The sequence below is a fragment of the Pandoraea cepalis genome, from assembly GCF_902459665.1.
GTDB lineage: Bacteria > Pseudomonadota > Gammaproteobacteria > Burkholderiales > Burkholderiaceae > Pandoraea > Pandoraea cepalis.
In genome coordinates this window covers 1-115343 of the sequence record NZ_CABPSL010000001.1, presented here as the reverse complement: position 1 = coordinate 115343, position 115343 = coordinate 1, and the positions used below count along the sequence as shown (strand labels likewise).

General features: G+C 64.8%; 85 protein-coding genes (1 of these 85 running past the window's edge). 40 read left to right on the top strand and 45 right to left on the bottom strand.

Annotated features, from left to right (window positions below; genetic code table 11):
- Positions 1-1392, top strand: the 3' portion of a protein-coding gene (locus tag PCE31106_RS00425; RefSeq protein WP_017233788.1) for a DNA topoisomerase III. It extends 1296 nt beyond the left edge of the window; only the last 1392 of its 2688 coding nucleotides appear in the window; its start codon lies off the left edge, out of view; it ends in the stop codon at positions 1390-1392.
- 98 nt (positions 1393-1490) lie between these two features.
- On the opposite strand, the gene PCE31106_RS00420 is transcribed toward PCE31106_RS00425, so the two are convergent.
- On the bottom strand, positions 1491-2459 hold the full coding sequence (locus PCE31106_RS00420) for a LysR family transcriptional regulator (RefSeq protein ID WP_017233789.1): 969 nt from the start codon (positions 2457-2459) through the stop codon (positions 1491-1493).
- A gap of 423 nt (positions 2460-2882) precedes the next feature.
- On the opposite strand from PCE31106_RS00420, the gene hemN reads away from it, so the two are divergent.
- Positions 2883-4424, top strand: a complete 1542-nt coding sequence (gene hemN / locus PCE31106_RS00415; RefSeq protein ID WP_254440869.1) for an oxygen-independent coproporphyrinogen III oxidase — start codon at positions 2883-2885, stop codon at positions 4422-4424.
- Positions 4425-4530: 106 nt separating this feature from the next.
- Here hemN and PCE31106_RS00410 read toward each other — a convergent pair whose 3' ends face one another.
- Both PCE31106_RS00410 and PCE31106_RS00405 read right to left on the bottom strand, forming a co-directional pair.
- A complete protein-coding gene (locus PCE31106_RS00410; RefSeq protein WP_017233791.1) occupies positions 4531-4728 on the bottom strand; it encodes a YbdD/YjiX family protein in 198 nt (65 codons plus the stop codon).
- Between the two features lie 16 nt (positions 4729-4744).
- Entirely contained in the window at positions 4745-6811 is a 2067-nt protein-coding gene (locus PCE31106_RS00405; protein WP_017233792.1) for a carbon starvation CstA family protein, read from the bottom strand.
- Positions 6812-7176: 365 nt separating this feature from the next.
- Between PCE31106_RS00405 and PCE31106_RS00400 the strand changes: the two genes are divergently transcribed.
- A complete protein-coding gene (locus PCE31106_RS00400) occupies positions 7177-8562 on the top strand; it encodes a cache domain-containing protein (RefSeq protein ID WP_150562012.1) in 1386 nt (461 codons plus the stop codon).
- Positions 8559-9191 (top strand): response regulator transcription factor, encoded by a 633-nt coding sequence (locus PCE31106_RS00395; protein WP_150562011.1) that lies wholly within the window; start codon positions 8559-8561, stop codon positions 9189-9191. Before PCE31106_RS00400 ends, PCE31106_RS00395 begins: the two co-directional genes overlap by 4 nt.
- Before the next feature lie 74 nt (positions 9192-9265).
- Here PCE31106_RS00395 and PCE31106_RS00390 read toward each other — a convergent pair whose 3' ends face one another.
- The 3 genes from PCE31106_RS00390 to PCE31106_RS00380 form a co-directional block, all read right to left on the bottom strand.
- The gene (locus PCE31106_RS00390) at positions 9266-9685 is read right to left on the bottom strand and encodes a type II toxin-antitoxin system VapC family toxin (RefSeq protein ID WP_150562010.1); all 420 of its coding nucleotides are present in this window, start codon (positions 9683-9685) and stop codon (positions 9266-9268) included.
- A 15-nt stretch (positions 9686-9700) separates the two neighbouring features.
- On the bottom strand, positions 9701-9901 hold the full coding sequence (locus tag PCE31106_RS00385; RefSeq protein WP_130024507.1) for a DNA-binding protein: 201 nt from the start codon (positions 9899-9901) through the stop codon (positions 9701-9703).
- Positions 9902-10152: 251 nt separating this feature from the next.
- On the bottom strand, positions 10153-12039 hold the full coding sequence (locus PCE31106_RS00380; RefSeq protein ID WP_254440868.1) for a phosphoenolpyruvate carboxykinase (GTP): 1887 nt from the start codon (positions 12037-12039) through the stop codon (positions 10153-10155).
- A 562-nt stretch (positions 12040-12601) separates the two neighbouring features.
- Here PCE31106_RS00380 and PCE31106_RS00375 point away from each other — a divergent pair.
- Positions 12602-13612 carry a D-2-hydroxyacid dehydrogenase family protein gene (locus PCE31106_RS00375; protein WP_130024506.1) on the top strand — a complete coding sequence of 337 codons (1011 nt, stop codon included), beginning with the start codon at positions 12602-12604 and terminating at the stop codon, positions 13610-13612.
- 23 nt (positions 13613-13635) lie between these two features.
- Here the strand turns inward: PCE31106_RS00375 and PCE31106_RS00370 are convergent, their stop codons facing one another.
- From PCE31106_RS00370 to PCE31106_RS00360, 3 genes are all read right to left on the bottom strand, one after another.
- On the bottom strand, positions 13636-14484 hold the full coding sequence (locus PCE31106_RS00370) for a patatin-like phospholipase family protein (RefSeq protein WP_150562009.1): 849 nt from the start codon (positions 14482-14484) through the stop codon (positions 13636-13638).
- 55 nt (positions 14485-14539) lie between these two features.
- Positions 14540-14941, bottom strand: coding sequence for a PaaI family thioesterase (locus PCE31106_RS00365; protein ID WP_017233800.1), 402 nt, complete (start codon positions 14939-14941; stop codon positions 14540-14542).
- A 137-nt stretch (positions 14942-15078) separates the two neighbouring features.
- Positions 15079-15666 carry a hypothetical protein gene (locus PCE31106_RS00360; protein WP_026131926.1) on the bottom strand — a complete coding sequence of 196 codons (588 nt, stop codon included), beginning with the start codon at positions 15664-15666 and terminating at the stop codon, positions 15079-15081.
- Positions 15667-16049: 383 nt separating this feature from the next.
- Between PCE31106_RS00360 and PCE31106_RS00355 the strand changes: the two genes are divergently transcribed.
- A complete protein-coding gene (locus PCE31106_RS00355) occupies positions 16050-16457 on the top strand; it encodes a DoxX family protein (protein WP_017233802.1) in 408 nt (135 codons plus the stop codon).
- A gap of 235 nt (positions 16458-16692) precedes the next feature.
- Positions 16693-17262, top strand: coding sequence for a Spy/CpxP family protein refolding chaperone (locus tag PCE31106_RS00350; RefSeq protein ID WP_150562008.1), 570 nt, complete (start codon positions 16693-16695; stop codon positions 17260-17262).
- 57 nt (positions 17263-17319) lie between these two features.
- On the opposite strand, the gene PCE31106_RS00345 is transcribed toward PCE31106_RS00350, so the two are convergent.
- Both PCE31106_RS00345 and PCE31106_RS00340 read right to left on the bottom strand, forming a co-directional pair.
- A complete protein-coding gene (locus PCE31106_RS00345; RefSeq protein WP_150562007.1) occupies positions 17320-18006 on the bottom strand; it encodes a Fe2+-dependent dioxygenase in 687 nt (228 codons plus the stop codon).
- A gap of 15 nt (positions 18007-18021) precedes the next feature.
- A complete protein-coding gene (locus tag PCE31106_RS00340) occupies positions 18022-20268 on the bottom strand; it encodes a TonB-dependent receptor (RefSeq protein ID WP_150562006.1) in 2247 nt (748 codons plus the stop codon).
- Between the two features lie 527 nt (positions 20269-20795).
- Between PCE31106_RS00340 and PCE31106_RS00335 the strand changes: the two genes are divergently transcribed.
- From PCE31106_RS00335 to PCE31106_RS00325, 3 genes are all read left to right on the top strand, one after another.
- The gene (locus PCE31106_RS00335; RefSeq protein WP_150562005.1) at positions 20796-24554 is read left to right on the top strand and encodes an AfsR/SARP family transcriptional regulator; all 3759 of its coding nucleotides are present in this window, start codon (positions 20796-20798) and stop codon (positions 24552-24554) included.
- 109 nt (positions 24555-24663) lie between these two features.
- Positions 24664-25260: a molybdopterin-dependent oxidoreductase gene (locus PCE31106_RS00330; RefSeq protein ID WP_150562004.1), complete on the top strand. Its 597-nt coding sequence runs from the start codon at positions 24664-24666 to the stop codon at positions 25258-25260.
- 63 nt (positions 25261-25323) lie between these two features.
- Positions 25324-26394, top strand: coding sequence for an agmatine deiminase family protein (locus PCE31106_RS00325; RefSeq protein WP_150562003.1), 1071 nt, complete (start codon positions 25324-25326; stop codon positions 26392-26394).
- Between the two features lie 42 nt (positions 26395-26436).
- Here the strand turns inward: PCE31106_RS00325 and PCE31106_RS00320 are convergent, their stop codons facing one another.
- Positions 26437-27420, bottom strand: a complete 984-nt coding sequence (locus PCE31106_RS00320) for a FadR/GntR family transcriptional regulator (RefSeq protein ID WP_437343778.1) — start codon at positions 27418-27420, stop codon at positions 26437-26439.
- A 324-nt stretch (positions 27421-27744) separates the two neighbouring features.
- Here PCE31106_RS00320 and PCE31106_RS00315 point away from each other — a divergent pair, with 324 nt between their 5' ends.
- The 7 genes from PCE31106_RS00315 (at position 27745) to PCE31106_RS00285 (ending at position 35296) form a co-directional block, all read left to right on the top strand.
- Positions 27745-28950 (top strand): ABC transporter substrate-binding protein, encoded by a 1206-nt coding sequence (locus tag PCE31106_RS00315; protein ID WP_150562001.1) that lies wholly within the window; start codon positions 27745-27747, stop codon positions 28948-28950.
- Between the two features lie 152 nt (positions 28951-29102).
- On the top strand, positions 29103-29960 hold the full coding sequence (locus tag PCE31106_RS00310) for a branched-chain amino acid ABC transporter permease (protein ID WP_017235692.1): 858 nt from the start codon (positions 29103-29105) through the stop codon (positions 29958-29960).
- Positions 29960-30949 (top strand): branched-chain amino acid ABC transporter permease, encoded by a 990-nt coding sequence (locus tag PCE31106_RS00305; RefSeq protein ID WP_150562500.1) that lies wholly within the window; start codon positions 29960-29962, stop codon positions 30947-30949. The genes PCE31106_RS00310 and PCE31106_RS00305 overlap by 1 nt, the downstream gene beginning before the upstream one ends.
- Positions 30946-31713 (top strand): ABC transporter ATP-binding protein, encoded by a 768-nt coding sequence (locus PCE31106_RS00300; RefSeq protein ID WP_150562000.1) that lies wholly within the window; start codon positions 30946-30948, stop codon positions 31711-31713. The genes PCE31106_RS00305 and PCE31106_RS00300 overlap by 4 nt, the downstream gene beginning before the upstream one ends.
- Positions 31710-32411, top strand: a complete 702-nt coding sequence (locus PCE31106_RS00295) for an ABC transporter ATP-binding protein (RefSeq protein WP_150561999.1) — start codon at positions 31710-31712, stop codon at positions 32409-32411. The genes PCE31106_RS00300 and PCE31106_RS00295 overlap by 4 nt, the downstream gene beginning before the upstream one ends.
- A 126-nt stretch (positions 32412-32537) precedes the next feature.
- The gene (locus PCE31106_RS00290) at positions 32538-33800 is read left to right on the top strand and encodes a Zn-dependent hydrolase (protein ID WP_150561998.1); all 1263 of its coding nucleotides are present in this window, start codon (positions 32538-32540) and stop codon (positions 33798-33800) included.
- A complete protein-coding gene (locus PCE31106_RS00285) occupies positions 33797-35296 on the top strand; it encodes a M81 family metallopeptidase (RefSeq protein WP_150561997.1) in 1500 nt (499 codons plus the stop codon). Before PCE31106_RS00290 ends, PCE31106_RS00285 begins: the two co-directional genes overlap by 4 nt.
- 35 nt (positions 35297-35331) lie before the next feature.
- Here the strand turns inward: PCE31106_RS00285 and PCE31106_RS00280 are convergent, their stop codons facing one another.
- The 8 genes from PCE31106_RS00280 to urtA all read right to left on the bottom strand — a co-directional run bounded on the left by PCE31106_RS00280 (position 35332) and on the right by urtA (position 43087).
- On the bottom strand, positions 35332-36360 hold the full coding sequence (locus PCE31106_RS00280) for an aliphatic amidase (protein ID WP_150561996.1): 1029 nt from the start codon (positions 36358-36360) through the stop codon (positions 35332-35334).
- 79 nt (positions 36361-36439) lie between these two features.
- Complete coding sequence (locus PCE31106_RS00275) at positions 36440-36793, bottom strand: FmdB family zinc ribbon protein (RefSeq protein ID WP_150561995.1); 354 nt, start codon at positions 36791-36793, stop codon at positions 36440-36442.
- A gap of 52 nt (positions 36794-36845) precedes the next feature.
- Positions 36846-38084 carry a formamidase gene (fmdA, locus tag PCE31106_RS00270; protein ID WP_150561994.1) on the bottom strand — a complete coding sequence of 413 codons (1239 nt, stop codon included), beginning with the start codon at positions 38082-38084 and terminating at the stop codon, positions 36846-36848.
- A gap of 68 nt (positions 38085-38152) precedes the next feature.
- Complete coding sequence (urtE, locus tag PCE31106_RS00265; protein WP_017235683.1) at positions 38153-38842, bottom strand: urea ABC transporter ATP-binding subunit UrtE; 690 nt, start codon at positions 38840-38842, stop codon at positions 38153-38155.
- A gap of 14 nt (positions 38843-38856) precedes the next feature.
- A complete protein-coding gene (gene urtD, locus PCE31106_RS00260) occupies positions 38857-39600 on the bottom strand; it encodes an urea ABC transporter ATP-binding protein UrtD (protein ID WP_150561993.1) in 744 nt (247 codons plus the stop codon).
- Positions 39597-40781, bottom strand: a complete 1185-nt coding sequence (gene urtC, locus PCE31106_RS00255; RefSeq protein ID WP_150561992.1) for an urea ABC transporter permease subunit UrtC — start codon at positions 40779-40781, stop codon at positions 39597-39599. Before urtC ends, urtD begins: the two co-directional genes overlap by 4 nt.
- A gap of 58 nt (positions 40782-40839) precedes the next feature.
- Positions 40840-41757: an urea ABC transporter permease subunit UrtB gene (gene urtB, locus PCE31106_RS00250; RefSeq protein ID WP_017235681.1), complete on the bottom strand. Its 918-nt coding sequence runs from the start codon at positions 41755-41757 to the stop codon at positions 40840-40842.
- 55 nt (positions 41758-41812) lie between these two features.
- The gene (gene urtA, locus PCE31106_RS00245) at positions 41813-43087 is read right to left on the bottom strand and encodes an urea ABC transporter substrate-binding protein (RefSeq protein WP_017235680.1); all 1275 of its coding nucleotides are present in this window, start codon (positions 43085-43087) and stop codon (positions 41813-41815) included.
- Positions 43088-43293: 206 nt separating this feature from the next.
- Here urtA and PCE31106_RS00240 point away from each other — a divergent pair, with 206 nt between their 5' ends.
- On the top strand, positions 43294-46719 hold the full coding sequence (locus PCE31106_RS00240; protein WP_437343785.1) for a hybrid sensor histidine kinase/response regulator: 3426 nt from the start codon (positions 43294-43296) through the stop codon (positions 46717-46719).
- Between the two features lie 49 nt (positions 46720-46768).
- On the top strand, positions 46769-47668 hold the full coding sequence (locus PCE31106_RS00235; protein ID WP_150562499.1) for a response regulator: 900 nt from the start codon (positions 46769-46771) through the stop codon (positions 47666-47668).
- A 64-nt stretch (positions 47669-47732) separates the two neighbouring features.
- Here PCE31106_RS00235 and PCE31106_RS00230 read toward each other — a convergent pair whose 3' ends face one another.
- Both PCE31106_RS00230 and PCE31106_RS00225 read right to left on the bottom strand, forming a co-directional pair.
- Entirely contained in the window at positions 47733-49043 is a 1311-nt protein-coding gene (locus tag PCE31106_RS00230; protein ID WP_017235677.1) for an MFS transporter, read from the bottom strand.
- Complete coding sequence (locus PCE31106_RS00225; protein WP_150561990.1) at positions 49040-50230, bottom strand: M20 aminoacylase family protein; 1191 nt, start codon at positions 50228-50230, stop codon at positions 49040-49042. Before PCE31106_RS00225 ends, PCE31106_RS00230 begins: the two co-directional genes overlap by 4 nt.
- Positions 50231-50497: 267 nt before the next feature.
- Here PCE31106_RS00225 and PCE31106_RS00220 point away from each other — a divergent pair, with 267 nt between their 5' ends.
- From PCE31106_RS00220 to PCE31106_RS00210, 3 genes are all read left to right on the top strand, one after another.
- Entirely contained in the window at positions 50498-51418 is a 921-nt protein-coding gene (locus PCE31106_RS00220) for a LysR family transcriptional regulator (protein WP_017235675.1), read from the top strand.
- An 85-nt stretch (positions 51419-51503) separates the two neighbouring features.
- Complete coding sequence (locus tag PCE31106_RS00215; protein WP_150561989.1) at positions 51504-52931, top strand: TAXI family TRAP transporter solute-binding subunit; 1428 nt, start codon at positions 51504-51506, stop codon at positions 52929-52931.
- 133 nt (positions 52932-53064) lie between these two features.
- Positions 53065-53715 (top strand): GNAT family N-acetyltransferase, encoded by a 651-nt coding sequence (locus PCE31106_RS00210; RefSeq protein ID WP_254440866.1) that lies wholly within the window; start codon positions 53065-53067, stop codon positions 53713-53715.
- Here the strand turns inward: PCE31106_RS00210 and PCE31106_RS00205 are convergent.
- The 10 genes from PCE31106_RS00205 to PCE31106_RS00160 form a co-directional block, all read right to left on the bottom strand.
- Positions 53682-54419, bottom strand: a complete 738-nt coding sequence (locus PCE31106_RS00205) for a glutathione S-transferase (RefSeq protein ID WP_150561988.1) — start codon at positions 54417-54419, stop codon at positions 53682-53684. The genes PCE31106_RS00210 and PCE31106_RS00205 overlap by 34 nt on opposite strands.
- Positions 54420-54437: 18 nt before the next feature.
- The gene (locus tag PCE31106_RS00200) at positions 54438-55481 is read right to left on the bottom strand and encodes a PleD family two-component system response regulator (protein WP_496401163.1); all 1044 of its coding nucleotides are present in this window, start codon (positions 55479-55481) and stop codon (positions 54438-54440) included.
- 13 nt (positions 55482-55494) lie between these two features.
- A complete protein-coding gene (gene cheB, locus PCE31106_RS00195) occupies positions 55495-56505 on the bottom strand; it encodes a chemotaxis-specific protein-glutamate methyltransferase CheB (protein WP_150561987.1) in 1011 nt (336 codons plus the stop codon).
- Positions 56502-58925 carry a hybrid sensor histidine kinase/response regulator gene (locus PCE31106_RS00190; RefSeq protein ID WP_150561986.1) on the bottom strand — a complete coding sequence of 808 codons (2424 nt, stop codon included), beginning with the start codon at positions 58923-58925 and terminating at the stop codon, positions 56502-56504. The genes cheB and PCE31106_RS00190 overlap by 4 nt, the downstream gene beginning before the upstream one ends.
- Positions 58922-59575: a chemotaxis protein CheW gene (locus PCE31106_RS00185; protein ID WP_150561985.1), complete on the bottom strand. Its 654-nt coding sequence runs from the start codon at positions 59573-59575 to the stop codon at positions 58922-58924. The genes PCE31106_RS00190 and PCE31106_RS00185 overlap by 4 nt, the downstream gene beginning before the upstream one ends.
- Positions 59572-61050 carry a CheR family methyltransferase gene (locus PCE31106_RS00180; protein ID WP_150561984.1) on the bottom strand — a complete coding sequence of 493 codons (1479 nt, stop codon included), beginning with the start codon at positions 61048-61050 and terminating at the stop codon, positions 59572-59574. The genes PCE31106_RS00185 and PCE31106_RS00180 overlap by 4 nt, the downstream gene beginning before the upstream one ends.
- Positions 61047-61535 (bottom strand): chemotaxis protein CheW, encoded by a 489-nt coding sequence (locus PCE31106_RS00175; RefSeq protein ID WP_150561983.1) that lies wholly within the window; start codon positions 61533-61535, stop codon positions 61047-61049. The genes PCE31106_RS00180 and PCE31106_RS00175 overlap by 4 nt, the downstream gene beginning before the upstream one ends.
- A gap of 35 nt (positions 61536-61570) precedes the next feature.
- Positions 61571-63244: a methyl-accepting chemotaxis protein gene (locus tag PCE31106_RS00170; RefSeq protein WP_302476038.1), complete on the bottom strand. Its 1674-nt coding sequence runs from the start codon at positions 63242-63244 to the stop codon at positions 61571-61573.
- A 155-nt stretch (positions 63245-63399) separates the two neighbouring features.
- Positions 63400-64251: a beta-keto acid cleavage family enzyme gene (locus PCE31106_RS00165; protein WP_150562495.1), complete on the bottom strand. Its 852-nt coding sequence runs from the start codon at positions 64249-64251 to the stop codon at positions 63400-63402.
- Positions 64251-65591 carry an aspartate aminotransferase family protein gene (locus PCE31106_RS00160; protein WP_150561982.1) on the bottom strand — a complete coding sequence of 447 codons (1341 nt, stop codon included), beginning with the start codon at positions 65589-65591 and terminating at the stop codon, positions 64251-64253. The genes PCE31106_RS00165 and PCE31106_RS00160 overlap by 1 nt, the downstream gene beginning before the upstream one ends.
- Before the next feature lie 265 nt (positions 65592-65856).
- Here PCE31106_RS00160 and PCE31106_RS00155 point away from each other — a divergent pair, with 265 nt between their 5' ends.
- The gene (locus PCE31106_RS00155; RefSeq protein ID WP_150562494.1) at positions 65857-66789 is read left to right on the top strand and encodes a MurR/RpiR family transcriptional regulator; all 933 of its coding nucleotides are present in this window, start codon (positions 65857-65859) and stop codon (positions 66787-66789) included.
- Here PCE31106_RS00155 and PCE31106_RS00150 read toward each other — a convergent pair.
- Complete coding sequence (locus PCE31106_RS00150) at positions 66773-67990, bottom strand: MFS transporter (RefSeq protein ID WP_150561981.1); 1218 nt, start codon at positions 67988-67990, stop codon at positions 66773-66775. The genes PCE31106_RS00155 and PCE31106_RS00150 overlap by 17 nt on opposite strands.
- Before the next feature lie 130 nt (positions 67991-68120).
- Here PCE31106_RS00150 and PCE31106_RS00145 point away from each other — a divergent pair, with 130 nt between their 5' ends.
- Both PCE31106_RS00145 and PCE31106_RS00140 read left to right on the top strand, forming a co-directional pair.
- Positions 68121-69485, top strand: coding sequence for an aminotransferase-like domain-containing protein (locus PCE31106_RS00145; RefSeq protein ID WP_150561980.1), 1365 nt, complete (start codon positions 68121-68123; stop codon positions 69483-69485).
- A gap of 130 nt (positions 69486-69615) precedes the next feature.
- Complete coding sequence (locus tag PCE31106_RS00140) at positions 69616-70029, top strand: RT0821/Lpp0805 family surface protein (RefSeq protein WP_150561979.1); 414 nt, start codon at positions 69616-69618, stop codon at positions 70027-70029.
- A 113-nt stretch (positions 70030-70142) separates the two neighbouring features.
- Here PCE31106_RS00140 and PCE31106_RS00135 read toward each other — a convergent pair whose 3' ends face one another.
- Positions 70143-71378, bottom strand: a complete 1236-nt coding sequence (locus PCE31106_RS00135) for an MFS transporter (RefSeq protein ID WP_150561978.1) — start codon at positions 71376-71378, stop codon at positions 70143-70145.
- Between the two features lie 411 nt (positions 71379-71789).
- Between PCE31106_RS00135 and PCE31106_RS00130 the strand changes: the two genes are divergently transcribed.
- Positions 71790-73394 carry an EAL domain-containing protein gene (locus tag PCE31106_RS00130; protein WP_150561977.1) on the top strand — a complete coding sequence of 535 codons (1605 nt, stop codon included), beginning with the start codon at positions 71790-71792 and terminating at the stop codon, positions 73392-73394.
- 608 nt (positions 73395-74002) lie between these two features.
- A complete protein-coding gene (locus PCE31106_RS00125) occupies positions 74003-74854 on the top strand; it encodes a TOBE domain-containing protein (protein WP_150561976.1) in 852 nt (283 codons plus the stop codon).
- 27 nt (positions 74855-74881) lie between these two features.
- On the opposite strand, the gene PCE31106_RS00120 is transcribed toward PCE31106_RS00125, so the two are convergent.
- Positions 74882-76075 carry an MFS transporter gene (locus PCE31106_RS00120; RefSeq protein ID WP_150561975.1) on the bottom strand — a complete coding sequence of 398 codons (1194 nt, stop codon included), beginning with the start codon at positions 76073-76075 and terminating at the stop codon, positions 74882-74884.
- A 180-nt stretch (positions 76076-76255) separates the two neighbouring features.
- Between PCE31106_RS00120 and PCE31106_RS00115 the strand changes: the two genes are divergently transcribed.
- The gene (locus PCE31106_RS00115) at positions 76256-77164 is read left to right on the top strand and encodes a LysR family transcriptional regulator (RefSeq protein WP_017233695.1); all 909 of its coding nucleotides are present in this window, start codon (positions 76256-76258) and stop codon (positions 77162-77164) included.
- A gap of 99 nt (positions 77165-77263) precedes the next feature.
- Here PCE31106_RS00115 and PCE31106_RS00110 read toward each other — a convergent pair whose 3' ends face one another.
- A complete protein-coding gene (locus tag PCE31106_RS00110) occupies positions 77264-78544 on the bottom strand; it encodes an MFS transporter (protein WP_150561974.1) in 1281 nt (426 codons plus the stop codon).
- Between the two features lie 274 nt (positions 78545-78818).
- On the opposite strand from PCE31106_RS00110, the gene PCE31106_RS00105 reads away from it, so the two are divergent.
- Positions 78819-79712: a LysR family transcriptional regulator gene (locus PCE31106_RS00105; protein ID WP_150561973.1), complete on the top strand. Its 894-nt coding sequence runs from the start codon at positions 78819-78821 to the stop codon at positions 79710-79712.
- 49 nt (positions 79713-79761) lie between these two features.
- Positions 79762-80139, top strand: a complete 378-nt coding sequence (locus PCE31106_RS00100) for a hypothetical protein (RefSeq protein ID WP_017233698.1) — start codon at positions 79762-79764, stop codon at positions 80137-80139.
- Between the two features lie 54 nt (positions 80140-80193).
- Here the strand turns inward: PCE31106_RS00100 and PCE31106_RS00095 are convergent, their stop codons facing one another.
- On the bottom strand, positions 80194-80547 hold the full coding sequence (locus PCE31106_RS00095) for a DUF2288 domain-containing protein (RefSeq protein WP_150562493.1): 354 nt from the start codon (positions 80545-80547) through the stop codon (positions 80194-80196).
- 191 nt (positions 80548-80738) lie between these two features.
- On the opposite strand from PCE31106_RS00095, the gene PCE31106_RS00090 reads away from it, so the two are divergent.
- Complete coding sequence (locus tag PCE31106_RS00090; RefSeq protein ID WP_017233700.1) at positions 80739-81161, top strand: hypothetical protein; 423 nt, start codon at positions 80739-80741, stop codon at positions 81159-81161.
- A gap of 128 nt (positions 81162-81289) precedes the next feature.
- On the opposite strand, the gene PCE31106_RS00085 is transcribed toward PCE31106_RS00090, so the two are convergent.
- Together PCE31106_RS00085 and pepE are read right to left on the bottom strand one after the other, a co-directional pair.
- Positions 81290-82159 (bottom strand): DMT family transporter, encoded by an 870-nt coding sequence (locus PCE31106_RS00085; RefSeq protein ID WP_254440865.1) that lies wholly within the window; start codon positions 82157-82159, stop codon positions 81290-81292.
- Positions 82160-82220: 61 nt separating this feature from the next.
- The gene (gene pepE / locus PCE31106_RS00080; protein ID WP_150561971.1) at positions 82221-82934 is read right to left on the bottom strand and encodes a dipeptidase PepE; all 714 of its coding nucleotides are present in this window, start codon (positions 82932-82934) and stop codon (positions 82221-82223) included.
- 463 nt (positions 82935-83397) lie between these two features.
- Between pepE and PCE31106_RS00075 the strand changes: the two genes are divergently transcribed.
- The 3 genes from PCE31106_RS00075 (at position 83398) to PCE31106_RS00065 (ending at position 87947) form a co-directional block, all read left to right on the top strand.
- Positions 83398-85578, top strand: coding sequence for a malate synthase G (locus tag PCE31106_RS00075; RefSeq protein WP_150561970.1), 2181 nt, complete (start codon positions 83398-83400; stop codon positions 85576-85578).
- Positions 85579-85673: 95 nt separating this feature from the next.
- Positions 85674-86951 carry a DUF445 domain-containing protein gene (locus tag PCE31106_RS00070; RefSeq protein WP_150561969.1) on the top strand — a complete coding sequence of 426 codons (1278 nt, stop codon included), beginning with the start codon at positions 85674-85676 and terminating at the stop codon, positions 86949-86951.
- 750 nt (positions 86952-87701) lie between these two features.
- Positions 87702-87947 carry a hypothetical protein gene (locus tag PCE31106_RS00065; RefSeq protein ID WP_150561968.1) on the top strand — a complete coding sequence of 82 codons (246 nt, stop codon included), beginning with the start codon at positions 87702-87704 and terminating at the stop codon, positions 87945-87947.
- A gap of 98 nt (positions 87948-88045) precedes the next feature.
- On the opposite strand, the gene PCE31106_RS00060 is transcribed toward PCE31106_RS00065, so the two are convergent.
- Positions 88046-89353 carry an MFS transporter gene (locus PCE31106_RS00060; protein ID WP_150561967.1) on the bottom strand — a complete coding sequence of 436 codons (1308 nt, stop codon included), beginning with the start codon at positions 89351-89353 and terminating at the stop codon, positions 88046-88048.
- 200 nt (positions 89354-89553) lie between these two features.
- Positions 89554-90651 (bottom strand): iron-containing alcohol dehydrogenase PsrA, encoded by a 1098-nt coding sequence (gene psrA, locus PCE31106_RS00055; RefSeq protein ID WP_150561966.1) that lies wholly within the window; start codon positions 90649-90651, stop codon positions 89554-89556.
- Positions 90652-90799: 148 nt separating this feature from the next.
- On the opposite strand from psrA, the gene PCE31106_RS00050 reads away from it, so the two are divergent.
- Positions 90800-91663, top strand: coding sequence for a LysR substrate-binding domain-containing protein (locus PCE31106_RS00050; RefSeq protein ID WP_017233711.1), 864 nt, complete (start codon positions 90800-90802; stop codon positions 91661-91663).
- 63 nt (positions 91664-91726) lie between these two features.
- Here the strand turns inward: PCE31106_RS00050 and PCE31106_RS00045 are convergent, their stop codons facing one another.
- From PCE31106_RS00045 to uvrA, 3 genes are all read right to left on the bottom strand, one after another.
- The gene (locus tag PCE31106_RS00045; RefSeq protein ID WP_017233712.1) at positions 91727-92578 is read right to left on the bottom strand and encodes an undecaprenyl-diphosphate phosphatase; all 852 of its coding nucleotides are present in this window, start codon (positions 92576-92578) and stop codon (positions 91727-91729) included.
- Positions 92579-92993: 415 nt separating this feature from the next.
- On the bottom strand, positions 92994-93296 hold the full coding sequence (locus tag PCE31106_RS00040; RefSeq protein WP_150561965.1) for a DUF4148 domain-containing protein: 303 nt from the start codon (positions 93294-93296) through the stop codon (positions 92994-92996).
- A 270-nt stretch (positions 93297-93566) separates the two neighbouring features.
- Positions 93567-99497 (bottom strand): excinuclease ABC subunit UvrA, encoded by a 5931-nt coding sequence (uvrA, locus tag PCE31106_RS00035; protein WP_150561964.1) that lies wholly within the window; start codon positions 99495-99497, stop codon positions 93567-93569.
- A gap of 272 nt (positions 99498-99769) precedes the next feature.
- Here uvrA and PCE31106_RS00030 point away from each other — a divergent pair, with 272 nt between their 5' ends.
- Positions 99770-101437, top strand: coding sequence for an SH3 domain-containing C40 family peptidase (locus PCE31106_RS00030; RefSeq protein WP_150561963.1), 1668 nt, complete (start codon positions 99770-99772; stop codon positions 101435-101437).
- A gap of 63 nt (positions 101438-101500) precedes the next feature.
- On the opposite strand, the gene PCE31106_RS00025 is transcribed toward PCE31106_RS00030, so the two are convergent.
- Positions 101501-102160 (bottom strand): TetR/AcrR family transcriptional regulator, encoded by a 660-nt coding sequence (locus PCE31106_RS00025; RefSeq protein WP_150561962.1) that lies wholly within the window; start codon positions 102158-102160, stop codon positions 101501-101503.
- 155 nt (positions 102161-102315) lie between these two features.
- On the opposite strand from PCE31106_RS00025, the gene PCE31106_RS00020 reads away from it, so the two are divergent.
- The 4 genes from PCE31106_RS00020 to PCE31106_RS00005 form a co-directional block, all read left to right on the top strand.
- Complete coding sequence (locus tag PCE31106_RS00020; protein WP_150561961.1) at positions 102316-103608, top strand: NAD(P)/FAD-dependent oxidoreductase; 1293 nt, start codon at positions 102316-102318, stop codon at positions 103606-103608.
- Positions 103609-103733: 125 nt separating this feature from the next.
- Positions 103734-104087: a DUF3331 domain-containing protein gene (locus PCE31106_RS23915; RefSeq protein ID WP_174974907.1), complete on the top strand. Its 354-nt coding sequence runs from the start codon at positions 103734-103736 to the stop codon at positions 104085-104087.
- 603 nt (positions 104088-104690) lie between these two features.
- Entirely contained in the window at positions 104691-106457 is a 1767-nt protein-coding gene (locus PCE31106_RS00010; RefSeq protein WP_150561959.1) for a ShlB/FhaC/HecB family hemolysin secretion/activation protein, read from the top strand.
- 114 nt (positions 106458-106571) lie between these two features.
- On the top strand, positions 106572-115343 hold an 8772-nt coding region (locus PCE31106_RS00005), incomplete at its 3' end, for a hemagglutinin repeat-containing protein (RefSeq protein ID WP_150562492.1).

Sequence of the window (115343 nt, the reverse complement as noted above, 5' to 3'; positions counted from 1 at the left end):
GGCCATCACTTCAAGACCGAAGGCAAGGTGCTCGTCAACGCCGGCTGGCTGGCCATTTACGGCAAGGAAGCGCAGGGCGACGGGAAAGACGGCAAGGAAGAGCAGCCGAACCTCGTGCCGGTCGCGAAGGACGAGAAGGTTGGCGTCGACAAGGTCGAATCGGTCGGCCTGCAAACCAAGCCTCCGGCACGGTACAGCGAAGCGACGCTGCTCTCGGCGATGGAAGGCGCGGGCAAGCTCGTTGAAGAGGGCGAGTGGCGCGAGGCGATGGCGGGCAAGGGTCTGGGGACCCCGGCCACGCGGGCGGCCATCATTGAAGGGTTGCTGACGGAAAAGTATCTCGTGCGCGAAGGCCGCGAGTTGCATCCGACCGCCAAGGCCTTCCAGTTGATGACACTGCTGCGCGGGCTCGGCGTGGACGAACTCACGCTGCCCGAACTCACGGGCGAATGGGAAGCCAAGCTCTCGCAAATCGAGCGCGGCGGCCTCAAGCGTGACGAGTTCATGCACGAGATCGCGCAAATGACGCAGACCATCGTCAAGCGCGCGAAGGAATACGACTCGGACACGATCCCGGGCGACTACGCCACGCTCACCACGCCGTGTCCGCATTGCGGCAGCGTGGTCAAAGAGAACTATCGGCGCTTCGCGTGCACGAGCTGCGCCTTCTCGATCTCGAAGATCCCGGGCGGGCGTCAGTTCGAAATCCCGGAAGTCGAGGACTTGCTCAAGAACAAGACGATCGGACCGCTGTCGGGATTCCGCAGCAAGATGGGCCGTCCGTTCTCGGCCATTCTCAAGCTCTCGCCCGACGACGAGATGGGATACAAGCTCGAGTTCGACTTCGGCCAGGACAGCGGCGACGAAGACGGTGAGGCCCCCGATTTCACGGGACAGGAGCCGGTCGGCAAGTGTCCGAAGTGCGGCGGAAACGTGTTTGAGCACGGCATGCGTTATGTCTGCGAGAACGCCGTCGCCAGCCCGAAGACTTGCGACTTCACGTCGGGCAAGGTGATTCTCCAGCAGGAAATCACGCGCGAGCAGATTCACAAGCTGCTGACCGAGGGCAAGACGGATCTGCTGACGAGCTTCAAGTCGTCGCGTACGGGGCGAACGTTCAAGGCGTATCTGGCCAAGCAGAAGGACGGCACGATCGGCTTCGAATTCGAAGCCAAGGCACCAAAGAAGACGGCTGCGAAGGCAGGCGACGCCGAGGCTGACGGCAAGGCCGCCCCGGCGCGCAAGACGGCAACGAAGACCGCGGCGGCGAAGGCACCGGCCAAGAAGACAGCGGCCCGGAAAACGACGGCCAAAGCCAAGCCGGTCAAGAAGGAAGCCACGTCCGGCGCGTCGGACAATGCTGCCGTCGAGGACGAGGATCCGCCGTTCTAAGCGGATCGAGCACGACATCGCCCGGTTGTCGCCGGGCAATGAAAACGGCCACTTCCTTGCGGGAGTGGCCGTTTTTTCACGTCGCGAAGCGCACTACGTCACACCGAAATGCCCGTGGTCGGTGCGCTCGGCGACGGGATCTTGGGGGGCACCCAGCGTTCGGCCGCCGAAATGCCTTCGTTCTGGCGGAAATACTCGACGGTGAGATCAATGAAACCGCGCGTTTTGGCCGACAGATACTTCCGGCTGGGATAGACGAGCGAGACATCGACCGGCGTTTGCGAGTAGTTGCGCATCAGCGCGACGAGATCGCCGTCGCGCACATCGTGCCCCACGAGGTATGACGGCAGGAACGCAATGCCGTGCCCCAGCAGCACCGATTGACGCAGCAGCGCCGTGTTGTTGCAGATGAACTTGTTCTGCACACGCACGCGCACCTCGCCGTCCGGGCCGGAAAACACGCGGTCTTCGCTCCAGATGTCATTCGGCAGACCGAGCACGCCGTGCTCGCCTAGCTCTTGCGGTGTAACCGGTTCGCCATGCTCGGCGATATACGCCGGCGAAGCACACAACATCACGCGCGTCTCGGCGAGCACGCGTGATATCAGACTTTCGCTGTTGATCATGCGCGTGAGCAGAATGCCGCAGTCGTAGCCCTCTTCCACCAGATCGACCGCCCGGTCGGTCAGCGCGAGATCGACCACGACCTTCGGGTGCAACTCCTGGTATTTCTTGACGAGCGGTGCGAGGTTGCGCAGACCGAACGACACCGGCGCAACGACCTTCAAGGTGCCTTTCGGATCGCGTGAGGCGCTGGAGATGAGGGCGTCGGCCTCGTCGACTTCGTCGATGATCTGCCGGCAGCGTTCGAGATACACCTGCCCGGCACCGGTCAGCGACAGACTGCGCGTGGTGCGATTGAGGAGGCGAACACCGAGATGCGATTCCAGTTCGGCGACGTGCCGCGTGACCACGGCGGCCGACAGGTCCATCTGGGCAGCCGTACGGGCAAAGCTGCCGTTGTCGGCCACTTTGACGAAAACGCGCATCGATTGCAGACGATCCATAGTGTTTCCAATCGTGATGTGCCGCGTCGTACTGGCAAGGACAAGCATGGGCGGGCCGGCCATTCACCGGCGCTGCGCGTACCCGCGGGCACCGGTCGGACCCCCGCCCCGGATCGTTCCGGGATGGGCCGTGCGTGCCGCCAGGGCTGTCGACACGGCGGGGAGACTTCAATAAGGCGCTAGCTTACCGTAGGCAGCCGAAACTTGCCTGACGTGGCAACGATTTTGGTGCATGACCGCCCTGTGACATGCGCCTCCGGGCACCGGGATCCGCGACAGATGCGGGAATTCACTCGACGTCGTCAGCCATCACGTCTGCTTCGCGCCACTTTCGCGCCGTGAGCCGGGTGTTTGACGCAGGTCAGGGCGCGGCGTTCGCAGCGCCGCTACAGTCCTCTATCACCTACTGTTACAGGCCGCGTCATGACTCCGCTCCGCCTTTCGTCGACGCCTTGCGCCAACGCCGCAGCCCCCAGCGAACCGCACGCCGGTACGCCATGTCCCGGCTGTGCGTCGCGGACGTCGGCCGAGGGCCACGGGCATTCACGATGCGGCACGCCGCCGGCGCCGCGAAACACCGCGGCCCCGTCCGCCCCGCTTCACTTCGATGCACAACTGCTCGCCCGTTACGACGTGAACGGGCCGCGCTACACCTCGTACCCGACGGCACTGCAATTCCGTGACAACTTCGGCGCTGACGACTACGCGCGTGCAGCCGCGCAGTCCAAGCGCACTGGCAAACCGCTGTCGCTGTATGTCCACGTGCCGTTCTGCGACACGGTGTGCTTCTACTGCGCGTGCACCAAGATCGTCACGCACAATCGCGCTCACGCGCAGGCCTACGTTGAGCGCCTGCATATAGAGATCGCACGCCAGGCGTCGCTGCTCGGCGCCGGGCGCGGGCTCGCGCAGATGCATTGGGGCGGGGGCACGCCGACGTTCCTGTCGTTGGAACAGATCGCCTCCCTTGTCGAGGCCATCAGCCGCCATTTCGTGATGACGCTCGACGACAGCGCCGAGTACGCCATCGAAATCGACCCGCGCAGTGCCGGCCCGGCATCAATCCGCGCCTTGCGCTCGCTCGGGTTTAATCGTCTGTCCATCGGGGTGCAGGATTTCGATCCCCGTGTCCAGGCGGCGATTCATCGCGTGCAGCCGCGCGCGCTGGTCGAAGCCACGCTCGACGCCGCGCGAAGCTGTGGTTTCCGGTCGGTCAACTTCGATCTGATCTACGGCCTGCCGTATCAAACGCCCGAATCGTTCTCGAATACGCTCGACGCCGTGATCGAGATGGCGCCGGAGCGCCTCTCGGTCTTCAGCTACGCGCATCTTCCGCAACAGTTCAAAATGCAGCGCTGCCTGCCCGATGCCCTGCCGGACGGCCCGCAAAAGCTGGCGCTGTTGCAGACGATCATTGCCCGCCTGAGTGCAGCGGGCTATGTCTATATCGGCATGGATCACTTCGCGCGGCCTGACGATGAACTCGCCCGTGCGCAGGCCGCCGGCAGTCTGCATCGCAACTTCCAGGGTTACAGCACACGGGCCGATTGCGACCTCGTCGGGGTCGGCATGTCGGCCATCGGCCGGGTGGGGGATAGCTACGCACAGAACGCCAAGACCCTGAAGGCGTATTACGAAGCCATCGATGCCGGCGGACTCGCCATCGCGCGTGGTGTGCGACTCGATGACGACGACCATATCCGGCGCGACGTCATTTCGCGCCTGATGTGCCACATGTCGCTGGAATTCGCGCCCCTCGAACACGCTTACGACATCCGCTTCGCCAGCTATTTTGCGAGTGAGCTGGGCGAGTTGGCCGAACTGGCGGCCGATGGTCTCGTGGCCATCGAGGCCCACGGACTGCGCATCTTGCCGGCCGGACGCTTGCTGGTTCGCGTCGTCGCCCAGGTTTTCGATCGCTATCGTCGCGGCAACGCTCACTCGCGATGCGCAAAAGTGATGTGAGCGCAGCGCGGTTCGGCGCATGAAAAAACGCCCGGTGAAGTGCTCACCGGGCGTTCTCACTTTCTGGGTTGACGAGACTGACGAGGCGATTGAGGCCAACGACGCCTCAGCAGCATCGTCCGCCGCCTTTGCCGCCGTAGCGCGCTTCCTGCCGTTCCCGGAAGAACGCCTCGTAGCTCATGACCGGCTGATCCGGGTGCGTGGCCTGCATATGTGCGACATAGGTGTCGTAGTCGGGCAGGCCGACCATCAGACGCATGGCCTGCCCCAGATACCGGCCCACCTTACCGACTTCATCGAGCATGGCGTCGCCCCCGGTCTCAAACCTGACGACCGGTCGGCATCGGCTCGAACGGCGTTTCGCGAGCCGTCGGCTTGTTGGCCTGGCGTGCCACGAGGATGGTGCGTACGCCGAAGATCGCCACGGATACGACCACGAACATGAACACGCCGGAGAGCGTTGCATCGACGTAATCGTTGAACACGATCTGCTGCATCTGCGCGACCGACTTGGCCGGCGCGAGCAACTTGCCGTCGGCGAGCGCCGCCTGATAATTCGCCGCGTGCGCCAGGAAGCCGACCTTCGGATTCGCATCGAACATCTTCTGCCACCCGGCCGTGAGCGTGCAGGCCAGCAGCCACAGCGTGGGCAGGACCGTCACCCAGGCAAAGCGCTCGCGCTTGAGCTTGTAGAGCACGCACGTCGCGAGGATCAGCGCGATCGCGGCCAGCATCTGGTTGGAGATACCGAACAGCGGCCACAGCGTATTGATGCCGCCCAGCGGATCGACCACGCCCTGGTACAGGAAGTAGCCCCACGCAGCCACGCACAGACCGGTGGCGGTCAGGTTCGCGGGCCACGAATCCGTGCGCTTGAGCGACGGCACGAATGTCCCCAGCAGATCCTGCAGCATGAAGCGGCCGGCACGCGTGCCTGCATCGACCGCCGTCAGGATGAACAACGCTTCGAACAGAATCGCGAAGTGATACCAGAACGCCATCATCGCTTCGCCGCCGACCACCTTGTGCAGGATCTGGGCCATGCCGACGGCGAGCGTCGGCGCGCCACCGGCACGCGAGATGATCGTGTTCTCGCCCACGGCGTGTGCGGTGGCGGTGAGCACGTCCGGCGTGATGGCAAAGCCCCAGCCCGAGACGACGTGCGCCACGGCTTCGGGCGTCGTACCGATCACGGCGGCCGGGCTGTTCATCGCGAAATACACGCCCGGATCGATCACCGAGGCCGCGACCAGCGCCATGATGGCCACGAACGACTCCATCAGCATGCCGCCGTAACCGATGAAGCGCGCGTTGAGTTCGTTATCGAGCAGCTTGGGGGTGGTGCCCGACGAGATCAACGCATGGAAGCCGGACACGGCCCCGCACGCGATCGTAATGAAGAGGAACGGGAACAACTTGCCCGACCAGACCGGGCCGCTGCCGTCGACGAACTGCGTGAGCGCGGGCATCTTCAGCTCGGGTGCGACCACCAGAATGCCGATGGCCAGCGCCATGATCGTGCCGATCTTCAGGAACGTCGACAGATAATCGCGCGGCGCAAGCAACAGCCACACAGGCAACACCGATGCGACAAAACCGTAACCGATCAGCATCCACGTGAGTTGCTTGCCGTCGAACGTGAACAGCGGCGCAAAGGTGGCGCTGTCGTGCACGTTCTGGCCGAAAAAGATCGCGGCCATCAGCATCACGAAGCCGATGATCGACACTTCCCCGATGCGACCCGGACGGATGTAGCGCGTGTAGACGCCCATGAACAGCGCGATCGGGATCGTCAGTCCGACGGTGAACGTGCCCCACGGCGAACCGGCCAGCGCCTTGACCACGATCAGCGCCAGCACGGCCAGAATGATGATCATGATGAGGAACGCGCCGAACAGCGCGATCACCCCGGGAATCATGCCGAGTTCGGACTTCACGAGATCGCCCAGCGAGCGGCCGTCGCGGCGCGTGGAGATGAACAGCACCATGAAGTCCTGCACTGCGCCCGCGAACACCACTCCGGCGAGAATCCACAGCATGCCCGGCAAATAGCCCATTTGCGCGGCGAGTACCGGGCCGACGAGCGGTCCCGCGCCGGCAATGGCCGCGAAGTGGTGCCCGAACAGCACATAGCGATTGGTCGGCACGTAGTCCAGGCCGTCGTTATGGCGCCAGGCCGGCGTCATGCGCGAGCCGTCGAGTTGCGCGACGCGCGTCGCGATGAACTTGCTGTAGAAACGATAAGCGATCAGATACACGCAGACAGCCGCGATCACGATCCAGAGTGCGCTGACGGTTTCGCCGCGCGATAGAGCCACCGTGCCAAGCGCGCAAGCGCCGACGACGGCCACCGCTGCCCAGGGCAGTTGTTGCCAGATGCGATTCATTGTCTCTCCTCGGAACTGCCTCCTTCAGGCAGCAACCCGGGACCGCGCCGTTGCGGCACTGCCCCGCCTCTTGACCCGGCACCATGACGGCACCGTGGAACGTGGCTCGCTGCACGCGCCCCTCTTTCGGGGGCCTGCGCACAGCAAGGACCGGTGGTGCTACGCAGCGCATCGGCGTGTGAACATCCGAACTGGCGTAACACCGGCGAGACGCTGACGAATGACACTCGGCAGCCCCGGCCACGATTCGGCGTGTAGTATTGGCGTTTGCCCGCTGCGCCACAAGCGCGAAACTACGCAGGCCCGCTACGTGCTATTACGTAGCGAAGCCCCGCGAAACGCGGCATTGCAGCTTTCCGAATGCCATGAATCTCCGACAGAAATTTTTCGTCCTGGCACTGTTGCCGGTCGCCCTGGCGATGGTCGCCATCGCGCTGGCCGTGCGACACCAAGGCAACGAGCTTTCGAGCGCGCAGCACGACGCTGTGCAAACCACATCGCTGGCCAACAAGCGGGCGGAGCTGCTGCATTACGTCGGCCTTGCGCGCAAGGCCATCGAGCCGCTGTACGACGGCCCCGACACGCCCGCCGCCCGCGAGGCGGCCCTCGCCATCCTTGCCCGCCTGGAGTTCGGCAAGGACGGCTACTTTTTCGTCTACGATCTCGAAGGCCGCAGCCTGATGCACCCGCGCCAACCCGAGCTCGTCGGCCACAATCTCTGGTCGCTCAAGGATGCGTCGGGCGCGCCCACGATCCAGCGCCTGATCGCGGCGGCGCGCGCCGGCGGCGGCTACGTGCAATATCCGTGGGAAAAGCCGTCCCTGCACCAGATGGCGCCAAAGCTCGGCTACGTCGTCGCCCTGCCCCGCTGGAACTGGATGATCGGCACCGGGATTTATCTCGACGACGTCGAAGCTACGCTGCGCGCGTCGGACGAGCGCGCGCAGGCGAACATCGATCGCACGCTGATCTGGATCACCCTCATCGCCTCGACATGCCTGGCGATCGTGGCCCTGTGCGGGCTCGTCGTGAACATCACCGAACTCAAGACCGCCGATGCGAAGTTGCGCCAACTGGCACGTCAGGTGGTGGAATCGCAGGAAGTCGAGCGCGCGCGCATTTCGCGCGAACTGCACGATGGCATCAGCCAATTGCTGGTGTCGGTCAAGCTGCTGCTCGAGTCGGCGTCGATGCGTTTGCCGGGCTCGCCCGCCGCCGCCAGCACCGCGCTGGGCGTGGCCATCGAGCGGTTGAACGGCACGCTTGGGGAAGTACGACGTATTTCGCAGGCGCTGCGCCCGGCCATGCTCGACGATCTCGGTCTGGCCGCGGCCATCGACCAGCTCGCACGGGAGTTCGGCTCGCATGCGAATCTGCCTGTCGAGATGCAAGTCGAAGGCGACGCCCCCGTGCTGGACGACAACATCAAAACAATGCTCTATCGCATCGCGCAGGAAGCGCTGACCAACATCGAACGCCATGCGCACGCGTCGCGCGTTTCGATCCTGCTGATGTTCAAACCCGACGGCATTCACCTGTCGATTGCTGACGACGGCTGCGGATTCGACGTGACCGACGTGCATCACAATCCCAGCCATGGCATCGGCCTGCGCAATATGCGCGAGCGGCTCGATGCCGTCGGCGGCGTTCTCGGCATTCAGTCGTGGCCGGGTCTTACCACCATCAGCGCGTGGGTGCCCCTCACGCCCGCCGCCGCGAAAGCGGCGCTTCGTACAGCCTCACGCCCATGACGCAAGCGCATCCCATTCGACTGCTCCTGATCGACGATCACCCGCTCGTGCGCGATGGACTGCGCGCACGCTTCGACGCCTCGCCCAACCTGCAGGTCGTCGGTGAGGCGGGCAATGCACAGGAAGCGCTCACGCGGGCGAAGACATCGTCGCCGGATCTGGCGCTGATGGACATCAGCATGCGCGGCACGAACGGCATTGAACTGACGGCCCAGTTTCGCGAGCAGTTCCCCCACATCGCCGTGCTGATCCTCTCGATGCATGACAACGCCGAATATGTGCGTCAGGCCGTCCGCGCCGGCGCACGCGGCTACGTGCTCAAGGACGCCCCCGCCCACGAGATCGTGACCGCCATCGAACGCGTGGCGCGCGGCGATTCGTACTACAGCGCCGCCATTGCCGCGCGCGTGGTGCAGGCCTCGACGTCGCACGCGCCCATCGATACGCTTACACCTCGCGAACGCGAAATCCTCTCGCGGATCGCGCGCGGACTGGCAAACAAGCAAATTGCCACGGAAATGGATTTGTCGGTCCGCACCGTGGAGACGCACCGGCTCAACATCAAGCGCAAGCTCGGCATCGAAGGGCAGGCGGAGTTGATCAAGTTTGCGGTGGAGAATCGACTGTAGGTCGCGTGAGGGCGCCTGTCGAGCGCGCGGCGCGCGTGGGTCGGGTGACAGTACGGCGCTCACACCGACCGTGATCAGTGCACAAATGGGTTGTATACCTCCACGCCGGTATTGGAAAAATCCCTCACGTTGCGCGTGACCACGACGAGCCGATGCACCAGCGCAGTGGCAGCAATCAACTTGTCGATGGGGTGCTCGGAATGAGGCACGCGCAGACGTGCCCAAACGTTACAGATCGTCTGGTCCACCGGCAAAATCTCGCGCGCGTAATCGCGTTTCAGCTTTTCGAGCCATGCCTCGATCAGCACCGCCTGTCGCGCATCATTCCGGTGCCGAAGGACTTTCACACCACGCTGTAGTTCTCCCAGCGTGATGACCGAAAGAAAGCGCGGTGATTGATCACGATCGGTCCGACGGATAAAGCGCTGAACCCCTTCGTCACCGCCCCCGCATTTCCGACACTCGCTAATAACGTTCGTATCGAGTAAATACATCGGACACTCATTGCCTTAATTGATACGTTCAAAATCGCTGTCCAGTCCAACATTCGGCATGGCCAACAGTGCTTCCCCCAGCGAGCGAAACCCCGGAACCCGCGCCACGTTATCCAGAATCGTCAGCACTTCTTCCTCCGGGGTTCTCCCGTACATGGCCGCACGCGACCGGATCGATCGCATGAGCGGTTCGTCAATACCTTCGATCAACATCATGTGCATCAGCGCCTCCTGGGGTTCCGAATGGAAAAGTCGTTGTCCGAACAGAACAACAGGAGAAATGCTATCACCACAGTCCTATCGAAAACCGCCCGGACCCTTGCCTGGCAAGCCTTTCGGAAGTGTCACAAGGCAACAAAAATCCCACCGAAGTCTCCCTCGGTGGGATCGTTGTGCGCAGCCTTAACTTGACCCGTGATGCCGGCGTCTCGCAAGTTCAGCGCGCGATCATTCGATCATCGGACGAATCACGACTTCAGGCGACGCTCGATGTCGGTCTTCGTGTCGAGCAACGCTTGCGGCAGACGATGATTGAACGTGTCGAACAGTTCAGTGTGGAGCTTCAACTCCTCGTGCCAGGCGGCCGAGTCCATCGAGGTCACGTCGTCGAACTGCGACGGCGTGAACGACAGACCGTTCCAGTTCAGATCCTCGTAGCGCGGCGTGATGCCGAACGCATGCTCCACCCCTTGCGCGGTGCCGTCGATACGGCCGAGCATCCATGCCAGCACACGCATGTTCTCGCCGAAGCCCGGCCACACGAACTTGCCGTCCGCGCCCTTGCGGAACCAGTTCACGCAGTAGATCTTCGGCAACACGGCGCCAAGCTTGTCGAGGTGCGCGCCGGTATCGAGCCAGTGCTGGAAGTAGTCGCTCATGTTGTAGCCGCAGAACGGCAGCATGGCGAACGGATCGCGGCGCACCACCCCCTGCTGGCCCGCCGCCGCGGCCGTCGTCTCCGAGCCCATGGTCGCGGCCATGTACACGCCCTCGGTCCAGTCGCGCGCTTCTGTCACCAGCGGCACGGTCGTCGAGCGGCGGCCACCGAAAATGAACGCATCGATCGCCACCCCGGCCGGATTTTCCCAGTCGGCATCGATCGACGGACATTGCGATGCCGGCGCCGTGAACCGCGAATTCGGATGCGCCGCCTTGCGGCCCGTCTCCTTCGCGCTCTGCGGCGTCCAGTCCTTGCCCTGCCAGTCGATCAGATGCGCCGGCGGCGTGTCGGTCAGGCCTTCCCACCACACGTCGCCGTCGTCCGTCAACGCCACGTTGGTGAAGATGACGTTCTCACCGAGCGTCGCCAGCGCGTTCGGGTTGGTCTTCTCGCTCGTCCCCGGGGCCACGCCGAAGAAGCCGGCTTCCGGATTGATCGCGTACAGACGGCCATCGCGGCCCGGCTTGATCCAGGCGATGTCGTCGCCAATGGTCTCGACCTTCCAGCCGTCGAAGCCCTTCGGCGGGATCAGCATGGCAAAGTTGGTCTTGCCGCAGGCCGACGGGAACGCCGCCGCCACGTGATACTTCCTGCCCTCGGGCGACGTCACGCCGAGAATCAGCATATGTTCGGCGAGCCAGCCTTCGTCGCGGCCCATCTTCGAGGCGATGCGCAGCGCGAAACACTTCTTGCCCAGCAGCGCATTGCCGCCGTAGCCCGAACCATAGCTCCAGATTTCGCGGGTTTCCGGAAAATGCACGATGTACTTCGTGTTGTTGCACGGCCATGCCACGTCCTGCTCACCGGCGGCGAGCGGCTTGCCCACCGTATGAACGCACGGCACGAACTCGCCGTCGGCGCCCAGAACGTCATACACGGCACGGCCCATGCGCGTCATGATGCGCATGTTCACGGCCACATACGGTGTGTCGGACAATTCCACGCCGATATGGGCGATCGGTGAGCCGAGCGGGCCCATCGAGAACGGTACGACATACATCGTGCGGCCGCGCATGCAGCCCTGGAACAGGCCGTCGAGCGTCGTGCGCATTTCACGCGGATCGATCCAGTGATTGGTCGGGCCGGCGTCTTCGCGCGTTTCGCTGCAGATGAACGTGCGGTCTTCCACCCGCGCGACGTCCGACGGATCGGAGAGCGCGAGGAACGAGTTCGGGCGCTTGGCCGGGTTGAGCCGCTTCATCGTGCCGGCAGCCACCATCTGCTCGCACAGACGGTCGTATTCCTCCTGTGAGCCGTCGCACCAGACGACGCGCTCGGGCTGGGTAATCGCCGCGATGTGCGACACCCAGTCGATCAGCTTGCGATGACGCACCCAGGCGGGCAGATCACGGGTAGCGACATTGGACGAGGAGGAGGCGTTGAGCGCGCTTGCGCTCACACTGGCTTGCGTCATGGGGGTTGTCTCCATGCAGAGTCGGGAAATCGAGGCGGACGCCGGGCGTGCGTCGTGCAGGCACCTTGGATGGCCGGGCGACCCTTCCGGTTGGGGATACCGGAAGGGCAGGATAGCCCCGGCGATCGCCGTGTGCGCAGAACCTCAACGCGCACGCAGGCATGGGCCGCACGAAGTACGGAGCGTGTTGTGTGGCTTGCGACGCACGCAAGTCCACACGCGGGACAGCAGGGGGCAACACGCGCACCGATACGTGCGCATCAGGCGTCTCGCTCACCGGATCCGACTTGCTTTTGCGGGGTGGGTTCGATTTTTTGCCATCGTGTTGAGGCGGTTTCGCCATGGTTGCCAGGACACCTGCCATACTATGCAAAACGAGGCGTCAGCATACCACCGCGCAAATCGCGCCGGTGCTGCGTCGCAACAAGGCCGGCGCTGGGTGGCCCCGACAAACGCCGTCCCTGTGGTCGACCCGTTCGTCCGCCGGTCGCGGCGGCCTCAGACCCATGTTCCGCCCGCGCAGAGCGCTCGCCGTCCTGCGCCGATCCGATTACGTTTTGCCATGAAAATTGCCATTCTCGACGACTATCAGGACGCCGTTCGCAAGCTCGACTGCTTCTCCCTGCTGGCCGGTCACGACGTCAAGGTCTTCAACAACACGGTCAAGGGCGTCGGGCAACTCGCCGCCCGCGTCGGCGAAGCGGAAGTGCTCGTTCTGGTTCGCGAGCGCACCGCCATCACCGCCCAGCTCATCGACAAACTGCCGCGTCTGCGCATCATCAGCCAGACCGGGCGTGCCGGCGCGCACATCGACATCGACGCCTGCACCGCCCGCGGCGTGGCCGTGCTCGAGGGCATCGGCTCGCCGACCGCGCCGGCCGAACTCACCTGGGCACTGATCATGGCCGCCCAGCGCCGGATTCCTCAATATGTCTCCAGCCTCAAGCACGGTGCGTGGCAGCAGTCCGGTCTGAAATCGTCGAGCATGCCGGCGAATTTCGGGCTGGGTCAGGTGCTGCGCGGTCAGACACTCGGCCTCTGGGGCTACGGCAAGATCGGCCGACTCGTGGCGGGCTATGGTCGCGCGTTCGGCATGGAAGTGATGGTCTGGGGCCGCGAAGGATCGCGAGAAGCCGCGGCCGCCGATGGCTTGCGCGTGGCGAACAGCAAGGAAGAACTGTTCACGCAAAGCGACGTGCTGTCGTTGCACCTGCGCCTGAACGACGAGACGCGGCACCTCGTCAAACTCGACGACCTGCTGCACATGAAGCCCACGGCACTGTTCGTGAATACGAGCCGTGCGGAACTGGTCGAAGAGAACGCATTGATCACGGCACTCAATCGGGGCCGCCCCGGCATGGCCGCCATCGACGTCTTCGAGAGCGAGCCGATTCTGCAGGGCAACCCCCTGCTGCGACTGGAAAATTGCGTGTGCACGCCGCACATCGGCTACGTCGAGCGGGAAAGCTACGAGCTGTATTTCCGCGTGGCCTTCCAGAATATCGTCGATTTCCTGAACGGCGACCGCTCGCACGTCGCCAACCCGGCCGCGCTGCTCGGCTTCGGGCGCTGACATTTGCAGCGCCGGCGAGGCGCCTACGCCATCGCGTCCCGATGTCGCAGGAAAGTCTCGCCGTCCTGGCGACCCAGCGCGAAGGCCGGGCCCATCATGTCAGGGCGCGTGTAATCCCAACTCGAAATCGGCACGGGTACGGACGGCTGCACGTACAAGCGGTCCTGCCCGGCGTGATGTTGCGTAAAGATCTGCGGACGTGGATAGCGCCGCGTCACCAGCACCAGCACTCGCCCCGGCGTGGCGTCGAGCGCATCGACCGGTACGTTGTCGACCATGCCCCCGTCGAGCACAGGGCGACCGTCGCGCCGCAGAATTGGCGTGAACGGCGGCGTGCATGACGATTGCAGCATCAGATCGGCCAGATCCGCTGTCGTCCGGCAGTCCTGCGCGCGCACGAATTCGGGGGTAAAACCGAGCTGCCTCGCGAGCGTTGGATGCAACGTGCGGCGCACGTGCTTGTCAATGTTGTAAGCCACTAGCCCCGCCGCCGTCGCCATGCGTGGCCCCAGCCAGCGTGGGATGTGCGACAGGCCCACGCGAATCTCCGGCGCCGCGGCAAGTTTGTCGAGCTGGCCGTCATAGATGGCGAGCAGCGCTTGACGATAGATGCGGTAATGCGGAAACACCCGCTCACGGCGCACCAGATTGCCCCAATAGGCATTCTTGCGATTGCTCGCGAGCGCCTGCCGGTAGTAATCCATCACCCAGTCCGACGAGCGCATGTGCAGCATGCACGCCGTGGCCGCGCCGGCCGAAATACCGGTGATGATACGCGGGCGCAGCGGCATGTCGCGCGTCACGCGTTCCCAGAATCCCGCCTGCCACCAGCAACGGTTGCCGCCCCCGGCGAATACGATCTGATCGAACACTTGCCCTCCTCGGTACTATCGCGCGCGCCACGTCGACCGCCTCGCGCCCGTGTGCTCACAACAGCGCGTAAGTCGTCGTCGCATGCACGGCCATCTTGCCCGACGCGTCGAGAATTTCGATTTCGCCGAACACCAGGTTCTTGCCGCGACGCAGAATTCGCGCGATCACGCGCAGATCGCCATCGGTCACCGGGCGCATGAACTGCGTGTTGAGCGTGACGGTTGTCATCGGCTGGAAGCCGCCGAGCGCGGCCGAGAGGGCCACCACCATCGCCGTGTCGGCCACGGCCATGAACACCTGCCCGCAGATCACGCCACCGCCATGCCTGAATGCGGCATCGAACGGCAATGTGAGCTCGCTTTGTTCCGGTCCGGTCGCCTCGATCCGCAGATTCAATTGCCGCACCCACGGCGACACGAGTCCGTCGAGCATCTTCTGCACTTGCACCAGCTCCATCGTGAGCGTCCTCCGGTTTCGTTGAGACGCCGATGATAGCCCCAAAACAGAAGCGCCACCCCACCAGGGGTAGCGCTTGTGTCATCCGCCAGGGTCATGCGCCTCGGTCACGCGCGCGAATAGCCCTCAGCGGCCGCTCATCCATTCGTCTTGTCGTGACGAATCCGTCGGTTCTGATGATTCTCGCGGTGCTGCACGCCGACCTGCTCGCCCGCGCTCACGTGACCGTTTTTGCCTGCATGCGCTTCGGCGGCGTCGACATGCGCCTGCCCGCGCTCGAGGCTACCGGCCTGCTGGTTGGTCAACGTACCGGCGGCTTGTCCTTGCGCGATGCGCTTCTCCTGATTGACGTTGCGTTGCACGTCGGCCTGCATGCGCTCCGACGACGCCGATCCGGGATTCGCCGCCCGGTCGTTGTGCTTGAGCTGCTCGATCTTTGCGCTCTCGTTGTTCTGGGCGCGGGCAATGCGGGCCTTCTCGGCCGCCGTATCGCCGGTGTGATCGGCGTGCGCCTGCATCCGGTCGATCTTCGCCTCGCCCTTCTCGAGACGCGACGCTTCCTTCGTCGTCAACTGACCGCTCTTGAGGCCATTGTCGATGCGCTGCTGTTGCTTGACGTCGCGCGACGTCTCGGTCGTGGGCGTCTGGGCAAACGCCTGCGAGGCGAACACTCCGCCCAAGGCAAGGGTCGCGGCGCTCAGAATCACGGTTTTGCGGACGTTCATGATGGAATCCTTATTGGCTTTGCACTGCTTTGAGTTGGCCTGAACGCGCATGCGGTGATGCGTCTTCAGGAAACCGGCGGGGATCCGGGCCGTTGGCGGGATTGCCAGCGAATGACCGTGTCCTTATGCGGTTTAACGGCGCAGGCGAGCGCCGCGCCGACAGCCGGCGTGTAACCGGGCAGTCCGAAAAGTAACCACGTGTAATCGGCGCGCCTGTCGCGATTCGCGCTATGTCCCTGAAATCGATAGGACACCCGCAGACAGCGCCGTAACGATTTGATACAGTGGTGCCCATTTGGCCGGCACGCGGCGCTAGCGAGCGTGCCACTCCGTACCTGTCAGCCCCCTTACGCGAACTCGCGAGTCAAGAAGGAGCCTTCCCCATGCAGAGCACCAGAGACGATCTCGGCAAACTGATCTTGCGCCTTACCCTCGGCATCCTGCTGCTGTTTCACGGCGTCAGCAAGGTCATCAACGGGATCGGCTTCATCGAGGGCATGATCACTTCGCACGGCCTGCCGAGCTTTCTCGCCTACGGCGTCTATCTCGGCGAACTGCTCGCCCCGGTCCTGCTGATTCTCGGCGTTCTCACCCGTCTGGGTGGCCTGCTCGTCGTGGGCAATATGGTGATCGCGTTCTCGCTGGTGCACCTGAACCAACTCGGCGATCTCGCGAAGACCGGCGGCTGGTCGCTCGAACTGCAAGCCTTCTACTTGTTCACGGGCGTTTGCCTGATGCTCTTCGGTGCGGGCCGCTACAGCGTGTCGGGCGGTCGCGGCGCCTGGGACTGATCGAAGGACGAAGCGCGCCAGGCGTGCCCTTTTGCGCGCACTGTCGCACGCAGTTCGTGAACGGCCCGCCCTTGCCGGGTGTCGACAAGGGCGGGCCGAGTCGTTTCGGAATATTGCGAATCCCGGCGCTGGTAACGTCAGGTAATACACCGGTTGCACTTTGCAACGTGTTCGGTGCGGCGATGACTTACTCTGAAACTGCCAATTCCGGCAGTATCCACAGGGAGTCAACACCATGCGCAAACTGAAGATCGCCGCCGCGTCGGCCATCCTCGTCGCCACCTCGATGCTCGGCGTCGCTCATGCCGCCAATGCCGCCGATGCCGCGGCACCGGCCACGGCACCCCATGCCGCCGCGTACCACATGCGCGGCGAGCGCGGCCCGTGGGGGCTCGGCGACATGCACAAGCTGCACGATCAATTGAAACTCGACGCGCAGCAGGAACAAGCGTGGCAGCAGGCAGTGACCACGTCGAAGCAGAATCACGACGCCATGCGCAAGAATGGCGAACAGCTCCGGCAGATGATGGCGCAGACGAAGGATCAGAAGATCCTCGACCTGGCCGGCATGCGCGCCGCCCGCGAGAAGGCGTTCGACCAGAACCGTCAGCTTCGCAGCCAGACGGAAGATGCCTGGTTGAACGTGTACAACGGTCTGAACAACGACCAGAAGACGCTCGTGAGCACCACGATCAAGGCGCGCTGGGCCAAGATGAAGGCCTGGCACGACAAGGCAAGGCAACATCGCGGTCCGATGCACAGGAACGCCCCGGCCCCGCAACCGCCGGCCGGTCAAGCGCAGTAAGTCACATCGGTGCGAGTCCAGCGCCGCCGGGCACGATGGCCCGGCGCGCGCCGGCGCTCAGGTCTCGCTCCACAGGCGTAGCAGGTTGTGATAGCAGCCGACGAGCGAGCGCCGCGCGGTCTCGTCAGCGTCCGACGCGTTCAGACGCTGGATCGCGTTGTCCATGTCGAAGAGCAGCGTGCGCTGCGTGTCGTCCCGCACGAGACTCTGCACCCAGAAGAAGCACCCGACCCGCGTGCCGCGCGTGATCGGGTTCACGCGATGCAGGCTGGTCGCCGGATACAGCACCATGTCGCCTGCGGCCAATTTCACCTCGTGCGCCCCGTACTGATCCTCGATCACCAGTTCTCCGCCGTCGTACGCATCCGGCGACGCGAGAAAGAGCGTGGCGGAGATATCCGTGCGAATGCGCATGCCGCTGCCCGGCTGCAAACGAATCGCCCCGTCCACGTGGTAACCGAAGTGCATGCCTTCGCCGTAGCGGTTGAACATCGGCGCGTACACCTTGTTCGGCAATGCCGCGCTGATAAACACCGGATGGCGCTCCAGCGCACCGAGAATCACGTCGCCCAGTTCGCGAGCCACGGCCGAGCGCTCGTCGATCTGCTGGTTTTGTTTGACGGGCGCCCCCTGATAGCCCGCCGTGGCCAGGCCGTCGACCCATGCGTCGCCCGCGTTGTCGAGCGCTGCGCGAACCCAGCGCACCTGCTCGGCATTGAGGACATTCGGAATGCGTAGCAACATCGACGTGCGTCTCCGTCAGAACCGGTAAGTGCCCGTGAGCAGCGCCGTGCGCCCGATGCCCGGCGCAGCCCGTCCGCCGTCGGACGGCACCAGCGCGTCGAAGTAGGTCTTGTTGAACACGTTGAGCAGGTTGAGGCGAATGTCGTATTTCGGCTGATGGTAAGCGATCGTGGCGTCCCAGCGCGTGTAACCGCCCACGCGAATCAGATTCGTGTTCGCCGCATAGCGCATTGACATGTACTTCATGCCGCCGCCCACCTCCCAGTGACCGAGCGTATAGGTCGACCAGAGCGTCAGCGAATGTCGCGGCGTGTTGGCCAGCACATTGCCCTGCGTGCCGTCGTTCGCCTGCACCACTTCCGAGTTCAGGAACATATAGCCGCCCATCACCTGCCAGTTCGACGTGATACGGCCCGTGGCGCTCACCTGCGCACCGCGAATGCGCACCTTGCCTGCGTTCGTGTATTCGCCCGACGTGCCGGTCTGCGTGCGCGCATTGTCCTGCGTGACCTGGAACAGTGCGGTGTTGATCGCCAGATTGTCGTCGAACAGATTCCACTTGCTGCCGACTTCGAACGATTCGTTCGTCGCGGGCGGCAGGGCCTGCGTATTGTTGGTGACGGTGAGCGTTTCAAGCGACGGGTTGAACGACGTGCCATAGGAGAAGTAATACGACTGTGCCTCGCTTGGCTGATAGATCACGCCCGTGCGCACGCTCGTATGGTTGACCGTTTGCGTCGCGTAGCCCGGCGAACTGACAGTGTTCGAAAGCTGCGCCTTGAAGCGATCCCAGCGCAGGCCGCCCACAATCTTCCAGTGGCGGCTCAGCTCAACGGTATCGTTCGCGTAGAACGCGACCGTCTGTGCCGTTCCCTGCGCCAGGTTACCGGCGGTCGTCGTGACATTCGGCAGATTCGCGTAGTACGCCGTACTGCTGGCGGGAATCCAGCCGAGGAAGCCCGTCGACTGTCCAGCGCCGGTGCGCGAGTACGCCTGATTTTCATAGGTGTCCTGCCCGAACTCCGCGCCGGCGATCAGCGTGTGCTTGATCGGTCCGGTCGAGAACGTCTTCACGACGTCGGTCTGGTTGAACAGCGACGAGTCGGTGATCTTGCGATCGTGACTCTGCAACTGCACCCAGAGCTGATCGAGCGAATACGACGGAAGTCCCGCCGTCGGACGGGCCGGCAGCGACGTGAATCCCCCGGTGCCGTTGGCGATGCCCACGGCATGCGGCGACGTTTCGATGGCGTCGATCACATAGCGGCTGTATTGCGTCTGGTTCGTGATCTTCAGACTGTCGTCGACCCTGTGCTCGATCTTGGCCGAGAGGCTCATCACGTCCTGCACCGTGCGGTCGGTCGTCAGGCCGTAGAACTGTTGCTTCGAGACCGGCAGCGGACTGCCGTTGTAGCCCACGGTGCCGTAGTCCGCCATATCGCGGTTATGTTGGACGAGCGCGGAAAGCGTGATCTGTGTGGGCGTACCGATGCCAAGCTTGAGCGTGGGCGCAACGCCCCAATCCCGATTGTTCATGACGTCGCGCGTCGTATGAATATTTTGCGCAAAGCCGTTGATCCGGAACGCGGCAGTCTCCGAGAGCGGATGATTGAGGTCGAACGAGGTGCGGTACTGGTCGTTCGTGCCGAGCGTTCCGGAGACTTCGTTCAGCGGCTTGAGATTGGCCTGCTTGCTCACCTGGTTGATGACGCCACCGGTCGAACCCCGGCCGAACAGCATGGACGACGGGCCTTCGAGCACCTCGATGGCCTCGAGATCGAACGTATCGCGATAGTACTGGCCGCGATCGCGGAAGCCGTCGAGATAGATGTCGGTGCGTGCCGCGAAACCGCGCAGATTGATGTTGTTGCCGATCTGCCCGCCCTCCGCACCGCCAAGCGTAATGGCCGGCGAATTGCGCAGCGCATCTGCGAACGACGTGGCGCCCTGCGCCTGCATGACCGCCTTGTCGATCACGGTGACCGATTGCGGGATGTCGCGGATCGCCGTGGGCACCTTGCCGCCGACGGTCGAGATGTCGCGCTGGTAATCATCACGAATCGACGTGCCGGACACTTCGGTCTGCGGCAACGTGGCGGCCGGCGCCGCGCCTTGCGTCGTGGTCTGCGTCGTGCTTTGGGCCGTGCTCTGGGACGGCACGGCAACCGTGCTCTGTGCCAGGGTGGGCGAGGCGTAAGTGACGGCGAGCGGCGTGGCGAAGAGCGTCATCATTGCCACCGTCAGAGGCTTGCGTTGCATCATGATCGATCGGTTTCGAAAGGCGTCGTGGTCGGAATAAGGAGGGAGAACGCCGACGGGTCGCGCCGAGCCCCACGCTGACGTCTCATCCGCGGTCGCTGCCCTCGATATGGAGCGCGAATATAAATGAGAATGATTTACATTACAATCGCTTTACGACGACTGACGTAAATCTCCGACAGTCGTCTCGCGTCCGGCAGCACCTTGGCAGCACGACCGAACGCCCGATCGATCGCGGCGTGTGACCGCAGGGGCGGCGCGACGCCCGCAATGACATGTGAATTCCTCGGGTATTGCCGAAGAAATCGAGACTCGTGTTTATACTTTGGGCTGCAGTACTGAAAGCATTCGGCCGGAGCCCCCCCGGAACGGCCTTGACGTTTCGCCAGATTGCCGATGCGCCGGTCCCGATGGCAGCCCATGCCGCGCGCCGGATCCGTCGGTCGGGCTCGACGACATCTTGAATTCGCCGCACCGGTGCCACTCCCCTGGGGTGTGCGCCGGTGTTGCCTATTTGCCGTCCAGGGACAATGCAAGCCACCAGATCGCTCTACCTGCTGGGACCGATGCGGGTCGAACAAGGCAAACAGGCCTGCGCCGTGAAATACACGAAAGCGCGGGGCCTGTTGGCCTACCTCGCCCTGCAACCGGGCTTCCATACGCGCGGCGCACTCGCCGACCTGTTCTGGCCCGATGAAGATGGCCAGGGGGGCCGCGACAAGCTCAAGCGCATGCTCTTCCATCTGCGCGACACCCTCGGCGACGAACTCTTCGAATCCGACCGCCAGGTTGTGCGTCTGCGCCCCGAGACCGGCCTCTGGATCGACGCGCATGTCTTCGCGAGCATGATCGAGCAGGCGAATCGCACGCTCGACGCCGTGACGGGCCTGGATCTGGCCGCACACCTACAACATCTCGCCGACGCCGTCGCGCTCTACCAAGGCCCCTTCCTGCACGGACTGTCGGTACGCGACACCCCCGATCTCGAACAGTGGATCGAGCTTCAACGCGACGAATATCAGCGCCGCCGTGTCTTTGGCGAGCGGCTGCTCGCCGACGGTTACGCCCGTCTGGGCGATCTCGATCAGGCACTCGCGCACGCACGCCAGCTCGTCGCGCTCGCCCCGTTCGACGAATCGGGCTGGCACTGCCTGCTCGCGCTGCTACTGCGTGCCGGACGCCGCGACGAAGCCGAGACCGAATACCGCCGTCTGCGCGACATCCTCGACGAAGAACTCGGTGAGCTGCCCGGCGAGGCGCTCACCCAGTTGCTGGAGACGCCGCCCGCGCGCATGGAACAGCGCGCGACGGGCCCGGAGCGCCGCCAACTGACGGTCGTGGCCATCGAACTCGCGCCGAACGGCATCGACGATCCTGACCAGCTCGTGGGCACGATGCGCCCGCCGCTCGTGCAGTGCGAGACGATCCTGCGCCAGTCGTGGGGCTACACGGTGCGCACGCCGACAGGCGGCCTGCTCGGCTATTTCGGCTATCCCACCGCCCTCGAAGGCGCCGGACGGCATGCCGTCGAAGCCGCCATGCGCTGCGTGCAGGCAAGCTCCGCGCGCGTCGGCATCGGTGTGGGCATTCACACCGGGCTGGTCATCAGCTCGGTGGCGGACGACAGCCCCGACACTGGCGGACGCGTCTCGCGCTCGGCCACGCAGCTTGCCGACATGGCGCTGCCCGGCGAAGTGTTGATCTGCGACGCCACGCAACGTCTCATTGGCGTGGCCATCCCCACCACGTCGCACGGCAGCGTGCGCGAGCGCCACGCCCATCGCGAGATTCCCGTGTTTCGCGTCAATCCCGACCCGACGCCGGAACGCCGTTCGCGCCGTCGCGCGGCGATGCTCTTCGGCCGCGATGCCACCCTGGCGGAACTCACCGCCGCACACACGGCCATGCGCGACGCCAGCGCCGGACACGGCGTGCTGGCACTCGTGATCGGCGAAGCCGGTATCGGCAAATCGGCGCTGGTGCGGCATTTCGTGGAAACGCGCGGCCTGCGCGCGATCGAACTGGCCTGCGCGCCGGACGGCGCCGGCACGCCCTTTCACCCGATCGCGCGCTGGCTGCGCGCGCGATCCGTCGACGACGCTGCGGAACTCCCACAACCCGCCCTGCTGGCTCATCGCCGTCTGTGCGCCCTGTTTGACCGGCATGCCGACGCCAACGTGCCGCACGCGTGGAAACAGGCGGTACTCGACGAGACGCCCGCCCTGCTCTCCGCCCTGCTGCCCGATGGCGGCGTGCTGGTGCTCGACGATGCCCACTGGGCCGACCCATCCACGCTGGAATGGCTCGCGCTCGTGGCGGAAAATCCGCCGCGCGGCCGCCTGTTGATGGTGTGCGCCCGGCCCGAATTCGAGCAACCGTGGCGTCATCACGTGGGCATGCGCCGGATCGACCTGGCACCGCTCGACGCTGGCGCCGCCGCGTCGATCGTGCGCGCGGCGACCCCGCGCGTGGCCCTGCCCGCCGCCCTGCGCGAGCGCATCGTGCATCTGGCCGAGGGCGTGCCGCTGTTCCTGCAAGAGCTGGCGCGGGCCACGGCGGCCCAACAGGGCGCCCGCACCGCCGCCGGCGCCATGCCCATGCCCGCGAGCCTTCAGGAACTGATGATGGCGCGTATCGACGCGGCGGGCAGCGCCAAGCCGGTCGCCCACTTCGCCTCGTGTCTCGGCCCGGCATTTCAGGCCGATCTGCTCGCCGCCGCGAGCGGACGTTCGATGGCGCTCGTCGAGCGCGCGCTCGACACGCTCGTCGCCTGCGCACTGGTGCAGCGACAGGACAATGGCCGCTACGTCTTCCGCCACGCGCTGCTGCACAAGGCCGCTTACGACGCGCAGCCGCAGGAACGCCGTCAGGACGCGCACCGCCGAATCGCGCTCGCCATGCGCGAGCACGCCGCCGCCGCGCAGACCGAACCCGAAGTGCTCGCCTGGCATTTCCGTCAGGCCGACGAACCGGACGCCGCCATCGAGCACTACCGTCTCGCGGGCGAATATGCGACCGGGCGCCAGGCGTTCCGCGAAGCGTGCGCGCACTACCAGAGCGCGCTCGACGTGCTGCGTCAGACCGGCACCGGTGCTCAGACCGCGCAGCGCGAGCTGCAACTGCGCATGGCGCTCGGCGTGCCGCTCGTCTCGCTGCACGGCTATGGCTCGGAGCCGGCGCGCCACAACTTCGAGACGGCCCTCGCGCTCGCGCAGCCAATGGGCGACGACGTCGCGCTGTTCCCGGTCTTCTGGGGACTGTGGCTCGGATCGAGCTCCTGGAGCGGCTTCGAGCGCAGCATCGAACTCGCGCGCAAGCTCATCCTCATCGCGGAACAGGCCGGTGCCGCACCGTTGCTAGCCCATGCTTACTACGCGCTGGGCAACAGCCTGTGCTGCCACGGCGACTTCGGCGGCGCGGTCACGGCGCTGGAAAGCAGCCTGGCCCACTATCGTCCCGAGCACGCCGACACCGGCCTGGGCGAAGACGCTCGCATCACCGCACTCTCGTTCCTCTCGTGGGCGTACTGGTTCGTCGGACGGCACGACGCGTCGCTCGCGGCCAGCGAAGCGGCGCTGGCGATGGGGCGTCAACAAGGCCGCCGCTATTCCTTTTCGTTCGCACTGGTGTTTGCCGCGATGCTGCGACGCCTGCGTCGCGAGGTCGCCTCCGCCGAAGCGCTGGCGAGCGAGGCCATCGAAGTCTCGTCGGAGACCGGCGTGGCGCTCTGGGCACTCGCCGGACAGACGATTCGCGGCTGGGCGCTCGCCTCACGCGGCGACGTGAGCGGCCTCGAGCGCATTACCGACAGCGTAGGACGCCTAAGCGAAATCATGGGCGGCGTCGAGGGCATCTTCTTCGGGCTGCTCGTGGAAGCGTGTGCCGGCACGGGCGACATTGCGCTCGGACTGCATGCGGCCGAACGCGGCACCCATGTGACCGCGCGCCGCAGCGACGCCCATTGGCAAGCGGAATTCCTGCGCCAGAAGGGGAGTTTTCTGCGCGCAGGTCATCATCCCGACGACGCCGTGCGCCCGTGGCTCGAGCATGCACTGCAGATCGCGCAGGCGCAGGCGTCGCCAATGCTCACCCTGCGCGCATCCGTCAGTCTGTTGCGCCTGGGCGGAGGCAACGCGCCGGGCGATGCCGAGTACGTGGCCGTGCTGCGTGCAGCGCTCGACGCACTGCAAGGCGGCGAGACCCTTGCCGACGTGCAGGAAGCGCGTGCGGTGATCGCCGACGTTTTCGCGCGCAGGCCCGTCCTGCGCACCGCCCGCTACGGTAGCTGATCGGGCACGGGCAAGCGAATAGCGGCTATCAGGCGCGACGTATGTCCGTGCGGGGCCCGGCCGCTATATTGCGGCGACCGGTGCCCCCACGCCCAACCACCGAACCGACATGTCTCTCGACTCCATGCGCGCGCCCGCCGGCGCCTCGCCAGACACTCGCCTCACCGCCAGCGGTGCACCGCCCGCTTCGGTGAGTCCCCTGCCTCCCCTCCCGCTCGCGCACGTCGCACCCGGGGCGCCTGACGCGTTGGTATCGCGGGAGGTGGTCGTCTCCGGCTGCGTCAAGCGTCGTTACTCCTTCGATCTCTGCGCGCTGATGCGCCTGCCGACGCAACTGACCGGGCCGCTCGACGTCGTCTGCCTGTCAGGCAGAATGGTGCGCTGCGCGAGCGAATACAAAGGCGTCAGGCTGAGCGCACTGCTCGACATCGCGCAACTGCGCCTGCCGCACGCACGCGACTTCACGCGAGCCTTCGTATTGGCGCAGGGTGCCGACGGCTACACCGTCATGTTCTCGTGGCACGAGCTGTACAACACGCCGGTAGGCATCGGCGCACTCGTGGTCTATGAACGCGACGGACAGCCGCTTGACGATGACGAAGGCGGCATTGGCCTAATCTCAACGAGCGATTTTCGCGTGGCGCTACGCCAGGTACGTGCACTCAAGCGGCTCTCCGTCCATTTGGCCGATTCCCCACCCCGTTGACGCGCCCCGCGCCGAGTGTGAGCCGCTTACACTGGCGGCACTTTACCCACGGTCACGCGAACGATGACACCCCCTCACCACACACTAGTCGCGACGCACGCGAACGCCGCCGGCCGCTGGCGGATGCCGCCCGAGTGGCATCCGCATGCCGCCTGCTGGATGGCGTGGCCGAGCCACACGGTCATGTCGGGCGCCCGCCGGCATGAGGTCGTCGGCGAGCTGGGACGCATGGCCCACGCGATCGCGCACTTCGAGCCGTTGCATGTGGCGGTCGATCCGCATCATCTCGACGAAGCACGCAGCCTCCTGCCGGCCAGCGCCACACTTCACCCAATGCCCGTCGACGATCACTGGATGCGCGACACCGGCCCTACCTTCGTGCTCGACGACGCCGGGGCGCTACACGCGCTGCGCTGGAACTTCAACGGTTGGGGACAGAAGATCCGGCCGATGCCGGACGCCGATCCGAAGCTCGCGAAACGCGTCGCGCTGGCGCTCGACGTGGCCACGACGTCGATGCCGCTCGTGGCCGAGGGCGGGTCGTGGCATGTGGATGGCGAGGGCACGCTGATCGTGACGCAGACGTCGGTGCTCAATCCGAATCGCAACCCCGGCCTGACGCGTCGTGAGGCGGAAGACGTGTTCCGTCATTGGCTGGGCGTGACGCACGTCGTGTGGTTGCCCGGCTCGCGGCTGGACACCATCACCGATGGTCACGTCGACGGCATCGCGAGCTTCGTGCGGCCCGGCATGTTGCTCGCCACCGGAGCCGACGGTAATGACGAATGGGCGCGTGAGGCGAGGGAAAACCTGCGAGCGCTGCGCCTGGCGCGCGATGCCCGCGGGCGGCCCTTCGAGATCGGCCTGCTGCCCTGCATCGACTTCGACGCGCTGCCCGCCGCCGTCGCGGACGATCCCGACTTCGCGCCGGAGTATGTGAATTTCTATTTGCCAAACGGTGGCGTAGTGATGGCGTCGTTCGGCGATCCGGCGGCGGACGCGCAGGCGCGCGACATCGTGCAGCAGGCGTTCCCCGACCGACGCATCGCGCAGGTGCCGCTGCGTGGCATTGCGCGGCGCGGTGGCGGGATTCACTGCTGCACGCAACAACAACCGGCGCCGATCTCGCCCTGAGTTGTCGGCGCGCGCGACGCCCCGCGTCCGCCCCGGCCCGCCTTAACTCGACCCCGTACGACGTTTGCGCGCGGGCGCAGTCTTCGTCGCCGCTTCGGCCTTCGTGCCGGGGGTCTTCGGCTTTGCTGACGGCTTCCCGACGGCCTTCGTCGTCGGCTTCACGGCCGGCTTCACGACGGGCTTCGTCGCGGGCTTCGCCACACGCTTTCCGTCGCCCGCCGGCGCACGCGGCGCGTTCGTCGCGAGTTGCGAGCGCACGCGCTGCTGCATGTCGACGATGTCCGAATCGAGAATGAGACGACCGCGCAGTTTCCCGTTCATCCGCTTGATATAGGTACGCGCTTCCTGCATGTGAACCTGCATGAGTTCACGCACGCGCTGCGAATCCCCTGCGCGCGCCGCGTCGGTAATCCGACGATGGATATCGACGTTCGCCGTACCGAACTTCTCGTGCTCGCGCCGCGGCGTCTCGTTGCCGAACACAATCAGTTGGCGAATCATCTCGTTGACGAGTTCGCAGGTGAACCGCAGAAAGCTGTTGGGATTGGCCGCCGCGAGAATGTCGTGGAAGTCCATATCGGCCTGACGCTGGCGCAGCAATTCGCGCCGGTCGTGCGACGCTGGACTGCAACACGCCATGTTGTGTTCCAGCGCGTCGAAGTCGGCCTCGGTCAGATGCGGCACCGCACCCGCGGCCAGCTCCGGCTCAAGCAATTGGCGCACCGTGTAAATGTCGTCGATGCTCACTTCCTTGAAGAACAGGTAGTTCTGCATGAGCTGGAAGGTGCGATCGAGCGGCACCTCCACCACCATGCCGCCGCCCGACGGACCGGTGCTCACCTTGATGAGACCCTGCACTTCGAGCGACTTGAGCGCTTCGCGAATGGTGCTCTTCGACACCGCGAACATCTGCTGCAATTCCACTTCGCGCGGCAGACGATCGCCAGGCAGCAGGTTGCCTTCGGTTATCAGGCGCTTGATGGCTTCGGCGACCAGATCGCCACGTTTTTGTTGTTTGATTTCCAACGGCTCTCTCACCGTCTGCGCATCTCGTGCCATAAGGCGCCTCACAAGGGTCCGTTCACGTGGCTTGCCGGCTTGCGAACGTGTTCTACCGGCGGTGCCGGATGAGAATTTTTTCCGATTGACACCCCGAAATATTATACCTACGATCAAATTCATCCTATTTATCATAATAAATATGACGGATAGGGATAAGGCCCCGGACGTTGTCAGCTGTCACGCTCAGGTCGCTGCCGCAGATCGATTCTCGGATCGCCGGCCGGTCGGCGTGTGACGCGCTGCACGTTTGCACCCCATGAACGATTGCTCCCTTCCCTGGAGACCCAATTGAATCGTCGTGAACTGTTGAAGCTCGCCGCTGCGGCGTCTCTGCCTGCCTCCTTGATCTCCGCGCGCGATGTGTTCGCGCAAACCACCGGCGCCATCCAGTTGGCGTGTCCGGTACCGATGTCGGGGCCGTTCGCGGCCAACGGCAAGTTTGCCGATCTGGGCATGAAGCTCGTTGTCGAGCAGTACGCCAAGGTCGTTGGCCGACCGCTCGCCTATACCACCCTCGATACCGAAGGCAAGCCTGCCACGGCCATCCGTCGCGTGCAGGAAATCGCGCAGCAGAAGGGCGCGCGCTTCTTCGCGGGCGGCATTCTGTCGTCCGAAGCGCTCGCCATGGGTAAGGAAGTCGAGAAGGCCGGCGGCATATTCATCACCACGGCCGGCGCCGACGAAATCACGGGCAAGGACTGCAACAGCGCCACGTTCCGCTGGTCGGTGCCGACCTTCGGCGCCATCGAGCAAACGGTGCGCCCGCTCATCGAATCGATGCCCAAGGCCAAGCGCTGGTACACGATTACGCCGCAATACGTGTTCGGCGAAGGCTTGCTCACGGCCGCGAAGAACGTCTTCAAGGAAAAAGGCATCGAGCACGTTGGCAACAGCTACCACTCGCTGTCGGAGAAGGAGTTCTCGGGCTATCTCACCAACGCGGTCGCCGCCAAGCCCGACGTGCTGCTGCTCCTGAACTTCGGCTCGCAATCTTCCGACACGTTGCGTCAGGCCGTGAGCTTCGGCATGAAGAACAACTGTACGATCCTGATGGCGTGGGCCTCTGGCCTGGAGCAGTTCGAGACGCTCGGCGCCGATCTGTGCGACGGGGTGTACTTCGGTGCGCAGTACTGGCACGCGGTGGCCTCGCCGCTGAACCTCGATCTCGTCAAGCGCACGCAGGCACGCTTCAAGCAGAACCCGAACTACAGCCTCGCGGGCTCGTATATCTGCACGAAGCTCATGCTCGACGGCATGATCAAGGCCGGCAGCGCCGATCCGAAGGCCGTCATCGCCGCGATGGAAGGCATGAAGTACGACGGGCTCACCGGGCCGGAAGAGATCCGCAAGGGTGACCACCAGGTGCTCAAGAACTATTACCTGCTCAAGGGCAAGGCCAAGTCGAAAATGCGCAACGCCGACGATTTCGCCGACATTGTCAGCGCCGGGAAATCGTTCCTGCCGCTCGACAAGACCGAGTGCAAGCTGGCCTGAGCCGGTAGCGCAGCGCGCCGCCGCTGCGCGAACGCTCACGCCGTGTCGCTCGCGGGGACGCCTGGCCGTCCCCGCAAGTGTCGTCTGTGCCGCGCGGCGAAAGCCGGACGGCGCACGGTGCTCCACGTCCACCCAAGCTCTCCGGGACGCGCATGAACGTCTATATTCTGCAGGTCATCAACGGCGTCGGGATCGGCATGCTGTATTTCCTGCTCGCCGTCGGGTTATCCATCATCTTCGGCCTGCTGCGCTTCGTGAACTTCGCGCACGGGGCCTTCTATGTGCTCGGCGCGTATTGCTGCTACCAGGCGATGCAATGGGGCCTGTCGTTCTGGCTCGCGCTGATCGTCTGCCCGATCGTCGTCGGCGCCCTCGCATGGATCGCCGAGAAACTGCTGCTGTCGCGCATCTACGAAAAAGCGCACGAGTTTCACATCCTCGTCACGGTCGGCCTGGCGCTCGTCGTGCAGGAACTGGTCATCATCGTCTGGGGCCCGCTCGGCGATAACGTGGCCGTGCCCGCGGCGCTCGACGGCGTGGTGATGTGGGGCAGCTTCATCTATCCGAAGTACCGGCTCTTCCTCATCGGCTTCACCGTCGTGTTCGCCGCCGTGCTCTGGTGGCTGCTCGAAGGCACGCGCCTGGGCAGTGCGGTGCGCGCGGGCAGCGAGTCGTCCGAGATGGTGTCGCTGCTCGGCATCAACGTGTTCCGGGTGTTCAGCCTTGCGTTCGCGCTCGGCGCGGGCACCGCCGCGCTGGCGGGGGTATTGGCGGCGCCGGTGCGCGGTGTCGACCCGTTCATGGGGATCGAGGCGCTGGGCATCGCCTTCGTGGTGGTCGTCATCGGTGGCATGGGCAGTTTCGCCGGGGCGCTCGTGGGCGGCCTCGTGATCGGTATCGTGCAAAGCCTGATGAGCACGATCTGGCCGGAAGGCGCACGACTGATGATCTATGTGGCGATGGCAGCGGTGCTGCTCATGCGCCCGCACGGCCTGCTCGGGAGGGGATGATGCTGGTACGTTACCGTTTTTGGCTGCTCGCCGCCGCCGTCACGCTGATCCTGCCGGTCACGCTGTCCTCGGGCACGCTCGCGACTGAAGTGCTCATCTACGCGCTGGCCGCGCTCGGTTGCAATCTGCTGCTCGGCTACACCGGTCTGCTCTCGTTCGGCCAGGGCATCTTCTTCGGCCTGGGCAGCTACACGCTGGGTATTCTGCTCACGCGCTGGGCGCTGCCCATGCCGCTCGCCGTGGTCGCATCGATCGTGTTGGGCGCTGCGGTCGCGGCCATCGTCGGCAGCTTCGCGATCCGGCAGAAGGGTACCTACTTCGTGATGCTCACGCTGGCGTGCGCGCAGATGTTCTACTTCGTGGCCTACACCGCGACGGACTGGACGGGCGGCGACAACGGGCTGCTCGACATCCCACGCCAGTCGCTCGCATTGGGCGGCAAGACGCTGATCCCGCTCGAGACGCCCTGGCAGTACTACACCTTCGTCGCCGTCGTGTTCCTGATCGTCTTCGCGGGGCTGTTGCGCGTGGCCGATTCCGTGTTCGGCCGCACGCTGCTCGCCATTCGCGACAACGAGGCCCGCGCGGCCGCCGTCGGCTATCACGTGAAGACCTTCAAACTCGTGGCCTTCGCCATCTCGGGTGCCGTCACGGCCTTGGCCGGTGCGTTGCACGCGCTCATGACGGGCATCGCACCGCTGTCCAACATCGAGTACCACTCGAGCGAAATGATCCTCGTGATGACGGTGATCGGCGGCACGGGTAATCTCTTCGCGTCAGTGCTGGGCGCGGCGTTCTACGTGCTCGCCGCCGATTGGCTCTCCACGCTCTGGCCCCGCTGGCTGCTGTTGCTCGGCCTGCTGCTCATCGCCGTGAGTCTGTTCATGCATCGCGGACTGTGGGGCGTAGGCGAATCGCTGTGGTGTCGCATCACTGGCAAGCGCGGCGGGCCCAACGGCAAACTGGATACGCAGGGAGACCCGACATGAGCGACGCTCTCATCGAAGCCGCCGGCATCGTCAAACGCTACGGCAAGTTCACCGCGCTGCACGGCGTCGATCTGCGAGTGGCCCCCCGCACGGTGCACTCGGTCATCGGCCCGAACGGCGCGGGCAAAACCACGCTGTTTCACATGCTCACCGGCACGGTGCCCGTCTCCGGCGGGCGCATCCTGTTCGACGGTCACGACGTGACCACCGAAGCCGATTACCGGCGTGTCCAACGCGGCATTGCGCGTTCGTTCCAGGTGACGGCGCTCTTCCAGAACCTGTCTGTACGCGAAAACCTGCGCCTGGCCGCGCTGGGCGTGACGCCGCGCCGTGCGCTCTCGTGCTGGCGCAAGGCCGACGGCCCGCGCGCCTGCGCGTCCGTCGTTGACGACGTGCTCACGCGGCTCGCGCTCACGCGTCATGCCGGCACCGCGGCGGGTGCGCTCTCGCACGGGCAGCAACGCCGTCTCGAGGTGGGCATGGCGCTCGCAGCGCGTCCCAAGGCGATCTTCCTCGACGAGCCGACGTCGGGCATGGGCATCGACGATCTCGACGACATGAAGCAGCTCATTCGCGGCCTGCGCGACGATCACACCGTCGTGCTCATCGAGCACAACATGAACATCGTGATGGACATCTCCGACACGATCACCGTCATGCAGCAAGGGCGCGTGCTCGTCGAAGGCAAGCCGGATGCCATTCGCGCCGACGACCGCGTGCGCGCCGCCTATCTCGGCAACATGATTACCGGAGGCCGCGCATGATTCTCGACGTCGCAGGCATTCACAGCTATTACGGCAAGAGCCACATTCTGCAAGGCGTCACGCTGAGCGTCGGCGACGGCGAACTCGTCACGCTGCTCGGTCGCAACGGCGCGGGCAAGTCGACCACGCTCAAGACCATCGCGGGCGTTGTACCGCCCAAGGCGGGCAGCATCTCGTTCCTGGGCAAGCCCGTCGCCGGGCAACCGGCGCACCGAATCGCCGCGCGCGGCGTGTGCTTCGTGCCCGAGCATCGCGGCATCTTCAAACTGCTCACCGTCGAGGAGAACCTCAAGCTCGGAGCCCGACGCGATTCGCCGTGGCAGCTTGCCGACATCTATCGCATCTTTCCGCGGTTGCAGGAGCGTCGCAAGAACGGTGGCGCGCAACTCTCCGGCGGCGAGCAGCAGATGCTGGCCATCGGACGCGCGCTGATGAATCACCCGCGCCTGCTCATGCTCGACGAGCCGGTCGAAGGGCTCGCCCCGGTGATCGTCGAGGAGATCGTGGCGCAGTTGAAGCTCATCAAGCAAGCCGGCGTCGCGATCCTGCTCGTCGAACAGAATCTGGAGGTCTGCACACAGCTCGCCGACCGGCATTACATCGTCGAGCAAGGCGTGATCGTGTACGGCGCGGACAACGCCGCGTTTCTCGCCGACGAGGTCGTCAAGGACCGTTACCTCGGTGTGGGCGTGGCTTGAGCCGCGCGGCCCCAATTTCCCCCAAAGCGCGCCGCCACGCCCCCATGCGACGGGGCGAGCGCGCCACTCTGCCAACGCAGGCGTCAGCGCGATCGTCGCGGCGTCTGCCCTGAAGGACTGATGAACATGGAACGTCTCGATCAACCGGCAGCCGCAGTACGCGTCGACGGCGCGCGCCTGTGGGACAGCCTCATGCAACTCGCGCAAATCGGCGCGACCGAGAAGGGGGGCGTGTGCCGCCTCGCGCTGACCGATCTCGACCGGCAGGGTCGCGATCGGTTTGTCACGTGGGCCGAAGAGATCGGCTGCACGGTGCGTGTCGACGCGATCGGCAACATCTTTGCGCGGCGCGCCGGCCGCAACGACGCGCTGCCGCCCGTCATGACCGGCAGCCACATCGACACCCAGCCGACCGGTGGCAAGTTCGACGGCAACTACGGCGTACTCGCCGGGCTCGAAGTGCTGCGCACGCTCAACGACAACGGCATCGTGACCGAGGCCCCGCTCGAAGTCGCCGTCTGGACCAACGAGGAGGGGTCGCGTTTCGTGCCCGTGATGATGGGGTCCGGTGTTTACGCAGGCGCCTTCACGCTGGATCACGCGCTCGCGCAGAAAGATCGCGACGGTGTCAGCGTCGCCGACGCGTTGCGCGCCATCGGCTACGCGGGCTCCGCGCCGGCGGTGGGTCAAGCGGGCGCGGTCGGCGCGTACTTCGAAGCGCACATCGAGCAAGGCCCGGTCCTCGAAGCGCATGGGAAGACGATCGGTGTCGTGCAGGGCGCACTCGGTCAGCGCTGGTACGACGTAACCGTTACGGGCATGGAGGCCCACGCGGGCCCTACGCCCATGGAACTACGCCGCGACGCGTTGCTCGCCGCCGCGCGGCTGATCCAGGCGGTCAACCGCATCGCCTGCGAGCACGCGCCCCATGCGCGCGGCACCGTGGGCTGGGTCGACAACTATCCGAATTCGCGCAACGTGATTCCGGGCCGCGTGACGCTCTCCGTCGATCTGCGCGCGGCCGACGACGCCACGCTCGACGCGCTCGACGCCAAGCTGCGCGCCGAGTGCGACGCGTTGCGCACGAACGGCATCGACGTCGCCATCGAGCCGGTCGTGTACTTCCCGCCGCAGCCGTTTGCGCCGGCACTGGTCGACGCGATTCGCTCGGGCGCGCAGGCACTCGGGCTGTCGTCGATGGATGCCATCAGCGGTGCGGGGCACGACGCGGTCTATCTGGCGCGCGTCGCGCCGACGGCGATGATTTTCGTGCCGTGCAAGGACGGCATCAGTCACAACGAAATCGAAGATGCCGATCCGGTGCATCTCGAAGCCGGCTGCAACGTGCTGTTGCAAGCGATGTTGCAACGCGCGGGAGGTGCCGCATGAAAGTGATGATCGCGCGGATGAATCACGAAACGAATACATTCTCGCCGGTGCCCACACCGCTCGACGCCTTCGGCCCGCTAGGACCCACGTATGACGAAGCGGCCTATCGCGACAACAAGGGCATGCGCACGGCAATGGCCGCGTTCATCGATCTCGCCGAGGCCGCCGGGGCGCAGATGGTGACCCCCGTCAGCGCTGCCGCCAACCCGAGCGGTCCGGTGGCGGCGAGCGCCTACGACGCCCTGTGCGACCGGATTGTGGCTGCGGCGAGCGGCGTCGATGCGATCCTGCTCGACCTGCATGGGGCGATGGTCGCGGAAAACAGCGACGACGGCGAGGGCGATCTGCTCGAGCGCGTGCGCGCCGCCGCGCCGGATACGCCGATTGCCGTTGCGCTCGACCTGCATGCCAACGTCACGCAAAAGATCGTCGAGAATGCCGATATCGTCGTGGGGTTCAAGACGTATCCGCACATCGACATGTACGAGACAGGCGAGCACGCCGGCCGTCTGCTCTTCGAAAGGCTCGCCGGCAAACGCCGCCCTCGCGTGGTGTGGCAACAACCGCCGTTGATGGTGCATACGCTATGCAGCACGAGCCACGGGGGTGCGATGAAGCGCGCGCTCGACGCCGCGCGGCGTGCCGAAGCCGACGAGGGTATTCCAGCCGTGTCGGTGTTTTCGGGCTTTTCGCTCGCGGACATCCCCGCGCCGTGCATCAGTGTGGTCGTGACGGCGGGCGACGGGGAGAGCGGCGTGGCACATGCCCAGGCCGTCGCTGACCGTATCGCCGCGCAGATATGGGAGGCGCGTGACGAGTTCGTCTACCGCAGCGCGCCGCTCGTCGATTCGATTGTCGAAGCGAAGCGTCTGGCCGACGGCGCCGACAAGCCGGTGTTGCTGCTCGATCACAGCGACAACTGCATGTCGGGCGGCACGTGCGACACGATGGACGTGCTCGAAGCGGCGCTCGCGGCCGGGCTCACCGGCATCGGCGTCGGTCCGCTGTGCGATCCGGAAGCGGTCGCGACGTTGATCGCCGCAGGCGAGGGCGCCGAGGTGACGCTGGCCGTCGGCAACAAACGTGCGCTGACGCAATTGGGCATCGTCAAGACACCGCCGGTGCTCACCGGCATCGTGCGCAAGATCGGCGACGGCGAGTATGTCGTGAGCGGTCCGACCTATACGGGGCAACGCTGCTACATGGGCCGCACGGTGCTGTTCGATATCGGGCCGGCGCGCATCGTGGTGACGGAGCGCACGCACGAGCCGTGGGACCACGGCGTGTTCACCTGCGTGGGCCTCGACCCGCGACGCGAGCGCTTCCTGCTGCTCAAGTCCCGCATGTACTGCCGTCCGGTGTTCGTGCCGATCTCCGCCGGGCTGGTCGAATGCGACAGCGACGGCGTGACGAGTTCAAATTACGCGCTGTTCCCGTTCTCGCGCGTGAATCGTCCGGTGTATCCGCTGGATCGGGAGGTGAAGTTCGGCGGATGAGTACACGGTGGCGGGCCTTTGCGGCCCGCCACCGCTCAACCTCCCCCACAAGGAATCCCGTCAATCGGGCACTCTTCAGTTCCGGGTGTCGAGCGGGTGATAGCCTCGACTTTGCGCTGTGTGCCTTGCGGGTCGGTGACCCAATCGCGGTAGAACCCGAACGGGCAATCGGCGACGCCGTTCGCGCTTTCGCCGGAATGGATCGTCCCGGTGTATCCGCGGTGAAGCAGCTTATACAGATGGTTTTGCGACTGCATGTTCTTGCGCGCGTCGCGAATCGCGCTCACGGACAGTTCCGCGTATTGCACGCCCATCTCTTCCTCGCCGCATTCACCGAGTGTGCGGCCGTCGAAGCCGACGATCGCCGAGTGGCCGAAGTACGAATACACACCGTCCCAGCCCGTCGCGTTCGCGACAGCCACATACGTGTTGTTCATCCACGCCATCGCCTTCGCCACAAGCACCTGCTGATCCTTGGCCGGATACATATATCCCTGACAACGCACCACCAGCTCCGCGCCGTTCATCGTGCAATCCCGCCAGATCTCCGGATAGTTGCCGTCATCGCAGATGATCAGACTGATCTTCAGCCCCTTCGGTCCCTCCGTCACGTAAGTGCGGTCGCCGGGGTACCAGCCCTCGATCGGTGTCCACGGCATGATCTTGCGATACTTCTGCACGATCTCCCCGCGATTGTCGATCAGCACCAGCGTGTTGTAAGGCACCTTGTTCGGATGATCCTCGTGCCGCTCACCCGTGAGCGAAAACACCCCCCACACATTCGCCTTGCGACATGCCGCCGAGAAAATATCCGTCTCTTCGCCCGGCACCGTCGCTGCGGTGTCGAACATCTCCTGCCGGTCGTACATGATCCCGTGCGTCGAGTACTCGGGAAAGATCACGAGATCCATACCGGGCAACCCCTGCTTCATGCCGACGACCATGTCGGCGATCTTGCGCGCGTTCTCCAATACCTCCGCCTTCGTATGCAAACGCGGCATCTTGTAGTTGACGACCGCAACGCCCACCCCGTCGCGGCTACTAGAAATATCTCCATGTCGCATGAGTCGCTACTCCTTCAAAACTCGCGGTTCCGACGCACGGCCCAGAGGCCCCGGGCCGTAACAAACCCTTCCAAGAGAATCAATGGCTGATCATCCATGGCCGTCCTGCCGGCCGCTTCAGCCCGCCCGTTGCCGTGGACGTCTGCCCACTCGCCCCCGCCAGCGCCACCTTGCCGCCGGCGCAGCAACTGCACCCTGGTCGATGACGCGACGACGGCCCGTCGCCCGAATGACGCGGGGCATGTGCCGCCCGCTCGTTCGTGGCGTGCGCCGCACGACTCGCACCTCCCATCAACGCAAGCGATGGCGCCGTCATCACGCGCGTGCCCTCGCCCCCACAATCCGGGCAATGGCACGGCGTGTCGCGATCCGCCATGCGCCGCATGACAGCGAACGGTCCGCACGTCGCACATTCGAAGTCATAAATCGGCATCTCCGCCTCCTGTTGTCCTATGTCGTGAGTGATGCTCGTGACGCACGCCGCGTCAGCCCTTCACCAGATCCGGCGAACACGGTATGTCGACACTGCCCGTCACGTGACGAATCGGTCCGTCGGCATTCGGACGGATGTCGAAGTCGAAGATCTGCGTGGGCAACCACAGCGTCGCACATGCATTCGGAATGTCGACCACGCCACTGATATGCCCCTGCACCGGCGCACAACCGAGCAACGAGTACGCCTGCGCTCCCGAGTAACCGAACTTCTTCAGATACTCGATGGCGTTCAGGCACGCCTGACGATAGGCGACCGTGACATCCAGATAGTGCTGCCCGCCCTGCTCGTCGACGGAAATACCCTCGAAGATCAGATAGTCGTTGTACGCCGGCGTAATGGGACTCGGCTGGAACACCGGATTGCGAATGCCGTACTTTTCCATGCCGCCTTTGATCACGTTGACACGCATGTGCACCCACCCCGCCATCTCGATGGCGCCGCAGAACGTGATCTCGCCGTCCCCCTGACTGAAGTGAAGGTCGCCCACAGACAGGCCTGCGCCATCGACATACACCGGAAAGAAAACCTTCGACCCGCGCGAGAGATCCTTGATGTCGCAGTTCCCACCATGTTCGCGCGGCGGCACCGTGCGCGCGCCTTCGGCGGCCGCCTTGTTGCGCGCGTCGCCCGTCAGCTTGCCCATGTGCGCCGTCGCGGCGAACGGCGGGTTGGCAAGCGGCGGCACGCGGTCCGGCGCCGTCGCGATCAGGCCAACCTCGCGCTCGTTCCATGTCTGAAGCAATGTCGGATCCGGCAGACAGCCGATCAGTCCCGGGTGAATCAGTCCGGCGAAATTCACGCCCGGAATATGCCGCGAACTCGTGTAAAGCCCGTGGAAATCCCAGATCGACTTCTGCGCATGCGGAAAATGATCGGTCAGAAAGCCACCGCCGTTCGTCTTCGAGAAGAAGCCGTTGAAGCCCCACTGACTGTCCTGCTTCGCACCGATGTCGAGCAGATCGACGACCAGCAAATCGCCGGGCTGCGCACCATGCACGCCCACCGGCCCCGAAAGAAAATGCACGATCGACAGGTCAATATCGCGAACATCGTCGGCGCTGTCATTATTCTTGATGAAGCCACCGGTCCAGTCGTACGTCTCAAGAATGAAGTCGTCGCCGGGATTCACCCAGCACGCCATCGGAATGTCCGGATGCCAACGGTTGTGCACCTGCTCGTTTTCGTACGCGGATTGGTTCAGGTCGACCTTGATGAGAGTTTCGGCCATTGCATTCGCTCCTGGTTTCAAATGCCGGCGCCAGACACCGGCGATCAATGACGCCACGCGGCGTCGGATTACACGGAGAGGTATTCGCGTATGCGCCCGGCATCGCCGGCGTCGCGCGTGCTCTGATGAACGAAGCGCCCACCCTCGATAACGAACAATCGGTCCGCCACGTCCATCGCGAAACTCAGCACCTGCTCGGAAACGACGACGGCGATGTTGCGCGTCGCTCGAATGTGATTGAGCGCCCGGGCAATGTCCTTGATGACGGACGGCTGAATCCCCTCGGTCGGCTCGTCGAGCAGCAGTACCTTGGGATTGGTCGCGAGCGCGCGCGCAATGGCGAGCTGTTGCTGCTGTCCGCCGGAGAGATTGCCGCCCTTGCGGCGGCGCATGTCGAACAGCACGGGAAACAACGCGTAGAGATCGTCGGGAACGGACTGGCTCGCCGCATTCTCGAGCCCGGTCTGGATGTTCTCTTCGACGGTGAGCGATGCAAAGATCTGACGACCCTGCGGAACGTAACCGATTCCCTTGGACACGCGCCGGAAGCTCTCGTCCCTCGATACGTCGACACCGTCCACACGAACGGTGCCGCGATTCGCGGGCAACATACCGATCAACGACTTGAACAACGTTGTTTTTCCCATCCCGTTGCGGCCCATCACCGCAACGCTTTCGCCGCTGGCGACGGAAAAGCCGATGCCGTGCAGCACCTCGCTCTGGCCATAGCTGACGACAAGATCATCGACTTCCAACATGATGTGTCCCCCGATCAGTGTCCGAGATAAACTTCGATCACACGCGGGTCGGATTGCACCTTGGCCATCGGGCCCTCGGCGAGAATCTTTCCCTGGTGCATCACGGTGACCTTGTGCGCGATCCGCTCAACGAAAGCCATGTCGTGCTCGATGACGATCATCGAGCGGTTGCGACAGATTCGATCGAGCAGATCAGCCGTCAGTTCGCGCTCGCGCACGCTCATGCCGGCAATCGGCTCATCCAGCATCAAAAGTTCGGGATCCTGCATAAGAAGCATACCAATTTCCAGCCACTGCTTCTGTCCGTGCGAGAGCAAGCCGGCTTCGAGGTCGAGCGAGGCCGACAGACCGATCTCGTCGGCAACCGATCGGACACGATCCGCAACCTCGCTATCCGTGCGGTAGAAAAGCGCGCCGAACACGCCGCGCCCACGCGGGAACGACACTTCGAGGTTTTGCGCGACGCTCAGGTTTTCGTAGATCGACGGCGTCTGAAACTTGCGGCCTATGCCCCTGTGCACGCGTCTGAACTCGGCCAGTCGCGTGATTTCCTCGTTGCGAAACTTGATGCTGCCCGCCGTCTCCTTCGTCTTGCCGCAGATAAGATCGAGCAGCGTCGTCTTGCCGGCGCCGTTGGGACCGATCACGACGCGCAACTCACCCCGCTCCAGATACAGATTCAGCGAATCGATGGCCTTGAACCCGTCGAACGAAACGCTGAGGTCTTCTATCGCCAGAAGAAAGTCGGTGTTGCTCATACCTTTCCCTCCTTTTCTGTCGCGCTGCCGGCGCCGAGAAATCGGCGAATTCGCGGGCGCACATGCGCCTCGAAAAGCCCCGCCAGACCGTTCGGGAAGGCCATCACCACGCCGATGAACATGGCCGCCATCAGATACAGCCAGAGATTGGGGAAACTCTCGGAGAACCAGCTTTTGCCCAGATTGACGAGAATCGCGCCGTACACCGCGCCGACAAGCGACATACGTCCGCCGACCGCCGCATAAATCACCATCTCGATGGACGGCACGATGCCCACGAACGACGGCGACATGAAACCGACCTGAAGCGTGAACATCGCGCCGCCGATCGCAGCGAGCAACGCGGCGAAGCAGAATGAGAACACCTTGAACATCGAGACGTCATAGCCCGAGAACCGCACGCGGTCTTCCTTGTCTCGCATGGCCAGCAGCAGCGTACCGAGCTTGCCGCGCTGCACCCACCGGCACACCAGCAACGCGACGATCAGCAACGCCGCGTTGACGAAGTAAAGAACGAGCTTCGCGTGGTCCGTGCGAATGTCCCAGCCGAGCAGCGTGCGCAGATCGGTGATGCCGTTCACCCCGCCGGTATATCCCTGTTGGCCGATGATAAGCACCGACAGAATCAGCGCCACGGCCTGCGTGATGATCGCGAAATACACACCGCCGACCCGCCGTTTGAACATGGCGTAACCGATCACGAAGGCAAGCGCCGTCGGCACGACAAGCACCGCGACAATCGAGAACGGCAGAGAGTGAAACGGCTTCCACATATCGGGCAGCGCGGTAAGCTGATTCCAGTCCATGAAGTCCGGAATGCCCGGGGTGGTCTGTGTACTCGTGGCCGCGGCGCTCGACGATTCGAGCTTGAGAAACATGGCCATCGCATAACCGCCAAGCCCGAAGAAGACGCCCTGCCCGAGGCTTAGCACGCCGCCGTAACCCCATGCGATCACCAGTCCGATGGCGACGAATGCGTACGTCAGGTACTTGCCCATGAGGTTCAGGCGAAACGCGTCGAGCGCGAGCGGAAACACGACGACGATGAGCACGGCCAGAATCACGATGCCCGCGTAGCCTGAAGCGTCGAAGCGCGCCAGCGTTGCGCGCCAGCCGACGCTCGGGACGGGAGCCTCGGAGCGGAGGGAGACGCCGCCCGCCGAGGTTTGGATGGGTTCCATGTACATCTCTCCATACAGAGGAATCGGTCGACGACCGGGACACCGGCACACCGGTGGATCACGCGCGCCGGACTTTCGAGGCGAACAGGCCCTGCGGGCGCAGCATCAGAATGACCACCACGGTGAGGAGCGTCGCCACGCGGGCAATCGAACCGGAAAGGAAAAACTCGCTGATCGACTGCATCTGTGCAATGCCGAAGGCCGAGGCCACCGTACCGAGCAGGCTCGCCGCGCCGCCGAACGTCACCACCAGGAACGAATCGACGATATAGAGCGAGCCGCTGGTCGGCCCTGTCGACCCGATGGCCGTGAACGCCGCACCAGCAACGCCGGCGATGCCGCAGCCGATTGCGAATGTCATCCGGTCGGTGCGGCGGGTATTGATGCCCGCCGCGTTCGCCATCGGCCGGTTGGCGACGGTCGCACGCACACGCAGCCCCCAGCGCGAGCGGTACAGCGCCAACAACAGGCCGCCCGTCATGACGAGCGCAAGCGCCATCACGAACATGCCGCTCACCGGAATGTCGAGACCCGGCGTCGGCTCCCACGACCCCATGAGCCAGTCGGGCAACACCGGGCTGACTTCTTTCGGTCCGAACGTTGAACGGAACACTTGCTGCATACCCAGACTCAGGCCCCAGGTGGCGAGCAACGTGTCGAGCGGACGCCGGTACAGATGTCGGATCAGCGCCCATTCCGCCAGCCATCCCGCCCCAAAGGCGAGCACGAAGGCGGCGACGATGGCGAAGAAGAAATACACCGGCGCGAATATCGGCCAGACGTTCTGGGTGACCCACGAGAACATGTAGACGCTATAGGCGCCGATCGTCATGAATTCGCCGTGCGCCATGTTGATGACGCCCATCTGCCCGAAAATCACGGCCAGTCCGAGCCCCATGAGCAGCAGAACACTGAACAGGCTCAGTCCCGCAAAGCCTTGCATCAGCGTGATATTGAGAATGTCGTTGGCGGACATCTGACGCTCCTCGCGCAACGACCGTCCGGTCGTCGCGCCTGTGCGAGTTGAGGGATTACATGTAGCCCTTCGGGAACGGATCCGGGTGGATCGGCTCCGGCGAACTCGCCACGACCTTGAACTGTCCGTCCGCCTGCCCTTCGCCGATCAGCGATCGGCTCCACAGGTGATGGTTCGGGTCGACCTTCGCGTAGCCCTGGGGTGCGTTGGGCAGTTCAATGCCCGCTGAGGCAGCGACGACCTTGTTCACGTCGAAGCTGCCCGCGCGCTCACACGCGGTCTTCCAGATCCAGGGACCGAGGTAGGCCGCCTGTGTCACGTCGCCGATCACCGATTTCGCACCGTAGCGCGCCTTGAATGCGGCGACGAACTTTTTGTTGTTGTCGTTATCCAGCGATTGGAAGTACTTCATCGACGAGTAGAAGCCCGCGAAGTTTTCGCCCCCAATGCCCAGCACTTCGTCTTCCGTGACGGAAAGGGTCAGCAGGAATTGCTTCTGGGGCGTGATGCCCGCTGCCCTGAGTTGCTTGTAGAACGCCACGTTCGAGCCGCCCACCACCGTCGCGAAAATGCAGTCGGGACGCGCGAGCTTGATCTTGTTCATCAGCGAATTGAACTCGGTCGTGCCGAGCGGGTAATACTCTTCGCCGACCACCTTCGCGTGAAGATGCTGCTCGATATGACGGCGCGCGATCTTGTTCGACGTGCGCGGCCAGATGTAGTCGGAACCGATCAGGAAGAACGACTTGGCCTTCTTCGTGTTCGACGCCCAGTCGAGCGCCCAGAGAATCTGCTGCGTGGCTTCCTGACCGGTGTAGAAGACGTTCTTCGACTGCTCCAGACCTTCATAGAACGTCGGGTAGTACAGCAAGCCGTTGTCCTTCTCGAACACCGGCAGCACCGCCTTGCGCGAGGCCGACGTCCAGCAACCGAAAACGGCCGCGACGTGGTCGCTCTCGAGCAGCTTCTTGGATTTCTCGGCAAAAGTCGGCCAGTCGGACGCACCGTCTTCCTGAATGATGTTGATCTTACGTCCGAGTACGCCGCCCATCGCATTGATCTGCTCGATGGCAAGACGCTCTGCCTGAATCGAGCCCGTCTCGGAAATGGCCATCGTGCCGGTTGCCGAATGCAACTGGCCGACCGTGACCGTGGTGTCGGTCACGGCGAGACCGGTGGTGTTTACCTTGGCCGTGGGCGGCACCTGTGCGAACGACGTTCGCGGCAGGCCCAGCGCCATGAGCGGGGCCGCGGCAAGGCCGCCGAGCAGCCGCCTGCGCAGCGGCGAAGCCATGCGCTCGTCATCTTCGAATCGATCGTCTGCGGACATCACGTTCTCCTGATCATAGGCCCTGTGCAAGAAGCGCGGCGGGCGGGTTTCACGGGTTTGAACGCAATGTAGGGAGCCAATTTGACGATCGGAATACGTCGATTGACGTATTCCCCAGGTGGGGCGGTGGAATGTAATTTGCTTTGGGCTTTACATCCAACGCTTTTTGCACCAATCCGGATCGCCTTCACGTCTTCATGGCCAAGATGCACCAAAGTTCAGTCAGCGCGCCCAGCACTCAGCGCATCGTGAAGGTGCGGCGGGATTACAACGCCTGGGTCGGCGACGAAACGCTGGAAGACTATGCGCTGCGCTTCACCCCGCGCTCGTTTCGCCGCTGGTCGGAATTACGCGTCGCGACCACGGCAATCGGCGGCGTATCGTTTCTGGTGCTGGAGGCCATCGGCGGTAGCCTTGTCATCAATTACGGCTTCACCAACGCGCTCTGGGCCATTGCCGCCGTTTCGATCCTGATTTTCCTGACGAGCCTGCCGATCAGCTATTACGCGGCGCGCTACGGCGTCGACATGGATCTGCTCACGCGCGGCGCCGGCTTCGGTTACATAGGCTCGACGGTGACGTCGTTTCTTTACGCCATCTTCACATTCCTGTTCTTCGCACTCGAAGCGGCCATCATGGCGCTGGCGTTACAGCTCTATTTCCACATCTCGCTGGCGCTCGCGTATGTCGTGAGTTCGCTCGTCGTGATTCCGCTGGTGATGTTCGGCATCACGCTCATCAACCGGCTGCAAAGCTGGACACAGCCGCTGTGGATCGTGCTGTTCGTGTTGCCCTACGCCGCAGTGCTGTGGCACCACCCCGGGATGCTGCGCGAGTGGACCACGTTCGCGGGATTCGCCCCGCAAGGCCGGGCGTTCAGTCTCATTGCGTTCGGACAGGCGTCGACAGTCGTGTTCGCGCTGATCGTGCAGATCGGCGAACAGGTGGACTATCTGCGCTTCCTGCCGCCGCTGACGACGCGCAACCGCAAGCGCTGGTGGCTCGCGCTACTGTGCGCCGGCCCGGGCTGGATCGTACCCGGTGCGCTGAAGATGCTCGGCGGCGCCTTCCTCGCATTTGTGGCGATCCAGAACGAAGTGGGGGTCGCGCAAGCCGCGCAGCCCACGCAGATGTATCTCGTCGCCTATCACATCCTCCTCGATCCCGCTGGGCTGGCCGGTTGGGCGCTGCCGGCCATGACACTTTTCGTCATCGTCTCGCAGCTCAAGATCAATGTGACGAACGCGTATGCGGGATCGCTGGCCTGGTCGAACTTCTTTGCACGTCTCACGCACAGTCATCCGGGGCGCGTGGTGTGGCTCGTCTTCAACGTGATGATCGCGCTGCTGCTCGTGGAGATCGGTGTCTTCGAGGTGATCGGCAAAGTGCTCTCGCTGTATGCGAATGTTGCCGTGGCCTGGATAGGCGCGCTGTGCGCCGATCTCGTCATCAACAAACCATTGGGATACAGCCCGCGTCACATCGAGTTCAAACGCGCACATCTCTATGATGTGAATCCCGTCGGGCTGGGCGCGATGTTGCTGGGCGTCGTGGCGGCCCTCACGGCTCGGGCAGGCGCCTTCGGCGAGCTTGGCGAGGCGATGTCGATGTTCCTTGCCTTCGGCGTGGCGTTCGTCTGCGCGCCGATCATTGCCATCGCGACACGCGGCAAGTACTACCTCGCGCGCAAGCCGCAATCGACCGGCGACGCCAGATCGCTGCGCTGCGCGATCTGCGAGCACGCGTTCGAACCGGAGGACACGGCCCACTGTCCGGCCTATGGCGGCACGATCTGCTCGCTTTGCTGCTCGCTGGACTCCCGTTGTCATGATCGCTGCAAGCCGCACGCGCGCTTCTCCGCGCAGGCCGATCGCGCATTGCACTGCGTGTTTCCGCGCCTGCGGCTGGGGCCCGCGGCGTTGCGGCTCATTCGCTATGCGAGCCTCGTGCTGGCCATCCTTGCCGTGTTGGCTGGCGTTCTGCTGCTGATCTGGTCGCAGAGTGTGGCGTCGATCAGCGCGGCGGAAGTCGGGATCATAGGAAGCAGCTTCCTCAAGATCTTCTTCTCGCTCGCCCTCGTGGGCTGCATCGCGGCGTGGTGGTTCGTGCTGGAGCGCGAGAGCCGCCGCGTCACCGAAGAGGAATCGCAACGGCAAAACGAATTGCTGATGCAGGAAATCGAAGCGCACCAGAAGACCGACGAGGCGCTCAAGCGCGCGAGCGCGGCCGCCGAGTCGGCGAATCAGGCCAAGAGCCGTTACGTATCGGGCCTCAGTCACGAACTACGGACGCCGCTCAACAGCATCCTCGGCTATGCGCAGCTTCTGATGCAGGCGAAGGAAGAACTGTCCCCCACGCGCTACAACGCGGTTCGCACCATCCATCGCAGCGGCGAGCATCTGCTCGCGCTGGTCGACGGACTACTGGACGTCGCGCGCATCGAAGCCGGCAAGCTGCAATTGAACATCACGAAAGTGTCGTTGACCGATTTCGTGTCTCACGTGTCGTCGATGATGAGTCCGTTGGCGATGGAAAAAGCGCTCGCCTTCGATGTCCAGGTCGTCGGTCGAATTCCGGGGACGGTGAAATGCGATCAGAAGTACCTCGGGCAAATTCTCACCAACCTGATCGGCAACGCAATTCGCTTCACGTCTGCAGGGACGGTGACGCTGCGCGTGAGTCACGCGCTGGACACGCTGAAGTTCGAGGTGATCGATACCGGACCCGGCATCGCGCCTGAGGAAATGGCGCGTCTCTTCCTGCCGTTCGAGCGTGGCGACGCCGCCCATGCGGACGATCACGGTGCGGGCCTCGGGCTGACGATCTGCCGATTGCTCACGCATGCGCTCGGCGGCAGTCTGGACGCGCACAGCGAGGTCGGGCGCGGCACGCACTTCGTGGTGAAACTCTTCGCACCGGCAGTGAGAAGCGCACCCGATGTCTACACCGAGTTGGCGGGTATTCGCGGGTACGCCGGGTCGCGCCGTACGATTCTCGTGGTGGACGACCTGGCCGATCAGCGCGGGATCGTCGTCCAACTGCTCACGCCGCTGGGCTTCGACGTGACCGAAGTCGCCAGCGGTCCCGACGCGTTGCGATGGCTCGGCACTCACACCGCCGACGCGATCATCATGGACATCTCAATGCCGTTGATGGACGGCTACGAAACCAGCCGCCTGATTCGTGAGAATCAGCTCTCGGCGGCGCCCGTCGTATTGCTCTCGGCCAACGCTTTCGCCGACGATCGCGAGCGTGCCGGCGCGTCCGGCTGCGCAGGCTATCTGGCCAAGCCGTTGCAGGTGAATCTGTTGCTCGACAAGCTCGCACAACTGCTTGCGCTGGAATGGATTGCATCGGAACCGACGACGACGCCCAGCGCGGCGCGGGCGGAGACATCGGCGGCGACGTCCGACGCCATTCAGCTCGCGCTGCCCGAGGGGGTGCTTCAGCGTATCCGCGAGCATCTCGACGTCGGCTATGTGCAAGGCGTCGTCGAGCAACTCGACGAGGCGCGGCGCGTCCACCCCGCACTGTCCACCCAGATCGAAACGCTACGCGCACTTGCCGAACGCTTTCAGCTAAGGGAACTTGAAAATGAGCTTGTTCACCTGCCCCGCGCCACCGGTGCATGATGCGCCCACGGAGGCGAGCGACCCGCCGGAGTGGCAGGGAAACCGTCCCATCGTGCTGATCGTGGACGACACGCCCGACAATCTCGCCTTTCTCTCCGATACCCTGCAAGCGAACGGTTACGCGGTGCTCGTCGCGTTAAGCGGCGAGGCGGCATTGAAGTGTCTGGCGCGGGTCACGCCGGACGTCGTGCTGCTCGACGCGATAATGCCCGCGATGGACGGCTTCGAGACCTGCACGCGGATCAAACAGGACCCACGTTACGAGCATCTTCCGGTCATCTTCATGACGTCGCTGACGGAAAGCGAGCATGTCGTGCGGGGCTTTCGCGTCGGGGGCATCGATTACGTGACGAAACCCGTGCGCCCGGAGGAAGTGTGCGCGCGCATTGGCGCGCATGTGGTGCGCTCGCGCGCGCAATCCTATGCACAGGCAGCGCTCTCGCTCGGCGCGCGCGCGGCGCTTATCGTCTCGGAAGACGGCGCGATCTGCTGGCAGAGTCCTCAGGCGGCGCGGCAGATCGCGGCGTACGGCTCAACGCACGAGGACGTCGCCAAACCGCGTTTGCCCGCGCCGTTGCTGCACTGGTTCGTGGCCTGGCTTGCGCAAGGCGCGCAGGCGAATGTCGTCCATGAATGCGTGCTCGAGAACGTTCGCCGTTCCGCCACGGCCGCCCCGGCCCCGAAGACCGGCGAGTGGATCGTCACGCTCACGGAAGCCGACGACACCGCTTACTGCTCGGCGCTTTCCCTGCACTTCGGCCTGACCGCACGTGAAGCCGAAGTGCTCCTGTGGGTGTCGCGCGGCAAAGCCAATCGCGACATCGGGGACATCCTCGGCATGGCGCCCCGCACCGTCAACAAGCACCTCGAACACCTGTTCCGAAAGCTCCACGTGGAAACCCGCGCGACCGCCGCCGCGCTGGTCATGAAAGTCCTCGATCGGCGGTGAAGTCGGCGTCATGCGGCGAAACGGATTGGCACTGCGTTCGCGCTGGGCTACCGACCTCAGACGCTTACTCGTCGAGCACCTTGTTGCCGGTCTCTTCAAACATCGACACGGCGATGAGCGAGATGATCACGCAGACGATCATGTACCAGGCCGGCGCCATCTTGTTGCCCGTCGCACGAATCAACCAGCCGGCCACGAGCTGCGCCGTACCGCCGAACACCGACACCGCGATGGCATACGCGCTCGACATGTAGCCCGCGCGCAGATGTTTCGGGAAGTTCTCCGGCATCAGCGCGTAAGCGGGGGCCGACCCCATCGTGTAGCAGAGCATGAGGACAATCAGCGCCGCCAGGACGACCGGCAGCGAGGGGAAGTGCGTCATGATCCAGAATGCCGGATACAGCAGCACGACGAGCGCCACGCGGCCGATGATCGTGAGCGGCTTGCGTCGCCCCATCTTGTCCGACAACGCGCCATAGATCGGGCACATCACCAGCGAGATCGTGCTGGCCGCCACGCCGGTCAACATCGACATTTTCGGCGGCAGGCCCAGGTACTGAATGCAGTACGTCGGCATGTAATACATCATCACGTACGTCGACACCGACATCCCCATGATCGAGAAGATCGTGAGGAACCAGTTGCGCACGTACACGCCGCGCTTGGGGTCGTCGCGACCGGCGATCGTCTTCGCCTTCGGCGGTTCTTCCTGAATGTGACGACGCAGGTAGATCCCGACCGGAGCAATCAGCGTACCGAGCAGGAACGGAATCCGCCAGCCCCAGCTGTGCATGATGTCGTCCGAGAGCAGGAAGCCCAAACTCGCGGCCAGGCCCGAGCCGAGCAGCGCGGCCGCGCCCTGGCTCGCCAACTGCCAGCTCGCGCGAAAGCCGCGGCGCTTCGCACCGCCCATTTCCAGCAAGGTGGCGGTCGCCGCACCGAATTCACCGCCTTGGGCGAAGCCTTGCAGCAGGCGCGCCGCGACGATCAGCAACGGCGCGGCCAGACCGATCTGCGCATACGTGGGCGCGAGGCCGATGGCTGCCGAACCGAGTGCCATCAAGCCGATGGTCAACGTGAGCGCCGGCTTGCGGCCGGCACGGTCCGCGTAGCGGCCCAGCACGAAACCGCCGAGCGGGCGCATCACGAAGCCCACCGCGAACACGGCGAACGCCAGCAGCGACGACGTGACAGGATCGTGGGCCGGGAAGAACTGCTTGCCGATGGTCAGCGCGAAATAACTGTAGACCGTGAAGTCGAAGAACTCCAGCAGGTTGCCGATGACGGCGGCAAACACGATCTTGCGTTGTTGCGCAGCGGTCATCGGCGACGGCTGTGCGCCGTCAAGCGTCAATGTGGAAGTGGCGATGCTCATGCGCGCTCCTTGGCAAGAAAGCGTTCGACCAGACGGGTCCAGAAGGCCGCGCCGATGGTCAGGTTGTCGTCGTTGAAATCGTACTTGGCGTTGTGCAGCATCGGCTTGCCCTCGCCGTTCCCCAGGCGAATGAAGCAGCCCGGCACCTTCTGCAGGTAGTACGCGAAGTCTTCGCTGCCCGCGATCGGCGGGAACGGCGAGATGACGTGCTCGGCGCCCACCAGCTCTTCGGCCACGCCGCAGGCGAACGCTGTCTCCGCCTCGGTATTCACGAGCACCGGGTAGCCACGGATATAGTCGATGTCGGCGCTCGCGCCATAGCCCTCGGTATGCGAGGTCACCAGCGCGCGAATGCGCGCCTCCAGCGTGGCACGCACGTCCGCCGAAAACGAGCGCACGCTCAGCTCCAGCACGGCCTCCTCGGGAATCACGTTCGGCGCAAAGCCGGCATGGAACGTGCCGACCGTCACGACGGCGGCTTCGGTCGGGTCGACGTTGCGCGCGACCACGGTTTGCAGCGCCATCACCAGGCTGCTGCCGATCATCACCGGATCGATCGCCAGATGCGGTCGCGCCGCATGACCGCCACGGCCGTGGATACGAATCTTGACGGTGTCGCACGCGGCCATCAGCGGGCCGGCGCGGAAGCCGAACGTGCCCGTGGGTACGCCCGGGTGATTGTGCAGACCGAAGATCGCCTCGCACGGGAAGCGTTCGAACAAGCCGTCGGCGATCATCTGTTCGGCACCGCTGTTCGAACCGGCTTCTTCCGCCGGCTGGAAAATCAGGTGAACAGTGCCGTCGAAATTGCGTGTCTTCGCAAGTTGCTGCGCGGCGCCGAGCAGCACGGTCGTGTGACCGTCGTGGCCGCAGGCGTGCATCTTGCCGTCGTGCACGCTGGCATAGGCGAGGCCGGTCTGTTCGTGAATCGGCAGCGCGTCCATGTCGGCGCGCACACCGACGGTGCGACCGCTCGTGCCCGCAGTGAGCGAGGCCACCACGCCGTGACCGCCGACATGACGCGTGACCTGATACCCCCAGCCTTCGAGCTTTTGCGCCACGTAGCGCGACGTGTCGACTTCCTCGTAGGACAGTTCGGGGTGTTGATGGATGTGGTGACGCATTTCGGCCAGCGGCGCGCGCGCCTCCAGCAAATCGCTCACTTCGCAGTAGCGAGTCTCGCTCATCGGGGGCTCCTCTCTCTTGTTGAATAACGCGGAGTATTGCACCGACGAAAATTCCCACCCATGACGCAAACCACGTCAAAATGTTGCTTTCAAGTCAACAATTGGTCGCCCTGGCAAAGTAGCAAGATGGCGACGCCATCGACAGAAAATTGTTTTTATTCAATGGTTTGACGAGATTTTTCTGGGGCCGTCGACGCGATCTGGACCGCCCCCGGCCGGCGTCGGGTCAGACCGACGCATTCCCACGAACACAACACTGAGAAGCGAATGACCTACGAGGCGTGGATCGACGACATCGGCGAGCGTGCGCTCAAATATCTTGCCGAAATTGCCGCGACGGGCGGCGTGCGCATGGCCGCCGAGTCGCTCGGCGTGAATCCATCCGTGGTCAGCCGGCAGATCGCGGCGCTCGAGCGGCGTCTGCGCTTTCCGCTGATCGAACGGCGCGGACGCAATGTGAGCGTCACCGAGATCGGTCAGGTGCTCATCGACTACTACCGCGACGGCCAACGGCGTCAGCGTGACCTGTCGGCGCGGCTGGAGGAATACCGGCATCTGAAGCGAGGGCGCGTGGCGATCGGTGTCGGAGAAGGGTTCATCGGACGCCTGATCGCACAGGCGTTGCAGCGCTTTTCGATGAGCTACCCGGATATCCTCGTCGAAATACGCTCCGGCCCGACGCCCGCCGTGCTCTCGCTCGTGCGCGACGACGTCGTGGATATCGGACTATGCGCGCGCTCCGCCGACGATCCGGCCATGCGCATTCATCCGTTCGCCGCAAAGGCCCTGTGCGCCGTGGTCGCCCCCACCCATCGTTTCGCAACCATGGCGAGTGTGCCGCCCTCGGAATTGGCGCACGAACGGCTCATCTTCATGACCGAGGCCCACGGCGTGCAGCAATTCGTGCACTCGGTGCTCGACACCGCGCGCCTGAACGTGACGCCCGCCTACCGCGTCGATCTGTTCAACACCGCGCAGACGCTAGCGGCGGCGGGCCTTGGCGTGGCCTTCATGTCGGCGATCACCGCGCGACGCGGCATCGAGCTTGGCGAGCTGGTCGCCGTGCCCATCGATCATCCGATCGCGACCGGCTTCTCCAGCCAGATGATGACGCGCGTGGGCCGGCGTCTGTCGCCCGCCGCCGATCACCTCTGGAAGCAACTTGCGCAGAGCCTCGCGCATCGTTGACGAAGACACCCGGCCCGATCAGTCAGCATAGATGGCGTATGATCGGCCGGGTGTTGGATATGCGGGTCAAGCCTGCCTGCTTTCGATGACGACCGATTCGAACTCACCCGCCCACCGGCGAATCCGCGCCCGCTTCGTCGCCATTTCCTGGCGCGACCTCGCCGTATCCTTCGGCCCGGTCATCCTCCTGTCGATGGCGGCCATTTGGCTCGCCGTATGGCTCGTACGACCGGCGCCGCCGCGCACCGTGACAATCAGCGCCGGCCCTGAAGGCAGCTCCTTCTGGAATGCCGCACAACGCTACAAGACGATCCTCGCGCGCGACGGCATCACACTCGTCGTTCTCACGTCCGAGGGCTCGCGCCAGAACGTGGAGCGGCTCGCCGACGCATCGCAAAACGTCGACCTGGGCCTGGTGCAGGGGGGCGTGTCGCAAGGCCTCGACGTCGATGGCCTGGTCTCGCTCGGCAGCGTGTTCTATGCGCCGATTTCCGTGTTCTATCGCGGGGCGCGCGTCACGAAGCTGTCTGACCTGACAGGCAAGCGCATCGCCATCGGTCGCGAAGGCAGTGGCGCACGCGCACTGTCGCTCGCGCTGCTCAAGGCGAACGGCATCGAGCCGGGCGGTGCGACCCGGCTCACGGCATACGACGGACAGGATGCCGCGCAGGCCTTGATCGACGGACGCGTCGACGCCGCCATGCTCACCGGCGACACCGCCACCGGCCCGACATTGGGCAAGCTGATCCGCACGCCCGGTGTGCGGCTGATGGACTTCGCGCAGGCCGATGCGTACACGCGCCGTTTCACGTATCTGAATCAACTCACATTGCCGCGCGGCGTTTTCGACCTCGGTCGCAACCTGCCGGCACAACCGGTACACGTCATCAGCCCGACGGTCGAACTCGTCGCGCGCGACAGCCTGCATCCGGCACTCTCCGATCTGTTGATCGAAGCCGCGCGCGAGGTGCACGGCAAGGCCAACCTGCTGCAACGCGCCGGGGAATTCCCATCGGCTCAGGTCCACGAATTCCCGATCTCCGACGATGCCGCACGCTACTACAAGTCCGGCAAGGGGTTTCTGTACCGGCATTTGCCGTTCTGGGTCGCGAGTCTCGCCGATCGCATCGTCGTGTTGCTCGTGCCGATCCTCGTCGTGCTGATTCCGGCATTCCGGCTGGTGCCGTCGCTGTACAGCTGGCGCGTGAAATCGCGGTTGTACCGCTGGTACGGCGCGCTCATCGCGCTCGAACGCGAAGCGCTGGCCGACGACGCCCACACCGAATACCGAAGCCTGCGCCATCGGCTCGACGCCATCGAAGCCGCCGTCAATCGGCTGAAGATCCCGCTCGCGTACGCCGACCAGTTCTATGTGCTGCGCGAACACATTGGCTTCGTGCGGCAGCGGCTCGATGTCATGAACGCGGCGCCGGAAGCCACGGGTGGCGACGCCGCCCGGCACGCCGACAGTGCGTCACCGGCCGCCAGCAAGGACAGCCTGCGCGGCGTGTGAGTATCTCAAAGCGATGCTTATGCACTGCATAATCAACGCAAGCTTTTATTATGAATTGACGAAGCGCACACTATTGACTGTCACGGACCGGGACACCGGTTCGTTGTGAAACTCAACGCTCGGGTCTGTTCGTATGTCGTCGTCCTCCGCTCACGCCTCCCTCCCCAACGCGCCGCAACGCGTCGACACGGAACCCGCGCGTGGAGCGTGCACGGTGCGCCCCGTGCGCGACGACGACCTGCCGACGCTCACGGCCATCTATGCGCATCACGTGCGCACTGGCACGGCGTCGTTCGAGGAAGTGCCGCCCGACGAGGCCGAGATGCGCGCGCGTTGCACGAAGGGTCTCGACGCCGGACTGCCGTACCTCGTTGCAGAGCGCGACGGCAAGGTCCTCGGCTACGCGTACGCCACGCACTACCGGCCGCGCTCGGCCTATCGCTTCACGCTCGAAGACTCGGTGTACATCGCGGCCGATTCGACGGGCCAGGGCGTCGGGCGCGCGCTGCTGCTCGCGCTCATCGCACGTTGCGAAGGCGGCCCGTGGCGGCAATTGGTCGCGAACGTCGGCGACAGCGGCAACGCGGCCTCGCTGGCGCTGCACAAGGCATGCGGCTTCACGCAGACGGGCGTGCTCAAATCCGTCGGGTTCAAATTCGGCCGGTGGATCGACACCGTGCTCATGCAGCGGCCGTTGAACGCCGGCGACGCGACGCTGCCGGCGTCAGTCGAACCCGGCCAGCCGCCACGTCAGAACGGCGAGGCGCGGTCCAGTGCCTTGTAGTGACGGAAGATGCCCGTGGTGTTGAACGGAATGCGGCGCGGCGACTTCAGGTAGGCCGCGACGCGTGGCACGCGCGCCACGGCGTCGCGTACCGCCTGGCAGCGCGGGAACGCCTTGGCAAATCCCGACATCGCGCGCGGAAACGCGTAGTCCAGCCCGGCGATCACCTGGAAGAGCGAGAGATCGGCGTACGACATCGCCCCTTCGGAAAGCCAGCCGCCCGCGTGTGGATTGTTCGCCAGTACGCGCTCGAAGTACGCAAAGAATTTAGGCAGGCGGTACTCGATGAGGTCCGCCGTGCGCTTGCGCGCTTCCGTGCGCTGCTGACTGTAGTACAAGCGGCTCGCGATGGGATGATGGCTGTCGTGTACCTCGACCACGAGATCGGCCAGTGTGAGCTGCAACTGGTTGACCCAACGTCGCGCACGCGGTGACTCGCCCACCAGACCGAGCTGCGGCCCGAGATACGCGAGAATGTTCGCCGTCTGCCCGATCAATTCGTCGCCCACGCGCAGGAAAGGCGGTGCGTAGGGCGGATCCTGGCAAGCCGGGTCGTCCATCGTGCGCATCAGGCCTTCCATGCCCTGCCCGGGCGCGTCGCCCTGCACGATCTCTACGTACGGCGTGCCGGTGGCCTCGAAGGCGAGGCGGACAAATTCCCCGCGCCCTTGCAGGCCCGGCCAATAGAACAGCTCGAAGATCATGTACCCTCCTCAGCAGGTTCAGGAAGCGCCCGGCTGCATCTCCACGCGATTCTTGCCCAGTTGCTTGGCGCGGTAGAGCGCCAGATCCGCCGATTCGATCAATGAGGTTGACGCCATGTGGGTGCGCGGCACCAACGACGCGCCGCCGATACTGACGGTGACGTGCTGGCCGTTGGCCGAGCCGATGTGCGGAATCGCCATCGCATCGATCTGCGCGCGCACCTTCTCGGCGATCAGGGCCGCGCCACTCGCCGTCGTGTTCGGCAGCACGATCACGAACTCCTCGCCGCCGAAGCGCGCGGCGAGATCGGCCGGACGCGACGCCGCATCGGCAATCGTGGTGGCGACGCGGCGCAGGACGTCGTCGCCTGCGATGTGGCCATACGTATCGTTATAGATCTTGAAATTGTCGACGTCGATCATGAGCAACGCCATCTCGCGTTGCTCGCGCAGCGCGCGGCGCCATTCCGCGCTGAAGTACTCGTCGAAATAGCGGCGATTTGCCAACCCGGTCAGGCCATCGGAATGCGTAAGCCGCTGCAGTTCGAGATTCGTCTCCAGCAACTGCTGCTGACTCTCGCGCAGCGCGCGGTACGCCTCGTCGCGCTGCAGCAGGTTCATGTACGAGCGCGAGTGATAGCGAATGCGCGCGATCAGTTCGATGGGGTCGGGCAGCTTGACCAGATAGTCGTTGGCGCCCGCCGCGAATGCTTCGCGCTTGATGGTCGACTCTTCCTTCGTCGAGAGCACGATGATCGGAATGTCGCGCGTGAGCGGACTGGCACGATACTGCCTCACCAGCGACAAACCGTCGGTGCCCGGCATCACGAGATCTTGCAGGATGACGGTCGGACGCGTGGTTTCCGCCACGCGTTGCGCATCCTCCGGACTCGAACAATAGTGGAAGTCGATGTTCGCCTCCCCCGCGAGCGCGCGGCGAATCGCTTCACCGACCATCGCCTGGTCATCAACGAGCAACACCATCGCCGATGATTCGTTCAGGCTGCTTTCGGCGCCCGCCGCTTGCGCGACCGGCTTGGGGGGGCGTGGCGTTATCGTCATGTTTTGCGTCCTGTCATACCGTTCCAAATAGCGTCACCAGTTGCGGCGCAATGCTCGCCAGCGGCAGAATCTGCGACGCCGCACCGGCCTCTGCCGCCGCTTTGGGCATGCCATACACCGCACTCGTCTCGCGATCCTGCGCAATCGTGATAAAGCCCTGCGCGCGCATGGCGCCGAGCCCGGCCGCGCCGTCGCGGCCCATGCCCGTGAGCAGCACGCCCACCGCGCGCGCGCGCCAGTTCTCGGCCACGCTTTGCAGGAAAACGTCGATGGACGGACGATACACCGCGTCCGTCGGGTCGTCGGTAAACGCGCATCGGCCACTCGCGTCCACGCGCAGATGTCGATTGCCGCCCGCGAGCAGCACCACGCCGGCGCTCGGACGCTCGCCCGCTCGCGCCAAGCGCACGGTGAGCGGCGTCTGCTGATCGAGCCAGTCCGCCATGCCCGGGGCAAACGCTTCGTCCACGTGCTGTACGACGACCACGCCCGCGCCAAAGTTCACCGGCAATCGCCCCAGCAACGCGGCGAGTGCCGCGGGCCCGCCGGCGGACGCCCCGATGGCGACCAGCATGTCGGTCCTCGCAGGCGCACGCGGTGGTGCGGCGCTCGGCTGCGGCAGACGCGCGTCGGCCTGCTGGGCCGCGATGGCCTCGATCTTCGCCAGCAGCGACGATGCCGGCCGCGCCCGATCCGTACCGCCGAGCACCGGCGTGTCGACGGCATCCAGCGCGCCGGCGCCCATCGCGTCGAACACGAGACTCGCATGATGACCCACGTCCGACGTCACGATGAGAATCGGACAGGGCGAGCGCCGCATGATCTCACGCGTGGCCGCCACGCCGTCCATCACGGGCATGACGAGATCCATCAGCACGAGGTCCGGCGGGGTGGGCGTGCACATCGACACCGCCTGTGCCCCATCGTGCGCCACCCATGCCACGTCGAACCCCGGTCGTTGCGCGAGCGTGCGACGCAGCGCCTCGACGGCGATGCTCGAATCGTTGACGATCCCAATCCTCATGACCCCGGCTCCCCGATGAGGTCCACCACGGCGCGCAACAACGCGTCGTCGTGAAAGCTGCCTTTCGCGAGGTAATAATCGGCGCCGGCATCGAGTCCGCGCTGTCGATCCTCCTCACGATCCTTGTAAGACACGATCATGACCGGCAACGCTGCCGTACGCGCGTCGCGCTTGATGAGCGTGACCAGTTCCACGCCGTCCATGCGCGGCATGTCGACGTCGGTAATCACCATATCGAACGTCTCGCTGCGCACGGCATTCCAACCCTCCATACCGTCGACGGCGACGCGCACCTCATAGCCGCGCGCGGCCAGCAGTTTGCGTTCGAGTTCGCGCACGGTCAACGAATCGTCGACGACGAGCACGCGCTTGCTGGCACGTCCGCTCGCCTGGGCGGCGCGCACCGGCACCCGTTCGAGCGACCCCAGCTCCACCGCCTTGGCAATGGAGCGCACCAGATCGGCCGTGTCGATGATGAGCAACGGGGCGCCGTCTTCCGTGAGCGCCCCGGCGGCAATATTGGGTACCTTGCCGAGCCGGGTGTCGAGCGGTTGCACGACGAGCATGCGCTCGCCCAGGAACTTGTCGACGGCCAGCCCGTAACGCGCGTCGCCGTCGCCGAACACGACCACCGGTTGATCCCCCGCCACCGCGACCGGCGCACTGCCGCACAGGACTTGCTGCGCACTCACGAGTCCGATCTGCTTGCCGTCGAGCGTGAAGTGCGGACGCCCCTCGAGCACAGCGATGTGCTCTTGCGGGAGCGCCAGCGTGCGCGACAGGTTCGCGAGCGGCAACGCATACGGCTCGCCCGCGATCTCCACGAGCAGGCTGCGCACCACGGAGAGCGTGAGCGGCAACTGCAGAATGACTTTCGTGCCGCGCCCCGGCGTGTGCTCGATGCGCACGGTGCCGCGCACCGTCGCCACCATCGCCCGCACCGCGTCGAGTCCAACGCCGCGTCCGGAGACATCCGTCACCGTATCGCGCAGCGTGAAGCCGGGCAGCATCAGGAATTCGAGCAGCTCGCTGTCGTCGAGCCGCTGTGCCGTGTCCGGCGCAGCCAGCCCGCGCGCGACCACCGCCCGTCGCACGCGCTCGAGATCGATGCCCGCACCGTCGTCCGCTACGCTCACAAGCAACAGCCCCGCGCTGTGCCGCGCGCTGAGCGTGATAACGCCCTCGGCCGGCTTGCCCGCCGCCGCGCGCTCGGTCGGGCGCTCCAATCCGTGGTCGACGGCATTGCGCAGCAAATGGCCGAGTGGCGCTTCAAGCTGATCGAGAATGTCGCGGTCGACCGGCGTATGCGCGCCACGAATCTCCAGCCGCGCTGGCTTGCCGAGCGAGCGGCCCAGGTCGCGCACCATGCGCGCAAATCCGCCCAGCCGGTCGTCGAGCGGACGCATCCGGCACGCGAGCGCTTCGTCGTACAGCCGCTGCGACAGTTGCGTCGAGCGCCGATCGAACTCGTCCAGCTCGTGCATCTGCTCGGCCAACAACTGCCCGCCGACGCTCAGTGCGCGCCGCAGATCGGCCAGCGCCGCGAGCAACACCTGACGGTCTTCATCGGAACGATCCACCACTTGCGCAAGCGCCGAGCTCACGCGGTCCAATGCATCGCCCGCCTCATGCTGATGACGCTTGAGCCGCTGCAACGACTGCGCGAACGGCTGCGTCCAGCGCGACGCCACCAACCCTTCGCTGGAGAGTCGCAGCAGTCGGTTCAGATTGTCCGCCGACACACGCAACGCGCGCGACGCGGGGTCGGCGACGTCATTGTCGTTGGTCGTGTCGTCGTTGTCGCGCACGTCGTAGGGCTCGGGCGGGCCGGGCGGGGCCGGCGACGCCGGCGATACGGGCGCGGCGATCGTCATGGCGTCGGGCGCGGGCGGTGTCGCCGACGTCGGCATGCCGTAACTGGCGTAATCGAATGCCGTGGGTTCGGCCGACGGCGTGGGCGTCGCGGCGCTCACGGGGGCGGCATGGGCGGGCGTCTGCACCGCTTCACTCGTCAACGTGGCGAGCTGCCCGGTGAACGACGTGACGAAGGCGTCGATTTCCGCTTTGCCCGCGCCCTGCGCCCAGTTCGGATCGCGGCCCGGCGGATGCGCCAGACGCATGAGCAGATCGACACCCTGCAGCAAGCGGTCGATGAGCGTTGCGTCGAGCAGAAGGGCGCCGCGTTGTGCCGCGACGAAGGCATCTTCGAGCACGTGGGCGAGCGCCACGCCGGCGTCGACGCCCACGATACGCGCCGCCCCCTTGAGCGAATGCGCGGCCCGCATGCAGGCTTCGAGCCGCGACGCGTCGGTCGGCGCGCGCTCGAGCGCCAGCAATCCATCGCCGAGCACTTGCGCCTGCGTCTGCGTTTCCATGCGGAACAGATCAAGCAGCGTGGCGTCGTGCAGGTCGTCGCTCATGCGAGGCTCCTGTCGAATGCCGCACCCACACGCAACGGATCCAGCACGCCGACAACGTGCTCGCGCCAGGGCAACACGGCGACCGCCAGGCCGTCGCTCGCACCGAACGCCGTCGAGGGCACCGCGCCAAGCGCTTCGCGGGCGGGCGTGACCGTGCCATGCACCTCGGCCACGGGAAACGCGCTCAAGTGGTGACCGTGGCGCAGCGCCAGCAGGCGCGACGCGCTCGCGCGCAGCGCATTCGACGGGGCCGTCTCGGCGCGCGGGACCGATTGCACGCCGAGCAAGGCTTCCAAGGACACGCACGGCACGAGCGCGCCGCGCAGGTTGACCAATCCGAGGCAGGCGGGTTGACGGTGTCCGGGCACCGAATGCCAGCCGCACATCGGCGCCACGGATTCGATGGCCGACGCCGGTAGCGCGAGCCATTCGTCGCCCAGACGGAAGAGCAACAGCGGCGTGCCGCGCGCCGCCGCCTCGCGACCCACCGCAGCGCGCCACGGGGCCGGGTCAACCGGCACGACCGGCAGACGATCGAGCAGTTCGGCCGCCTGGCGGTGCAACGCACCGGCGTGCGAGGGCGCTGGGGAATTCGGGTGGCGTGCGTCGGACACCGAATCGGCCTCGTGCACGAAGTCGCGATTTGTCATCGATGTCGGGTCCCGTCACGCGGCACGTTGTCAGGCGATGCACTCGACGTTGTCGCCTTGCGTTGGGTGGCATCCGTGCGTTCGGCACGTTCAGCACGTTCGAGCAGACGACGCGCGCCGGCGGCATCGCCGCGCGCGTCGAGTTGTGCCGCGCAATGCACAAGCGCTTCGTAATGTCCCGGGTCGAGATACAGCGCACGACGATAATGGACGAGTGCGCCCTGGGCATCGCCCCGCGCGTCTTCGACCAAGCCGAGCAGATACTCGGCCTGCGCGTTCGCACGATCGGTCGCAAGCACGGTGCGGCACAATGCGACGGCGCGCACAAAATCGCCCGCGTCGGCCGCCACGCGCGCCTGTTCGAGTTGCGCATCGACGGCAGCGGCATTGGACGCAGCGGCAGCAGCGGTAGCGGACGCAGCCGCAACAGCGGCGCGGGGCGCTGCGGGCGGCTTCGCCACAACGTTCGGCCTCGCCTGCAGCGGGGCAGGCGTGCCCGTGAGACCGACATGGGCCACGAACCGACCCTCGGCGCGTCGCTGCGCCGCAGCGTCGACGGCACTCACCGGCGGCATTGTGTTGAACGATTCGAGCGTTCCCGCAATGCGCGACACGCCGACGGGTGGTGGCACCACGTCGCGCACCGGCCCGGCAACGCGAAACGCGAACGCCTGCACGTGTCCGGTCGACGTCAAGCCATTGCTGGTCAATGTGCCGCCTTCCGCCGGCCCGGCGAAGAGTGTCGCGCCCATCCGCATGAGGCGTTCGAGCGCGGCGATCGCCCGGCGCTGTCCTTCGCGGTCGAAGTAGATCAGCACGTTGCGGAAGAACACGAAGTCGAACGTGCCCAGCCGATCGACCAGCGTGGCATCGAACAGATTGCCCGCGTGCCAGCGCACCTGCGTGCTCAGCGCCCCGACGACGCGATAGCCGTCGTCATCCGGCGTGAAATAGCGTTCGCGAAACGACAGCGATTCGGGCGGGCCGCGAAACGAGTTGCGACCGTAGCGCCCCTCACGCGCGAGGGCAAGTCCACGTTCACTGATATCGAGCGCGTCGACGGTGAAATCGCTGGCACCGAACCCCGCGTCGAACATCGCCATGGCCATCGAGTAGGGTTCCTCGCCCGTGGCACACGGCAGGCTCAACAGCCTCAGCGGCTGGCCTTCACGCACCGTGCCGCGTCGCGTGGCCCGTTCGTCGCGCGCCAACTGCCCCAGCACCGTGAACGCCTCGCGATGCCGGAAGAACCATGTCTCGGGCACGACGACCGCTTCGATCAACGCCTGAAGCTCCTGCGGCGATTGCTGCAGCCATTGCCAGTATTGAGAATAGGCGGGTGCGTCTTGCATCTCGGGTGGGAGCGCGGCAAGCCGCGCGCGCACGGCACGCTCGATGGCATGCGCCCCGAGCGTTTGCGCGTCGAGCCCCATGGTCTCGCGCAGCAGGCGTTCGATGTCGTGGACACGGCTCATGACGACGCCTCCGGTGTCTCGGCCAACGCGTCGCGCGCGGCGTCGAAGAGCAGCGCGCGCGCCTCGTCGGTCAGCAGTTGATCGATTCGCACCCACTGCACGAGGCCGTCGTCGGTGTCGAGCACGGGGCCGAGGTAATGGCCTTCCGGCAGATCGACACCGCTCGCCTGGAACGCCGAGGCGTCGGCGCGCAACGTGTCGGTCGCGCGCTCGACGCGCACCCCGAGACGGCGCGCATTGGGCCCGGGCGCCGGGTAATGCACGAGCACCAGACGCGTGGATCGGCGCTCGGGCGCGCTCACCCCCGTGGCCAGCCGCGTCAGGTCGATAACGGGCACCGGTTCGCCACGATAGCTGAAGGCCCCGGCCACCCACGCCGGCGCGGCAGGCAGGTGCTTGAGCGCGAGCCACGGCAGCACCTCAGCCACCTGACTGGCTTCGATGACGTAGTGATCGGTCGCGATGGCGAAACGCAGGAACAACATGGCGAGGTCCGCGAATGACGAAGTGGCGCGTTACTTCACGCCAGCCCCACGGGCGGCAGCGTCTGCACCTTGAAGCGCGAGACGCCGCTCTTGAGTCCGTTGGCGACGTGATTGAGTTCTTCGATGGCCTGACTCGATTGCTGCAGCGATTCGGCGGTCTGCTGCGCCGCCTCGGAGAGTTGCACCAGCGCCTGATTGATCTGCTCGGCCCCGGTCGCCTGCGCTTGCATGCCTTCATTGACGACCTGGAAGCGCGGCGAAAGCGTTTGCACCTGCGCGATGATCTGCGCGAGCTGATCGCCGACCTGACGCATCTCGTCCATGCCGCGCCGCACCTCCTCGGTGAACTTGTCCATGCCCATCACCCCGGCCGACACGGCCGATTGAATCTCCTTGATCATCTGTTCGATGTCGTAAGTGGCCACCGCCGTCTGATCGGCCAGCCGCCGGATCTCGGTCGCCACCACGGCAAAGCCGCGTCCGTACTCGCCCGCCTTTTCGGCCTCGATGGCCGCATTGAGCGAGAGCAGGTTGGTCTGGTCGGCCACCTTCGTGATCGTGGTGACGACCTGATTGATGTTGCCCGCCTTCTCGTTGAGGATGCCGAGCTTGCCGTTGACCGACCCCGCCGCCTCCACGACGTGACGCATGGCGTCCTCCATGCGCGTGAGGCCAACGTGCCCCGTGCCCGCCAGCGACGCCGCATGTTCGGCCACGCCCGCGACCTCGGTCATGGTGCGGGCCAGATCGCGCGACGTAGCGAAGATCTCGCGCGAGGTCGCGCCGATTTCCGTCGTCGTTGCCGCCGTCTCCGAGGCCGTGGCTTGCTGCTCACGCGACGTGGCGGCAATCTCGGTCACCGACGTCGTTACCTGCAACGCCGACTTCTGCGCCTGTCCGACCAGCCCCGTGAGTTCATCCGTCATCCGGTTGAAGCCCGCCTCCAGCGCGCCGAATTCGTCGCGCCGGTCCAGATCGAGACGCTGCGTCAGATCGCCCGAGCGCATCACTTCCAGAATCTGCATGACACTCCCGAGCGGCACACTGATGGCGCGGAACAGCAACCAGCCGCACAGCAACGCGCACGCGAGCGCCACGACCAGCGTGATGAGCAGCGTTGCCTGAGCCGCCGTCACAGACTGGCTAATATTGTGAGTCGACTCGTCGGCAAAGGTCTTGTTGGTATCGACCAGATGCTGGATCGCCGTGCGCCCGCGGCCCCACTCCGGGTAAAGCTGGTCCGACACCATCGAACGCGCCGCGGCGATCTGACCGTCGGCAACCAGCTTGAGCACCTGATTGCTGACGCTGCCATACTGCTGGCGCACGCTGCGCACCTCGTCGTACTGGACGCGGTCGATGCTGCGGTTGACGGTCGTGCCGTATTCCTTGATCCAGTCGTCGATCTTGCCATTGGCGGCGCGAAGCACATCGAGATCGCTCGCTCGGGCCTTGTCGTTGTCGTCGACGGACACGACCTGCTGAAGCATCTGGTAGCTCTCGAACCAGGCGCCGCGCAGCATCGTGCTGTAGTACAGGCCGGGCGTGGAGTCGGTCTCCACGCTGATCGCCTCCTGCTGGATGGTCATCAGCCGCGTAAAGGCGATGCCGGCCATGAGGGCCATCAAGGCGATGATCAGGCCAAAACTGGCCAGAATGCGATGTCGGATCGACCAGTGTTTCACGCCGCGCTCCCGTTCGTTGTGCATACCCGGTGCCGGGGGAGGGGCGACGCGGGCCTGTTTGAGGTTACGCCGATTCTATTACAGCGGCCCGGCCGGGCAACGTCGGTCAGACCTTGTATTTGGTTTTATTTCTGATTTGAGGCGGTCCGGGCACCCGCGGCGGTGCCCGCGACGGCCATTCAGCGGGTCAGGTCGCGAAGGGCGTCGGCCGTCATGGGCACGAGCGCGAGTGGGGCTGCGGCCGCCGTCAGCGCGCCGAGCGACGCCGCGTTATCGGGCGAGACGCTGCCATCCGGCAGGTAGAGATTGTTTTCGAAGCCGATCCGGGCGTGGCCCCCATGCAACACGGCCGCCAGCGCGCACTCCGCCTCGCGCGGTCCGAACGCGCACATCGCCCACGGTGTGGCCGTGATCGCCTCGCCCAGCGCTTGTGCCCCCGTCTGCCAGGACGCGAGAAACGGCAGCAGGTCCGACGGCGACGACAACTGCCCCTTGCTGTAGCGGCCCAGTACGAACAAGACCCAATGACGGCCCGGACGGATCGCCCCGCTCGCTCGCAAGCGCCAGTAGTGCGCCACATCCTGGGTGTCGTACAGGATGTACTGCGTCGTGATCCGGGCTTGCCAGAGCCAGGCGAAGAACGCTTCGGCGGCGGGCGCATGCGCGGCGTCGGGCAACACTTCGCGCAACGCCACCGAAATCGCTTCGGGATGCAAGGCACGCACCGTCGCGATTTGTTGCTCGGGGGTATAACAGCCGACTGCCTCGGTCGTCACCTGCAGTACGAGTTCGTTGCCGACGGCACGTTGAACCGCATCGATCCCCGCCGTGTAGTCGGACACTTCGAGGCTGTGCGTGCCATCGGTCTTGCGAACGTGCAGGTGGATCATCGCCGCACCCGCGTCCAGACAGGCCTTGGCGCATGCACCGAGTTCGTCCGGCGTCATGGGCAGCGCACGATGATCGACGTGCGTGCGTCGGGCGCCGTTGGGCGCGACGGCCAGCGCGAAAGTCCGTGTCGTGCCGGTCATCATGCGCCTCCCGTCATCACGCCGGTGACGTCGGCCACCGCCAACGCCAACCGTTCCACGATGCGGTCGATGTCCGCCGGCTGACAGATGAACGGCGGTGCGATCAACGCGTGATCGCCATGCACGCCATCGACCGTGCCCCCCATCGGATAGATCAGCAGACCGCGCGCCTTGGCCGCCGCCTTGAGCCGTGCGTGCATCTTGTCGGCCGTCGGGAGTGTCTGCCTGGTCGCACGGTCGGCGACGAATTCGACACCGACGAACAGCCCCCGGCCACGCACATCGCCCACGTTAGGGTGATCTGCGAAGACTTCGCACAGGCGCGCCCGCAGTTGCTCGCCACGCGCTTGCACGTTCTCCAGCAGATGCTCCTCGGCAATCGTGCGCTGCACGGCCAGCGCCGCCGCGCAGGCCATCGCGTGCCCCAGATACGTGTGACCGTGCTGGAAGAAGCCCGAGCCGCCGACCACGGCATCGAAGATTTTATCGGTGCACAGCATCGCTCCGATCGGCTGATAGCCAGCGCCCAGTCCCTTGGCGATGACGAGAATGTCCGGCACCACGCCGTCTTCCTCGCACGCGAACAGGTAGCCCGTGCGCCCCATGCCCGACATCACTTCGTCGAGCAGCAGGAGCACGCCGTACTTGTCACACACGGCGCGAATGCGTTTGAAATAGTCGCCCACCGGCGGCACCGCACCCGCCGTCGCGCCGACCACGGTTTCCGCGACAAACGCGATCACCCGATCGGCGCCGAGTTCGAGGATTTTCGCTTCGAGTTCGTCAGCCAGACGCTGGACATACGCAGCGTCACCCTCGCCCTCAAGCCGTTCGCGATACGCGAAGCAGGGCGAAACGTGGTGCGCCGGCACCAGCAGCGGCAGGAACGGCTCGCGTCGCCACGCGTTACCGCCGATGGCCAGCGCACCAAGGGTGTTGCCGTGATAGCTCTGACGGCGCGCAATGAAGTACTGACGCTGCGGCTGGTCGATCTCGACGAAGTACTGCCGCGCCAGCTTGAGCGCCGCCTCCACGCCCTCCGATCCGCCACTGACGAAATACACGTGATTCAAATCGCCGGGCGCGCTCGCGGCCAGCGTGTCGGCCAATTGCTCGGCGACTTCCGTCGTGAAGAACGAGGTATGCGCGTAAGCCAGTTGCGCCGCCTGCTGCTGCATCGCCTCGATCACACGCGGGTGACCGTGTCCGAGACATGAGACGGCCGCGCCGCCGCATGCGTCGAGATAACGCTGGCCCGTGCTGTCGATCAGCTCGATGCCCTGGCCGCCGACCGCGACGGGCAAGGTTTGGCGCGGATTGCGGTGAAACACATGAGTCATGCCTGAACCTCTGACGGAAAGATGGCGCGTCGCGCGATGACCGCCCAGCCACCCATTTACGCGAACGATGGGGCTCAGTGTAGGGGCATCGCGTCGTTTTTGCAACATATGTTTCACTCGTTTTGTTGTCGCAACACTTTGCTCAATCGCCTGAACTTGCCCGACGCTTGCGCATCGGTCGGGCCCACGGGGGAAAGCGCGTGCGTGGTCGGGGCATTTCATGCAACAATCGTTACATTACCTCGTCGCCGTGTTGCCATCCCCTATGCCTGAAGCTCCCGCGTTGCCGCAGACGCTCGAACAACTCAACACCTTGCTGCGCGCGCGCTATCCCCAGCTCAGCCCGCAATTTCAGGCGGGCGCGCGTTTCTTGCTCGACCACCCGCAGCGTGTTCCGATCAGCTCCATGCGTGCGATTGCCGCCGAGGCGGGCGTGCAGCCGGCCACCTTCGTGCGACTCGCACAGCATCTCGGCTTCGACGGTTGGCACGGCCTGCGCGAACTGTTTCTCGAATCGATCCGGCTGGGGCCGCAGCCGTATGCGAGTCGCGCTCGTCAGGTCATCCGTGAGGGCGATGCCGCCCGCATGGTGCCCGAGATGTTCCGCGTGCAGCACAACAACCTCGACCTGACCGAAGCGGGCGCGAATGCGTCGCTGGGAGCGGCCGTCGATTTGCTTGCCAATGCGGGCACCGTGCATGTCGCCGGCTTCCGGGCGTGCTTTCCCATCGCGTTCACGTTCCAATACATCTATCGGCTGTTCCGGCCGACGGTGCATCTGATTCGCGGCGAGGCCGGCACGCTGGAGATGGAGTTGCGTGCGCTCTCGGCACGCGATGTGGTGGTCGTCATCAGCTTCGCCCCGTATTCGAACGAAGCGCTGATCGTCGCGCGAGCGGCACGCTCGGCGGGGGCGCGTGTGCTCGCGCTCACCGACTCCACGGTCTCGCCGCTCGCCCTCGACGCCGATGCGACGGTGCTGTTCTCGCATGAGAGTCCGTCGTTCTTTCCGTCGATCACCGCCGGGATCGCCGTCGTCGAGACGCTCGTGGAAATGCTGCTCGCCCGAAAGGGACGCGGGGCGGTGCGCGCCCTGGAACTGGCCGAAGACCAGTTGCACGGCACCGGCGCTTACGTGAGCCCGACGGGGAGTGAGGGAAGCGCGGGAAGCGGCACCCGCGTCAAACGAGACGCGTGAGCGTAGCGGCCGGGCGGCGTAGCGTCACCGCGAGCGCGGCGCTGCCCGCGATCAGCGCCGCAGCCAACAACGCCAAGGCGACGGGCATGCCAACGCGGTCCGCAAGCCAGCCAATCGTGACCACCGGCACCGAGAAGCCGAAGTAAGCAAACAGGAAGTACCCCGCCACCGCACGTGCGCGCATGTCCGGCGCGACCGCCGCATTGACCGCCGCCAACCCGCCCAGATAAGTGAAGCCGTAACACGCCGAACTGGCGATCGCGGCACCGGCAAGCAATACGGGCAAATTCGCGTAACTCACCCCGAACGCCAGCACGACGAAGCCGAGTGGCACAAGCACCAGTCCCGCGCGCACCGCGTGCACGGGTGCCATGCGTCGCGCGGCCGGCTGAAACAACAATCCCGTCGAGATCACGAAAAACGTGGCAAATCCCGCCCACGCCTCGTGCCCGCGCGCGGCCAGCGCCGCTGGCACCACGCCGATGACGACGCCCACCGCAGCCCACGCGAGTAGTATCGCCATGCCCAGCGGGACGGTGCCGGGCGCAAGCACCGGCCAGCGCAACCACGATGTGCTCCGATGACGCACTGGCGCGGGCAGCGCCGCCACCGCAACGGCCGCCACAAAGGCGAACGGCAGATACGCCCACAGACTCACGGGCGGCAGCGTCGACGGTGCCGCCACGAGGCACACGCCGGTGAGGAGCGCGCCAGTGCCAAAGCCCAGCGATGTGGCCGCCGCGACAAGCGCCGCCCCGCGCGTGGCTGCGTCTTCGCGCGTGCCATATAGCTCGGTCATGTACGCGGTGCCGCTGCCCGCCACGAGTCCCGTCGCCAATCCATAACATGCCCTGGCGCCGCCAAGTGCGACGAGTGTCGGCCATTGCAGGGTCAGCGCCGTGCCTACCAGACCAAGCAGCAACGCGATGGCCAACGGCACGCGGTGCCCCACACGATCGGACAATCCCGCGAGAAACAGCAATGTCGGCACGAGCGCGCCGACATAGCACGCGAAGGCAAGCGCCTGCGCCCCCGCGCCGTGCCCGCTTGCCGCGGCATAGTGCGGCACCAGCGGCGCTTGCAGATTCACGGCGAACGTGACGACGAATAACTGTAGCGCCAGCAACGGAATCGCCCAGCGCGGCGTTGTTTGGGGTGACTGGCAAGGGTCTGTGTCGACTGGGATCAAGGAATGAGTCATGCAGTGAGCCAACAATGAAGCGACCGTAAATGGCCAAGGAGGACGCGGTATGGCTTCAAGTATTGCCAGCTCGCCAATCCAGTGCAATTATTGAATTGTCCCGATATCAATTTCCGTCCCCGCGCTTCGCATGGCTGCCCCTGCCCGCTATATCGAACACGTCGAACGTCTCGCCGAAGCCATTGCGGGCGGCGAACTCGCATCGGGCGCCCGACTGCCACCGCAACGCGATTACGCCGATGCGCACGGACTTGCCCTCTCCACCGTTACACGGATTTACACCGAACTCGCGCGACGTGGCCTAGCCGTCGGCGAAGTGGGGCGCGGCACTTTCGTGCGCTCGCCTGCCGTCGGCGCGGCGGCGGCGTTCGCGCAATGGGCCCCCGCGCCGGGCGCGATCGGCGGTGTCGATCTGGCGTTCAACTATCCGGTCTTGCCCGAGCAGACCGACGCGTTGCGTCAAGCACTGCGAGAGACGGCCGCCGCTGGGGACCTGAGCGCCTTGCTCGCCCACACGCCACACGACGGGCATCCGTCCGATCGGCGAGCGGCGGCGCAATGGCTATCCCGGCGCGACGGCACGCCCGTCTCGCCCGATGAGATCGTCATCTGTGCCGGAGGCCAGCACGCGCTTGACGTTCTGCAGTTGGCGGTGTGTCGCACGGGCGAGCCGGTAGCCGTCGAAGCCCTGACGTATCCCGGCTGGAAAGCGCTCGCGGCCTTGCGTGATATTCCACTCGTTGCCGTGTCGATGACACCGGGTGGGCTCGATCCGGGGGCACTCGATACGGCGTGTCGCGCGCTTGCAGGACGTTTGCGCCTCGTCTACACGATGCCCACGCTGCATAACCCGCTGGGGGCTGTGATGCCGCTCGCACAGCGGCGGGCGCTAGTGGAGGTGGCGCGGCGTCACGACCTGCTGCTGGTGGACGACAGCGCCTACGGCTTTCTCGTCGCCGACGCCCCGCCCGCCCTTCGCCTGCTCGCGCCCGAGCGTACGGTTGAGGTTTGCAGTCTCTCCAAGCCGGGCGCGCCGGGCCTGCGTATCGCCTATCTGGTTGCGCCGCCCGCCTTGCTGCCACGTGTGCACGCGGCAATGCGGGCGAGCGCCTGGAGTGCGGCGCCGTTGATGGCGCAATTGGCGTCGCGCTGGCTCGGCGACGGCACGATCGATCGCTGGACGACGCGCAAGCGCGCGTTGGCGGCGCAGCGTCAGACCATCGCGCAGGCCTGCTTCGCGGGCCTTGGCGCTACGGGGTATGTCGGGGCGTTTCACCAGTTGCTGCCCGTGCCCGCGCCGACGCGCTGCGACGACGTCGTCGCGGCCCTGCAAATGCGGGGGATTGCGGTGACGCCCGTCGACGCGTTCGCTGCGCCCGGGCAGACGGCGCCCGCCGCCATCCGCATCGCCCTGGGTACGCCGCAGAGCGACGCCGTGCTCAAGGCCGCGCTCGAGCAGGTCGCCGATGTCGTGAAAGCACTCGCGCGCCGATGACGCACAGGATGACGCCGCCCCTGGTTTCTTTTATGATCGATGCGCTCGCCTGCGGCGAAGGCGTCGACGCAAGACCCGACGCGCCGTTGCGCAGGATCCGTCCCCCTGTCGACACTCTCAAGGACTCCGAATGTCGCCTTTCCGTCTGTCGCTTGCCCGCTCGTTCGGGCTTGGCACGGCGCTCGTCGTCGGCGCCACTATGGCCGCGCCGGCGTTTGCCGCCTCCAACCTTCTCTTCATGAGCAACTCGCCGCTGGCCTATCTGCACAAGGCCGACAATGCGTCGCTCGCCAAAGCGGCGAGCAACGTGCTGTCCCATCAGCAGGACAACGAAACTGTCGACTGGAGCAACAAGGGCACCGGCAACCCCGTGGCCATTACAGCGCAACTCACGCCGACCAACACCCAGAAGGACGATACCCGTACCTGCCGCGACCTGATCTTGGTTCTCGGCGCAAAGGGGCAGGAAGTCACCCTCAAGCTGCCGACCTGCAAGAAGGGCGATGACGGCCAATGGGAACTGCAAAAGCGCGGCGCTCAGTAAGCATTCAGTCGTCCTCCAGGCAAAAAAACCGCTGGCCCGTGATTTTCGGGACCCGCGGTTTTTCATTGCGCTACCCGTGCGCCGGGCACGGGTGAATCCTGCCGACAGCCGCCTCAGGCCGCCACTGTCTTCTTGTGGCCTTCGACGTCGGGCAACAGGATCGTCACGATCCCGAGCAGCGGCAAATAGGCACAGACGTGGTAGACGAAGTCGATACTCGTCGAGTCGGCCAGTTGTCCGAGCACGGCCGCGCCCACGCCACCCATCCCGAATGCGAAGCCGAAGAACAGCCCCGACACCGTTCCGACCTTGCCCGGAATCAACTCCTGCGCATAGACGAGAATCGCCGAGAACGCCGACGCCAGAATCAAGCCGATCACCACCGTCAGGATGCCGGTCCAGAACAGGTCCGCATACGGCAGCATCAGCGTGAAGGGCGCCGCCCCCAGGATCGACCCCCAGATCACATACTTGCGACCGATCTTGTCGCCCAGCGGACCGCCGATCATCGTGCCCGCCGCCACGGCGAACAGGAATACGAACAGATGCACCTGGGCGCTTTGCACCGACACATGGAACTTGCTGATCAGATAGAACGTGAAGTAGCTGCTGATGCTCGCGAGATAGAAGTACTTCGAGAAGATCAGCACCAGCAGAATGCCGATGGCGAACATCACCTTGCCGCGCGACAGGTGGGCGTGCCCGCCTCGGCGCGCGGCCGGTTTGCCCTTGCTGGCGGCGCGCTGCCCGGCGTACCAGCGACTGACGTGGAACAGCACGAAGATCGCGACGAGCGCCGCCACGGAAAACCACGCCACGCTGCCACGGCCGTGCGGTGCAATGATGAGCGCGGCCAGCAGCGGGCCGAGTGACGAACCGACATTGCCGCCCACCTGGAAGAACGATTGCGCCAGGCCGTGGCGTCCGCCCGAGGCCATGCGCGCCACGCGCGACGACTCGGGGTGGAACACCGACGAGCCCATGCCGACCAGCGCGGCGGCCACGAGCAGCATGCCGAAGTTCGGCGCGACAGCCAGCAACAGCAGGCCAGCCAGCGTAAAGCCCATGCCGACCGGAAGGGAATACGGCTTCGGATGTTTGTCGGTGTATAGGCCTACGACCGGCTGCAGCAACGACGCCGTGACCTGATAGGTCAGCGTAATCAGACCGACCTGCGCGAAGCTCAGGTCGAAACTCGCCTTGAGCAGCGGATAGATGGCCAGGATCAACGACTGGATCATGTCGTTGAGCAAATGGGAGAAGCTGATCGCGGACAGCACACGAAACGCGGTGCCTTTGGCGGCCGGCGAGGGGGCGCCGGGAAGGGACGTGACAGGTTGGCTCGACATGGGAGGGGGATTTGACGTCAAAAGCTTCAGGAAATCAGCACGCTTCCGGCAGTTTTCGTGCAAATAGACCGGACTTTGGGACTTGGCCTATTTTTTGCCGGAAATCTAATATGTGAAGTGTAGAGCATGCGTAAATTGCGGTTACGCCAACTTTTGTCGCGATTCCGCCATCCGGCCCGCCGCGGTACCTCTCACAAAGACCGATAAAAGACGCTTGCCGGTAACTTTGAACCGCCCACCGGACATCCACCGGGCCCTCTCAGGCACACGTCGCCAACGGCGCGTGCGGGTTTATCGGGCGTTGGTGACCGTCAGGGATTCGTGTAGAGTCGATTGACGAGTTGTGCCGTGCAACATGAAGCACGCGAAGCACACGAAAGGGCCCCCTCCTTCCTTGGTTGGCAGCAGAACATGATTCAACACTCCAGAGTCGTGCAGTGGCTGGTGACCGGGCTCGTCGTGACGGTCACGCTCTTTGTCGTCCTGATCCTGGGCTGGCTGCGCGTTCATCACATGTCGCAGGCGTTCCTGCAACAAGAAGCGCAACGACAGCGCGCGGCACTCGAGCGCATTGTCGGTACGGCCGAGGACACCCTCAAGGGCGCCGTCCCCTGGGTCGGCCGCGCTTGCGGCGAGGTCAACAGCTCGTTGCAGGCCACGGGCACGCTCAGCCCCTACTTCCGTTCCATCTGGCTCGTCTCCCACGGGAAGATGTATTGCTCGTCGGTGATTCGCTCCGACGAGGCCATCGAAATGCCTTTGCCGGCTGAACTCGTGCCGTTGCTGACCGGCACGCCCGAAATGTTTGTCGACAGCACGCCCTATGTGCGCAATTCGCCCGCACTGGCATTGTTCATCCCGACGTCGGCCACCGACGGTGTCCTGGGCTTCATCGACAGCGTGTATCTCACCGAGTCGTTGCATAGCGTCAAGACCAACGAGCTTGCCTGGACGGCGATGACCATCGGAAAAGTGTCGCTGACGTCCGAAGGCCCGCGGCTTGAATCCGTCGGCATCGCCACTCGCGGGGCTCAGGTCACGCTCGACTCGGACCATTTCTCGACGTCGCTTGCCGGCAGTGCCACCCTGACGCGCTCATTGATCGCCACGCAGGCGCCGATCTTTCTGGCATTCGGCGTGGTGATCTCGATTTTGCTCGGCATCCTGACGTTCCGCCATCTCGGCCCGGCCCAGTTCATGCGGCGGAAAATCGCGCTGGGCATCAAACGCAATGAGTTCAAGGTCTACTACCAGCCCGTGATGGAGCTGGCCACGGGCCGCTGCGCCGGGGCCGAAGCGCTGATGCGCTGGCATCACCCTGAGGCCGGTCTCGTGCGCCCCGACGCCTTCATCCCGATCGCGGAAAGCAACGGCCTGATCATCGAACTCACCCGTTCGCTGCTGAAGCAGATTCGCAACGATGTCTCCCGAGGCGCGCTGCCGCAGGGGTTTCACATTGCGGTCAATCTTGCGGAGCGGCATTTGCGCGACACGACCATCGTGCACGACATCGAACGTCTTTACGGTCCGCTTAACGAGACGTATCCGATGATCGCGGAAATCACCGAGCGTTATGTGATTCGCGACACCGCGGCGGCGCGCCATGTGATGGCGGAACTCCAGCGTCACGGCGTGGAAACGGCGTTGGACGACTTCGGTGCCGAAAACAACTCCATCGGCTATCTGAAGCGCTACGACTTCAATTATCTGAAGATCGACAAGGAGTTCCTGCCCGTTACCGAAGACGATACGGTCACGCGCAATATCTGCGATTCCATCATCCATCTGGCCGAGCGGCTGGACATGACCATCGTGGCGGAGGGTGTCGAAAACGAGATGCAGGCGAGTTATCTGCGCGAACGCAACGTCACCTACGCCCAGGGGTATCTGTTCGCGCGTCCGATCGCGTTCGACGAGTTGGTACAGTTTGCGATAGCCCACGCGGGCAGAGGCCCGGCGTCGGTGAACTCGGCGTCGGCGAGCGTCGTGCCACTCACGCCGCTCAAGGCAGGCTAAACGCTCATTGCCCTGGCGCGTACCGAAAGCGCCCGACCGGTGACGACCATCGGCCTGGCGCTTGCGTCACGCCGCAACACGGTCAGAAGACCAATTGCGGCATGTTGCTGCGTGGCGTGGGCATGGCGGCCGCCCGTGTGCTGTCACGCATTTCGGCACGCAGCAACCACAACCGTCGCGCGACAAAATGTCTGAAGCGCATTTCACCTGCGGAGAAAGAGATTTGCATCTGATGCCGCTTGCCGTTGGGCAACATGCGAACCAGACGATAGTATCGAGCCCCGTCAACCGTTTCCTTGATATTCCTGACGCGCATCATTTCACCCCGTTTCTGTTGTGTCAGGTGAGTAGGCACTTCGACAACCGTCGCAGTCCCGGTGGACCCGTATCAGACGTGGACTTCAGCCTGACGCGCGACTCACCGGCCAGGGGGGGCATGCGGCGAAATTCAATGTAGAGGAGCAACGTCCCCCATTCGTCCCCCAAAGAATAATCCGGCGCCGGCTTCGTTGGTGCGTGGCAACGCTTCCCTGTCCGGCGTCGGTGTTCGCAGGTCCGCCGGCCCTCTACAATGCGCTTACCTGCCAAGTCCAATAGAAAACAACTTTATGGTTTCCGAACCGCCTTCAACGCCTAACGGGGTTTCGCATCATGGACTGGACGATGCGCTGCAAGTGAGCGGATCGCTCTGGGTGCATCGTGGAAATGCGTCGCTTGGCGGCCACGCCAGAATTGCGTTGCTCGAACAGATCGCCGCGCATGGGTCGATCACGGCCGCCGCGAAAGCCGCCGGCATGAGTTACAAGGCCGCATGGGACGCCGTGGATGCGATGAATCAGCTCGCCGGCGAACCGCTGGTGGCACGCAGCACGGGCGGCCGTGGCGGTGGTGGCACCCGCCTCACCGCACGCGGCGCGAAGCTCGTGGCAGCGTTCCGGGCGGTGGAGGTGGCGCAACGGCAATTCCTCGCGCGCGTGGCGACCGATCTGGAACATTTCGACGAGCAGTGGCCCATCATCGCGCGGCTGGGACTGCAGACCAGTGCACGCAATCAGTTGCACGGCACGGTCACCGCGATTCGGCGCTGCGGCGTGAATGACGAAGTGACGCTCACGTTGCCCGGCGGTGAAGCGATCACAGCATCGCTCACGCACCACAGCACGCAGACGCTGGGGCTGGCGACCGGCAGCGATGCGTTCGCACTCATCAAGGCTCCGTGGATCGAAATCGCGCGCGGCGCCGATCTCGCGGGTTTGGCCACCGCGAACCGCCTTTCAGGCACGGTGGACGCCATCGCCGACGACGCGGGACAGGCCGAAGTCATTCTGGCGTTGCCCGGCGGCAGCCGGCTCGCCGCCGTCATGCCGCATGACACGCTGACCGCTCGCGGGTTGACGGTGGGTGTCGGCGCGACGGCCGCGTTCGCGGCCGCCAGTGTGATTCTGGGCGTCATGGCCTGACGCACTCGCGTCGGGCCCGCGCGTGGATCACAACGCGGGCGTTTCGCAGTTGGGCACGACGGATGGCTTTGCGTCGCGACGATCCAGACGCAGGCTCAGCAGCGCCACGCCCACGCCCGCCAGCGGCGCGAGCGCCGCCACCCAGGGCACGGCCGTCAGCCCGGGACCGTGTTCGATGACGAAGCCGCCGAGCCACGCGCCGATGGCGTTGCCGAGGTTGAACGCGGCGATATTGAAGCTCGACGCCAGGCTTTCCCCCGCCCCCGAGGCCTTTTCCATCACCCACAGTTGCAGCGGCGCGACCGTCGCGAAGGCGGTTGCACCGAGCAGGGCCACGAAGACAATGGCCAGCCAGTGCGAGTGCAACGCGAACGTCATCAGCCCCAGCACCCCAGCGAGCGCCAGCAGGCTGCCCAGCACTGTCGGCACCACGCGACGATCCGCAAACCTGCCGCCCAGCAGGTTGCCAACGACCAGACCGCCACCGAAGATCAACAGAATCGGTGAGACCGCGCCCTCGGCAAAACCGGTGACTTCGGTCAACAGCGGGGCGATGTACGTGAAAACGCCGAACACGCCCACCCAGCCGAGCACCGTCGTGAGCAATCCGAGCAGCACGGGACGGCGTGCCAGCGCCCGCAGATCCGCCCGCCAGTCACCCGCATCCTTAGGCGCGGCGATCTTCGGCACGAACCCGGCGATCACGAGAAACGCGAGCGCACCGATCAGCGTCACCGCCCAGAAGCTCGCGCGCCAGCCAAAGTGCTGCCCCAGCCAAGTACCGAAGGGCACGCCGAGAATATTGGCGACGGTCAGCCCCGTGAACATCACGGCGATGGCCGACGCACGGCGCTCGCGCGGCACGAGGCCGGTGGCGACCACCGAACCGACGCCGAAGAACGTGCCGTGCGCGAACGACGTCAGCACGCGGGCTGCCATCAGCGCCGCATAGCTCGGCGCCAGCGCACAGGCGGCATTGCCGATGGTGAAGATCGCCATGAGCACCAGCAGAACGGTCTTGCGCGGCCAGCGCGCCGTGACCGTGGTCATGAGCGGGGCGCCGACCACGACACCCAGGGCATAGCCGGAGATCAGCAGGCCGGCGGCCGCGATCGAGACGCCGAAATCGGCGCCGACGTTGAGCAGCAGACCCATGATGACGAATTCCGTCACGCCAATGCCAAAGGCACCGGCGGTCAGGGCATAGAGAGCGATAGGCACGAAAGACTCCTGTCTCGGGATTAAGGAAGGTCAGGCCACTCAGGGAATGGCGATACACGAATGTGCGGAATATAGACGCCCTTGCATTGGTGAAATAGACTGCGCGAAGGAACATGATTTGTGACTTGATGTCACAATGGCGCGCATCCCCTTTCACAGGAACGCCGGAGGACACCGCCGATGGGTCGACAGGACGTCAATCGCTCCGGCGATATGGAAGTTTTCTCGCGTGTGGTCGAGCTTGGCGGCTTCTCGGCGGCGGCGCGCGCGCTGCATATGACGCCGTCCGCCGTGAGCAAGCTGATTGCGCGGCTCGAGGCGCGTCTGGGTGCCCGCTTGTTCAATCGTTCGACGCGCCGCCTGCAACTCACCCCCGAGGGCACGGCCTTTCACGAGCGGGCGATGCGCGTGCTGGCCGACATCGAAGCCGCAGAGCGCGAAGCGGCGGCGGGTGCGGTGCCGCGCGGGCTGCTGCGGGTGAATTCCAGCGTACCGATCGGCTCGCACTATCTGCTGCCGGTCATTCCGGCATTTCTCGCGCAATACCCCGAGATCCGTCTCGATCTGACACTCACCGACACGGTCGTCGATCTGCTGGAGCAACGCGCCGACGTCGCCGTCCGGGCCGGCCCGCTGCGCGATTCCCGGCTGGTCGCTCGCAAGCTCGGTGAGAGTCGTGTGCATGTGGTGGCGTCACCGGACTATCTCGCCCGCAACGGTCCATTGCGCACGCCGGCCGACCTGATTCACCACAACGTCATGGCCTTCAATTTCGACCGTCAGGTGCAGGGTTGGCCATTTCTCGACGGCGCCGGCGGCATCACGCACTACCCGCAGGTCGGCAATATGGTCGTGAGCGACGGCGAGATCATGCGCAAGCTCGCGGTCCAGGGGCTGGGGCTGGCCCGCCATTCGCGCTACCACGTCGACGACGATCTGCGCGCCGGCCGGCTCGTCACCGTGCTCGATGACTACAACCCGGGCGATCTGGAGCCCGTGCATGCGGTGTATGTGGGGCAGGGCGGCCATTTGCCCGCACGCGTGCGGGCGTTCCTCGACTTTCTCGTGGCGAACGTGCGTCTGCCGTAGCGGGGCAAGCGTGTGGCACGCGTCGAGCCCATTTCACGCGCTTCCGCCATTGACAGACGTAACGCGCCCGGGGCCTGGCGCCCAGGGCTGCGCGAACGATCAAGCCCGCGCCAGGCCGCGATGCGACCAGACCAAGAGCGGCCATGCCAGCGCGGCACACACGAGCCCGCCGGCCCACACCAGTCCCCAGCCGCCAATCGACAGCAGCAGCGGAATCGCGAGCGGCGTGAGGAACATCGTCATAAACACACCGGTGTTGCCGATACCAAGCGCCGTTCCCGCACGCGACGCCCCGGCAAGCGTGGCCAACTCAGTGAATGCCACCCCATGCCAGGCCGACGCCACCACACCTCCTGCAATCAGCAGCGCGATCATCCACGGCGTGCCATGCGCCAGCCATTCCGGGCGATGCGTCAGCGCCGTCACGAGCAGCGCCAGCGAGGCGAAGACCGCCCCCACCGCCATCGCGCACAGACGCAGATATTGCGGACGGTTGCGGCGCTTGTCGGTGAAGCGCCCGCTCCACACCCGCGTGATGGCGGCCCCCGCCTGTACGGCGCCAAGCGTGAGCGAGATGGTTGCCACGCTGGCGTGCGCCACATCATGCAGAAACACCGTGCCGAACGTGAGCACCGCGATCTGCGGCGTCGCAAGGACCGCCATGCCCAGCGCCGTACTCAGCAGGCGGGCATCGCGCAACGGCGAATAGCTTGCGGCCGCGTGTGCGTCGGCGGCCGTCTCCCCGCGCGCCGACTTGCCGGCGTCCTCCTGCAGTGCCTCCGGCGGTTCGAGCAGCCACCGCCATGCTACGACCGCGGCCGCAAACGACGCCGCAGCCAGCCCGGCATAGACCGCTTCGAAGCCGAAGTGCTGCGCCGCGCCGGGCAACACCAGCGCGCCGACCCCGCCGCCGAGCGGCACGGCGCATTGCCGCACACTCATTGCGAGCCCTCGCTCGCGATCGTGGAACCAGCGCATGATGGCGCGCCCGCTCGAGCCATTGACGCTGCCACCGAGGATGCCGATCGCCAGCATCCCCGCCGCAAGCATCGGCATCGACGGGACGAAATGCGCCGTCGGCACGCCCCAGAACGCCAGCCCAACAAGCGCGAACGCCGTCACCATCAATCCGACAAGTAGCACGCGCCGGTCGCCCCAGCGGTCGGTAAGCATGCCCCACGGCAGTTCGGAGACGGCGATGCCCAGCCCGATCATGCCGAGCACGATGCCGAGATCGCTATTTGCCAGGGCGTAGGCGCTGCGCATTTGCACTGCGGTGGCGGGAATGCCGCCCATCGCAGCGGCAAAGCTGGCATTGGCGGCCACGCCAACACCCAGCACCTTCCAGCGGTGGTTGCGGCCCAAGCCACGAGGGGCCATCGAGGCATTCGAGGCATTCGAGGCATTCGATGCCAGGGCCATCCGACGGGCAGTGGCGGGAGCGGTACACAGACGTTCGTTCATGTGTGAAGGTGCGCGGCCCGCAGGCACACGGCTCATAGGGGAAGAGGGGGGGAGTCGCGGCGTCCGACGCGTGCCGATGCACAGTTCGGGCCACCATGAACCGCATCCTACGGATAGACATTGCATCGGAAAAGCGGGAAAATTCGATGCCGTATATCGTGTTTTCCGGATCATCATCGCAAGGGCCACCATGAACCCCCGCGCCTTCGACCTCACGCAGTTGCGTACGTTTATCGCCATCCACGACGCCGGCAGCATTTCGGCGGCAGCGGAGCAGATCTTCCTGTCGCAATCGACGGTCAGCGAGCAACTTCAGAAGCTCGAAGCGCGCGCCGGCCAGCCGTTGCTGGTGCGATCGCGCAAAGGCATGCGTCCGACCCCGGCGGGCACGCGGTTGCTCACCTATGCACGGCAGATCTCGGCACTGTCCGAGGCGGCGTTCGAGGATCTGCAAGGGGTGCTGCTCGATGGCGAGTTGCGCATCGCCATCACCGACTATTACCGTCCGCACGACGTGGGCCGCGTGCTCAAGCGATTCACGAGCCTTTACCCGCGCCTGCGACTGCATGTGAGCGCCATGCAAAGTGCGCAGATCGAGCGCACCGCCCTGACCGGCGAACACTTCGACGTAGGGTTGGTGTTGCGTCTGATGAACGAGGATATCGGCCGTGGCGCGAAGGCGCTCGGCTACCGGACGCCGGGCACGCTGGTGCGCCGCGAGCGTCTCGTGTGGGCGATGTCGTCGACGCTGGGCGAGCCGCTGGGTGAGCCACTGCCGCTGGTGACAATGCCGCCGTCATGCACGCTGCAAAGCCTCGTCCTCACCGTACTGGAGCGGCACAACGTGCCCTATCGCATCTCCCACTCGGCGGCGGGCGTGGCCGGCATGCAGTTGGCGCTCGGCGCGGGGCTGGGGATTTCGTGCCTGAATGAATCGGCGCTCACCCCTGATCTCGTCGTGTGTCCACCGTCGCTTGGCCTGCCCCCGCTGCCGCGCGCGGAATTCCACCTGCTGCCCGGACGCGCCGACGAGACCGACCTGATCCGTCACGCCCGCAATGCGCTGCTGCGCCTCTTCGCGTGATACCTTTGCCCCCTGATCCCGATTTTGTCCGCTCATTGCGGTTGCCGTCATGCCGGAAGCCACGCCGATTCGTCTGAATTTCAACACCCGCCGCGCGCTGTTGTTCGCGCTGACGGCCGAGCGCCTGTCGGCCTTTTACGAGCATGGGCAATGGATGACCGACAAGCAGGGCGCGACGCTCGCGCAACTGTGGCTGTCGCGCTCGAAGCTTCAGCTACCGCTCGAAGAGCGCCGCCTGCTTTCAACGTTGAGCGACGATTTCGCGCGCGAACTGGCCGGCACGCTCTCGCGCGAAGCCGGCCTGTATACGGCGCATGAAATGACGGAATCGCTCGACGCGGACTATGCGTTTGCGTCGGCGGTGGCGCAGGATCTGTTGGAAGACTGCACGCGGCGCCTCATCGAGGCGGGAATTCCGGAGTCATGACGGCGTAGCGAATTCGAGGCGTTGACGGGGTTTATCAGCGCGCGCGTCACGCCATCATGCAACGATGCCACGTTCCTGTACGAGCACCCACGGCGCGACAACCACCGCCCAAAGCTCCGGCGTGCGCGCGGAGAAATCGGCGGCTTGCTCCGCCTGCATGCGCTGGACCAAGGCCGACGATAGCCATTGAGACACGGTGGCCTTATCGTCGTTGGCAACCGCCTCGGCGACCGATACGAGGTCGACGCCGGGCGCCACATACAGCAGCACACCGCGCGCGAAGAACGATTCCAGATCCTTCCAGTCGATCTTGGCGGTTTCACCGAGCAGGCGCAAATAGACGTCGCTGGCACCGGACGCGGCGGCTTGGGAAGCTTGAACTGATTGGGCGGGCTTGGGCGAATCCATGACAACGGGCTCCAGATGGCGCGGGTCGACGACAACGACTGCGCCGGGCAAGCGTAAATAACGAAAACCCGCATTGTAATGTGCCCCGGCATGCGCGACGGTGGTAGCATCGGAACCCCACGTAGCGCACCGGTGCCGCAGCGACATGGCACGACCGCCGCGGGGTGGCTAACGTTTTACCGAGGAACCGCATGTCCAAACAAAAAACCGATCCCAAGCTGGAACAAGCGCTGACGCGCGGCGATCTCGCCATGCGCCAGATCAACTCTGCCCGTGCGACCGCGCTGCTGCGCGCCCTGGGCGAGATGATCGTGGCAGCGTCGGCAACGATCGGCGTCGAAGCGGTGGTCGACGTGCCCAATGGCGACAAGGTCTACGACCCGGAAGAGGGTGTGTGGCCGCAGGCGCTCATGCTGTCGTTCGACGGCCCCATCGAAGAGGCCGACGAAGAAGAGCTGCGCACCGTACGGTTGAGCGCTGAAAAGTATCCGGAAACCTTCGAAGTGGTGTGGCACCGCGCCGATGGCAAGATGGGGCGCCATGAAGCGCGTCCGCTCGCGATGGTCGCCTTCCTGACCGATGTCGAAGTACCTTGGCTCGACGACGAAGCCTGATCCCGAATCGGTCCTGACACTGTCGCCGACGGTACGAGGGGGCGGCATCGCCGCTGTCGCGTGTGCTGCGTGCCGGTAAACCGCCGCCCGAGGCTCACACCTGGGCGGCGGTTTCGTTTGCGCAGGGGCTACACGTCGTAGCGTGCCGACGTTGCGCCATCCCCCGGTCGATCCCAGACTGCAATCACGAGTCCGATGGCGATGCAGCCCGCGCCGAGCATGCCTTCATCGCTCAGACGGTCGCCGAAGAGCGCGAATCCGAACAGCGTCGCGAACAGGGGATCGCTGGTCTCGATGATCTGCACTTTGCTGGCCTGACCGCCGGCTACCGCGCGCGTGGTGAAGTAGAAGCCCCCGATTGTCGGCAGCAACACCAGCGCGCATAGCGTCATCCAGGCCGCGCCGCTGGGCATGGCGAATCCCTCGCGCATCAGGGGTATCGACAGAAAGGCACTGCCGAACCCGAACAGCCAGACGAGCTGCGGCAATCCCGAGCCGATCCTGAACCACTTGGCGAGGAAGATGAACAGCGCGTAGCCGCATCCACCGGCCAGCGCCAGGGCGATGCCCGCGGTGCTGCCGTCGATGCCGCTTTCGAACAGGCCCATCACACCGACGCCGAGGACGATTGCCAGAAAGGCGGCCACCTTCCGACGCGTTGTCGTCTCCCCGAGAAACCGACCGGACAGCGCGAGCGTCGCGCCGCCCGCCGCATACGTGAGGAACGAGACGAGCGGAATCGATGCGTGCGAGAACGCCGTCGTCTCGAAGTAGTAAAGGCTGAAAATGCCGAGAAACGCGAGACATGCGAACTGCGGCCAGCGACGGGCCAGCCGAACGGTCTGCGTGCCGAGTTCGTGACGACAGGCGCAGAGCAGCGACACCACGACGAAGGCACCGAAGCATTTCCAGAAGGCGATCAACGCGGGCGTTGCCCCTTGATCGAATCCGGTTCGCGTCAACACGCCGATCGTGCCGTTCAGAACGGCGGCGACCATCGCGCAGACCTCCGGCCCGAAGCCAGCCGTCATCTGCGCGATGGCACGATGCCCGCGCGTATCAGATCGACGCCAGCGCAAACGTGCGGCCCGTCGCGAGCTTGTCCACGACACCGCCCTGCTTGAAATGCAACGCGTCGAATTCACCGAGCACGGTGGCGTTCTCGCCCTGCACATGCAGCGCCGTACCCTCTGGAATGGCAACGACGCGTTCGTCCGGATTGATCGCCAGATACTCGGCCAGACGCTCCTCGCGCGATTCGCCGTTGTGCCCCGTCGGCTTCCCACTGATGAAATGCGGATTCACCTGGAACGGAATCAGGTTGAGCGCTTTGAGCGTCGGCGGCTCGACGATCGGCATGTCGTTGGTCGTGCGAATGGTCGGGCACACCACGTTCGCCCCGGCGCTCCACCCCACGTAAGGCATCCCCGCGTTCACACGCTCGCGCAGCAGGCCCACGATGCCCGCGTTGTACAGGCGATCGAGCAGCACGAACGTATTGCCCCCGCCCACCACGACGGCCTGCGCCTGCTCGACGGCGGCGCGCGGATCCTTGTGATGATGAATCGACTCGAGGGCATAGCCCAGCCGCTCGAACGTCGGCTTCACGCGCGATTCATACTCGTCGTAGCTGTACGTGATGCCCCCGGCGTACGGCACGAACAACACGTGTTTCGCGCGATCCCTGAGCACCGCATGCACCTGATCGTCGGCATGCGCCAAAAAGCTCTGGCTGCCCTTGCGGGAACTGCTCATCATCAAGATCTGTTTCACGACGCATGCCTCCAGGGCAGATGTTTTCGGGGGAACGGCCCGGCGCGGGCGCGTCGCGCACCTTCGGCGCAAACGGTGAGTGTACCCGTCACCTCAACACAGGCACGACGCACCTCGATCCGCGTAGCGGTCGCCGCCGCGTACGGCGCCCCCCATTTCTCATGAAGTGAAATGCCATATCGAATGCTGCAACCGCACCACCCGCTTTCGGTATCCGACGCAAAGCCCCGTGGCGCCGGCCTCATACGCAAATCCTTATGCCGCCTATAAGTTGCGGGAGTATCACGACGCGAAATCCCGGGTTTCCGAGCGCCCGGAGAAGGATTACACTCAGGGTCTTATATAAGACTGCCCCTTATCGTCAACCACCCGGTCGTCATCCTCACGCCAACCGCGTGGGTGTCTCGGCAAGGTCACTGGACGAAATCGCGTCAACCTGGTTTTCAAACTCGAGTACAGCATCATGACTTCCACTTCCCAGCGTGGCGGCCTGACGGTCGCAGACAATCTGATCGCGTTCATCGAAAAGGAAGCCCTGCCGGGCACCGGTGTCGATGTCGATGCGTTCTGGAAAGGCTTCGACGCCATCGTTCATGACCTCGGCCCGAAGAATCGCGCCTTGCTCGCCGAACGCGACCGCCTGCAAAGCGAACTCGACACCTGGCACCGTGCCAACCCGGGTCCCATCGCCGACGCCGCAGCCTATCGCGCGTTCCTCGAAAAGATCGGTTACCTGTTGCCCGCGCCTGCCAGCGTGCAGGCCACCACGGCCAACGTCGACCATGAAATTGCCGAGCAGGCCGGTCCGCAGCTCGTGGTGCCGCTCTCCAACGCCCGCTACGCCCTGAACGCCGCCAACGCGCGCTGGGGCAGCCTGTACGACGCGCTCTACGGCACCGACGCCATCCCGGAAACGGACGGCGCAGAAAAGGGCACCGGCTACAACCCGAAGCGCGGCGAACGCGTGATCGCCTTCGCACGCGGCTTCCTCGATCAGGCCGCACCGCTGGCCGACGGCTCGCACAAGGACGCCACCGGCTACCGTGTCGAGAACGGCAAACTCATCGTCACGACCAAGACCGGCGAGACCGGCCTGGCCACGCCTGCCCTGTTCGTCGGCTATCAAGGCGACGCCGCGGCGCCGACGGCCGTGCTGCTCAAGCACCACGGTCTGCACTTCGAGATCCAGTTCGACGCCAGCCACCCGATCGGCAAGACCGACGCGGCGCATATCAAGGACGTGCTCGTCGAAGCCGCCGTCACGACCATCATCGACTGTGAAGACTCGGTCGCCGCCGTGGACGCCGACGACAAGGTCGACCTCTATCGCAACTGGCTCGGCCTGATGCAAGGCACGCTGACGGAAGCCGTGGAGAAGGGCGGCAAGACGTTCACGCGCCGTCTGAACGCCGACCGCGAATACACCGGCGCCAACGGCCAACCGGTGACGCTGCACGGCCGCTCGCTGCTGTTCATCCGTAACGTCGGTCACCTGATGACCAACCCGGCGATCACCGATCGCGAAGGCCGCGAGATTCCGGAAGGCATTCTCGACGGCGTGGTCACCGTGCTCGCCTCGCTGCATGACCGCAAGCATCGCCTGAACTCGCGCACCGGCTCGATCTACATCGTCAAGCCGAAGATGCACGGCCCCGCCGAAGTGGCCTTCGCCGATGAACTGTTCGGCCGCATCGAAGCGCTGTACGACCTGCCGCGCAACACGCTCAAGATGGGCATCATGGACGAAGAGCGTCGCACGAGCGTGAACCTCTCGGCCTGTATCGCCGCCGCCGCGGCGCGCGTTGCATTCATCAACACGGGCTTCCTCGATCGCACGGGCGACGAGATGCACACTGCGATGGAAGCCGGTCCGATGATGCGCAAGGGCGACATGAAGTCGTCGGCGTGGATCACGGCCTACGAGAAAAGCAACGTGCTCGTGGGTCTGGCCGCCGGCCTGCGGGGCCGCGCGCAGATCGGCAAGGGTATGTGGGCCATGCCGGATCTGATGCAAGCCATGCTCGAGCAGAAGATCGCGCATCCGAAGGCCGGGGCGAACACCGCCTGGGTGCCGTCGCCGACCGCCGCCACGCTGCACGCCCTGCACTATCACATGGTCGACGTGCAGGCCGTCCAGCAGGAACTCGAGAAGATCGACTACGCGAAGGAACGCGACACGCTGCTTACTGGCCTGCTGACGGTGCCGGTCGTGGCGAAAGCCGAATGGTCTGCCGACGAAATCCGCAAGGAGATCGAGAACAACGCGCAGGGCATTCTGGGCTACGTCGTGCGTTGGATCGACCAGGGCGTGGGCTGCTCGAAGGTGCCGGACATCAACGACATCGGCCTGATGGAAGACCGCGCCACGCTGCGCATTTCGAGCCAGCATCTGGCGAACTGGCTGCGTCATGGCGTCATCACGCGCGCACAGGTCGAAGAGACCTTCAAGCGCATGGCCGCCGTGGTCGACAAGCAGAACGCAGGCGACGCGCACTATCGTCCGATGGCGCCGAACTTCGACGACTCGCTGGCGTTCCAGGCGGCGAGCGCCCTGGTGTTCGAAGGGCTGACGCAGCCCAGCGGCTACACCGAGCCGCTGCTGCACAAGTACCGTCTGGAGCTGAAGGCGAAGCAACGCGGGTAATCGCACGACGATAAGTCGATCGGTTCGCGGCTTATCATTGGACGCCCGACGGGGTAACCTGTCGGGCGTCTTTGTATTTTAGGAGCCGGCTGCGTATGGACCCCGCCATCGCCCTGCAACGCGCCGAGCGTCGCGCCCTGTGGTTTCTTGTGGCCGCGCTGGTGATCTTCGTCGCCACGCTCTTCATGCCGGAGCACTTCGTCACGGGCTGGATCCGGGCTGCGGCCGAAGCCGCGATGGTCGGTGGACTGGCGGACTGGTTCGCGGTCGAAGCCCTGTTCCGGCGCATTCCGATTCCGGGGCTCGCGCGGCATACGAACATCCTGATTCGCAAGAAAGACGCCCTCGGCGACGGTCTCGCCCGCTTCGTGCGCGAGAAGTTTCTCGACACCCCCTCGGTCGTTCGGCTCATCCGGCAACAGAACCCGGCGGACGCCGTCGCGCACTGGCTCGGCTCGTACGAGAACACGCGTCAGTTGAGCGCGGTGCTGGTGAAAGTGGCCAGCGGGGTGCTCGATGTGATGGACGAGCGCAACGTGCAGGCCTTTATCCGCCGCGCGCTCGACACGATGATCGACCGGCTCGACCTGTCGCAATCGGCGGCCGCCATGCTCGACACGCTCACGCGCGACGGCCGTCATCAGGCGCTGCTCGATGAGACGCTCGACTACCTCGTTGAACTCCTGAACGAACCTCAGACGCGCGAATTCATTTCGGCGCGCATCGTCGACTGGCTCAAGAGCGATCATCCGAAGAAGGAGAAGGTGCTGCCGTCGGAGTGGATCGGCAACAAGGGCTCCGACATGATTTCGGCGGCCGTCACGCGCCTGCTGGCGCAAATGGAAGCGGACGAATCGCATCAATTGCGTCAGGCGTTCGATCGCGCGGTCGCGGGACTGATCGAGCGACTCAAGCATGACGCCGACTTTCAGGCGAAGCTCGACGCTTTCAAGACCCAACTGAAAGGCGACACCGCGTTGAACGCCTATGTCGGCGGTCTGTGGAACGAGTGGCGAAGCTGGGTGAAGCGCGACCTCGCGCGCGACGACTCGGTGATCGGCGCCAAGATCACCGGCGCGGCCGCGTGGATGGGTCAGGAGCTGGCGCGAAGCGACTCGCTGCGCAAAGCGCTCGACGCGCAATTGCTGGATGCCGCCGAGCGCATGGCACCGGGCTTTGCCGACTTCGTGACGGAGCACATTCGCGCAACGGTACACGGCTGGAACGCCGAGCACCTGTCACAGCAGATCCGCCTGAGCGTCGGACAGGACCTGCAGTACATCCGCATCAACGGCACACTCGTCGGTGGACTGATCGGCGCCGTGCTCTATTTGATTGCCCAGGCACCTGTGCTGCTCGCGCGCGGCCACTGACGAGCATCGGCGTCGGACCGGGTAGCAAACGCGCACCGCTCAACCGGACAGAATCTGCCGCCGCCCCCTTTTGCTGCGTTGCGCCGACCGTTGCGCGAATACCGGCCAACCCTAGGGAAAACCCGTGGTTTTTTCGCAACGCAGCGACGTTGGCACCTCGTGGATTGCAGGATTCCGAAAAACCAATGAAAATCAATTACTTAATTCGAGCAATAGGGGTGGATGCCACCGATCTGACGCGGATCACGGCACGAATTAGAGGGAAATGTCGCGGCGCGCAACAACTTGTTTGATCTGACGGGGTTTATCGCGAAGTGCGACAGCAGTAGAGTGACAACATGATGAAGTCAGTCGACGTCGTGGCTCGCAGGGTGCACCGCACCGCGGACGACGCCGGCTCGTACAGGAGCATTACCATGGCTGCCCTCGGTTCTTTCCTTCTGCTGGCGAGTGCCTCGCTGCTCACCGCGTCGTATCTGCGCAGCCGTGCCGCGCGTACGCGCCGTCAGCAAGCGCGCGTGACGCGTCGCTGAACGCTTCGACGCCAAGCGATACCGGGCGCATCACTGCGGCGCATATTGTCTGGGCTCGTTGTCCTGCACAACGAATCAGGCTTTTCGACGTTTGATTGTTTCATTTTCAGCAATACTCCCTTCTCCGGGAGCGCATTTTTCTCCTTGCTGCGTGGGCGTAGATTGGCGCCAATGACGGCGCCCATGGTGGACGTCTCGCCAGACAGGAGAAATGAAAATGAAGTCCATTCTGATCGCTTCGGCCTTCGCTGCCGCGCTGTTGAGCGCAGGTGCCACGAGCGCCGCCGAGAATGCCCAATCGGCTGCCCAACCGCAGCAACCCCAGACGCAAGCGCAAGTTCAAGTGCAAACGCAGGCCCAGCCGGGTGCCGTGGCAGCCACCACGCAAACGACGACCGTCGCCCCGGCCTATGAAGTCCCGGGCCGCGTGAATCGCGCCGGTTCGATCTACTTCGGTCAGTAAGCTGCGCAATAAAACGGCAAGCCGGGGCGCTGCCCACCGGCCTGCCGAATTCCCGATGCTCGGGCACCCCACACGCCTCCCCGTCCCGTCGTTCCCCCTCAGTAGGTTCGCTTCATCGCTGCCGCACACGCGGCGGACAGGCATCCCACCGCCAGCACATACACCGCGATCCACCACGGTTTGTGACCGCCGTATTCGAGCAGCGTCGCCGCCACCAACGGTGTGATCGAGCTGGAAACGATTCCCGACACTTGATACACGACCGAGATGCCCGTGTAACGAACTCGCGTGTCGAACAGTTCGCAGAACATCGACGCCTCGGGACCATAGACGAACGCATATACAACGCCCAGCGGCACAATCACCGCGAGCGACACCCACCAGACGCTCGTCGCATAGTGCATCACCGCCAATGCCGGTATTGCCGACACGCCACAGGCCAACGCACCCCAGCCGAACACTCGACGGCGTCCCACGCGGTCCGACAGCTTCGCGGCATACGGAATCGTGACAATCAAGACCATGGCCGCGAGCGTGACCGCCAGCAGGATCGGCGTCTTCGGAAAGTGCAGCGTGCCAACGAGATACGAGATGGCGAACACCGCATAGACATTGAACACCACGCCATCGATGTAACGCGCGCCCCAGCCCAGCAGCACGTTACGCCGGTAATCGCGTGCAATCTCCGAGAGCGGCACATGCGCGACGCGCTGACTTTCCTTGATGCGCGCGAACTCGGGCGTCTCCAGCACGCGCAGCCGGATGAACATGCCCACCGCCACGAGCACCACGCTGAGCATGAACGCCAGACGCCAGCCCCATGCCATGAACTGTGCATCGGTCAGTGTCGACGAGAGCAGCGCGACCACACCGGTCGACAGGCACAACCCCACGGCGAGCCCGATCTGCGGATACGCCGCGAACCGCCCGCGCCGGTCGCGCGGCGCATACTCAAACGCCATGAGCACCGCGCCGCCCCATTCGCCGCCCAGTCCAATGCCCTGCAACAGACGCAGGAAGAGCAGAATCAGCGGGGCCGCCATGCCAATACTGTCGTAGGTCGGCACCAGTCCGATCAGGAACGTCGACACCCCCATGATGGAGAGCGTGACAATGAGCAATGGCTTGCGTCCCAACCGGTCGCCGAAATGGCCGAACAGGATGCCCCCGATCGGCCGCGTGGCGAATCCCACCGCGTAGACCGTATAGGCGAGCGCGGTGGCAATGAAGGCATCGCCGCTGGGAAAGAAGAGCTTGTTGAAGACGAGGCCTGTCACGGTGCCGTACAGGAAGAAGTCATACCATTCGACGGTCGTGCCGATCAGGCTGGCCAGCGCGACCGTGCGCACCGCTTTTTCGGCGGAGACGGCATCGCTGCCGCCCACGCCCGTGAGAACCTGTTCCATTGCGCCTCCTGTTGATGCGCCGCGCCGTGGCGGCGCGCTGCGACGCACCGGTCTGCGCCGGGCGTCTGTCTCCTGGATGTCTCAGTGCCGCCTTTGGATCGCGCGGCTATGTTTTGATGATGCGGATTACGGGGACTGCGGGTAAGACGCGAAAACACGCATGCGCGCGAACGCATACGACCGTAGCGGCCACCTGACGATCAGGCGGTGGCGCCGATGAAATTGCGTCCGCGCGGGCCGTCGAGCGCGGCGGCGATCATCGCGCTCGATTCCGGCTCGGACACGCCATAGGCCGAAAACTCGGTCGCCACGCCCAAACCGTTGAGCAACGCGGTGAGCTTGTCCGGGGCGCGGCCAATGTCGCCGTCGAACACCTGCGCCAGCACCGCGTCGCGATCGGCACGGCGGCCTATCGCCAGACGCATCACCGCCGGCAAGGTGAACGAGCACGCAATGCCGTGCGGGAGTCCATGTCGAATCGTCATGTCGTACGAAATGGAATGCGCCAACGCGGTCTTCGTGTTGGAGAACGCCATGCCCGCTTGCAGTGCCGCGAGCGCCGCCTGAGCGCGCAACGTCTCGTCGTCCAGTGACACCATCAGCTGCGGCAACACGCGCATCATGTCGCGCGCCGCCGTCACGGCGAAGGTGTCGGAAATCGGATTGGCGTTGACATTCCAGATCGCCTCGAGCGCGTGCGAGAGGGCGTCGAGTCCGCTTTGCAGCGTGATGGCGTGCGGCAGCGAGCGCGTCAGTTGCGGATCGACAATCGCCGCCTCCGGCCACGTCTCGGGTAAATGCAGCGAGTACTTCTTGTGCTTCACATGACGATCCCACAACGTGGCCCACGGGGTGACTTCGCTGCCGGTGCCGGCCGTCGTCGGAACGGTGATGAGACGCTTGGTCCGCGATGGCCGAAAGTCGCCCCCCGCATCAAGCGCATCGACGAGCGTCGCAAAGCGATCATCCTCGCCCGCGACCATCAACAGCTTGGCCGTGTCGAGCGCGCTGCCGCCGCCCAGTGCCACGATCACCTCGCACTGGCCGTACCGCCGCCAGAAATCGCTGTACATCGGGGCGAGTTCGCGCACATCCGGGTTCGGGCTGACACGATCGATCGTCCCCGCCAGCCGTTGCCCAAGCAGCGCTTCGACTCGTCCCGTCATGCCGAGCGCCCGTGCTTCGGGCATCGTGACGAGCACAACCCGCCGCTCGCCGACCAATTCGGGCAACTGAGCAAGGGCACCCGCACCGAAGCGAACATCGACCGGATTATGGAAACGTGAACATGCAGTCATGGTGAGGAGGTGCCGCAGCACCCGCGGGCGCTGCGATCGATTGACGAAGATTGAGCTGGATTATGGTGAGGACCGTCCTATACTTCCAATTCACAATTTTTCGTCAAAGTATTGGTAAAACCTATACCTCGTCACGGGAGCGTCATCGATGCGGATTACCCAACTGCGCTCGTTCCATGCGGTGGCGCACCACGGCAGCGTGACGCGCGCGGCCCAGGCGCTGCATGTGAGCCAGCCCACGATGACCACGCAGATTCGTGCGCTGGAGGAGACCTACGGTGTCGAACTGTTCTACCGGCACGGTCGTGGACTGACGCTCACGCCCACCGGAAAATCGTTGTATGCGGTGAGCCTGCGCATCTTCTCCGACGAAGCCGAAGCGCTTGGTCTGCTCAAGGAGCACGGTGAGCTACGCACCGGCGAACTACGCCTGGGTGCCGTCGGACCGCATCACGCGATGGAGATCGTGGCGGCATTCCAGCCGCGTTACCCCGGCATTCGCATTTCCATGCGGCCGGGCAATTCCGAAGAGATGATCGAGAGCCTGCTGGCCTATCGCACGGACGTGGCGGTGCTCGCGCGCTATCACGACGACGCGCGTCTGCATGCCGTGACCTACCGCACCCATCCGGTCGTGCTGTTGGTGCCGCGCGCGCACCGCTTCGCCAAGCGACGCAGCGTGCCGCTCGCGGCGCTGGCTGACGAGCCGATGCTCATGCGCGAGCCGGGATCGACCACGCGGCACGCGCTCGAAGCGGCGTTGCAAGCGGCGGGGGTGACACCGACCGTGGCGATGGAGATCGGCAGTCGCGAAGCGATTCGCGAGGCGGTGATTCTGGGGCTGGGAATCGCTGCGGTGTCGGCGCGTGAGCATACGCCCGACGCGCGACTTGCCACCGTATCGATCAGCGACGCACGCGTGGAGACGACAACGGTCGTTGTGTGTCTGGCGCAGCGGCGAGCGTCGCGAGCGATTGCGGCGTTTCTGGAGGTCGTGGCGGGACTGGTGTAACGCCCGTGGGTATGGCGTGGGCAGTGCCTGGCACGCCGCCCACGCAAGACGTCACCTGACCGATTACAGATATTGGCTCGCCGCCAGCACGACGCCCGAGGCCACGAGGCAGTAGATGCCGAACAGATACCAGCGGCCGTGTTCGAGCCAGCGCGACAACCAGCGCAGCGCCACCAGACCGGCAAGGAAGCTGAACACCATGCCGACGAGGCTCGGCGTGAGCACCGTCATGTAGTGACCGGAGAACGATTGCGCGCCGCCCGACTTGTACAGGCGATACGCCTCCTTGGCGATCACCGGCGGCGTGAGCACCACGGCCAGCGCGAAGCTGAATTCCTCGACACGGATTTTATCGAGCCCGCGCATCATCCCCGTCGAGATGGTCGATCCCGAGCGCGAGAAACCACGGAACGGCAGGCACAAGCCCTGCACCGCGCCGATCCAGGCCGAGTCGGCACCGCGCAACGGGCGATCGCCCATCGGCGGACGCTTGCTGCCCGAAATCAGAATCAGGATGCCCGCCATCGCGAGGCCGCCGGAGATGATGTACAGATTGCCGAACAAGTGCTCGATCTCGGCGTGTTGGGAGCCACGCATCAAGACCTTCTCGATAAACAGCATCAAGGCCAGCCCGATCACGCCCGTGAAGCCCGTCGCGATGACGACTTGCTTCGCGTTATGCATGAAATCGTGCTTCGACGAGAAATAGCGCTCGCGCCACGACTTCCAGAAATAGACGATGACGGCGAGCATCGTGCCGGTGTGCAGCATGACGAGCAATAACGTCATGGCGGGCGCCGACGGGTCGAGACCCATCAGTTTCTCGGCCATGATCACGTGTGCCGAACTCGACACGGGAAGCAACTCCGCCACGCCCTGCACAATCGCGAGCACGAGCACTTGCAGATAATCCATGCGAAATCCTTGTGAAATGGGCAAGGAGCCTACGCCGGATACATGACACTTTCGTGACGGTCACATGACGGCGGCGCCGGTTCCCTACCCACCACCGGCTGCCGCGCATGATACTCCAACAGACGTGTCACGAAGTGGGCAAGTGAGCCGTTTCCGACGGGTACCTTGGGTCAAGGCGGCGCGACTTGCCCACCGGAAATCCACAGCTTGGTCACAGGTGCGCCACAGCTTACCCACAGGGTTATCGACAGATTTGTCCACAGGGCGCGACGCATCGCAAAGGGGGACGCACAAAACAAAATCGGCCACGCGAAGTGGCCGATTTGTGATCGGAGGCGCCGCCCCGGAGTCGCGACGCGCCGCACAGGCGCTGGCTCACGGGAGGTGCCGCCAGTACTGCGATGGGTGACGCGAATCAGCTACCGAAGTACGTGCTGCCGGCAAGGGCGAGGTTGATGATCGACCCCGGGGTCGCGGCTACCGCTGCAGCGCCCGAGTTGGCGATCGACTTCGGATAAACCGAATCGTGTTGCTGCAGCAGACCGGCTTGCTGGGCTTGCGCCAGTTCCTGACCGACCTGAGCGCGGGTCAGCATGCTGGTTTGCGGCACCCACGAGAATTCCGTCGGGCCGTCGAAGGCATCGCTGGCAAAGGCCGAACCGGCCGACACGGCCAACACTGCGGAAACCAGGGCTGAGGTAATAAGAGCGCGCTTCATGATGTTTTCTCCTGTCTGTTTGAGTCGCGGCGATGTTCAATTCATCGTCGACAATTGCAGTCTATTGGCATCGGCATGCGCAATAAAGATGATATTCGTCCATGTTAAATTGCTGAATATGAAATAATAGGGTTGACTTTGGGCGATTCTGCCCATCTCAGTGCGCGCACACTTACGCGCCCAATGAAAACGGGACGCCATCAGGCGTCCCGCGTCCCCCAGTTGGGATTCCGGATCGCGAGCCCGTGATCGGCTCGCGATGTGGGTCGGCTATTTCGACGTGGCGGCGGCTTCCGATATCGCTGTCGAGGCCCCCGGCGCTACCGTTTGCGCAAGCACTGGCTTGAGTGCGATGCCGGTGTGGCTCGCCGCGACCTGCGTCAGCGCATCGGGTGACGTCGCGGCGACGACCGTCCCGCCGTTCTTGCCGCCCTCCGGGCCCATATCGACGATCCAGTCGGCTTCGGCAATCACATCGAGGTTGTGCTCGATGACGACGACGGTATGCCCGCCATTCACCAGCCGATGGAGCACATGGATCAGACGCGCCACGTCAGCCATGTGAAGGCCGACCGTGGGTTCGTCGAGCACATACAGCGTGTGCGGCGTCTTTTGTCCGCGGCGCGTGACGTCGTCGCGCACCTTGGTCAACTCCGTCACGAGCTTGATGCGCTGCGCCTCGCCCCCCGACAACGTCGGCGACGGTTGTCCCAGCGTGAGATAGCCGAGCCCGACGTCCTGCATCAGTTGCAGCGGATGCGCAATGCTCGGCATCGACGCGAAGAACTCGACGGCTTCGTCCACTTCCATCGTCAGCACGTCGCCGATGCTCTTGCCGCGCCACGTGACGGCCAGCGTCTCGGCGTTGAACCGCTGACCGTGACAGACGTCGCACAGCACCTTCACGTCGGCGAGGAAGCTCATGCCGATGGTGCGCACGCCCTGCCCCTCGCACGCCGGACAACGGCCTTCGCCGGTATTGAACGAGAAGCGCGACGCCGCATAACCACGGGCGCGGGCTTCGAGCGTATCGGCAAACAAGCGGCGAATCGTGTCCCAGAAGCCGATATACGTGGCCGGGCACGAGCGCGGTGTCTTGCCGATGGGCGTCTGATCGACTTCGAGCACGCGATCGATCGCCTCCCAGCCGGTCACCGACGCGCAACCGTGCCACGCGTGCACCACAGGACTGCGTGGCACCGCCGGTGCCGCCGACGTCGCACGCGGCTTACCGTCCGCCTTCACCGCGTGACGCACCGTGCCCTTGCGGGCACGTCGCTCGGCAGGTGACGACAGCACCGAACGCCCCACCGCGTCGAGCAGGTTCGTCATCAGCACGTCGCGTGCAAGCGTCGATTTGCCCGACCCCGACACGCCGGTAATGGCCGTGAGTCGCGCCAACGGCAACGACGCCGTCACGTCCTTCAGGTTGTGGAGCGTGGCGCCATGCACCGTCAGCCAATTCGGCGGCACCGCCTCGACGCCGGTCACAGGCGCAATGACTTCACGGCGCGGATGAATCGGGTGCTGCAACGGATGCGCCAGGAACTTGCCGGTCAGCGACTCGGGGTGCGAGGCCAGATCGGCGACGCTGCCCTGCGCGACCAGCATGCCGCCACGTTTGCCCGCACCGGGACCGATGTCGATGATGTGATCCGCGCGGCGAATCGTGTCTTCGTCGTGCTCGACCACCACCAGCGTGTTGCCCTGATCGCCCAACTTGCGCAACGCGCCGAGCAGAATGCCGTTATCACGCGGGTGCAGGCCGATGGTCGGCTCGTCGAGCACGTAGCAAACACCCTGCAGATTGCTGCCGAGTTGCGCCGCCAGTCGAATGCGCTGCGACTCGCCGCCCGAGAGCGTCGGCGCCGCGCGATCGAGCGTGAGATAGCCTAGCCCGACTTCCTCGAGAAATGCCAGACGTCCCTGAATCTCGCTGATCAGATCGCGCGCGATGCTCGCTTCGCGACCGTGCAATTCGAGGCCTTCGATCCACTCGCGCACATCGGTCACGGTCCACTGCGCAACGCCGGAGATCGCGTGCTCGTCGAACGTCACCGCGCGCGCGATGGTATTGAGCCGCGCCCCGTGGCAATCCGGACACGGCTGATCGCCCACGCCCTCCGGCTCCTGCTCTTCCGACGGCAACGAATGCTCGCGCCCCCGGTTGTCCTGATTGAGCACGGTGTCGTCGAACGCTTCGCGCTGCTCGCGCGTGAGCGCCAGGCCCGTGCCCACGCACGTTTGACACCAGCCATGCTTGCTGTTGAACGAAAACATGCGCGGATCGAGATCCGGATAGCTCGTGCCGCACACCGGACAGGCGCGCTTGACCGAGAACACCTCGATCTGGCCCACGCCTTCGCCCGGTTGCTCGTTGCCCATCGCGTCGCCGAGACCGTCGAGCGGCGCGAGCAGATGCATCACGCCCTTGCCTTGCTCGAGCGCCGCCGCCAGCAGCGTGCGCAGCAAGCCTTCGGTCTCGGGCGTGACGATCACGTCGCCCACCGGCAGTTCGATGGTGTGCTCTCGGAATCGATCGAGCTTTGGCCACGGGTCGACCGGGAGGAACACCCCATCGACACGCAGATGCGAATGCCCGCGCGCCTTGGCCCACTTCGCGAGATCGGTGTAGATCCCCTTGCGGCCCACGACCAGCGGCGCGAGCAGCCCCACATGCTGGCCGCGCCGATCGCGCATCAGTTGCGCGACGATGGAATCGGGGCTTTGCGCCGTAACGGGCGAACCGTCGTGAATGCAGTGTTGAATGCCGAGCTTGACGTACAGCAGACGCAGGAAGTGCCAGACTTCGGTCGTGGTCGCCACCGTACTCTTGCGTCCGCCGCGCGAGAGGCGCTGTTCGATGGCGACCGTCGGTGGGATGCCATACACCGCATCCACTTCCGGGCGCCCCGCCGGTTGCACGATGGACCGCGCATAGGCGTTGAGCGATTCGAGATAGCGGCGCTGCCCTTCGTTGAAGAGGATGTCGAAGGCCAGCGTCGACTTGCCCGACCCCGAGACACCCGTGATCACACTGAACTTGCCGCGCGGAATGGCGACGTCGAGCGCTTTCAGGTTGTGCTCGCGGGCGTTGACGATACGAATGTCATTGCCGCCGGCCGGCTTGCGCTGCGTGCGTGCCGCACGCAAGGCGGTTTGCAGCGGCATGCCCGGGTCGCCGACGGCGCTCGTCACCGCCGCCGATCGGCCGGGCGCCACCACGTTACGTTCATAGTCGGCCAGGGCGCGCCCGGTGTGCGACCCCTCGCACGCCACCACCTGCGCGAGCGTACCCGCGCACAGCACTTCACCGCCGCCCTCGCCGCCTTCCGGCCCAAGGTCGATGATCCAGTCGGCCGCGCGCACCACATCGAGATTGTGTTCGATGACGAGCAGCGAATTGCCGCCGTCGAGGAGCTTGGCGAACGCGCGCATGAGCTTGGCGATGTCGTCGAAATGCAGCCCCGTCGTCGGCTCGTCGAAGATGAAGAGCCGTCCGCGATGCGCGACCTTCTGCCCGCTCGCCGTCTTCTTCTGCGCCGCTTCCGCGAGGAACCCCGCGAGCTTCAAGCGCTGGGCTTCGCCGCCCGAGAGCGTGGGCACCGGCTGGCCGAGCTTCACGTATTCGAGACCCACGTCGACGATCGGCTGCAAGACGCGCAGCACGTCGCGATCCGACGAAAACAGCTTCACCGCCTCGTTGACCGTCAACTCGAGCACATCCGACACGCTCAACTCGCGCATTGCCTCGCCGGGCACGGCGCGCTGAATCTTCACGTCGAGCACTTCGGCGCGATAGCGCTTGCCGTCGCAATCGGGGCAACGCAGATACACGTCGCTCAGGAACTGCATCTCCACGTGTTCGAAGCCCGAGCCGCCGCATGTCGGGCAGCGCCCGTTGCCGGAATTGAAGCTGAAGGTACTGGCGTTGTAGCCCCGTTGCAGCGCCGCTGGCACGGCTGCGAACAGTTTGCGAATCTCGTCGAACGCGCCGACATAGCTCGCCGGGTTAGAGCGTGCCGTCTTGCCGATCGGCGACTGATCGACGAACACCACGCCCGACAATTGTTCGGCGCCGATGAGTTCGTCGTGGGCCCCCGGGGCTTCGGTCGGGTCGCCGAAGTGGCGCGCGAGTGCCGGGTTGAGCACGTCCTGCACCAGCGTCGATTTGCCGGATCCGGACACGCCGGTCACGCACACGAGCCGCCCAAGCGGAATCTCGACACTGACCTGCTTGAGGTTGTGTTCGCGCACGCCGGTGAGCCTGAGGCGCGGCGTCGCGGCGTCGACCGGGCGCGCGCGCCAGTTCGACGCGTTCGCCACGTGCTTGCGTCCGCCCAGGTAGCTGCCGGTCAGCGTATCGGCATGACGCACCTCATCGGGCGTGCCGTCGAAGACGATCTGGCCGCCGCGCTCTCCCGGCCCGGGCCCCATGTCGATCACGCGGTCGGCGGCCAGCATCACCGCCGGATCGTGCTCGACCACTACCAGCGTATTGCCCGCGTCACGCAGGCGATGCATGGCGGCGACGATGCGGTCCATGTCGCGCGGATGCAGACCGATACTTGGCTCGTCGAGCACGAAGAGCGTGTTGACGAGCGACGTGCCGAGCGCCGTCGTCAGATTGATACGCTGCACTTCGCCGCCCGAGAGCGTACGGCTCTGACGGTCGAGCGTGAGGTAACCGATGCCGACGTCGCACAGATACTTCAGCCGCGTGCCGACCTCTTCCTGCAACAGCTTGAGGGCGTCGTCGAGCAGGCTCGACGGCAACGTGAGCGAATCGAAGAACTGACGCACACGCGAAATCGGCATGAGCATCAGGTCGTGCATGGTGAGACCGGGCAGCGCTTCGAGCGACTCGCGCGACCACGCCACGCCACGCGGCATGACGCGCTGGGCGGGCGGCAGAACCGCGTCGGCGTTCTCCTTCGAGCCGAGCCGCCAGAGCAAACCCTCCGTCTTCAGGCGAGCACCGCCGCAGGTCTCGCACATGGTGTAGCTGCGGTACTTCGAGAGCAGCACGCGAATGTGCATCTTGTACGCCTTCGACTCCAGATAGCCGAAGAAGCGGCGGATGCCATACCACTGCTTGTTCCACTCGCCTTTCCAGTCGGGATCGCCTTCAATGACCCACTCGCGATGCTCGGGCGAGAGTTTCGACCAGGGCGTGTCGCGCGGAATGCTCGCCTTGCCCGCGTATTCGAGCAGGTCGTCCTGAATTTCTTTCCACGCCGGCGTCTGAATGGTCTTGATCGCGCCGCCGCGCAGCGTCTTGCGCTCGTCCGGGATCACCAGACCGAGGTCGACACCGATCACGCGGCCGAACCCGCGGCAGGCTTCGCAGGCGCCATAGGCCGAGTTGAACGAGAAGAGCGCCGGTTGCGGATCCGCGTAGTGCAGGTCGCTGTCGGGGCAGTGCAGATCCTGCGAATAGCGCCAGATGTCGGGCTCACCTTCGTCGGCCAGCACGTAGACATTCACACGGCCGCGCCCGCGCTTGAGCGACGCCTCGATGGCTTCCATCGCGCGCGCCTTCTCGGTGTTCTGCAGGCGGAAGCGGTCGGCGACGACATCGAGCACCTTGCGCGCGCCGTCTGCCGATGCGACTTCGCGTTCGGCCTGCACGCGCGTGTAGCCCGATGCCGAAAGCCATTGCTCGACCTCATCGGCCGTGACACTGCCCGGCAACTCGACGGGGAACGTAACGACCAGACGCGGATCGCCGGGCGCGGTGCGCGCCATCAGGTCGGCGTAGATCGTCTCGGGGGTGTCGTGTCGCACCGGCTGTGCCGTCTCACGATCGAACAGCGCCGCCGCGCGGGCGAACAGCAGCTTGAGGTGGTCGTTGAGTTCGGTCATCGTGCCGACCGTCGAGCGCGAGCTGCGCACGGGGTTGGTCTGATCGATGGCGATGGCCGGCGGCACGCCTTCCACGTGATCGACCTGCGGACGATCCATGCGGTCGAGGAACTGGCGGGCGTAGGCACTGAAGGTTTCGACGTAGCGGCGCTGGCCTTCGGCAAACAGCGTGTCGAAGACCAGGCTCGACTTGCCGGAACCGGACGGGCCGGTCACGACGGTCATTTCACCGGTCTGGAGATCGACGTCGAGATTCTTGAGGTTGTGCTGGCGGGCACCACGAATACGAATGGCGTGGTTGGACGACGGGTCGGGTTTCGGGGATGAGGTATCCACTGGATCAGGGCCGCTTGGTTGACAATGAACAGCGTGACGTCTGACAGCGCGCGTGCGCGCCTCGGGGGAACTACTGTATCAGGCCGATGCGACAGTCGCTGACAGCATCCACGCGTCGCTCGGCTTGACGTGATTGTACTGTATATTTGTACAGCATTCACACCACCCCCGAAGGCGCGGCAGCACCTCATTGCATGCCTCGCCGAGCGCTTCAATTTCACGCCTGTGTCGATGGAGTAGCATGACGGCATCCGGACTCTCTTTCGCACAACATGGGTGCCCTCCTTGCGGCGCGCGGCGTGATCGTGCGTGCCACGTCTTCCGTCGCGCATGTCATGCACATCACGCGGCGCAACGCCTCGAACGCCCCGCAACGCCCCGTTACCCGCCTTGCCGGCCTCACGTCGCTGCTGCCGCTCGTTGTGCTCGCGGCGTGCGCAGGCGCACCGCAACCGCCCACGGCGTCCCCGCCGGCGGCGACCGCCACCGCGACACGCTACAACATCAGCCGCTTCCCCATCGAGCATTACGATCAGAACGTCGATCATTGGATCCGGCCCGATGCGCCCGACTACGATCGTCCGCTGCTCTCCGCGCAGGAGCAAACGCGTCGGTTCGAGGCCTTCCGCGCGCGCTACTTCGGCACTTCGCCGCGCGACCCATCGCCATGGAACGGTACGTGGCTGTCGACATCGCTGCTCAACGCCGCCGGCGCCCAGCAGATCGCGGATTCGCAAGCGCGGCGCGCCAGACGTTTCGATAACGGCGTGCCCGGCGTTGCCAAGACCTATGGCGAGAACTTCCATGCGCACACGTCGGCGTGGATCCGCGCCATCGAAACCAACATGGCGCTGGCGCAACTCGACGCCGATCAGGCCGGTGGGCAATACGATCCGCGCCGTCGCGGCATCACTGTCGATAACGCGCTGGTACGACAGCTCCCCACGCACGACCCGGCCTTCTACGATTTTCATCAGGCGGGCGAAGGCTATCCGTTCGATGCCCTGCAGGACTCCGCGCTGCGTCCCGGCACGCCGGTCTACACGCTCGCCCGCAGCGCCGACGGTGCGTGGCTGCTCGTCTATTCGCCGGATCTGATCGGCTGGGTCGATGCCCGCACCGTGGCCTCGGTCGACGAGCATTTCATCGCCACGTGGCGTGACGCGGCACAGCGCCGCCTCGGCGCCATCGTGCGCGCCGACGTGGCCTTGGCCGACACGCCGCCCGGCGCGACCGCGCCCATCTACCGAACGTTTGCACCGATCGGCACCGTGCTGCCTGTGATGTTGCGCGACGGGCAACAGGTCGCGATGTTCCCCGTGGCCGATCTTCGGCGTCAGGCACACATTCGCACGACCGCGCTCGACGCCTCGACGCTGGTGCCGATGCCATGGACAATCACGCCGCGTCATATGGCGCAGGTGATGAAGCAACTGATCGGACGTCCGTACGGGTGGGGCAACACGCTGTTCTACAACGACTGCTCGGCAGAGACGCGCAGTCTCTTCGCCCCGTTCGGCGTGTGGCTGCCGCGCCATTCGTCGGATCAGTTACGGGCGGGCGTACGCACCGACCTGCGCGCCGCCGATATCGACACAAGGTTGCGCACGCTGGCCGAGCGCGGTCGGCCGCTGATGACGCTCATCCATATCAATGGCCACATCATGCTGTACCTGGGCAATGCGCAGCGCGACGGCGAAAGCGTGCCGATGACCTATCAGAACGTGTGGGGACTGTCGCCGGCGGATAACAGTCGTCGCAATGTCATCGGTGGCTCGGTGATCCTGCCGTTGCTCAAAACTTACCCGGAAGATCCCGAGGCTCGCTCGCTCGCGGGCAAGTCGCTGTTTGAGATCAGCGTGATCGGCAGCGAGACCTCGGCAAACGGGGACGCCACGCGCGTACCGAGCACGGATACTCCGGAGGAGATGCCACAGTAAGGCGCTCGCCGGCGCGGTGCCGCAAAGCCTATAAGACGCTTGCGCACCGCCTGCGCCGGCGGATCACTGCCGAATCAGCGCCATCGCGCAGTCGAGCACGGTGCGCTTGAGATCGGCCATGCCTTCGGGCGGCAGGAACGGTCCCATCATGTGGCGATACGACACTGTCTTGCTGATGGCCGACGTCAGCATGAAAAACATCACGTCGGCGTCCTGCCCAGGGCGCTTCTGCGCTTCGAGCCAGTCGGCCACGAGCGGCACCATCGCGTCGCGATACGGACGCACCAGTCGCTGCATGATGATGTCGAGCCGCTCGCCTTCCTCGGTCGCGGCCGTCGAGAAGAACATACCGATGTCCGGATTCTCGAAAACGACCTCCACGAACACCCGTACCGCCTGCTCGATACGCTCGGCAGGTTCCAGCGGCGCGTGCCGCAGCGCCAGCGTCTGCTCGATCATCGAGCGCGTGAGCGTCGCGATCTGATCGACGACCGCGACCCACAGGGCCTCCTTCGAGCCGAAGTGGTGCGAGATCAGGGCGGCGTCGACCCCGGACGCCTCCGCGATCTGCCGCACGCTGCTCGCATAGAAACCGCGCTGCGCAAAGATACGCCGCGCGTTGAGCAACAACGCGTCGGCCCCATGCGAGCCGTTGCACGTGGGACGCCCACGTGTGCGTTTGCGGGGCGGTTCAGCTTGCGAGACGGCTTTGTTCGGAGTCATTGAGCGATGGGTGGGTCGAGTTCGCGACAGCAATGCGCCAAGTCTACCCGACCCGAACGCCGCTGCCTGCCCAGGCAATTGCCATTTGACACGCCGGGGCCACGCTCGCTATTATGCGCTTATTCATCACTTGTTGAATTTGGCATTTCCCCCAAATGTCTCGTGCAAACCGAATCGTGATTGTCGGTGGCGGTATCGCCGGCCTGAAGCTGGCAACGCGGCTGGGCCGCACGCTCGGGCTTGCCGGCACGACGCACGTGACGCTGGTCGACAGTCACCCCACCCATCTTTGGAAGCCGATGCTGCACACCGTGGCGGCGGGCACGCGCGACGTCACTCATACACAGGTGACGTATCTTGCCCACGCGTGCGGCAACGGCTTTACGTATCAGGCGGGGCGCATGTGCGGGCTGGATAGAACGCGCCGAGAGATTGTGCTTGGGGAGATGGACGCGCCCGACGGCTCGCGTTTGTTGGGCGAGCGTCGTGTGCCATACGACGCGCTCGTGCTGGCGCTCGGCTCGCAGGCCGACGATGCGTGTCTGCCCGGTGTGCGCGACGTCTGCCATTTCATCGACAGTCAGCCGCAGGCCGAGGCATTTCAAGCGGCGTTGCGATGTGAAGCGCTGCGCAGCGCCGTGAACGACGACGCGCTGCGTGTCGTGATCGCCGGTGGCGGCGCCACGGGCGTGGAACTCGCGGCGGAGCTGAGCCGCACGTTTGCGCTGGCGGCCGGCTATGGCGATCCGCGCATTGGCGAGCGGCTGAAGCTCACGCTCGTCGAGAGCGGCCCGCGTGTGCTTGGGGCGTTTCCGCCGGAGGTGTCCGAGTCGACGCAGGCGGGGCTCGAGCGCCTGGGCTTTCGCGTGCTGACGGACACCCGCATTGTGTGCGCCGACCGTGACGGTTTCTATCGTGACGACGGTCAGTTGATTCCCGGCGATCTGCTCGTGTGGGCGGCCGGCGTGAAGGCGCCGGACGTCTTGCGGGGCATTGGCGGACTCGCGACCAACGCGGCCAACCAGATCGTGGTGCGCCCGACGTTGCAGACGGCGCAAGACGAGCGAATCTTTGCGCTTGGCGACTGTGCGTCGCTCGTGCCCGCGAAGGGCGAGTGCCCGTTGCCGCCGACGGCCCAGGTCGCCACGCAGCAGGCGGCGCATCTTGGCCGACATCTTGGCGCATGGTTTGAGGGACGCGCGATTCCGCCGTTCGTCTATCGCGATCCTGGCGCGTCGGTCTCGCTTTCCGGCTACAACGCGTTTGGGGCCCTTGGGCGATTCGGCTTTTTCAAAGGTGGCATCGTGCGCGGACGCTTCGCGCAATGGAGCCACGCCATGTTGTATCGGCGCCATCAGCATGCGCTGCACGGGTTCGCCCGTGCGACGGTGCTGTTGGGCGCGGAAAAACTCGGCGGCCTTCGCGGGCCGCGCACCCGGCTGGCCTGACCATGCGAAGCGACCGAACTCACTGCCCCAAACGAAGCGGTACCCACCGCGATGCCTGCAAATCCCCGACGTCCGCGACGTCACGGACTTCGCGCACGTCGCGCGCCGCGCCGCGCGATCAAGGCGTGTGGCAACACACCGTGGCGATGCTCGATGCCGAACCGGTCGTGTGCCGGCCCGTCATTCCCTACACGCGCCGCGCGCCCATCGTGCGAGTGCTGGAGATCTCCAGCGAACTGACGATCACCGTGTCGTGGAACGACGCCATGGGCGGCAACTACGGTGCGCAGATCTGGCGCATTCGCCGGGCGAATCATCCTGGTGTTTGCGCGTTGACGGGCGAGACGATCGACGTGGGCGACTTCGTCTATCGGCCGCTGTTCGGCGATGTGCCGCCGCTCAATGTCGACGCGATGATATTGGCCGAGCCCATTCGTGCCATGCGCGAATCCAGCAGCCGGGAACTCGAACCGGCATAACACCGCGACTGACAACCCCGTATGGATCGGCCGCCGGGGTATTTGGTGCGAAGTCCGCGCGCGCCTCAAACACGGTGCGCGCACACGCCACGAGCCCGACACTCGATCCTTGATTCGTCGCGGTCGACAATCTTCCTGTCCCGTTGAACGACGCTCCGCACTCAGCGGAGCTTCGCCGCCCGGCGAAGCGCACAACGCCGTTTGCCCCCCCGTTCCGCGCGTCCTCCCCTCATTCCGCCCTTCGTCAGCCGAACGCCGCTGCCACCGCAGCGTTTCGGGCGACATTGACGACCGACGCGTTCTGACGTCGCGCCCGACGCATCCAGACTCGAAAATTCCCGACCAGAACAAGAAGTCTGTTTGTGACTTAACCCTTAGTCTTGCTAACGTTTTTAGTTGAACCACCGCCGCACTACCGCGGTGAAGTCCAACGTCTCAATGCCCCCCTCGTCACGTTCAGTGACATCCCACTCCGGCATCGCCGTTATCTCCCCACGCTGCGTAGGTCGATTACGCGTTGGCACGAGTGGCTGCCGTTGATGACGATCCACGCGTCGACCGTAATTCGCTCAATCCGCACTTTGAAATCGCCGCAAAGCCCTGATGCCGATCACCAAAACGAAAGCCGTGCTGCTGGCCTGTTCGCTGTTCGCGATGGCGGCGCAGGCGCAGCAAACCTCCACACCCACCCCCGCCGACACGGCGGCCGCCGCCCGAACAGGCGTCGAGCAAGACCAGTTGATCCAACAACAGCGAGAGGCACAACAACGCGAGGCGGCGGTCAACGCGCCATCGGTACGCTCAACACGTGACGATGCGCCTGTCTGGCCCGCGCTACCCAATGAGACCCCATGCTTTCGGATCGACACATTCGTCGTTGAAATCCCGACGACATCGCAAGAGACCCTCGGGGCAACCTCTGCCGAGACGCAGTCGCTGGGCCAATTAACGTTCGCCCAGGATTGGGTCGGGCACTATGCCGGCGCCTGCATAGGCAAGCAGGGATTGGACGCGCTTGTCAACGGCCTGCAAAAGGTCGTCTTAAGTCGCGGCTACCTCACGACGCGCGTGCTGCTGCCTGAACAGGACCTCGCGAGCGGTACGCTCCGATTCGCGTTGATCCCCGGCGTCATCCGTCACGTGCGCTTTGCCGATCCGGCGCTGCGGGGCACGTGGAAGAGCGCCTTCCCCACGCGTGACGGCGAGTTGCTGGATCTGCGTGATCTCGAGCAGGGTCTCGAGCAGATGAAGCGCGTGTCGAATCAGGACGTCTCGATGCAAATCGTGCCGGCGGATCTGCCGGGCCAGAGCGACGTCGTGCTCGATGTAACGCGCACCAAACCCTGGACCGTCGTGGCGTCTGTGGACAACGCCGGGTCACGCGCAACGGGTCAACTGCAAGGCAGCCTCTCGGCCGGTGTGTACAACCCGCTCGGCCTGAACGACATCTTCAATGTCGGGGTGTCACAGGATCTGCTGTTCAAAGACCACGATCTGGGCTCGCGCGGCTGGCATGGGAGCTACGCGATTCCGTGGGGCTACTGGAGCGCAACGCTCGCGGCCTACACCAGCCGCTACTACCAGCGAATTGCGGGCGTCAACGAGACGTTCATCGCAAGCGGCAACTCGAAGACGCTCGACGCCACGCTCAGCCGCGTGCTCTCCCGCAGCCAGAACCACGTGTTTGGCACCCAGCTCCGGCTGTCGCGCCAGTTCGGTCAAAGCTTCATTGAAGACATCGAGATCACACAACAGCGACGTAACAACACGCTCGTCGAGTGGGGCCTGACGGATCGGCACTATTTCGGTGCCGCGCAACTCGATGCGGCGCTTGCGTACCGGCAAGGAATCGGCGGGCTCGGTGCGCAGGATGACCTTCTCGCGGCCTCGGGAGGCCCGACTTATCGCTATCGCATGGCCGTGCTCGACGCGAACCTCGCCGTCGGCTTTGCCGTGGCGCAGCAGCCGGTTCGCTACGTGACGACCTTCCACGGCCAATACACCGGCAACACGCTTTACTACATCGACAACCTTTCCATCGGCAGCCGCTACACCGTGCGGGGCTTCGACGGCGAGACGATGCTCTCGGCGGCGCGCGGATTCTATTGGCGCAACGAGCTTCAGGTGCCGCTCGGTCAGACCGGACAGTCCGTCTACGCGGGACTCGATTACGGCCGGGTCTGGGGACCGCAACCCGTCGCGCAAGACGGCACACAGCTCGTCGGCGCCGTCATCGGTCTCAAGGGGAGCGTTGCCACCCGCTTTGGCGGCTACGGCTACGACGTGTTCCTGGGCACACCGATCTACAAGCCATCCGGTTTTCCCACAGCGCAAGTCACGGTCGGATTTCAACTGACCGCCCAACTTTGAGGCTTCCAGCGCACCGAGGTGGCAAGCCGCTCCGCATTGCGATGACGGTATCCGCATTCCATGACCGCCTGGCGGATCCCCGCCGCGGCATCTCTCTTCAGGTCGTTCACGAAAATGAATAAGAACCTTTTCCGATTGGTGTACAGCCGGCCACGGGGCATGCTGGTGGCGGTAGCTGAAACGGCCAGCGCGGGCGGTAAGGCGGATGCCCGTCAGACACGACGCCTCGGTTCGGCCCGGCAGGTTTCGCGGCGCCTCTCGTGCGTCTCGCTTTTCTCGATGCGATGCGTGGCCTTCGCCACCCTCGTGACATTGGGGGCGGTGCCCATACGGGTGCAGGCGCAAGTGACGGGCTCGGGTGAGCGAGCCCCTTCCGTCGTGCAGACCCCGAACGGTCTCCCGCAAATCAACATCAACACGCCCAGCGCGGCGGGCGTGTCTCAGAACACCTATTCCCAGTTCGATGTGCCGCGCGGCGGCGCGATCCTGAACAACGCGTCCGCGATGACGCAGACGCAGCAGGCCGGGATGATCAACGGCAACCCGAACCTTGGCCCGGGCCAATCCGCGAGGATTATTCTGAATCAGGTCAACAGCACCGCGCCGAGCCAGCTAAGAGGCTTTCTAGAGGTCGCGGGCAGCCGGGCCGAAGTCATCGTGGCAAACGGGTCGGGGATCGTGGTCGATGGCGGCGGCTTCATCAACACCACGCGCGGCATTCTTACGACCGGCACACCGATCCTCGATGCCAACGGTGGGCTGCGCGGCTTTCAGGTGACGGGTGGCAGCATTGCCGTTCAGGGCGCGGGGCTGAACGCGAGCAACGTTGACCAGGTCGATCTGATCGCCCGTGCGGTGCAGGCCAATGCCGCGATCTACGGCAATGCGCTGAACGTCGTCACCGGCACGAACCAGGTCGATCACGACACGCTTTCGGCGAGCGCCATCAGCAGCACTGGCGCCTCCCCGGGGGTCTCGATCGACGTCAGCGCACTCGGCGGCATGTACGCCAACCGCATCATGCTGGTGGGGACGGAGAAGGGCGTCGGTGTGTCGAACGCGGGCGAGATCGCCGCGCAAGCCGGCGACCTCACGCTTACCAGTGCGGGACAGCTCGTGCAGTCCGGCAAGCTGAACGCCAGCGGCAACGTCGGCATCGACGTGGGCAGCGTTGCCAACAGCGGGACGATCTACGCAAAACAGAGCACGAGCCTCCGCGCGTCGGACATCGTCACGAACGACGGGACGCTGGCGGCGCAACGAGATCTGTCTGTCATGGCGAGCCGCCTGACATCGACCGGTACGCTGGGCGCCGGCGTGAACGGCGACGGTTCGGTCGGCAGCGGCGGCGACCTGTCGGTAGCGGCATCGGCACAGCTCAACGTGAGCGGCCTTGGCGTGGCGGGCGGCAACGCGATGTTCACGGGCGGCGGGCTCAATCTCGCGGGCAGCGAAACGTCCACAAACGGTGACCTGACGTTGATAGCCAGCATAGGCGACCTGAACCTCGCTGGCGCGACCACGCGCGCAGCGGGGCAAGTGACGGCTCAGGTCGCGGGAGCGCTGATCAACGATTACGGCACGCTCGCGGGCGCTCAAGGCGTGACGCTCAACGCGGCCTGGCTCTCCAATGTGGCGGGCAAGATTGCGTCGCAAGCCATGCTCATTGCGCGGACCTCGGGCCAATTGACGAACCTGGGCGGCGAAATCGTCTCGGCAGGCACCATGCAATTGCGCGGCGGCGCCATCGCAAACGATCGTGGCACCCTGCAGAGCGGCGCTGCGCTGTCCCTCACGGGGGATTCGCTGGACAATACGGCGGGCCGCATCACCTCCCTGAATGGCGATGGTCTGACGGTCACGGTCACGGGTGCGCTCACGAACACGATCGGCACGACCGCCACCGGTTCGCAGGGGGGCGTAATCGGCGGCAATGGTGCTGTCACGCTCGTGGCGGGAAGCGTTGCGAACCAAGGCAAGGTGAGTGCGCAGACGGACCTGCAAGTCGGCACCGGGTCGCTCGATAACCGCGATGGCACGCTGCAAGCGGCGGGGAATACGTCGATCGACGCCGGCACGCAACTGACCAACCACCGCGGCAATATCGTCGCCGGTCAGGCCGCGACGGTGAGTGCCGCGACACTCGACAACAGTGCCGGGACTCTGCAGGCGACACAACTGTCGCTGGGTGCCACCAATCTCGTCAATCACGCGGGCACGATCACGCAGACGGGTACCGGGTCGATGCGCGTCGCCGTCCTGGGCTTGCTTGACAATTCGGCGGGCGGCACGCTGCAGACGAATAGCGTGGATCTCACGTTGGCGCCGTCCATGCTCGATAACCACGGCGGCACGATCACGCACGCGGGCGCCGGCGCGCTCACGGTGAATGCCGGGAACGGAACCGGCACGCTCTCGAATGCGGGCGGCAAGATCACCAGCAACGGGCAGGTCGTCGCGCGGGCGGGGAGCCTGGACAACGCAGCGGGTCTGATCATGGGGCAGACCGGGCTCACGGCGACGCTTGGCGGCGCAGTCGATAACGCAAACGGCAAGCTGCTGTCGAACACCGACCTGACGCTCACGAGCGACACGCTGGCGAACGATGGCGGCGAGATTGGCGCAGGCACGAACGAGACGATCCGCACCGGTTCACTGACAAACAAGGGCGGCGCCATCGTGGCGCCGAACCTGAGCTTGACGACGAACGCCACGTTGAACAACAGCGGCGGCAACGTGAAGGCGAATCAGTTGGCATTGTCCGCGACCCACCTTCTGAATCACGGGGGGACGATCACGCATTACGGTGCCTCGCCGATGACCATCGACGTCAGGCATACGCTCGACAACTCGGCGGGCGGCACGATCCAGAGTCACGCCCAGGATCTGACGCTTGCGCCTGCCCTTCTCAACAACAGCGGCGGCAAGATACTCGCCTCTGGAACGGGACGACTGACGATCGCGCCGGGCAACGGTGCGGGGACGCTGCTGAACGCAGGCGGCGAAATCATTGCGGGTGGGCAACTGACGCTGAACGTCGGCAGCCTGGACAACTCGGCGGGCATGCTTGCCGCAAGGGGCAACGCCACGGCGAAAGTGTCGGGTGACGTTAATAACACGCAAGGGGTCGCGCGCTCGCTCGCCTCCCTGTCCGTCATCGGCGGTGGTGCCCTCGACAATACGAACGGCCGGATCCAGTCGGGAGCCGACGGCGACGACAGCACGCTCGCGGTGCAGGTCGCGTCCATCGACAACACTCGCGGTCTCATCGGCAATCTCGGCACGGGCAACGCGACGATTCGGGGCGGCACGCGGGTCGTCAACGGCGCCGGCGCGATCACGGGCAATGGTCGTGTGGCCCTCAGGGCCTCGACAATCTCGAACACGTTGGGCGGACAACTGAGCGGCGCGACCGTCTCGATCGATGCCGACACGCTCGATAACACGGGCGGCGGGATCGGCAACCTGGCCGGTTCGCGCGGCGACGTGGCCATCAAGACGGTTGGGGCGCTCACGAATACCAGCGGCCAGATCGGTGCGACGAACGACCTGAACGTGACGGCGGCAACGCTCGCGGGTGGCGGCGCCTATGGTGCGGCCCACGACGTGGCGGTGAACGTCGAGGGCGACTTCGCGATGACGCCGACGTTGAAGCTGGCTGCGGGGCATGAGCTTGCGATTACGCTGCCCGGAACGTTCACGAACGACACACGGGTGGAAGCGGTTGAGAACCTGAACATCACGGCGGGGGATATCGCCAACAGCGGCACGATGATGGCTGGCGGGACACTTACGACGCACTCGAACACGCTGCAAAACACGGGCACCCTAGTGGGCGGCGACGTATCGCTCAATGCGACATCGCGGCTATCGAACGTCGGTCCAACGGCGCTCATTGGCGCGACAAACAGCGAAGGGACGCTGGAACTGCTGGCGCCGATCATCGAGAACCGCGACGACACGACGGCCACCGATACGCAGGCGACCGCCGCCATTTATGGCCTTGGCCGCGTTGTCCTCGCCGGGGGCAAGGACGCGAGCGGCAACTACACCCAGGCAAAGCTGATCCGCAACCAATCGGCCCTGATCCAGTCCGCACGCGATATGGCGCTGCACGCCAATCAGGTCACGAATACGCGGCGACAGATGCAGACGTCGGGCTTCACGTCGTCGGTCTCGGCGGATCTTCTCGCCAGTCTTGGCATCAGCCTGAGCGGACGTACCGGGAAAATCAATACGCGAGATCCTAACGCTATTGGTGGTGTGTACGTCGAACCGCCGCACGGGGGTGAATGGAACAGCGACTACATCTACACGAGTTACACGGGCGCAGCCGTGGCAAATACGGTGACATCGATTAGCCCGCAAGCGCAGATCGTGTCCGGCGCGGACTTGAATGCTTCGTCGGTGGGCCTGTTCCAGAACTACTGGAGCACGGTGTCGGCCGCAGGCGCGATCGCGGCACCGCTGACGCTCGACCAGAATAGCTGGCAAGGCCAGGTCGCCCCTGCCGTTCGCGTCAGGTACTCGGGGCAATATCACTACAACAATTACGACAATAGCAAGCACGACTGGCAATTGCCATTCGGCGATGCTCGCTTCGTGACGATGCGTCCCGGCGGCTTCACGCAGGTGGCACCTGCAGATACTCGAACCTACGCTCTGCCCGCCTACGAATCGACCTTTGTTGCAGGCGGCACGCTGTCGGGGACGGGAGTGAGCATCGACAATACGGCTGGCAATGCGGGCGTGATGCCGCTCGGCCTTGCGGCCGGCCAGTCGGTGACTGGCGTGAGCATCAGCGCGTTGGACGGCAAGGCGAGCGGTACGAGGGCGGTCACAACGTCCGTTCAGGGCAACAGGGTGCAGATCGATGCGGTCATCGCGCGGGCCACGGCGGTAAGCGTGATTGCCAACCTGACAATCCCGCAAGGGGGGTTGTTCCGGCCAGCCACCGCGCCGAACGCGACATACCTGATCGAGTCAAACCCTGCCTTTACGAACGTCAAGACGTTCCTGTCGAGTGACTACTACCTTCAGCAGATTGGGATAAATCCGCAAACGACCGCAAAGCGTCTGGGAGATGGCATGTACGAGCAGCAGCTTGTGCGAAACCAGATCACGGCGCTCACCGGCAAGGCAGTGCTCGGTCCCTACGGCGATACACAGGCGATGTATGAAGCGATGATGAACTCGGGCGCAGCCCTTGCGAAGTCGTTGAACCTGTCGTTAGGCATGAGCCTGTCTGCCGAGCAAGTCGCGGCACTCACCCGTCATGTAGTCATCATGCAAACGCAAATCGTCGATGGACAAGCCGTGCTGGTGCCGGTGGTCTATCTTGCGCAGACGGAACAGCAACAGATGAGCGGACCGCTGATCGCGGCGAACGACATCGACCTGAAGCAGACGCAGACGTTCACCAACAGCGGTACGGTGCAGGCGACCCGCGCGCTCACCATCGATGCTACGTCCATCGACAATGCATTTGGTGGGTTGCGAAGCGACGGAGTGATGTCGCTGACGACAAAGGGCGATGTCGACTTGAGTTCGGCCACAGTGAACGCCGGAAGTCTGACACTCAGCGCCGGGGGCGACCTGCTGCTGAACACGATCACGAGCCAGGTCAGTCAGGTGAGCACCACGGGTGCCACGCGCGTCTCGACGACGCTCGGTCCCATCGCAAGTGTGACGGTAAGGGGCGATGCCGCGATCGTGACAGGTGGCAATGTCGAGCAGAACGCAGGCACGCTGAACGTAGGCGGCAACCTCGGCATGGCCATTGGCGGCAACTGGGAACTTGGCACGGTACAGGCCGGCGAGCGGAAGGTCGTCGGGCGTGCGAACGGTGTATCGGATACCAACTTCAACGCGGCGACGGGGAGCGCAGTCACGGTGGGAGGCGTATCGCAGATAGGCGTGGGAGGTAATCTGACGGCCACGGGAGCGGCCCTCAACCTGAACGGAGGTGGCGCGCTGGCGGCGAAGGGCGATGTGACGTTGCGAGCGGCAGTGACGACCTCAACGTTACAAAGCAACAGCGCGGATAGCGACAGTAGCGGCAGTTACTCGGAATCGAAGCGGCAATCTGACGACGCGGTGATCGGCACAACCTTGCAAAGCGGCGACAGTCTCACGATTGCCTCAGGCAAGAATATCAACCTGGCGGGCAGCGGCATAACACTCGCCCAGGGCGCGGCAACGCTGGCGGCAGCCGGTGACATCAACATCGGTGAAATCACCGAGACGCACGAATTTCAAAGCCGGCACGACGGTAGTCGCAGTGGAGTGGTGAGCGGAAAAAGCACAACGAGTACGCTGGACATGAAAGCCACCCAAGCCAACGGCAGCCTGATTTCGGCGGACACCGTGGCGATCGCTGCGGGCAAGGATTTGAGCGTTCGGGGGAGCACGATTGTCGGAAACAAGGATGTCGTCCTACAGGCGGGTCACGATTTACGGATCGATTCGACGCAGAGCGTTAGCGAGACCCGTTCATTCCACGAGGAGACGAGCACGGGTCTGGGTTCGTCAGGTGGTGTAGGGATTTCGTACGGCACTAATGAGCAGAAGGACTGGGCCAACGACAGCAGCGTGACCCAAACGGGTACCCTTATCGGCAGCGTTAGCGGTAACGTCAGTATGGCGGCCGGCAATGACTTGCTGGTTCGTGGCAGCGAAATCGTCGCGGGTGGGAACATGACGGGCATCGGGCAAAACGTCACCATCGAATCCGCGCTCAATCGTGAGCATCACGACGAAACGCACGAGATGAAGAGCTCTGGCTTCACGTTGGCGGTTAAGTCGCCGGTGATCGACGCGATACAGAACGTTGCTGGGCAGGTGCGCGCGGCGGCGGATTCCGGCGGCGATACGCGTGTTTCCGCGTTGCGCGGTTACGCTGCGGCCAGTGGCGCCGTCGGCGCGCTTGGCGAAGGGAAGGGAGCGCTCGATGCGCTCGCCAGCGGTGCCAAACCGGAAGCCAAGATCGAGTTGAGCTGGGGGACGTCGAGTAGCAAGTCGACCTCGTCGTCCGACAGCGCGCAGAATATTTCGAGCAACATCAAGGCGGGAGGCACGGCGGCGTTCATCGCGACCGGGGACGCGGCGGCGGGGAAAGGCAACGTCAACATCATCGGCTCGAACATCGATGCGAAGGACGTTCTCCTGCAAGCCAACCATCAAGTCAACCTGAGTCACAGCACCGACACCGAGTCGTCGCGCAGCGAGAACGAGTCGAAGAGCGGCAGCGTAGGCGTGTCTTACGGAACGAGCGGATGGGGCGTATCGGCGTCGCTCTCGAAGTCGAACGGCGATGCCAACTCGGATTCCAAATTCCAGAACAACACCCACATCAACGCGAGCCAGACGGCGGTGATCGCGAGCGGTGGCGACACGAATATCGTCGGCGCGAACGTGAATGCCGACAAGGTCATTGCGCGCGTGGGTGGGGATCTGAACATCGCCAGCGTGCAGGATACGAGCGAGAGTTCCGCACATCAGCAGAGCACGGGCGGTGGGCTGAGCGTCAGTATGGGGGGCGCATCCGGCAGCCTCAGTTTCTCCCGTGGAAATGCGAGCGGCAACTATGCGGGCGTGGAGGAGCAATCCGGAATCCAGGCGGGCGGCGGTGGGTTTGACGTCGGCGTGATGGGTAACACCGATCTGAAGGGCGCCTACATTGCGAGCACCGCGGATCCGTCAAAGAATCAACTGACGACAGCCACGTTGACGTTCTCCGACATTGAGAACCATTCGGAATACAGCGCCAATAGTTTTGGTGTCGGTGGTGGCGCTACCGTTGGGAATGGCGGTGCGAACGAGCGTACGACGGGCAATAGCTCCGGCAAGAACACAGGTGGGATTTCTCCGATGTTGCCGCAAATGGAGAGCGCTAGCGAGCGTGCGACAACGCGCACGGGCGTAAGCGAAGGCACGATCACGCTGACCGATGAGGCGAAGCAGACGCAGGATCTGGCGAGTTTGAATCGCGATACTGCTGACTTGAATGGGACGGTAACTCGCACGCCTGATTTACAGGACCTGCTCAACGACCAGTCGCGTTTGATGCAAGCGGCGACGGCAGCCGGTGAAGCCGTCGCGCGCGACATCGGAACTTATGCTGATAGGAAAGCCGATGAGGCGAGAAAGCTGGCGGAGAAGACCAACGATCCGGCGTTGAAGGCGCAGTACTTACAGGAAGCGAAAGACTGGTCTGAAGGCGGCGACTACCGCGCAACGATGCACGCGGCAGGTGGCGCGATCGTGGCGGGTCTCGGGGGCGGCAATGCGCTGGGTGGTGCGTTGGGTGCGGGGCTGACGTCAAAGCTTAGCGGGGTACTGAATGAGTTGAGTAACGAAATTAAGAATGCTAGTCCAACAGGCAACGCAGATATCGATCAAGCATTGGCCCAGATTGTGGTCACGGGTATAGGTACTGCGGTAGGTGCTGTGGCGGGAGGGACTTCGGGGGCGGTTACTGGGTTCAATACTGATCGGTTTAATCGGCAGTTGCATCCGGATGAGAAGCAATGGATTAACGACCGGGAATCGGCGTATGCGAAGAAATATGGATTGACGCCCGAGCAGGCGCGAGACGAACTGACAATGCAGGCCAATTTGCAGGTGCAGAGCGGTACGCCAGGCACCTGGAACCAACGCGCGAGTGACTTTCTGAGGCAAGCACATGGCATGTTGCCGGCTGACGGTAACAGCGGGCCCGGGTATATGTTTTTTGCGACACCGGAGCAGAAGGCGAACGTCGATATGTATGCGAAGCACTACGCGAACGGCACTGGTATGAATGTGCCGGTGACCTGTCCTGAAAATTTCGTACCAATCAAATCTAGGGATAATGGCTCCTCAGCTCAGATGAGGAGTTGGCATGAA

Bases quoted from the DNA above. Each gene is read 5' to 3' on its own strand.
- PCE31106_RS00420 (WP_017233789.1), bottom strand. From the start codon at position 2,459: ATGGATCGTCTGCAATCGATGCGCGTTTTCGTCAAAGTGGCCGACAAC.
- hemN (WP_254440869.1), top strand. From the start codon at position 2,883: ATGACTCCGCTCCGCCTTTCGTCGACGCCTTGCGCCAACGCCGCAGCC.
- PCE31106_RS00410 (WP_017233791.1), bottom strand. From the start codon at position 4,728: ATGCTCGATGAAGTCGGTAAGGTGGGCCGGTATCTGGGGCAGGCCATG.
- PCE31106_RS00405 (WP_017233792.1), bottom strand. From the start codon at position 6,811: ATGAATCGCATCTGGCAACAACTGCCCTGGGCAGCGGTGGCCGTCGTC.
- PCE31106_RS00400 (WP_150562012.1), top strand. From the start codon at position 7,177: ATGAATCTCCGACAGAAATTTTTCGTCCTGGCACTGTTGCCGGTCGCC.
- PCE31106_RS00395 (WP_150562011.1), top strand. From the start codon at position 8,559: ATGACGCAAGCGCATCCCATTCGACTGCTCCTGATCGACGATCACCCG.
- PCE31106_RS00390 (WP_150562010.1), bottom strand. From the start codon at position 9,685: ATGTATTTACTCGATACGAACGTTATTAGCGAGTGTCGGAAATGCGGG.
- PCE31106_RS00385 (WP_130024507.1), bottom strand. From the start codon at position 9,901: ATGATGTTGATCGAAGGTATTGACGAACCGCTCATGCGATCGATCCGG.
- PCE31106_RS00380 (WP_254440868.1), bottom strand. From the start codon at position 12,039: ATGACGCAAGCCAGTGTGAGCGCAAGCGCGCTCAACGCCTCCTCCTCG.
- PCE31106_RS00375 (WP_130024506.1), top strand. From the start codon at position 12,602: ATGAAAATTGCCATTCTCGACGACTATCAGGACGCCGTTCGCAAGCTC.
- PCE31106_RS00365 (WP_017233800.1), bottom strand. From the start codon at position 14,941: ATGGAGCTGGTGCAAGTGCAGAAGATGCTCGACGGACTCGTGTCGCCG.
- PCE31106_RS00360 (WP_026131926.1), bottom strand. From the start codon at position 15,666: ATGAACGTCCGCAAAACCGTGATTCTGAGCGCCGCGACCCTTGCCTTG.
- PCE31106_RS00355 (WP_017233802.1), top strand. From the start codon at position 16,050: ATGCAGAGCACCAGAGACGATCTCGGCAAACTGATCTTGCGCCTTACC.
- PCE31106_RS00350 (WP_150562008.1), top strand. From the start codon at position 16,693: ATGCGCAAACTGAAGATCGCCGCCGCGTCGGCCATCCTCGTCGCCACC.
- PCE31106_RS00345 (WP_150562007.1), bottom strand. From the start codon at position 18,006: ATGTTGCTACGCATTCCGAATGTCCTCAATGCCGAGCAGGTGCGCTGG.
- PCE31106_RS00340 (WP_150562006.1), bottom strand. From the start codon at position 20,268: ATGATGCAACGCAAGCCTCTGACGGTGGCAATGATGACGCTCTTCGCC.
- PCE31106_RS00335 (WP_150562005.1), top strand. From the start codon at position 20,796: ATGCAAGCCACCAGATCGCTCTACCTGCTGGGACCGATGCGGGTCGAA.
- PCE31106_RS00330 (WP_150562004.1), top strand. From the start codon at position 24,664: ATGTCTCTCGACTCCATGCGCGCGCCCGCCGGCGCCTCGCCAGACACT.
- PCE31106_RS00325 (WP_150562003.1), top strand. From the start codon at position 25,324: ATGACACCCCCTCACCACACACTAGTCGCGACGCACGCGAACGCCGCC.
- PCE31106_RS00310 (WP_017235692.1), top strand. From the start codon at position 29,103: ATGAACGTCTATATTCTGCAGGTCATCAACGGCGTCGGGATCGGCATG.
- PCE31106_RS00305 (WP_150562500.1), top strand. From the start codon at position 29,960: ATGCTGGTACGTTACCGTTTTTGGCTGCTCGCCGCCGCCGTCACGCTG.
- PCE31106_RS00300 (WP_150562000.1), top strand. From the start codon at position 30,946: ATGAGCGACGCTCTCATCGAAGCCGCCGGCATCGTCAAACGCTACGGC.
- PCE31106_RS00295 (WP_150561999.1), top strand. From the start codon at position 31,710: ATGATTCTCGACGTCGCAGGCATTCACAGCTATTACGGCAAGAGCCAC.
- PCE31106_RS00290 (WP_150561998.1), top strand. From the start codon at position 32,538: ATGGAACGTCTCGATCAACCGGCAGCCGCAGTACGCGTCGACGGCGCG.
- PCE31106_RS00285 (WP_150561997.1), top strand. From the start codon at position 33,797: ATGAAAGTGATGATCGCGCGGATGAATCACGAAACGAATACATTCTCG.
- PCE31106_RS00280 (WP_150561996.1), bottom strand. From the start codon at position 36,360: ATGCGACATGGAGATATTTCTAGTAGCCGCGACGGGGTGGGCGTTGCG.
- PCE31106_RS00275 (WP_150561995.1), bottom strand. From the start codon at position 36,793: ATGCCGATTTATGACTTCGAATGTGCGACGTGCGGACCGTTCGCTGTC.
- fmdA (WP_150561994.1), bottom strand. From the start codon at position 38,084: ATGGCCGAAACTCTCATCAAGGTCGACCTGAACCAATCCGCGTACGAA.
- urtE (WP_017235683.1), bottom strand. From the start codon at position 38,842: ATGTTGGAAGTCGATGATCTTGTCGTCAGCTATGGCCAGAGCGAGGTG.
- urtD (WP_150561993.1), bottom strand. From the start codon at position 39,600: ATGAGCAACACCGACTTTCTTCTGGCGATAGAAGACCTCAGCGTTTCG.
- urtC (WP_150561992.1), bottom strand. From the start codon at position 40,781: ATGGAACCCATCCAAACCTCGGCGGGCGGCGTCTCCCTCCGCTCCGAG.
- urtB (WP_017235681.1), bottom strand. From the start codon at position 41,757: ATGTCCGCCAACGACATTCTCAATATCACGCTGATGCAAGGCTTTGCG.
- urtA (WP_017235680.1), bottom strand. From the start codon at position 43,087: ATGTCCGCAGACGATCGATTCGAAGATGACGAGCGCATGGCTTCGCCG.
- PCE31106_RS00240 (WP_437343785.1), top strand. From the start codon at position 43,294: ATGCACCAAAGTTCAGTCAGCGCGCCCAGCACTCAGCGCATCGTGAAG.
- PCE31106_RS00230 (WP_017235677.1), bottom strand. From the start codon at position 49,043: ATGAGCATCGCCACTTCCACATTGACGCTTGACGGCGCACAGCCGTCG.
- PCE31106_RS00225 (WP_150561990.1), bottom strand. From the start codon at position 50,230: ATGAGCGAGACTCGCTACTGCGAAGTGAGCGATTTGCTGGAGGCGCGC.
- PCE31106_RS00220 (WP_017235675.1), top strand. From the start codon at position 50,498: ATGACCTACGAGGCGTGGATCGACGACATCGGCGAGCGTGCGCTCAAA.
- PCE31106_RS00215 (WP_150561989.1), top strand. From the start codon at position 51,504: ATGACGACCGATTCGAACTCACCCGCCCACCGGCGAATCCGCGCCCGC.
- PCE31106_RS00210 (WP_254440866.1), top strand. From the start codon at position 53,065: ATGTCGTCGTCCTCCGCTCACGCCTCCCTCCCCAACGCGCCGCAACGC.
- PCE31106_RS00205 (WP_150561988.1), bottom strand. From the start codon at position 54,419: ATGATCTTCGAGCTGTTCTATTGGCCGGGCCTGCAAGGGCGCGGGGAA.
- PCE31106_RS00200 (WP_496401163.1), bottom strand. From the start codon at position 55,481: ATGACGATAACGCCACGCCCCCCCAAGCCGGTCGCGCAAGCGGCGGGC.
- cheB (WP_150561987.1), bottom strand. From the start codon at position 56,505: ATGAGGATTGGGATCGTCAACGATTCGAGCATCGCCGTCGAGGCGCTG.
- PCE31106_RS00190 (WP_150561986.1), bottom strand. From the start codon at position 58,925: ATGAGCGACGACCTGCACGACGCCACGCTGCTTGATCTGTTCCGCATG.
- PCE31106_RS00185 (WP_150561985.1), bottom strand. From the start codon at position 59,575: ATGACAAATCGCGACTTCGTGCACGAGGCCGATTCGGTGTCCGACGCA.
- PCE31106_RS00180 (WP_150561984.1), bottom strand. From the start codon at position 61,050: ATGAGCCGTGTCCACGACATCGAACGCCTGCTGCGCGAGACCATGGGG.
- PCE31106_RS00175 (WP_150561983.1), bottom strand. From the start codon at position 61,535: ATGTTGTTCCTGCGTTTCGCCATCGCGACCGATCACTACGTCATCGAA.
- PCE31106_RS00170 (WP_302476038.1), bottom strand. From the start codon at position 63,244: ATGCACAACGAACGGGAGCGCGGCGTGAAACACTGGTCGATCCGACAT.
- PCE31106_RS00165 (WP_150562495.1), bottom strand. From the start codon at position 64,251: ATGACCGGCACGACACGGACTTTCGCGCTGGCCGTCGCGCCCAACGGC.
- PCE31106_RS00160 (WP_150561982.1), bottom strand. From the start codon at position 65,591: ATGACTCATGTGTTTCACCGCAATCCGCGCCAAACCTTGCCCGTCGCG.
- PCE31106_RS00155 (WP_150562494.1), top strand. From the start codon at position 65,857: ATGCCTGAAGCTCCCGCGTTGCCGCAGACGCTCGAACAACTCAACACC.
- PCE31106_RS00150 (WP_150561981.1), bottom strand. From the start codon at position 67,990: ATGACTCATTCCTTGATCCCAGTCGACACAGACCCTTGCCAGTCACCC.
- PCE31106_RS00145 (WP_150561980.1), top strand. From the start codon at position 68,121: ATGGCTGCCCCTGCCCGCTATATCGAACACGTCGAACGTCTCGCCGAA.
- PCE31106_RS00140 (WP_150561979.1), top strand. From the start codon at position 69,616: ATGTCGCCTTTCCGTCTGTCGCTTGCCCGCTCGTTCGGGCTTGGCACG.
- PCE31106_RS00135 (WP_150561978.1), bottom strand. From the start codon at position 71,378: ATGTCGAGCCAACCTGTCACGTCCCTTCCCGGCGCCCCCTCGCCGGCC.
- PCE31106_RS00130 (WP_150561977.1), top strand. From the start codon at position 71,790: ATGATTCAACACTCCAGAGTCGTGCAGTGGCTGGTGACCGGGCTCGTC.
- PCE31106_RS00125 (WP_150561976.1), top strand. From the start codon at position 74,003: ATGGTTTCCGAACCGCCTTCAACGCCTAACGGGGTTTCGCATCATGGA.
- PCE31106_RS00115 (WP_017233695.1), top strand. From the start codon at position 76,256: ATGGGTCGACAGGACGTCAATCGCTCCGGCGATATGGAAGTTTTCTCG.
- PCE31106_RS00110 (WP_150561974.1), bottom strand. From the start codon at position 78,544: ATGGCCCCTCGTGGCTTGGGCCGCAACCACCGCTGGAAGGTGCTGGGT.
- PCE31106_RS00105 (WP_150561973.1), top strand. From the start codon at position 78,819: ATGAACCCCCGCGCCTTCGACCTCACGCAGTTGCGTACGTTTATCGCC.
- PCE31106_RS00100 (WP_017233698.1), top strand. From the start codon at position 79,762: ATGCCGGAAGCCACGCCGATTCGTCTGAATTTCAACACCCGCCGCGCG.
- PCE31106_RS00095 (WP_150562493.1), bottom strand. From the start codon at position 80,547: ATGGATTCGCCCAAGCCCGCCCAATCAGTTCAAGCTTCCCAAGCCGCC.
- PCE31106_RS00090 (WP_017233700.1), top strand. From the start codon at position 80,739: ATGTCCAAACAAAAAACCGATCCCAAGCTGGAACAAGCGCTGACGCGC.
- PCE31106_RS00085 (WP_254440865.1), bottom strand. From the start codon at position 82,159: ATGGTCGCCGCCGTTCTGAACGGCACGATCGGCGTGTTGACGCGAACC.
- PCE31106_RS00075 (WP_150561970.1), top strand. From the start codon at position 83,398: ATGACTTCCACTTCCCAGCGTGGCGGCCTGACGGTCGCAGACAATCTG.
- PCE31106_RS00070 (WP_150561969.1), top strand. From the start codon at position 85,674: ATGGACCCCGCCATCGCCCTGCAACGCGCCGAGCGTCGCGCCCTGTGG.
- PCE31106_RS00065 (WP_150561968.1), top strand. From the start codon at position 87,702: ATGAAGTCCATTCTGATCGCTTCGGCCTTCGCTGCCGCGCTGTTGAGC.
- PCE31106_RS00060 (WP_150561967.1), bottom strand. From the start codon at position 89,353: ATGGAACAGGTTCTCACGGGCGTGGGCGGCAGCGATGCCGTCTCCGCC.
- psrA (WP_150561966.1), bottom strand. From the start codon at position 90,651: ATGACTGCATGTTCACGTTTCCATAATCCGGTCGATGTTCGCTTCGGT.
- PCE31106_RS00050 (WP_017233711.1), top strand. From the start codon at position 90,800: ATGCGGATTACCCAACTGCGCTCGTTCCATGCGGTGGCGCACCACGGC.
- PCE31106_RS00045 (WP_017233712.1), bottom strand. From the start codon at position 92,578: ATGGATTATCTGCAAGTGCTCGTGCTCGCGATTGTGCAGGGCGTGGCG.
- PCE31106_RS00040 (WP_150561965.1), bottom strand. From the start codon at position 93,296: ATGAAGCGCGCTCTTATTACCTCAGCCCTGGTTTCCGCAGTGTTGGCC.
- PCE31106_RS00030 (WP_150561963.1), top strand. From the start codon at position 99,770: ATGGGTGCCCTCCTTGCGGCGCGCGGCGTGATCGTGCGTGCCACGTCT.
- PCE31106_RS00025 (WP_150561962.1), bottom strand. From the start codon at position 102,160: ATGACTCCGAACAAAGCCGTCTCGCAAGCTGAACCGCCCCGCAAACGC.
- PCE31106_RS00020 (WP_150561961.1), top strand. From the start codon at position 102,316: ATGTCTCGTGCAAACCGAATCGTGATTGTCGGTGGCGGTATCGCCGGC.
- PCE31106_RS00010 (WP_150561959.1), top strand. From the start codon at position 104,691: ATGCCGATCACCAAAACGAAAGCCGTGCTGCTGGCCTGTTCGCTGTTC.